Raw genomic sequence first — 114,448 nt, forward strand, 5'->3', positions numbered from 1 at the left:
CTCGCCGGCGTGCCCGAGGAAGATGCGGCTGCAGCCGTGTCGGCCCTCCGCGATGCGGGAGCCCAGGCAGAGACGAGAGAACAGCCGGAGCCGGATCTCCTGAAGCACTGAGCACGGCCCGATCAACCGGCTGACGGCCCAGAGACGGCCCAGCCCCACCAAAAAGCCCCCGCCCCGCGAGAAACTCGCAGGTCGGGGGCGTAACAGTGTCGCGTTACTTCTTCTTGCCCTGGTTCTTGACTGCCTCGATCGCCGCCGCGGCCGCGTCCGGGTCGAGGTAGGTGCCGCCGGGGGTGAGCGGCTTGAAGGCTGCGTCGAGTTCGTAGGCCAGGGGGATGCCCGTCGGGATGTTCAGGCCTGCGATGTCGGCGTCGGAGATGCCGTCGAGGTGCTTGACGAGGGCTCGGAGCGAGTTGCCGTGGGCGGCGACCAGGACCGTGCGGCCGGACAGGAGGTCCGGGACGATGCCGTCGTACCAGTACGGCAGCATGCGGACGACGACGTCCTTCAGGCACTCCGTGCGGGGGCGGAGCTCCGGCGGGATGGACGCGTAGCGCGGGTCGGCGGCCTGGGAGAACTCGGAGTCGTCCGACAGCGGCGGGGGCGGGGTGTCGTAGGAGCGGCGCCAGAGCATGAACTGCTCCTCGCCGAACTCCGCGAGGGTCTGCGCCTTGTCCTTGCCCTGGAGGGCGCCGTAGTGGCGTTCGTTCAGGCGCCAGGAGCGGTGGACCGGGATCCAGTGGCGGTCGGCGGACTCCAGGGCCAGCTGGGCCGTGCGGATCGCGCGCTTCTGGAGCGACGTGTGGACCACGTCGGGGAGGAGGTCGGCATCCTTCAGGAGTTCGCCACCGCGGACCGCCTCCTTCTCGCCCTTCTCGTTGAGGTTGACGTCCACCCAGCCGGTGAACAGGTTCTTCGCGTTCCACTCGCTCTCGCCGTGACGGAGGAGGATCAGCTTGTACGGTGCGTCGGCCATGCGTATGAGCGTAATCCACCGCTCCGATCCGTTGTGCGCCCGCTCGTACAGCGGACAAGCCGCCTGACGGTTGACGGGATCTGTTAATTGAGTGGCCTCCCGCGCTTCGCCTCTCGTAAGTTCTGAGTGCCGCCTGAGCCACTTACACGAGCCGCTTGCGCGAGCCGTTGCACGAGCCGCTTACTTCCCGGGGGATCCGCCATGTCCGTCGCCGTCATGAGACGTGCCGCCCGCGAGACCCTCTCGGGCCTGCCGCGCGAGTTCTGGTGGCTGTGGACCAGCACCCTCGTCAACCGGCTCGGGGCCTTCGTCGCCACCTTCATGGCGCTGTACCTGACACTCGACCGCGGGTACTCCGCCTCCTACGCCGGGCTCGTCGCCTCCCTGCTCGGGCTGGGCGGGGTCGTCTCGTCGCTCGGCGGCGGGGTCATGGCGGACCGGATCGGGCGGCGGCCCACCCTGCTCGTCGCGCAGACCTCGACGGCCGCCTCCGTGGCACTGCTCGGGTTCGTGGAACATCCCGTCGCCATCGCCGGTGTCGCCTTCCTGGTCGGCATGGCCTCCAACGCCTCCCGGCCGGCCGTGCAGGCGATGATGGCCGACATCGTGCGGCCCGAGGACCGGGTCCGCGCCTTCTCGCTCAACTACTGGGCCATCAACCTCGGGTTCGCCGTCTCCTCCATGGCCGCCGGGTTCATCGCCGAGGTCAGCTACCGCGCCGGGTTCCTGCTCGAGGCCGGGATGACCCTCGTCTGCGCGATCGTCGTGTTCCTCAAGCTGCCCGAGTCCCGGCCCGAGCGGGAGGAGAAGGCCGTACGGGAGGACAGCGTCGGGCTGGGGACCGTGCTGCGGGACGGGCGCTTCATGAGCGTCGTCGGGCTGTCCTTCCTCGTCGCGCTCGTCTTCCAGCAGGGGTCCGTGGGGCTGCCCGTGGCCATGGGCGCGGCCGGGTTCACGCCCGCCGACTACGGCATGGCGATCGCCGTCAACGGCGTGCTCATCGTCGCGTTGCAGATCCCCGTCACCCGGTTCATCGAGCACCGGGACCCGCGGCGGCTGCTGGTCGTCTCCTCGGTGCTCGCGGGGTACGGGTTCGGGCTCACCGCCTTCGCCGGCTCGGTCGGCGTCTTCACGCTCACCGTCTGCGTGTGGACCCTGGCGGAGATCGTCAACGCGCCGACCCAGACCGGGCTCGTCGTCCGCCTCTCCCCCACCCACGGGCGCGGGCGCTACCAGGGCATGTACACGCTCTCCTGGGCCGTGGCCTCCCTGGTCGCCCCGGTCATGTCCGGCTTCGTCATCGACCGGTTCGGGGCGGAGTGGCTGTGGGGGATGTGCGCGGTCGTGGGGACGGCGGCGGGCGTCGGCTACGCCGTGCTGATGCGAAGCCTTCCGGGAGAGGGCGAGGGCAAGGGCGAGGTCGAGGTGGCGAAGACCGCCCCCGGCGAGCAGGCCGGCGCTGCCGCCGAACCCGCGGCCAGCACCGTCTGAGCGGCGGGCGCGGGGGTCAGGCGCCAGGTGTCAGGGGTGCATCCGTGCGCCCTTCAGCACCTTGTCCACCGCGTTTTTCGGGCCGTGGACCGCCAGTCCCACGACATCCAGCCCGGCCGTCGGTACGGCACGCACCGCCGCGCGGTTGTCGCGGTCGTTGCCGGTGGCGAAGAGGTCGCTCGTGAACACCGCGCGCGGGAGGGACCGGGAGAGCACGCGCGCGTGAGCGGCGGTCAGCGTCTCCTTCGTGCCCTCGAAGACCAGCACCGGCTGGCGGAACATCGACAGATACGCCACGCCGTCCGCGTCCTCGTACGGCTCCCCGATCACCTCGGGGAGGGCCGTGCCCAGGCCGCTGACCAGGAACGCGGTGACGTTCAGGCGCTGCCAGGTCTCCAGGTCCTCACGCAGCAGGACGGCGATCTTCGTGTCGAAGCGAAGGGGGGCGGTGGGGGTGGTGGGTGAGATCGGTGCGGTGGACGCCGTGGGCGCTGCGGGTGCGGTGGGTGTCTCGTCGTTCATGGTTCGAGACTGCCGACCGGCCTACGACGCCGTCTTGTACGTTCTTTGCATGGCCCCGCAGCGGACAGCCGACGTCTCCGCCTGGCGCCCGGCCGTCCCGGGCGTGGTGGAGGTCTTCCATGCCCACTTCACCGAGTACGCGTACCCGATGCACGTCCACGAGGCGTGGACGCTGCTGATCGTCGACGACGGCGCCGTACGGTACGACCTCGACCGGCACGAGCACGGCACCCCGCACGACACCGTGTCCCTGCTGCCCCCGCACGTGCCGCACAACGGCTCACCGGCCACCTCGGGCGGCTTCCGCAAGCGGGTCCTGTACCTCGACGCCGAGGTGCTCGGCGAAGACCTCATCGGGGCCGCCGTCGACGCCCCCGACCTGCGCGATCCCGTGCTGCGGCGGCGGGTCGGGCAGCTGCACTCCGCGCTCGCCCGGCCCGGCGACGAGCTGGAGGCCGGCAGCCGGCTGACGCTGATCGGCGAGCGGTTGCGGACCCATCTGCGCGCGGGGCCGCGCACCGCCGCCGCGCGCCGCGACCCGGACCTCGCGCGCCGCCTGCGTGAGCTGCTCGACGAACGGGTCGTCCAGGGCCTGACGCTGGACGAGGCCGCCGGGCTCGTGTCGGCCCATCCGGCCCATCTGGTACGGGCGTTCAGCTCGGCGTACGGCATCGCGCCGCACCAGTACCTCACCGCCCGCCGGGTCGACCTGGCCCGCCGGCTCCTGCTCGACGGGCGGCCGCCGGGTGAGGTCGCGGCGACGTCCGGCTTCTACGACCAGGCTCATCTCACCCGGCATTTCCGGAAGCTGGTGGGGGTCACACCGGGGCGGTACGGAGATCGACGGAAGTCCTCCGTCCGCTGATGACCGGCGCATAGCGTCGCCTCCATGGACACCGACAAGACACCGCACTCTTCCGGCACACCCGGCACTCAGGAGTCCCCGGCGCTTTCCGCCCGGGGCGGCTTACACGCGAGACGGATAGCGGTCGCCGTCGCGGGGGCGGCGACCCTGGTGGCTCTGAGCGTCGGCATCGCCCTCGCGGCCGCCTCGGACGAGGATCCCGCCACTCCCGTACCGAGCGCGTCGTTCACCCGGCCGCCGGTCACCGGAGAACCCGCCGACACCGGGGGCGGCACGGGGGGCGACACAGGGGGTGGCACAGGGGGCGATGTCTCCGGCGGGACCAGCTCCGGAGGCGACGGCGGGACCAGCTCGGGAGGCGACGGCGGGACCGACCCCGACGCGACGGAGACACCGTCCACGCCCACCTCCTCGCCCACCGGGCCGGCCGACCTGGACGAGATCAACCGACGTCTGAACGAGCTCGACCGGAAGCTGGACCAGCTGCCCACCAAGCAGGAACTGGCCGACGCCCTGCGCGCCTTCGCCGACCAGCTCGACGCTCCGGCCACCCCGACCGCTCCCGCCCCGGACCCGGACGCCCCCTGATCGCTTCCTGACCTGACCGCTTCCGGGGTCGGTCGGCGTCAGTGGGCAGGAGTCGGCGAACCGGCGTCAGTCGGCCGGGCGTTGCGTCAGATGGGCGAACGCGTCCAGGTTGCGCGTCGGTTCGCCCCGGGAGACCCGCCACTCGTACTCCCGGCGGATGGCACTCGCGAAGCCCAGCTCCAGAAGGGTGTTGAAGGCACCGTCGGCGGCCTCCAGGACCTGGCCCATGAGGCGGTCGATCTCGTCGGCGGTGACCGAGGCGAGGGGGAGGCGGGCGGTGACGTAGACGTCGCCGAGCCGGTCGACGGCGTAACTCACGCCGTACAGCTTGAGGTTGCGTTCCAGGAGCCAGCGGTGGACGCCGGACTCGTTCTCGTCGGGATGACGGACGACGAAGGCGTTCAGGGAGAGGGAGTGGCGGCCGACGATGAGGGAGACGGTCGTCTTGAGTTTCCGGGTGCCGGGAAGCTGGACCACGTAGTTTCCGGGGGCCGGGCTCTCCCACTCCAGCTCCGCGTCCTTCAGGAAACCCTCGATGACCTGTGCGGCCGTCTTCTCCACGTCACCCATGCTCGGAGCGTACGCGACGGCGGTGCGACTGGGCCGCGGCCGCGTAGACGTCGGCGGTGGCGGCGGCCGCGGTGTCCCAGCCGAAGGACTGGGCGTGCGCCGTGGCGGCCGCGCCCATCCGGGCGGGGAGGTCGGGGCCGTCGGCGAAACGCGCGAGCACGCGCGCGTAGGCGGCCGGATCGTGGCCCTGCACCAGGAAGCCCGTCTCGCCGTCCCGCACGGCCACCGGGAGCCCGCCGACGGCGGCGGCGAGCACCGGGGTGCCGGCCGCCTGCGCCTCTATGGCGACGAGCCCGAAGGACTCGCTGTAGGAGGGCACGACCAGCAGTGACGCCGCCCGGAACCAGTCCGCGAGCTGGTCCTGGCCGACCGGCGGCCGGAACCGTACGACGTCCGCGATGCCGAGCCGCGCGGCCAGCTTCTGCAGTCCCTCCGGCTTGGCGAGGCCACTGCCGCTGGGGCCGCCGACGATCGGGACGACGATGCGGGAGCGCAGCTCGGGGCGCTCGTCGAGCAGGACGGCCACCGCGCGCAGGAGCACGTCCGGAGCCTTCAGGGGCTGGATGCGGCCCGCGAAGAGGGGGACCAGCGCGTCCTGGGGCAGGTCCAGACGCGCGCGGGCGGCGGCCCGGCCGTCCGCCGGGGTGAAGCGGTCGAGGTTGACGCCGGGGTGCACCACGGCGACCTTGTCGGGGCCGGCGTGGTAGTGCCGGACGAGTTCGTCGGCCTCCTCCGCCGTGTTGGCGATGAGGCGGTCGGCGGCGGCGACGATCTGGGTCTCGCCGATGACGCGGGCGGCGGGCTCGGGGGTGTCGCCGTCGGCCAGGTTGGCGTTCTTGACCTTGGCCATGGTGTGCATGGCGTGCACCAGGGGGGCGCCCCAGCGCTGCGCGGCCAGCCAGCCGACGTGCCCGGAGAGCCAGTAGTGCGAGTGCACGAGGTCGTAGTAGCCGGGACGGTGACCGGCCCAGGCCTGCATCACGCCGTGCGTGAAGGCGCACAGCTGTGCCGGGAGGTCCTCCTTGGCGAGGCCCTCGTAGGGGCCCGCGTCGACATGCCGGACGAGGACTCCGGGGGCCAGCTCGACGGTCGGCGGGAGGCCGCCGGTGGTCGCGCGCGTGAAGATCTCGACCTCGATGTTGATCGCGGCGAGGCGCTGCGCGAGCTCGACGATGTAGACGTTCATGCCGCCCGCGTCGCCGGTGCCGGGCTGGTGGAGCGGAGAGGTGTGCACGGAGAGCATCGCGACGCGGCGGGGGCGGCGGTGGAGCCTGAGCCGCGAGGGTGCCGCCGAAGACCGACGCCCGAGCCTGTTGGTGTACTGGCTCACGGGGCGTTCCTCCTTGCTGCGGGCATGCCGGAAAGAGGGTGTGGGGCCCTCCAAGGGGCTGCAACGCCGGAGGAAGGCGTTCCCATTCCGGGCCGGTTTCGGAAAGGGGTGGTTTTTGCTCAGCCATTACCACGTATCGCTCAACCGTTCGAGACCGGTGTGCGTCGCGGGGCGGCCCCAGCGGTTCTCGCCCCCGCCGCCCCTTCCCGTCCCGACCCCGGGGGCTGCCGCCCCCGGACCCCCGCTTCGGCCCCGAAAGGGCCTCGTCCTCGAACGCCGGACGGGCTGAGAAGCCGAAGGGACCGAGACTCCGGACGAGGTGAGATCTCGGGCAGGGCGAGATGCCGCGCAGGCTGGAGGTGGTGCCGCATTACCCTCGTAGGCATGACATCCCGCGCCCCCGCCCGCCCTGTGGGCACGGTCACGCGCGGGACGACGAATCCCAACCGGCTGCGCCGCATGGACCGCTGGATCGCCGCGACGCACGGCGCCGAGCTGCGCCGCGCCACCGAGCCGCTCGCCGTCGACCTCGGGTACGGGGCGGCGCCCTGGACGGCCGTCGAGTTGCTGCGGCGGCTGCGTTCCGTCGCCCCACGCGCGCGGGTCGTGGGCGTCGAGATCGAACCGGCCCGGGTGGCGGCCGCCGAACCGTACGAGCGCGAGGGGCTGGACTTCCGGCACGGCGGGTTCGAGATCCCGGTGCCCCGGCGTCCGCACCTCGTACGGGCCGCCAACGTGCTGCGGCAGTACGACGAGGGCGAGGTCGCCGCGGTCTGGCAGCGCCTGTGCGCGCGGCTCGCGCCGGCCGATCCGGTGACCGGGTCCCGCGGCGGTCTGCTCGTCGAGGGGACCTGCGACGAGATCGGGCGTCGGCACGTATGGGTCGCACTCGGACCGGAAGGGCCGCGCACGGTCACCTTCGCGACCCGGCTGGGCTCCCTGGAACGCCCCTCGGATCTGGCGGAACGGCTGCCCAAGGCGCTGATCCACCGCAATGTCCCGGGTGAGCCGGTGCACGCCTTCCTGCGCGACTTCGACCGCGCCTGGGCCGCCGCCGCGCCCTACGCGTCGTACGGCGCCCGCCAGCGGTGGATCCGCACGGTGCGGGACCTGACGGCCGACTGGCCGGTGACGGACGGGCCGGCGCGGTGGCGGCAGGGGGAAGTGACGGTGCGGTGGGAGGCGTTGGCGCCCCGGGGCCGAGCCGACGGCTGAACCACCCTTCCCTCCTTTCCTCCTGGCCATCGGGAACGATCTCCGTGAGTCGTTCGTCACACTGACGGGGAGATCGTCATGGCGGGGTGGCGAAGAGGGGAAGGACTGCTTCGGTCGCTGTGCCGCTCCGTCGTTCCGGCGTCACCTCTGTCGTTTTCAGCCGTGACGTGGCACGATCCCCCGGGCACCGTAAGTTACTGACGGTTAATCAGGGGTTGGGGGACGGGGTATGGGTACGGGGAAGCGCGGCCTGCTCGCGGCGGCAGTGACGGTGGTCTGCGCGGTCACCGTGCTGGGCGCACCCGGCACCGCGTTCGCCAGCCCGAGCCCCACGCCGTCGCCGTCGACGAGTTCCACGACCCCGCCGCTCCCCTCCACCGCGTCCAACAAGGACCTCGAGACCGTCCGCACCAAGCTCGAAGCGCTGTACCACGACGCCGCGGTCGCCACCGACGCCTACAACGCGGCCGAGGAAGCGGCGAAGAAGCAGTCGGCGGAGATCGTCGAGCTGGCCAAGAAGATCGTCGCGGGCCAGGAGAAGCTGGACGACCTCAAGGACCGCGCGGGCGCCGCGGCCCGCGCCCAGTACCGCACCGGCGGCCTGCCGGACGAGGCGCAGTTGATGCTGACCGACGACCCGTCGGAGTTCCTCGACGGCGCGGGCCGGGTGCTCCAGGGGCAGCGCGCGACCAAGGGCCTGATCGGCGAACTCAGCCGCACCCAGCAGGACTTGGAGCAGTACTCCAAGGACGCCTCCACCCAGTGGCAGAAGCTGGAGGCGGGCCGCAAGACGAAGGCCGCGGCCCAGAAGAAGATCGAGAAGCAGATCGCGGCGGCCGAGAAGCTCGAGTCCCAGCTCGAGAAGAAGGAGAAGGAGCGCCTCGAACAACTGGAGGCGCAGGTCGCGCTGGAGGCACAGACCGCCTGGCTGGACACCGGCGTCCTGGACGAGATCGACAGCGCGGCGTCCGTCCAGGGCAAGAAGGCCGTGCAGTTCGCCACCGCCCAGATCGGCAAGCCGTATGTGTGGGGCGCGGAGGGCCCGGACAGCTTCGACTGCTCCGGACTGACCTCCGAGGCCTGGAGGAGCGCCGGGCAGGTGATACCGCGCACCTCGCAGGAGCAGTGGAAGCAGTTGCCGCACATCGCCGTCGAGGACATGCGCCCCGGCGACCTGATCATCTACTTCGACGACGCCAGCCACGTCGCGTTGTACGTGGGCGACGGCGCGATCATCCACGCCCCGCGGCCGGGCCGCACGGTCACGCTCGCGGGGGCGGGCTCGATGCCGATACTCGGGGTGGTCCGGCCGGACGCGTGAGGCCCGGTGACCGGGCGGCCCTTCGGACGCCGCCCTCCACGTGACCCAGGCCACCTCGACCCCGCTGCCAAACTCCGCGCGGACGTGACGTTCGTCATCCCCGCACCACACCCGCCCTGTCCAAATGCGGGACAGAACGCGGCATATGACTGTGGCCAGAGATCAAGCGGCCTGTCTCACACCATTCCGTTGCGGCGCCTTCTGCCGCTATGGTCCCCGTCGGTGGGTCGAGGTCCCTCGTCCCCACCATGCCCTCGGGGGGAGGGAAGGAACTCAAGACGATGCCCGTACCCGTACCGCGGCAGAGAGCGATCCCGGCCGTGGAGAGTGGTCAGGCGCAGGCCGCGCCCATAGTCGGCGGCCCCTCCAAGGAAGAGACCGTTCGCAACGAGGCGACCACGGCCGAGAACCGGAACAACACCGCGCACGACCACAGCGCGCAGCACACCGCGCTCAACGCGACGCCCGCCGACGGCGTCCACCAAGGCGTGAGCACGACCAACGTCAGCGCCACCGGTGTGAGCGCAACCAGCGTGAGCACCACCGGCGTCAGTGCCACCGGCGTCAGTGCCACCGGTGCGGGCACCGCCCACACCACGCTCACCCTGCTGCTGATCGAGGACGACCCGACGGCCGCGCCGATCGTCCACGACCTGCTCGACGCGGACGGCAGGCCGATCCGCGTACGCACCGCCCGCAACCTCACCGAGGCCGAGCGGCTGCTGACCCATGACGTCCACTGCATCCTGCTGGACCTGGCGCTCCCGGCGCCCGGCAGGGCAAGCGGGTCCGACGACGAGCTCGCCGTCCTGCGGCACGTGCTCGAGCTCGCGCCCCGGCACGCCGTGCTCGCGCTCACCGCGTCCGGCGACGCCGAGCGCGGCGCCGAGGCGGTACGCGTGGGTGCGCAGGACTACCTCTACAAGGACGAGCTGGACGGCCGGCTGCTGAGCCGTGCGATCCGCTACGCCGTGGAGAGGAAACGTTCCGACACCGCCGAGCGACGGCTCGCCGAGGGCAAGCTGCGCGCCCAGGAGAACGCCCGCCTGGAGCGCGGCCTGCTGCCCACGCCCCTCCTGGAGGGCTCTCCGCTGCGCTTCGCCGCCCGCTACCGTCCCGGCCGCTCACGCGCGCTGCTCGGCGGCGACTTCTACGACACCGTCCGCACGCCCGACGGCACCGTGCACGCGATGATCGGCGACGTCTGCGGGCACGGCCCGGACGAGGCGGCGCTCGGCGTGGAGCTGCGCATCGCCTGGCGGGCGCTGACGCTGGCGGGCCTGTGCGGGGACGAGCTGCTGAACACGCTTCAGCAGGTGCTGGAGCACGAGCGCGACGACGACGAGATCTTCGCGACGCTCTGCACGGTGGACATCGCGCCCGACGGCCGCCGGGCGGGCCTGTGCCTGGCCGGCCACCCCGCACCGCTGATCGCCCGCCCGGACCGGCCCGCGCGGCTGCTGCCGTACGACAACAACGGCCCCGCCCTCGGCCTGCTGCCGGGCGCCCGCTGGCCGCGGATGCAGGTCGAGCTGGGCGCCGAGTGGAGCCTGATGCTGTACACCGACGGCCTCATCGAGGGACGGATCGGCGAGGGCCGGGAACGGCTGGGCCAGGACGGCATGGTGGAGATGATCCGCCGCCAGCTCTCCGAGGGGCTGAGCGGCGAGGCGCTGCTGCGGGCCGCGGTGAACGAGGTCCGCGAGCTCAACGGCGGCGAGCTGACGGACGACGTGGCACTGGTACTGCTGGACCGGGTCCCCGCACCGCTCCCCTAGCCCAAGGCGGGGCCGCCCGCTGCGGGAATCCCGCGGGGCGCAGAGCATGCGCGGTCGGAACAGTGCCCGCAGCGCCGGTGCCCGGAACCGGCCCGGGCGCAGACAGGCCGAGCCACAGGTCCGTGCCGCGTGCCGGGCAGCAGACAGGGCCGGCCCAGTGACCGCCCGGCCGGATGCCGGTCCCAGGGCGGAAGGACAGGGACGTGGCGCCCACAAGGACCGGCTGCCTGGCGGGAGGCGGGGCTCTGGTGCCCGGGGTGGGTTGTCCAGGGCTGGTCGGGAGCGGGGGCGAGCCGGACAGGACGACGCCCCGCCGCCCCCGGTGGGGGCTGCGGGGCGTGGAAGTTCTCGTGGGGTCAGCGGCCGCCGTTGTACGGGCCGTACGGGCCGTCGCTGCTGCTGCCGCCGCGCCTGCGGCCCCAGCCGCCGCCACCGCCGACCTGGCGGAGGGCGGGCCGTACGTCCACGAAGAAGACGATCGTGGCGACGAGGCCCGCGAGCTGGAGGAAGAGCATCGGCACCAGGAGGTTCACCGCCACCGTGACACCGAGGATGATCAGCCAGAAGCCCTTGTTCTGCTTGTCGGCGGCCCGGTAGGCGTCATCACGGAACAGAGCGGCCATCACCAGCGCCACCACGGCGAGGACCAGCATGGCGAGGTAGAGCAGCCACACCAGCCCGGCGAAGCCTTCGATCAGCACAACGTCCACCACCCGACTCGACGCGATTCGACTCGCTCGTCCTTACGCGGTCACCGTACCCGCAACCGCACTCCCGCTACCCGTACAACGGGCCGCGCACCACATGAGTGCCCGGCCCGTGACTGTATGTCCCTGTCCGCCGTGTCCGTCCCGGCCGTCGGTCTCACTTGGTCGGCGGCGTGGTCTTCTTCGCGACGGGCTTGCGGACCGGAGCCTTCTTCGCGGCGACGGGCTTCTTCGCCTCGGCGGTCTCGGACTGCGCCGCGGCCGCGGCGGGCTTCGGCTCGTCCTTGACCACGACCGGCTGGACCACGGGCGCGGGCTTGGGCTCCGACTTGGGCTCGACCGCGATGGCGAGCTCCTCGATCTCCTCGGCAGCCTCGCCGCGCCAGGTCTTCACGGCCTGCTCGCCGTGCTCGGCGACCTTCTCGTACGTCTCACGGGCCTTGACGGCGTACTCGGCGGCGACGCCGACCCCGCGCAGCGCGAAGTCCTGGGCGGACTCGCCGAACTTCTTCAGGTCGGCGTCGAGGGTGCTGCCGATCTTCTTGATGTCCCCGTCGAGGTTGCTGATGAAGTCGGTGACCTTGGCCTGGAGGGTCTCCTGCGCCTCCTTGGCCTTGGCGGTCGCCTCCTTCGCGCGGGCGCCGGCCTTCTCCTGCACGGCCTTGGGGTCGGTGTTGCGGACGGCCTCGAAACGGGCCGGGGCCTCGGTGCGCAGCTGCTCCACCAGACCCGGCACCTTCTTCGCCTGCTGGAGGGCCAGATCGGCGGTGCCCGCGGCGAAGTAGAACGGAGTCGGGTCGCTGAAGGTCTTGCGCAGGTCGTCGGTGATGGCCATGGTGAAGGTCCTCCCGGATTCACATACGTCGTTTTCGGCTGAGGGTCGTGCAGGTCCGCAGCGGGGCGGCCGGTCCCCTGGTCCGGTCAACTGGCCGTCTGCTGCGGGTCGGCGTCGCTCTCGTGGTTCCGTGGGCCGGCCGCACCGTCGCCGTCCGCGAATCCGTTCTCCTTGCGGAAGGACTCGTAGATCTGGAGCAACACCTGCTTCTGCTGCTCGGTCAGCGTGGGGTCGGCGAGGACGACCGCGCGGGTCGCACCGTCCCGGTACTCCTGCCCGTCCCGTTCCGCGTCGAGGATGCCGGCCCGCACGTACAGCGTCTCGGCGGAGATCCGCAGCGCCTTGGCGACCTGCTGGAGCACCTCCGCGCTCGGCTTGCGCAGCCCGCGCTCGATCTGGCTCAGGTACGGATTGGACACGCCGGCGGCTTCGGCGAGTTGCCGGAGCGACAGCTGCGCGTTGCGCCGCTGCTCGCGCAGGTACTCACCGAGATTGCCGACGTTGAGCGATGCCATGGCTCCACTGTGCACCAGCCGTGCTAACTATTGCAAGCACCTGCTTGCAATAGTGTGTCGCGCCACTCCGGACCGAGCGCCCCACCCTCCCCACCGTCCTCACACCTCCCACGGCAACTCCCGTTCGTGCACCACCTCCAGTCGCGAGACCGCGCGGGTGAGCACCACGTAGAGCCGGTTAAGGCCGCGTTGCTCCGACTGCGCGATGGCCGCCGGTTCGACGGCGACGACGTGGTCGTACTCGAGGCCCTTGACGAGGGTCGCCGCGACGACCGTCACCCGGGCGGCCGGATCGTCCGGGCCGGAGGTCGCGATGCCGGCCCCCGTCAGGGCCTCGCGGACCCCTTCTACTTGGGGGTCCGCGGCGATGACGCCGATCGAGCCCTCCCGGGGGAGCGCGTCGCGTACGGCGGCCACGACCGCGGAGCGCAGGTCGCCGTCGGCTCGCCGGACGCGCAGTTCGCCGTCCCGGCGCAGGGAGTCGGCGCGCGGCACGTCGGCGTCGAGGAGGTCGAGCAGGCGGCCCGCGAGGGTGAGGACGGCGGCCGGGACACGGAAGCCCGTGGTCAGCGGGACGATCGTCGCGTCCGGCTTGCCCAGGTGGGCCATCTGCGCCCGCCAGGAGTCCGCCGCCCAGGGGGTGGTGCCCTGCGCCAGGTCGCCGAGGACGGTGAGCGAGCCGAAGCGGACCCGGCGGGCGACCGCCCGGCACTCCATCGGGGAGAGGTCCTGGGCCTCGTCGACGACGACATGACCGTAGCCCTGGGGGTGGTCGAGGAGGCCGGCGATCTCGTCGAGGAGGACGAGGTCGGCGGGCGACCAGCGGGCCGACCTCGGCGAGCGGGGCGGCCGCGGCCAGTGCAGGGCCCGCTGCTCGCCGGGGTCCAGGAGACCGTCCGCGGCCCGCGCCAACTCCGCCTCGTCCGTGAGGAGTCGGGCCAGCACCTCCTCCGGGCGCAGCTTCGGCCACAGTGCCTCCACGCACGCGCTCACCGGCCGGGCCCGTTCGATGCGGCGCGTCCAGGAGGCCGGGCGCGGCCCGCTCCGGCGTTCCACCTGCTCCTGGATCCGGCGCACGATCCTGCTGCGCACCCGCTCGCGCCCGATCTCGTACGGCGGCTCCTCGGCGAGGACCCCGGCGACGATGTCCGTCAGCCGGTCGCCCGCGATCCGCCAGCGGTGGGAGTCGTCGGGGACGGAGAGGTCGTCGGCGCGGCCGGCCGTCACCCGTCCGTACACCGCCCGGCGCAGCACCTCGGCCATCCGGGCGTCGTGCTTGACGGCGGCGGTCCGGTCGGGGTCCGTACCGGTCGCCGGCCGGCGGGCGATCTCGTCGTGCAGGGTCGACTGCCGTACGCCGGTCTCGCCGAGGGACGGGAGCACCGCGGCGATGTAGGAGAGGAAGGTGCGGTTGGGGCCGAGGATCAGCAGTCCGCCGCGCTGGATGCGCCGCGGGTGGGTGTAGAGGAGGTAGGCGGCCCGGTGCAGGCCCACGGCGGTCTTGCCGGTGCCGGGAGCGCCCTGCACACACACGGACTCGGTGAGCTCCCCGCGGACGAGTTCGTCCTGCTCGGGCTGGATGGTCGCGGCGATGTCCCGCATCGGGCCGACGCGGGGCCGTTCGATCTCACGGGCGACGATCCCGCCCGTTCGCCCCGCCTCGCCCGGCCCACGACGTCCGGCCCGCTCCCCGCCGTCGACGTGCCCGCCCGCGTCGAGGCGCTCGTCCTCCAGGCCCGTGAGGTCGGCGGAGTCACCCCGGCTGCCGGGGGCCCAGCCGAACCGCCGCCGGACGGCCACGCCCTGGGGGTCGCGGGCGCTCGCCCGGTAGAAGGCGCGGGAGACGGGGGCGCGCCAGTCGACGACGAGGGGCGGAGCGGCCGGGTGCTCGCTGATGCGGAGCCGGCCGATGTGGTGGGCGAGACCCTCGTGCTCGCCGCCCGTGCCGTGCGCGAAGTCCAGCCGGCCGAAGAACAGGGGCCCTTCGGGCAGTTCGTGCAGCGCTTTGGCGTGGCTGCGCAGCCGGAACCCGAGGACCTCGGCGTCGGCGCCGGAGGCGGAGACGTCCTCTCCGGTGACGACGTGGAGGTCGGCGCCCTCGACCATCGCGGCGAGGGCGGCGCGGCAGCTGTCGTGGTGGGCGCGTTCGTGGTGCAACGCGGTGCCGAGATCCGGCGGGCTCTTCGGGTCGCCCTCAGGGACCGGCTCGGGTGTCGTCATACGGGAAGGGTAACGAATAATGTAACTGAGTCACATTTTTTACTCAGTATCAGCCAGTGGGCACCGGCCGGCCGAGCTGCGGCAGACCCGCCCCCAGCACCGCGAACGCCCGATCCACCGCCGCCTCCGCGTCACCCCGCACGTCCTCCACTCCCTCCCCCTCCGCGATCCGCCGCCAGTTCTCCTCGGCGAGGATCCGCCGGACGGCGACGATCTGTCCGGCGGCCAGCCGGGCGTCGAGGGCGTCGGGCAGCTCGTCCGCAAGGGCGTCGGCGAGGGCCGCCTCCGAGCGCTCCAGGTAGCCGTACAGGCGGGCGACCAGGGAGGGCGTGCCGTAGAGCATGGCGTGGAAGGCGCGCACGTTCGGGTGGTCGTTGAGGCCGGTGACAGGGTCGGCGGCGGCCAGCCCGGCGAGGAAGTGCCGGCGCAGGGCGGGCAGCGGTGCGACGCCCTCGGCCCGGGCCGCCGTGACCACCCGGGCCGCCTCCTGCTCGTGGTCCGCGATCCGGTGCAGGACCAGGTCCTCCTTGGCCGGGAAGTACCGGAAGAGGGTCGGCTTGGAGATCTCGGCCGCCGCGGCGATCTCGGCGACGGACACCGCGTCGAAGCCGCGCTCGACGAAGAGCCGGACGGCGATGTCCGACACGACCTGGTACATCCGCTGCCGCTTGCGCTCGCGCAGCCCGGTCTCGCTCATGGACCGAGCCTACGGGGCCGATCGACACCCGGCCCCGCTCGGCCTCGACCCCCCTTGACCTCAACCGGGGTTGAGGTCGAAGACTCCATGCACACGCATTCAACGGCACCGCGGTGGAGGTATGTCATGCGAGCAGCACAGGTGAAGGCGTTCGGCGGACCCGAGGTCCTGGCCACGGTGGAGCTGCCGGACCCGGTCCCGGGCCCCGGCGAGGTCCTGATCGAGGTCGCCCACGCCGACACGATCTTCGTGGAGACCCAGGTCCGCGCGGGCCGGTTCCGCGCCTACTTCCCCATCGAGCCGCCCTACGTCCCCGGTGGCGGCGTGGCCGGCACGGTCACCGCGGTCGGCGAGGGCGTGGACGCCGCGTGGGTGGGCCGCCGGGTGACCTCCTTCGTGACCGGCAGCTACGCCGAGCGCGTGACGGCCCCGGTCACCGCGCCGACCCCCGTCCCGGACGGCGTGGACCTGCGCACGGCCGCGGCACTCGTCCACGACGGGGTGACGGCCGCCGGTCTGCTGGAACACACCGCCGTGGGCCCCGGTGACCGCGTCCTGATCCTCGGCGCCTCGGGCGGCATGGGCACCCTGCTGATCCAGCTGGCCCGCGCCCGGGGCGCCCGGGTGGTGGCCGCGGCACGGGGAGCGCGGAAGTCGGCGCTGGTGCGGGAACTGGGGGCGGACGCGGTGGTGGACGTGTCGGAGCCGGACTGGGTGGAGCGGGCGCGGCAGGCTCTGGGGCGGCCGGGATCCACGCGTGCCGCCGAGGCGGGCACCGAAGCCGTTGCCGAAGCGGCCGCCGATGTCGTACTGGACGGTGTCGGCGGTGAACTCGGCCTCGCGGCCTTCCCGTTGACCGCCGACGGTGGGCGCTTCTCCGCACACGGAGCACCCTCGGGCGGCTTCGCGGCCGTAGACGCGACGGAGGCGGAACGGCGGGGCGTCACCCTTTTCGGGATCGGGGACGTGCAGTTCGGCGAGGCCGAGGTGCGCCGCCTGACCGCGCACGTCCTGGCGGAGGCGGCCGCAGGACGGCTGCGGCCGGTGATCGGGGCTCGGTTCCCGCTGACGGAGGCCGCCGCGGCGCACGCGGCGATCGAGGGGCGGGAACTGGTCGGGAAGGTGGTGCTCGACGTGTGAGGCCCGAAGGCGGTGAACCTGCGCCCGCGCAGGCGTCCGCGCCGGCGCACAGCCCGGGATCAGGACCTTCCGCGGGTCAGGACCTTCCGCGGGTCAGGACCTTCCGCGGGTCAGGGCCAGCTTGAGGTAGGGGTTGGCCGTTCGGGAGGCCGGAAGACCGAGGGAGGCAGTGGCCGCGGCCAGCGTCTCGGCGTAGGAGTCGACGGCCCTGCGGACATTGGGGGCGTCCAGGCCCGTCCTGGTCGCCAGCCGGTCGAGATCGACGTAGGCCGAGCGAATGATCTCGCTCCAGCGGTAGACCGGCCAGTCCACCCGCCAGTCCCTGCTGTACTCCGGAGGCATGTTCCGCTCCCAGCGACGGAACATGCGGTCCCTGATCTCCGGCCGGATCGGCGTCAGGTGCATGTGCCGGACCAGGTCGTACAGCGGATCGCCGACCAGGGCCATCTCCCAGTCGATGATGGTCAGGGCCCGGTGGTCGTTGCGGCGCACCAGGTTCCACGGGTTGAGGTCACCGTGCAGCAGGGCGGGCGCCCGGTGACTCAGCCGGTGTCGGGAGAGGATCTCGCGCAGCCGCCACTCGTCGGGCAGCCCGAGCGTGCGGGCCAGTTGCAGCGACTCCTTCGGCAGGTTCCGCACCAGACCGACCAGCTGCTCCTTCAGCCATTCGTAGAAGTCGACGTCCCCGGCCTGAGGATCGATCGCCCTGTGGTCCACCCGGGTCAGCTCGCACAACTGATCGACGAGCGCGTCGGCCTCGTGCGGGAGCAGACCGTTCACCGGGTGGCTCGGCGGCTGGTCGACCCGGGTGCCGACATAGGTGTGGATGCTGAAGGCGTCGTCCCGGTAACTCTCGCCGAGCGCCAGGACCTGCGGTGCCGCCACCCGGGCACGCGACTCCTGGATGGCGTTCAGGACGGCGTGCTCGCTCAGATAGCTCGGCTCCCGCCGCGAGACGTTGGCCAGTTTGCGACGCACGACCACGGGGTGGGGCATGTCCCGCACCCACACCACCGAGTTGAGATGAGCGGTTCCCTTGAACACCCGGTGCGCGGGGGCAGCGCCCTCCGCGAGCAGCGCTTCCCGCACGGCGGACGCCGGAAAACGGGGATTCTCCGACAGCCGCCGGTCCGGCCGCCACGCGGAGGCCTTCGCGATCCAGTGCCGGCCGCTGTCGCCCCGGTCGACCCGCGAGGCCAGCCACCTGACGAGAGCCCGCTCGATCTCGTCGTACGTCGGCACGTTCCCGAGCCGCAGGGGCTCCGCCGCCGCCTTCAGCGCCCGGTGCACCTCCACCGTCGCCTCGTCACACCCCTTCTGCGTGAAGGACTCCTGGAGCGACCTCGCCGCACGCATCACGTCCGGATAGACGGACTGCGCCCGCTCGAAGTCGACGTAGTGGGAAAGGTCCTTGTCCAGGCCCTTGATCGCGCTGGGCCGGAACTTTCGCATGGCCCGGGCCCACGCTTCGATCACCTCGCCCCACTGGTGGTCCGGGTACTGCATGCGCACCAGGTGGGTGGCGAGGTCGTGCAGCGGGTCGCCGAAGGTCGCCAGCTCCCAGTCCACGCAGACGAGCGGCGGGTCCCCGCCGTACGACACGATCAGGTTGTCCCGGTGCAGGTCCGCGTGGAGCAGGCTGTACGGCCTCCGGGTCATCGCGGGCACCCGCTCGGCCAGTCGGAGCAGAGCGTCGTCGGAGATTCCCAGCGCCTTGAACAGGCCGCCGAACTCACCCCAGTTGGGCTTGCGGATCTGTTCGTCGGCGCACAGGGTCAGGGTCTTCAGGAAGGCCTGGCTGTCGCTGTGGTTGGCGGGCCAGGAACCGGGCAGCGGCGGCAGTGCCTGCCGACGCACCTGGGTCATCTGGGCCAGCAACCCGGCCAGCGCCTTGATCAGCAGGTGGTCGACAGGTTTACCGTTTCCGCAGATGGTGGAGAGCGGTACGCCCTCCACGTGGCTGTGGATGGCGTAACCCGGCGTCTTGATCAGGCATTCGGGTGCGTGCGGCAGGGCGCCGCGAACGGCGTCGAGGATCGCCGCCTCCGGCCAGGTCCTGATCACCACGGGCAGCGCGTCCGAGCGCCTGATCCGCACGATCACCGAGGTCCCCGGGGGGCGGCCCACCAGGGGGGCGACATGCTCCGTCAACGGCAGCACATAGTTGCGATTGTGATGGCCGCTGGACTCCTGGGTCGCTTCGGCGGCCCTGACGAAGGCCCGCAGCGCACCGGGCACGTCCTCGGCTGCTCGTTCCCCGAGGTGACGAGGGGGAACAAGGTGGTCGACCACTGGCCGCTCCGGTACTCGCGCTGGGCAGGGTAGGGCAAACGGTAAACGCGCCGCACGACCGGAGTGATGATCAGCTGAGCCGATTGGTGGTTTTGCCACTCACTCACGTCAGGCGGTTCGAGACTGGCTTGTTCGCCGTCTCATACGTATGGACGAGAGCGATTGCTCGCGCGATTGAGGCATGCTAGCGCACCGGGACCCGGCTATTCGGCGAGAAAATTCCAGACGGAGTCGAACCACGACTGCCAGGTGTCCACGAAGACGGTGCCCGGGGAGTTCGGGTCCCCGTCCTTCACCTGATGGCTGAGGGTGGCACCGAGACCCAGCACGTCGAGAGCGGTGATCTCCTCGATCTCGTCGTTCGAGCCAACGTCGATCTGTCTTTGAATCACCTCATAGGGGCCGTGCAGCGCCTCGGCTCCGTTGAAGAGGTAGAGCTTGAGGGTGGGGGTCAGCGGGGCGTGCCGGATCTGGATGTCGACGGACGGCACGAGTTTCTCGGTCCGCAGGTCCCTGAGCACCCCGCGCAGTGACTCCGTGTGCCGGTTCGTGATGCCGTGCAGACGGTTGCGCAGCCGGTCGTCGTCCTTGTCGTCCTTGACCCTCGGATAGGGCAGGACCAGTTCCTCGGAGGGCAGGATCATCCGCAGGCCGATGTGCTGGGGGGCGATGGAGCGGCGGTGGATCCGCTCGGCCTGCAACCGGATGTGCGCGTCCAGCGACTCGGACGTCAACGTGTAGACGTCCAGGGTTACTTCCGGCTGCTCGAAGGCCTCGCTGAGCAGCGGCCCCAGGGTCGCTCCCTGGAGCTGCCGGGTGGCCTTGGGCGTGGAGGACTGTATCCGCTGCGTCTTGACGACCCGGGACCCGCTGCCCTGGCGGGACTCGATCCAGCCCTCGTGGGCCAGTTCCCTCATCACGCGGGAGACGGTGTCCCGGGAGACTCCGAACTCCTCGGCGAGGTCCCGCTGAGACGGCAGGAAGGAACGCAGCGGATAGGTCCCGTTCGCCATCCGGGCACGTAGATCGTCGGCGACCCGGTGGAACTCCCGGCCGCCGCTGTCCCCGCTCTGCTGCACGTCCACACAGCGACCGTACCGCTATCCAACCAATGGCAAACCAATCTCGGTCAAGTACCGGACACCGCAGGCCGATTAAGGATCAACCGGCCAGGGGAAATCCACTTCAAGTCAACCAGTCCAATTGGACTGGGATTTGAAAGCTTCACAGAGACTGGCAGGAAGGTGGAAGGTCGTGCTCCTGTTATCGGCACTCTGGGAACTCCTCGCGTTCTGCGCGGGGTTGACGGTGCAGGCCAAGCTGGGGGCGGTGGGCGTGATGCTGCTGTTCACCGTGGCCGTGGGTGTACGGGCCCGGCACGACGTGCTCGCCGTCGGGGCGGCCGTCATGCTCGTGCTGCTGCTGCTCAGAGCTGCCTGACCGCGTTCAGCAACAGCTCCAGCGAGTCGACCACCGTCGTGGCACCCGCTCCCCTGAGCAGCTTCTCCTTGTGCGCGTTGCGCGCGTAGCCGAGGAACGGCACGCCGGCCTCACGGGCGGCCAGGAAGTCGGAGGTGGTGTCGCCGATCATCAGGGCGGTTCCGGGCGACGATCCCATGGCACGCAGAGCGCGGTTCAGACAGTGCGGGTGGGGCTTGAGGTGGCGCAGTTCCTGGGTGCGGCCGTAGATGTGCGGCGCGAAGCAGGAGGTGAGCCCGCGGCTCGCCAGGTAAGTGGCCGCCACCCCAGGGGAGTTGTTGGTGGTGATGGCCAGCCGCAGCTTCAGTGCGACCAGGGTGCGGATCAGGGGGTCGGCCCACGCCGTGGGCATCGCCGTGGCCGTGGCCTTCAGTTCCTCCTGGGTGAGGCGTTCCTCCAGCTCCGTGACCAGGTCGCTGCCCGGGTGCCGGCGGTCCACCGCGCGCAGCACGACGTGCGGGTCCAGCGACTCCCGCTCGGACTCCGTCAGCAGGCCGTGCAAGCCCCGCGCTTCGAGCCACTCCACGAGACCGTCGGCCACTCCTTCCGCCGAGTGCCCGGCGAAGAGCCGGCAGATCGGACCGTCGAAGTCCCACAGGACGACCCTCGTACGGGTGATCAACTCCCGCAGATCCGCGTTCCCGTTCCCGGTGCCTGCTGCCACCTGCTCAGTCTGCGTCGTATCAGAGGTCACTAGAAGAGTGTCAGGTCCGTCGTGATGGTTTCCCAGAGGGCGTCGAACCACTTCTGGGATTCCTCCACGAACGCGGCGTCGCGCTGACCGGCGGCCTTCTCGAAGGAGAAGAGGAGGGACTCGGTGCCCCGCACGTCGTACATGTCGAGGGTTCCGCTGTCGGTGGTCTCCTCCGTGCGCGCGACCATGTAGTAGGCGATCAGCGCCTCCTGCCCGTTGAGGAGGTACAGCTTCACCGGCGGGGTGAACGGCAGCGCGCGGAAGGTGATGTTGACGTCCACGCCGTGCGAGCGCAGCGCGCGGAGGTTGTAACTCAGCACCTGGCCCTGCGCGTTGCGCATCGACAGCCAGCGCTGGTGGACCGGGTCCTCGTCGTCCCCGCGGTCCTCGACCGAGACCGGGAAGGCGAGGCTGATGTCCCGGGACGGCAGCAGGATGCGGACGTCGATCTTCTGGGGCCGGATGCTGCCGGCGTGGATCAGTCGCAGGGGCTCGCCCAGGGCCGGGATCAGGCTCTCGGCGGTGAGACAGGCCGCGTCGATCCGCACATGCGGGACTCCGAAGGCCGCGGTGAGCCGCGGGGCCAGGCCCACCATCGTGGGCTGCGGCTCTCCGCGGTCCGGCGCCGGCGGTTCCGCGATCCGCGGCGGACTGCCCTTGCTCACGTTGGTGAGCAGCCCGTCGTCCTGGAGCGCCCGCAGGGCCTGGCGGACGGTACCGCGCTCCACGCCGAACTCGTCGGCCAGTTCGGCCTGGGTGGGCAACCGGTCACCGGCCCTGAGATCCCCGACGCGGATGCGTTCGCGCAGGACATCGGCGATCTCACGCGGTGAGAGCCTGCTGCCGTTCACTGCCACGTTCTCCTGGGTCACGACCAAACGCTACAACTTAGATCCATCTGGCGGGAGTTGTTTGGAAGTTGTTTAACAGCTGCCACCAAGTGGGGACAACATAGTCATAGTTGGCAACCAACTTGAGTGAGTTGGCGGAAGGTTTGCCTCCCACTCCAGTCTCGGAAGGGGGGAACCACCATGCCCGTCCTCGTCCTCCTCAGCGCCGCCTTCGTCGTCGGTGTCGAGCAGACCATCCAGTGGAAGTACGGCACCGCCGGCGCCCTCGGCCTGCTCCTGCTCAGCGTCGGCATCAAGGCCAAGAGCCCGGTCATCAGCTCCGCCGGCGCCGTGATCCTCGCCCTCCTCGCCACCGGGCCCGCCGTCAGCTCGTGAGCACCAGCTCCGAGCTGATCGTCTCCCACAGTGCGTCGAACCACAGGTGGGACTGTTCCACGAACGTCGTGTCACGCGGTCCGGCGCCCTGCTCGAAGGCGAACAGCACCGACCGCGTGCCTTCGGCGTCGTACATCTCCAGGTGCTCGTGGTCGATCGTCTGCTCGCGCCGCTTGACCGTGTAGTAGGCGAACAGCGCCTCCGTCCCGTTGAGCAGATACAGCTTCACGGGCGGGGTGAAGGGCAGTGCGCGGAAGGTGACGTGCACGTCGATGCCGTGCGTGGAGCGCAGGGTGAGCAGGTTGTGCCGCAACACCTGGCCCTGGGCGTTGCGATGGGCCAGCCAGCGGCGCTGGAGCCGCCCGGTCTCCGTGATGTCCACCGGCGCCGGAAACGCGAGTTCGATGTTCCGGGACGGCAACAGGACACGGACGTCGATCTTGGCCGGTTTCAGTTGCCCCGCGTGGATCTGCCGCAGGGGTTCACCGATCGCGGCCGTCAGCGAGACCGCCGTCAGGCACAGGGCGTCGACCTCGACGTGGTCGGCGGCGAAGGCCTCGGTGATCCGCGGCGGAAGCGCCACCATCGAGGGCTGCGGCACCGCCGCGTGACCCGTCGGGAGGCCGGCGGCCCCCGGCCGCGCGGCGACCGTCGCCGGGCTTCCCTTGGAGACGTTGGTGAGGAGCTGTTCGGACTGGAGAATGCGCAGCGCCTGCCGTACGGCACCCCGCTCGACGCCGAACTCGTCCGCCAGCTTGGCCTGCGTCGGCATGCGCTGCCCCGGCCGCAGCACTCCGGTCCTGATCCGGGTGCGCAGCTCGTCGGCCACCTCGCGATGTGACCGTTGCGGCCGCACCGCCCCCCTCCGCCCATTGACGGAGGCATGTTCCGGCTCCACGTCCGCACACTACAACTTCCCGCCATCTTTGGGCAGTTCAAAGAGAGATGGTTATAGGACGCTTCCAAGCGGACATAGTTACAGTGAAGTTGGCAGCCAACTTCAACGACATGGTCAAACTTTCAGACGGTTGGCGGTCGGGCTCCCTTCCGGAGGGGAGCCGGGAGCCCGAGCAGTCGACACCGACGTACAGCCACAACTGAACATCGCCGGCACAGCCACAACTTCAGATCGATCGCACAGCCACAACTGAACAGCTACGGATACCCGCATTCAAGGAAACACACAGCACACAGCCGGACAGTCAGACAGCCGCACGACCACACAGACGCACAGCCACGCGGAAAGGAGTCGTCAGAACATGTCCGGGCACCAAGGCCGCCCGGACGTGCGCAGCAGGGCGTCGGCCCCTCGGGCGGCGCCCGCTCGTTCTTCCCGGAGCCGGCCCAGCGCCGCCAGCCGCCCCGCGGACTCGTCGCCCAGCCACAGCGTCGCCAACTCGGCCACGTCCAGGGTGAGGTCGGCGCTGCGGGTGGTCGGCGTACAGGAGGCACCGTCGGGGGTCGCGTCCAGCAGGAAGCGGCCTCCGGCCAGGCCCGACCGGTCGACGACCTCGAGGACCGACGCGCCCGACGCGTCGTACGTCCGCGCCTCCAGGGCCCGCACGACGTCCAGGATCCGCACCCACAGCCAGTCCGCCTGCGTGGTGATGCGCGCCGCGCGCGGGTCCGGCAGATGGAGCGGGAGCAGGTCGTCCGGTGAGCGCCAGCCCGTCTTCACCCGGGTGATCCAGTCGATGGAACAGACGTAGTGCCACAGGGCGCGCTCCGCGGCCGGGGTCACCGCGCTCAGCCAGTTCACCGTCGCCGTGTTCAGCGGCTGCTTGGCGTCGCTCCACTCCTCGTCCGCCCGGTAGGAGGCCATACCCTCCACCACACCGTCCGCCGAGCGGTAGACCACGAAGAACGGTTCGACCCACGCACTGCCGTACAGCCACAGCTTCCCGGTGCGCGCCGCCCACCAGTGCTCGTCCCGGTCGATCGCGCCCGGCTGGGCGCTCCGCAGCCGCTCGTGCAGCTCGGGACCGATCCGGCGGATCTCCTCGGCGTCGGCGAAGTCGATCCGGCCGCCGTCCTGCGGGCCCGACCAGTTCGGGTCGAGGCCGGCGCGCGGCACGTCGATCGACCACTCGGTCATGGTGGTCGCCGGACCGAAGCCGTACCGGCCGTAGATCCGGTACTCGGCGGCTATCAGGGTGGCCACGACGTCCCCGCGGTCCTTCGCCGCCGTCAGGTCGTCGGCCATCAGACGGGTGAGGATTCCGCGGCGGCGGTGCGTGGGCGCGACGGTGACGTTGGAGATGGCGTCGGCGGCGACGGGGGCGCCGCCGACCGCCGTGAGCTCCTGGTCGAACGAGCGGAACGTCGCCACGCACCGGCCCGCGTCGAAGGCGCCGGAGACACGGGAGTCCGCGAACGCGACACGACGGTCGGCGAGCATCTGGTCGGGGACGGTGGGCGGGCGCAGAAAGCCCGTGTTCACGGCACGGGTCCAGTCGGGAAGCTCCGCGTCGGTGACTGCGCGGACGTCGATCGGCTGCTGGATGGCTCGGCGGGTCATGGGATCACCGTAGGCAGGGGCGGGCGGGTGGTGCGAAGATTTTTCCCGCCGTCGCCGCCCCGGCCCAGCCCTCAGGCCCCAGTCCCCTGACCTCGGCCCCGGTGGGACCTCGTCGGAGTCACACCAGCAGGTCCTCCACCTGTGCCTCTCCCTCCCGGTAGCGCCTCGTGATCTCCGCGCCCGACTCGTCGGCCGTCCGCTGGAGGCCCTGGCGGCGGCTCGAGACCTGCTGCTCGTAGCGGACCAGGCAGCCCATCGCGTCGTGGAGCTCGGGATCGGTGCGCGCGTCGAGGTCGGAGAGTTCGACGTCGGCGAGCATGTCGGCCGCCAGCCGCCGGTACTCCTCGCTGTGCGGGGTGCCCAGGGTGACGTGGCGGGCCGAGGAGCGGTGCCGGGCCGGGGCGTCGGTGAGGATCTCCGACAGCCGCTCCACCACGGAGGCCGCACCCGACGGAGAGCGGCGGGCCAGCTCCGCGCGCAGGATGTCGATACGGCCCTGGAGCAGCCGTCGTACATAGCTGAGGTCGGCCTCGTCGCGCTGTGCGTCCCGGCGCAGGGTGCGCAGTTCGGGCAGGCTCAGCCGGGTCAGGTCGTGCTCGGGTCGTTCCGCGGGCAGCACGGGGCTGTCGCTGCGCTGTGTCGGCGGCCGATGTGTCGCAGGCCGCCCGGTACTCGGTGTGCTCATGTCCTTCTACCGTCCCCTCGACCGGCGTGTGGGAAGCATCGTGCCACCCCGATCGACCGCTGGGTTACCGAGTCCCCCCGAACGGCCCCAGATAGGGGCTTAAGGATCAAAAATGGGCCCCTCACGGGTCGGTGCGGGGAACCCGGCATCATGGTCCGCATGCGAGCGGTGGTGCAGAGGGTGGACGGCGCGAGCGTCGTCGTGGACGGCGAGACGGTCGGGGAGATCGACGGCGAGGGACTGTGCGTCCTGGTCGGGGTCACCCACGAGGACACGAAGGAGAAGGCGGCCCAGCTCGCCCGCAAACTCTGGTCGGTCCGCATGCTGCACGACGAGAGGTCGTGCAGCGACGTCGACGCCCCCCTGCTGGTCATCAGCCAGTTCACGCTGTACGGGGACGCGCGCAAGGGGCGCCGCCCCACCTGGAACGCGGCCGCCCCCGGCGAGGTCGCCGAGCCGCTCGTCGACGAGGTCGTCGCCCGGCTGCGGGAGCTCGGCGCGACGGTGGCGACGGGCCGGTTCGGCGCGCAGATGCGCGTGTCGCTGACGAACGACGGCCCGTTCACCGTGCTGATCGAGATCTGAGGTCCCCCAAGGGTTCCCCAAGGGGCCTCAGGGTCCCCAAGGGGCCTCAGGGGTCCTCGGAGTTCCCTAGGGTTCGACGACCGTTTCCTGAGCGGCCGCGGTCGTCCCGGCCAGCAGCGGCGCGTCCACCGGCACGTTCCGCTTCACCAGGGCCAGCGCCACCGGGCCGAGCTCGTGGTGGCGTACGGACGTGGTGATGAAGCCGATCTTGCGCCCGTCGGGGCCGTCGTCGGCGACGCGGAGGTCGGTGCCGGCGGCCGGCAGGTGGACCTCGCTGCCGTCGAGGTGCAGGAAGACCAGGCGGCGGGGCGGCTTGCCGAGGTTCTGCACCCGGGCCACCGTCTCCTGACCGCGGTAGCAGCCCTTCTGGAGGTGCACGGCGGTGCCGATCCAGCCGAGCTCGTGCGGGATGGTGCGGTGGTCGGTCTCGAAGCCGAGACGCGGGCGGTGGTGCTCGACGCGGAGGGCCTCGTGGGCGAGGATCCCGACCGGCGGACCCGCCTGCCCGGCGTACGCCTCCAGGTCGGCGCGGGGGAGGAAGAGATCGCGGCCGTACGCGGTCTCCCGGACGGCGACACCCGGCGGGACGGGGGCGATGGAACCCGCGGGGAGATGCACGACCGCGAGGTCGGCGGTGCGGTCGGCGACCTCGACCCGGTAGAAGAACTTCATCGACTCCAGGTACGCGATCAACGCCTCCTGGGTGCCGGGTTCGACGTGCATCCAGACCGTCAGGCCGTCGTCCACCAGATAGAGCGCGTGTTCGATGTGGCCGTTCGCGGAGAGGATCAGCGCTTCGGTGGCCTCGCCGACGCGCAGGTCGGTGAGGTGCTGGGTGAGGAGAAGGTGCAGCCAGCTCAGCCGGTCCTCGCCGGAGACGGTGACGACTCCGCGGTGCGAGAGATCGACGAAACCGGCGCCGTCGGCGAGGGCGCGCTGCTCGCGGAACAGATCGCCGTAGTGACCGGCGACGCCTTCGTCCACACCCTCGGCGGGGACGGCGCCGGGCAGGGACAGCAGAGGGCTCTTCATGGCCCCCAGCCTACGACTTGGTAATTGAACCCTTGAGCGTGCAGTCCTTGCAGCGCCCGAAGATCGCGAAGTGCTTCATGTCCGTGTCGAAGCCGAAGGTCTCGCGCAGCTTGTCCCGGAACTCCGCGGCCACCTGCACATCCGCCTCGATGACATTGCCGCAGTCCCGGCAGACGAGGTGGATGTGATGGTGCCGGTCCGCCAGGTGGTAGGTCGGCGCCCCGTGCCCCAGGTGCGCGTGGCTGACCAGCTCGAGCTCCTCCAGGAGCTCCAGGGTCCGGTACACGGTGGAAATGTTGACCCCCGACGCCGTCTTCCTCACTTCCACGAGGATGTCGTCGGGGGTCGCGTGCTCCAGGGTGTCCACGGCCTCGAGGACAAGCTGGCGCTGCGGCGTCAGCCGGTAACCGCGCTGCCGCAGGTCGCTCTTCCAGTCAGTGCTTTCAGTGCTCACCACACCGAAGAGTCTAGAACTACGTCAGCTACCCGGGGCCGGCGTCCCAGGTTTGCGGCTCAGGTCGTCGATGGGTTCGACGAAGCCCGGCCACTTCCAGTCCTCATACCGAAGGTGTGAAAACAGGGGCCGCTGACTTTGCCCCGCAGGCCCACAAGCACCAGCCGCGGGCGGCGATGTTGTGGGACGCGTTGAGGTCTGCATGCTCAACGAAGCCGCAAGACCTGCACTCGAAACCCGCGAGCCGCTTAGCCCGTCGCTTGGCGGACTTCGTCCTCTTCTGCTGAAGTCGGCAGCGCAGCTTTTGGTCGTGTTCGCGCTTACGGTTCAAACGCCGTCCGCTGTGTCGCCGTCCCGTAGATGTGGTGGCGATGTTCACGATCCCGAGATCCACCCCGACGAACCCGTCCGGCGTGCCGTTTTCCTCAACCTCAGGAAGTTCGCAGGTCGCGATCAGATACCAGTCGCCGTTCTGGCACAACAGATCCGACTCACCACGTCGGTATCGGGCCAGCAACTGCAGTGGTTCCGGGTGTCCCACAAAGGCGATCCTCTTCAACCGCCCACTGACGCTCCAGATCGACACGGTAGCGGCGCTCATCTGCCAGGACAGACAGCGATCATCAAAAGGCTGAGCTGCCCCCGCGCGGAACCGGATGGGGTTTGCGGTGGCCCTCGCGCACCGCTTCGAGCCCTGGCTGCCAGGATTTCCCGCACGCTCGTGTGTCTTCAGCGCGGCATACGCGTCGGCAACCTTGCGCAGGACGTGCAACGCTGGTTGTGCGGACAGCCCCCGCGCCCTGAGATCGACATACGCGAGAGCCTGAAGCTGCGCGCGGGACGTCCTCCCTTGTGTGAACGCGCGGGCCGACAGCCAGTTCGCCGCCTCGTTACAGGCTCGAAGAGTCGCCGCAAGTGCCGACGCCTGTTCGGGCGTCGGCAGGAGCTTGACCCTCACCACGGACTTCACGTTCCAGAACGTTAGGCGGCAACCTGTCACGCGTCCTGCCGAGCCATACCCTTCACTCGAACAGGTGACCAAGGGCAGGTATCACTTGAAGAAGGCGATCCCGTCGTCCGGCATGTCGTCGGGGAGGGCCTTCGCCCAGCGTTCGACGTCCTCCGGGGTGACGACCTTCTTGAGGTGTGCCGACATGTAGGGGCGCAGCTCGGTCTCGGGGGTCTGCTTCTCACCGACCCACATGAGGTCGCTCTTGACGTACCCGTACAGACGCTTGCCGCCTGTGTAGGGGCCGGAGGCGGCCGTGCGGGCCACCGCGTCGGTGACGAGGTCGATCTGCGGCTTCTTGTCGGCCAGCTCGCCGTACCAGATCTCGACGACACCGTCGTCGCGGACCATGGTCACCTCGACCTTGCGGTCGGCGTCGACGCGCCAGAAGCCGGACTCCGACTCCAGCGGCCGGACCTTGTTGCCCTCGCCGTCCAGGACCCAGGTGTGGGAGTGGTACTCCAGGAAGTCCCGGCCGTCGTGGCCGAAGGTGACCTCCTGTCCGAAGTTGCACTTCTCCGAGCCGGGGAAGTCATGCACGCCCGCGCCCGCCCAGCTGCCCAGCAGGAAAGCGAGGGGGACGAGGTCCTTGTGGAGGTCGGACGGAATCTCGATCATGAGTGACAGTTCCTGGACGTGGTCGGTCAGCGCTGGCCCTGGTACAGCTTCTTCACGGTCAGACCGGCGAAGGCGAGGGTGCCGACGCAGACCAGGACCAGCAGGGCTTCGAAGAAGATCTCCACGGGGTGCTCCTCGGATGAGCGTGCTTCGGGGTACGTACTACAGGGCCGGCCCCCAGCTTACGCGGCCGGGGACCGGCCCTCCGTGTGAGGTGCTCCCTCACGGGGGTCAGCCCAGCAGCTGGCTCTGCAGGGTGACGGTCTGCTGGAAGGGGACGGCCGCGGCAGTGCCCTTGCGGGACTGGAGGACCACGGCGACGACGTCACCCGCGCGGAGGTAGGCCTGCCGCAGCTGCTCCGCTCCGTACGGCTTCACCTCGTCGTAGGAGTACCGCATGACGCTCATGCTGTCGAAGTCGGCGGCGGTGGGGTACTCGTCGTCGAACTCCGCCTCGGCGGCGCCGCGCACGGCGTGCAGGGGAGCGCCGTAGGTGGTGAGCTCGCCGTAGATGTCGTCGGCGACCGTCCCCGTGTCGAACTGGAGCAGGTAGACGCGGGTGCCGGTGCCGTCCGGGGTGGTCCAGCCGCGGGCCGCGATGTGCCGCAGTCCGTGGTCCGTGAGCAGCTGGCCGACGTCGTCCCGGTCCTCCTTCGACTCGAACACGTTCAGGAAGTCCTTCGTCGGCAGCCAGCCGTCGGCGCCTCGCAGCGTCTTGTCGTCCGTCGCCCCCGCGGGCGCGGGCAGCAGCAGCGCGCGCAGGTCCGCGTAGTGGGCCTGCGCCCAGTTCTTGGTGTCGAACGGGCTGGGGCTGCCCGAGGGCAGCGGCGGCCTGGTGATCTCCGGGTACGCCCAGCGGCCGTCCGACTCGGTGGCGAGACCGGGTACGTCCGTGCGCTCCATGCCCGTGATCCCGTACGCCGTCGCGGCCCCGAGCGCGGCGAACACGGTGACGACGGCGGTCCAGCGCAGCACGGCCCGCAGGACTCGCCGGTCCTTCGGGGCGACGGGGCCGCCCTGCGGGGTGGCGGGTGTCTCCGCGGCCGGGAGCCCTTCCGCGGTGTCCGGCTCGGCGGCGATCCGCTCGGTGACCTGCGTCCCGACGGAGGGTTCGGCGGCCGTCTCGTCGGTCGGTGCGGCGGTGGCCGGCGTCTGCTGTTGCTCGGTCATACGGCCTGTCCCGGGTCGTCGATGCGGTCGAGTTGTGCGGTGAAGAACTTGGCGACGAACTTCGCGTCGAGCACACCGGGGGCGTTCGCGGTGACGCTGACCAGTACGTCTCCCACGTAGGCGGTGCAGAGCGCGAAGCCCAGCTCCTCGTCCTTGTCCTTGGGCGTCAGGAAGCACTGGGCGTCCTTGTGGCCCGCGATCTTCGGGCCCTTGCGGAAGACGTCCGTGGCGCCGAGGAAGCCGTTGACGGACGTCGCCGCCTCCCGCACGGCGGTGCGGTTCTCCATCCGTGACAGGTTGACGTCGAAGGTGATCGCGTCCGTGGTGTTGTAGTCCGACCGACCGACGACGTAGCTGCGCATCGCCACACCCTTGATGCGCTCCTTGTCGATCAGCTTCTCCAGCTGCCGGCGCGACTTGGTGGGCAGGTCCTTGATGGACTCCTTGCGCATGGCGGTGGCCTGCGCTCCGCTGAACTCGGCGTCCGCGCCGAACTCACCGAGGTCGGGGCCGCGCTCGAAGCCGTCGGTGCCGTAGGGCACGAGCAGGGCGCTCAGTCCCTTCCCCGCACCGTCCTGCTCGGTCTTCTCGTCGCCCTGGTCCGGTGGCGGGAACTTCCACGTCGGCCTGCCGGGGGCGCGGTCGGCGTCCTGGACGGTCACGACGGTGTAGCCGACACCGCCGACGAGCGCGCAGGCCAGCAGCGCGGATCCGGCCACGGTGGCGATACGGCCGGGGCGGAGGACCCTGCGCGCGGGCTTCACGGTGGTGACGGGCTCTGCGCCGCCGCCCTCGATGACCTCGGGGTTCTCGGGGTTCTCGGGGTTCTCGGGGTTCTCGGGGTTGGTCTCCGGGTTCTCGCTCACAGCTTTCCCACCTGCCGCTGGGCCAGGTCCATGATCTTCGCCTTGGAGATCGGCTTGGTGTCGTAGACCTGGATCTCCACGCAGATGTCACCGCGCCAGGCGTAGGCCTCGGCCGTGTACATGGGGAGGTAGCCCGCCTCCTCTTCGGGTGTGTCGTGCACGTACGCCGTCCCGTTGCCGTCCCCCGTGCCGGGGATGGGCCAACTGCGGGTGTCGTCCTCGTCCTCGGCCCAGTAGCCGCCGCTCTCCGCCCACTCGGACGCGGCGGCCTTGCTCTCCTGGTGGAACTGCACGAGTGCGATCTCGACGTTGTACGACTCGCCCACGCGCCACGAGACCATGGCCGCGCGGCGGAACTCGTCGTCGACGAGGTTGTTGAACGTGGCGCCCGGTTTCGTGTACTCCTGCGCGTACGTGGGCAGATCCGCCCAGCCGTCGCTGTCCACCGCGAAATCGGCGTCCTTGGCTCCCTTGGGACGGGTGATCAGCAGCTTGCGCAGATCGCCGTCCGTCTTGACCCGCCGGTCCTGCGCCGCCGACAGCGGCTCGACCTCGCCCTTGCCCTGCGCGAGCACGGGCTGCGAGAGCGGCGGCAGCGCGGTCGGCTCGCGGTCGGCCTGGACGAGGAAACCGGCGCAGGCGCCGGCGACGACACCGAGCACGGCGGCTCCGGCGATCATCAAGGTCGTACGGCCGCGGCGACGGCGCACGCGCTCCAGGGGCGGCTCGGCCGCAACGGATGCGGCTGCCTCCGCGTCTCGCTCGCCTGCGGCTCCGTCCGTCTCTGCCTCCGGCGCACCTTCTGCCGCTGCCTCGGCGTCGGCCTCTGCTGCCTGTACGCCTGCCCCTGCCCCTGCCTCTGCCTGAGCGTCTGCCTGTACGTCTGCCTCTGGCTGTGCCGCTGCCTGAGCGGCCCCGTCCGCCTCGACAGGACCGACCGCACCTACTACCTCTTCGGCCCTTTCTGGACCTTCCACAACATCCCCCTCAGAAGCGTGAAGCGCGTATTCCGTCTCGCGCTTCACAGGAGACCCATGGTCAACACAAGCAGTTGTAGTTGAGTTGATTACGATTCAGGCATGGCGAAGAAGCTCGTGATCAAGGTGACGGCGGGCGCGGACGCGCCCGAGCGGTGCTCCCAGGCGTTCACGGTCGCGGCCGTCGCCGTGGCCAGTGGGGTGGAGGTCTCGCTGTGGCTGACCGGGGAGTCCGCCTGGTTCGCGCTGCCGGGCCGGGCCGCCGAGTTCGAGCTGCCGCACGCGGCCCCGCTGCCCGGCCTGCTCGACGCGATCCTGGCCGGTGGCCGCCTCACCCTGTGCACCCAGTGCGCGGCCCGTCGGGACATCACGGAGAAGGACGTCATCGAGGGCGTACGGATCGCGGGAGCGCAGGTGTTCGTGCAGGAGGCGCTGACCGACGGCGTCCAGGCGCTCGTCTACTAGCAGAGGCCGCCTGACAGGTACCTACGGGCGGCGTTTCTTGCCGTCCAGCTCGTCCCACCACTCGTCGGACTTCGGGTCACCGGAGGGGTCGTCCCACCAGCGGTCCTCGGGACCGCGCCGGTTGGCGACCATCGCGGCGAGCGGCGGGATGAGCATGGCCACCACGCACATGCCCACGGCCACCGGGATCGACCAGAGGCGCACGACCGCCCACGCCAGGACGAAGAGACCGATGCAGGTCCCCATCATGGCGAAGTAGACGTGCCGTCGCCGTGCGTACATACCTCCAGCGTAGGTCCGCGCACGCCGAAGGGCCGCACCCGCGGTGTCCGACCCGGGTGCGGCCCTTCAGCGGTTCACGGTGTCGTTCAGACCGCGATCGCGACCTCCGCGAGGCCGCCCTGCTGGGCGACGACCGTGCGGTCGGCGGTGGCGCCGGGAACGAGGGCGCGAACGGTCCAGGTGCCCTCGGCCGCGTAGAAGCGGAACTGTCCGGTGGCGGAGGTCGGGACCTCCGCGGTGAACTCGCCGGTCGAGTCCAGCAGACGGACGTAGCCCGTCACCGGCTCGCCGTCCCGGGTCACCTGACCCTGGATCGTGGTCTCACCGGGCTTGATCGTCGAGGCGTCCGGGCCGCCGGCCTTCGCTCCACACATGTGCTTCTCCAGAGGTCGTTCAGGTCGGTCTTCGGATGGTTACTTGTTGGCGCCGAGCTCGATCGGGACGCCGACGAGGGAGCCGTACTCGGTCCAGGAGCCGTCGTAGTTCTTGACGTTCTCCACGCCCAGCAGCTCGTGCAGCACGAACCAGGTCAGGGCCGAGCGCTCGCCGATGCGGCAGTACGCGATGGTGTCCTTCGCCAGGTCGACCTGCTCGTCGGCGTAGAGCTCCTTGAGCTCGTCGTCCGACTTGAAGGTGCCGTCGTCGTTGGCGTTCTTCGACCACGGGATGTTGCGGGCGGACGGGACGTGGCCCGGGCGCTGCGACTGCTCCTGCGGCAGGTGCGCGGGAGCGAGCAGCTTGCCGCTGAACTCGTCGGGCGAGCGGACGTCGACCAGGTTCTGCGAGCCGATGGCCGCCACGACGTCGTCGCGGAAGGCGCGGATCGACTTGTTCTGCGGCTTGGCCTGGTAGGAGGTCTCGGGGCGCTCGGGCACCTCTTCGACCAGCTCGCGGGCGTCGAGCTCCCACTTCTTGCGGCCACCGTCGAGAAGCTTGACGTTGTCGTGGCCGTAGAGCTTGAAGTACCAGTAGGCGTAGGACGCGAACCAGTTGTTGTTGCCGCCGTAGAGGATCACCAGCGTGTCGTTGGCGATGCCCTTGGCCGACAGGAGCTTCTCGAAGCCCTCCTGGTCGACGAAGTCACGGCGGACCGGGTCCTGGAGGTCCTTGGTCCAGTCGATCCGGATGGCGTTCCGGATGTGGTTCTTCTCGTACGCGGACGTGTCCTCGTCGACCTCGACGATGGCGATGTCGGCGTTGTCGAGGTTGGCCTCGACCCAGTCGGCGTCGACCAGGACGTCACTGCGGCTCATGCTCGTTCTCCTCCGGGGCAGTTGCGGCGGGGGTGTGCAAGAAAGAGGGGTGCGCGGCCGGGTCTCGCCGGCGGCCGGCGCACGGATGCCCTCGAGTGAGGGCGCCGGGAGGCGCGGAAGGCCGGCGGCGCTTCCGCTCAGAAAGTGCGACAGAGCATGGCGGCGACGCGGCACAGGTCTACTGCCCGCCGCTTCGTGAGATCCGCCTGTCGCTGCATCATGTCGACGATCGTAGGGACGGACAGGTGGGCATGTCACCAGCATGCCGAATGGTGAGATGCGATCGTCCGGATAGTGGGACAGGAAAAGCGCCCGGGCCGTTGCAGCACGGCTTCCGGGCGCTTGTGTCCGTCGTCACCCCTACGGTACGGACGGCGGCGTCTCGCCTGTCGGACACTCGCCGTCCATCAGGGGTCGGTCCATGGTTCGTCGTCCATGGCTCGACGTCCATGGTCGGCCCATGGCCGGTCCGGGGGTCAGCCCTACCCGGCCAGCCTGACGTTCGAACCCTTCACCGAGATGTCCACACCGTTCGTCCCCGCCTGGACCTTGTCGAGCTGGATCCCGCCGGGCAGATCGTCGATCTTCTGCTGGAAGTCGGTGATCGAGCGCACCTCGCTCTCGGCGGCCTGGACCCCGCCGAAGCTGGGCAGCGAGTCGGCGTGCACGCGGACGGTGTCACCCTCGACGGTGACCGTGCTGAGGACGTACACGGGCTGCGGCAGCTTGGTGCCGAGCACGGTGGCCTCGACGGCGACCTTGATCTTGCCGTTGCCGCCGTCGGAGAGACCGACCACGTTGGCGGTGACGCCCTGCATCACCTGCGTCGGCTCGGACTTCGCGGTCTTCAGCAGCTCGGCGTAGGTGATGGACGCGGTGCCGGTGGCACTGGAGGCGGTGGCGGAGCTGTAGTCGCCGGAGAACTCGACACCCTTCATGTCCGCCTGGAGGTCGTCGATACGGATCGACTGACCGCTCTTGCCGGTCGCCGCCTCGTAGTCCTTCATGCCGACCTCGACGTCGTCCAGCGAGCCGCCGACGACCTGGGTGAGGAACGGGAAGCCCTTGATGGACACGTCCGGGGTGGTGGCGAGGCCCTCGTTGGCCTTCAGCTTGTCCGCCACCTCACCCTCCGCGAAGTTCACGGCGAGGCGGTCCGCGAGCACGAACAGGCCGCCCAGGACCACGACGACGACCAGCAGTATTCGAAGCGCACGCATGCGGTAGTTCCCCCACCCGGATGGCCTGAACGGTTCATTGACAACGGTTCAAGGTAACCCCGCGCGGAAGGGGCACCGGCGATTTGTCGATCACCTGTGACAGACCATCACCGCTCTTTACCCCTTACCCCTACGCCAGCGCCCGCCCGAGCACGTAGACCGCGGGCGCGGCGGCGGCCAGCGGCAGGGCCACGCCCGCCGTGAAGTGGACGAAGCGGGAGGGGTAGTCGTAGCTCGCGACCCGGTGGCCGATGAGCGCGCAGACCGCCGCGCCCGCGCCGAGCAGCGCACCCTTGGCGCCGAGGCCGGTCATCCCGCCGACCGCGATGCCCGCGCCCGCGGCGGCGAGCAGGGCCACCACGACGGAGGCCGGGGTGGGCAGCGGCAGCGCCCGGGCCAGCACGGCCACCGCCACCGCGGCCGTGCCGACAGTCACCGCGTCCGGCTCGGCGCCGAGGTGCCCGGTGGCCAGGACGGCCAGCGCGGAGGAGGCGACGGTCGCCATCAGCCCGTACATACGTTCGTCGGGGTCGGCGTGCGAGCGCAGCTGGAGCACCAGACAGAGCAGGACCCAGACGCCGAGGGTGCCGAAGATCGCGGCGGGCGCGTTCTCCCGGCCCGCCGCGAGGAGCGCCGCGTCCGACACCAGTGCGCCCAGGAAGGCGAGCGCGATGCCCTGGCGGGCGGGCCACATGCCGTTCAGCCGGAACCAGCCCGCCGCGGTGACGGCCTGGAGCGCGACGAGGGGGACGAGGAGGGCGTACGAGCCGATGGCCGCCGCACCGGAGAGGAGCAGACCGAGGACCGCGGTGAGCGCGGCGGGCTGCATCCCCGGCTCGATGATCGGCGAACGTCCCTCCAGGCGGGCCCGCTGGGCGTCGGTGACACGGGCGTTGCCGGCCAGGGTGGCGGGGCCGTAGGTCATGCCGGTGTCTCCGGTCGCGGGTTCCGGCACGGGGACGGAAGCAAGGGGGGCGGCGGGCGCCGAGGACGGGTGGGAGGCCTGCTGCGGTGCCGGGTCCTGCCAGCTTCCCGCCTGGGCGTGGTGCTGAGCCTGGGACTGGTTGTGCGGCTGTGCCTGGGGATGGTTGTGCGGCTGCACGTGGTTCTGCGGGTGCACGTGGTTCTCCGGCGGCAGGGGCGCGCCCGCCGCGGGGCCGCCGTACGCCGGGCCGTTGCCGTACGCGGAGGCGTCCCCGTAGCCGGGGGCGCCTCCGTACCCGGATGCCTCGTCGTACGCGGGAGTGTTGCCGTACGCGGGCTGCGGGCTGCCGTAGCTCGGCGCCTCGCCGGTCTGCGGGGGCAGATAGGCGGTCCGGGCCGGGTCGGCCGGGGTGACCGGCGCCTGGACGCTCGTCTCCCAGGTCTGGCCCTGCCACTGCTGCGTGTGCTGGAGGTGGGCCTGCGGGTCCTCGTACCCCTGCTGCTGCCCCGGCCAAGCCTGCTGCTGAGCGTGCCGGGGCTGATGAGCCTGCTGGGGCTGCTGGGCGTACGGGTCGTAACCCTCGTAGCCCTCGTACCCCTCATGGCCCTGCTGGTCGTACGGCTGGTCGGTCATCTCACCCTCCTGCGAACGGCGGGAGCACCTCGACCGTGCCGCCGTCGGCCAGCCGTACCGTCTCATGTTCGCGGGTGCCCACGGGGTCACCGTCGACGAGGAACGAGCATCGTTGCAGGACACGCACGAGTTCACCGGGGTGTCGCGCACGTGCGGCGTCGAGTGCCTCGGCGAGTGTGGCCGCGTCGTGCGGCTCCTCGGCGACCCCGGCCGCGGCCTTGGCGGCCGCCCAGTAGCGCACCGTGACCTTGGGCATCAGGTTCCTCAATCGATCGGCTGTGTACACGGTCAGGCTAGCCCGCCCGCGCTACCGCCCAGTCCCCGATACGGGCCAGCAGGCCGTCGTCGGCCGCGTGCTCGGCGTGGCCCATGCCGTGCTCCAACCAGAGTTCGCCGTGCCCGGCGGCCGCCTCGGCCAACATCCGGGGGTGGTCGAGGGGGAAGTAGCCGTCCTGGTCCCCGTGCACGATCAGCAAGGGCGTCGGCGCGATCTTCGGGACCGCCTCGACCGGGGACAGCGGGACGGGGTCCCACTCGCGGCGGTGGATACGGGTGCGGAAGCCGTAGCGGCCGACCAGGCGGCCCTCGGGGCGGGTGACCATCCAGTGCAGCCGGCGCATCGGGGCCGTGCCGCGGTAGTACCAGCGGGCGGGGGCGCTCACGGAGACGACGGCGTCCACCGTCCCCTCGTACAGCGCCGCGTGCCGCAGGACCACCGAGCCGCCCATCGAGAAGCCGACGGTCACCACGCGCGCGTGCCCGAGCGAGCGGGCCCACTCCACGACGGCGGCCAAATCGAGGACCTCGCGGTCGCCGACCGTCGAGTGTCCGCCCGAGCGGCCGTGGCCCCGGAAGGAGAAGGTGACGACGGCGCCGTGTTCGGCGAGGGCGGACGCCACGCGCCGCACGTGCGGGCGGTCCACGTCCCCGGTGAACCCGTGGGCGACGACGAACACCGGGTGACGGACGGATGGCGCGGAGGCGTCGTATACGGCCGCACCCGGTTCGTATACGGAATCGACGGAAATCCCGTCGGCGGTGGGCAGAAACGTCCGCAATGGTGCGTGCGTGCCCGTCTCGGAATACGGACGAACGGTGGAACGTGCCACATGACCTGCCGGACCGCTGCTCATGTGGGCTATTCTGCTGGACAGAGGACTCGGGCAGCGTAGCCCCCGGGTCCTTTTGTGCTTTCGGAAGCGTTGTATACGAAATGGGAACCGGGCGGGAAACGCCAGGTGACCGCGGGTGTACGGCCCCCCGGGATCGCAGAGCAGTGCCGCAAAAGCCGCAGTGCCGCAATGTCCTCGCAGGGACCGAGGAGGAACCAGACATATGAGTTCTCTGCTGCTCCTGACCAACGCTCTCCAGCCGTCGACGGAGGTGCTTCCGGCCCTCGGACTGCTGCTGCACAACGTGCGGGTGGCCCCGGCCGAAGGCCCCGCTCTCGTCGACACCCCCGGTGCCGACGTCATCCTGATCGACGGCCGCCGCGACCTGCCCCAGGTCCGCAGCCTCTGCCAGCTGCTGCGCTCCACCGGACCCGGCTGTCCGCTCATCCTGGTCGTGACCGAGGGCGGCCTCGCCGCCGTCACCGCCGACTGGGGCATCGACGACGTCCTGCTGGACACCGCCGGACCGGCCGAGGTCGAGGCCCGGCTGCGGCTGGCCATGGGCCGCCAGCAGATCGTCAACGACGACTCCCCGATGGAGATCCGCAACGGCGACCTGTCGGTCGACGAGGCGACCTACAGCGCGAAGCTGAAGGGGCGGGTCCTGGACCTGACCTTCAAGGAGTTCGAGCTCCTGAAGTACCTGGCCCAGCACCCGGGCCGGGTGTTCACCCGCGCACAGCTGCTCCAGGAGGTCTGGGGCTACGACTACTTCGGCGGCACCCGTACCGTCGACGTCCACGTACGACGCCTGCGCGCCAAGCTCGGCCCCGAGCACGAGTCGCTGATCGGAACCGTCCGGAACGTCGGTTATCGATTCGTTACCCCTGAGAAGGGGGAGCGCGCGAGTGACGAAGCCAAGGCCAAGACGGACCGGCCGGAGCAGTCAAAAGCGGACGATACGGACAACGTCGCCGCCCTGGACGCCGCGGAGGTCACGGCGGAGGCGTAGTACCCGCCGGTAAGCCCGGCACCCGCTCGGGAAGGGCGTCGCCCGCGCACAGGGAAGCTCCTGTACGCCCTGCCCAGAGCGGGTCCATCCGCGTAGACTCCGCGGGTGGCCAAGGTGACTCGGGATGACGTGGCGCGACTGGCGGGTACTTCGACCGCTGTCGTCAGCTATGTCATCAACAACGGACCCCGGCCGGTCGCACCGGCCACGCGCGAGCGTGTCCTCGCCGCCATCAAGGAGCTGGGGTACCGGCCCGACCGGGTCGCCCAGGCGATGGCGTCACGGCGCACCGACCTCATAGGCCTGATCATCCCGGACGCCCGTCAGCCCTTCTTCGGCGAGATGGCGCACGCGGTCGAGCAGGCCGCCTCCGAGCGCGGAAAGATGGTGCTGGTCGGCAACACCGACTACGTCGCCGAGCGCGAGGTCCACTATCTGCGGGCGTTCCTCGGGATGCGCGTCTCGGGCCTCATCCTCGTCAGCCACGCGCTGAACGACCTTGCGGCCGCGGAGATCGACGCCTGGGACGCCCGGGTGGTGCTGCTGCACGAACGCCCCGAGGCCATCGACGACGTCGCCGTCGTCACCGACGACCTGGGCGGCGCCCAGCTCGCCGTACGCCACCTCCTGGAGCACGGCTACGAGTACGTGGCCTGTGTCGGCGGCACCGCGGAGACCCCCTCCGTCGGCGACCCGGTCTCCGACCACGTCGAGGGCTGGCGGCGCGCGATGGACGAGGCCGGCGTCAGCACCGAGGGCCGACTCTTCGAGGCGCCGTACAACCGCTACGACGCCTACCGCGTCTCCCTGGAACTGCTGGCGGGCCCGGATCGGCCGCCGGCCGTGTTCTGCTCCACCGACGACCAGGCGATCGGCCTGCTGCGCGCGGCGCGCGAGCTGCGCATCGACGTGCCAGGCGAGCTGGCGGTCATCGGCTTCGACGACATCAAGGAAGCGGCCCTCGCCGACCCGCCCATGACAACGATCGCATCGGACCGCTCGGCGATGGCCCGGGCGGCGGTCGACCTCGTCCTGGACGACGGTCTGCGGGTCGCGGGCTCGCGGCGCGAGCGGTTGAAGGTGTTCCCGTCGCAGCTGGTGGTACGGCGGTCCTGCGGCTGCGAGTAGCCGTTCGCAGGCCTGAAGGATTCGTTCACGGGCCTGAACAGCCGTACACGGGCTTGCCCGAGCCGTGCATGAGACGCCTCTGAGAGACTCCGCCCTACTTCGGGATCGCTCTTTATATCGGGCATACGAGGTTCTGGCGGGCTTCTCAGGGAGCACTCAGGGAGCTCTCATGGTCGGGCGAGAAGCTTCGTTCCATGACCGAGAGCATCCGCCGCAGCGGCGAGTACGAGAACTTCGAGAACCCGTACCAGGCCCCGTACGAGGGCGCCCAGCAGCACGCCTCCGCCCCCCTGGGCTCCTCCCCGGTGAACCCGGAGTGGCCGCCCCCGCCGGCCTACGAGCCGGTCGCGCAGCCCGTGCAGCAGCAGTCGGTGCAGCAGCAGCCCGTGCAGCCGGTGCAGCAGTCCGCGCACCAGCCGCAGCCGACGGCCGTCGAGCCCACCGCGGTGTGGCAGACCCAGGCAGCGGCCGGTGGCGCCGACAACGGCGGCTACGGCGGCCACGGCGGCAACGGCGGCGGAACCGCTCTCCTCACCCCCGTGGCCTCCGAGCCGGCGCCCGACCGGAAGAAGCGCGCCCGCGGCCCGTTCGCGCTGCTCGCCGCCGTGGCGATCGTCGCGGCGGCCATAGGCGGCGGCACGGCCTACGGCATCCAGGAGCTGACCGGCAAGGACGAGGTGGTCTCCTCGTCCACCACCACCAGCGTGGTGCCCTCCAGCAAGACGGGTGACGTGGCCACCATCGCGGCGGCGGTCAGCCCGAGCGTCGTCGAGGTCAGCGCCACGCTCAGCAACGGGACGTCCACCGGCTCCGGTGTGATCATCACCAGCGGCGGCGAGATCGTCACCAACAACCACGTCATCTCCGGCGCCACCTCGATCAAGGTGTCGACGAGCGACGGGAAGTCGTACACCGCCAAGGTCGTCGGCACGGACAGCAAGAAGGACCTCGCGCTCATCAAGCTGGAGAACGCGTCCGGCCTGAAGGCGGCGACCCTCGGCAACTCCGACGGCGTCAAGGTCGGCGACACGGTCGTGGCGATCGGCTCCCCCGAGGGCCTGACCGGCACCGTCACCAGCGGCATCGTCTCCGCGCTGAGCAGGGACGTGACCGTCTCGACCGACGAGAGCCAGAGCGAGAGCCAGGGCGGCCAGGGCGGCGACGGCAACTGGCCCTTCCAGTTCGGCGGCCAGCAGTTCAACGGCGACACGGGGACGTCCACGACGACGTACAAGGCGCTCCAGACGGACGCCTCCCTGAACCCCGGCAACTCCGGCGGCGCGCTCATCGACGCCAGCGGCAACATCATCGGCATCAACTCCGCGATGTACTCCGCCGCGACGGACTCGTCCTCCTCCGCCGACGCCGGCAGCGTCGGCCTCGGCTTCGCCATCCCGATCAACACCGTCAAGGCCGACCTCGCCACACTGCGGGCCGGCGGCTCCGACAGCTGACAACCCACCACCGAGTCAGGGAGTACGTCATGATCAAGCAGGTTTCGCACACGGTGACCGGTTTCGGTGCGGCCGACCTCGGTCTGGCCCTCGACGTGGCGTACGAGCTGCACCCGCCGGTCGCGCCCACCCGCGCGCCGGAGGTGGCGGTCCCGCAGCTGATGGGTCTGCGCACCACCGCGGCCCGCCCGCACCAGCGCAAGGTGCCGCTGAACCGGCTCGCGGCCCTGCGCGGCTGATCCCACCGCAACCCGCTCTTCACGCGCACACCGGGAACCGTGCGAGGCTGAGGACACTCAGCACGTTCAGCAGGTCCGGCCTCCCGTCGTCCCACCGCACCCGAGGAAACCACGCCCATGAGCCCCGCCGAAGGCGACCGTGACACCCAGCGCATCCTGATCGTCGACGACGAGCCGGCGGTGCGTGAAGCACTCCAGCGCAGCCTCGCCTTCGAGGGCTACGACACGCAGGTCGCCGTGGACGGCGCGGACGCGCTGGAGAAGGCGACCGCCTATCAGCCCGACCTGGTGGTGCTGGACATCCAGATGCCGCGCATGGACGGCCTCACCGCCGCGCGCCGCATCCGCGGGGCCGGCGACACCACGCCCATCCTGATGCTCACGGCCCGTGACACGGTCGGCGACCGGGTCACGGGACTGGACGCCGGGGCGGACGACTACCTGGTCAAGCCCTTCGAACTGGACGAACTGTTCGCCCGCGTACGGGCCCTGCTGCGGCGCAGCTCCTACGCGGCGGCGGCCGGAGCGGGCACCGTGGAGGAGGACGAGGCTCTCACCTTCGCCGACCTGCGCATGGACCTCGCGACCCGCGAGGTCACCCGCGGCGGACGCCCGGTGGAACTGACCCGCACGGAGTTCACCCTCCTGGAGATGTTCATGGCCCACCCGCGCCAGGTCCTCACCCGTGAGCAGATCCTGAAGGCGGTCTGGGGCTTCGACTTCGAACCGTCGTCCAACTCGCTGGACGTGTACGTGATGTACCTGCGCCGCAAGACGGAAGCGGGTGGCGAGCCGCGCCTCGTGCACACCGTGCGGGGCGTCGGGTACGTGTTGCGACAGGGCGGGGCGGAGTGAACAAGGTCGTACGGCGGTTCCGCTCGCTGCCGATCCGGGCCCGGCTGTCGATGCTCGTCGCTGCCGCCGTGGCCTTCGCGGTGGCGGCGGTCTCGGTGACCTGCTGGTTCCTCGTGCAGGGGAAGTTGTACGACCAGGTCGACGAGGATCTGAAGCAGTCACGGATGAAGGGACCGGGGCAGTTCGTCCAGATGCAGAACGCGCTCGCCAACTGCACCCAGACTCCGCAGACGAGCAACAACCCGTTCCGGAACGACCTCTACACCCAGGTGGTCACGGCCGACGGAACCCCCTGCGTCATCGAGGACTCCGAAGGCTCGATCAAGGTCACCCAAGCCGACAAAGAAGTGATCAAGAACGCGAGCAGCGGCAAGTACCTCATCCGTAACGGCACCGACGGCAACGGCGATTCGGTACGCGTGATGACCACGCCGGCCTCCCTTGAGAACACCGCCACCGGGGAGCAGTCCTACGGAGCCGTCATGGTCGCCGTGCCCCTGAAGGGCACCGAGTCCACCCTCAACGACCTGGCCCTCATCCTCCTCCTCGTCTCCGGTATCGGAGTCGTCGGTGCCGGCGCCGCCGGCCTCGCGGTCGCCCGTGCGGGGCTGCGGCCGGTCGACAAGCTCACCGAGGCCGTCGAGCACGTGGCCCGGACGGAGGACCTGAGCATCCGGATCCCCGTCGAGGACGACAGCGACGACGAGGTCGCGCGCCTCTCCCGTTCCTTCAACTCGATGACCGCGTCCCTCGCCAACTCCCGTGAGCTCCAGCAGCAGCTGATCGCGGACGCCGGTCACGAGCTGCGCACCCCGCTCACCTCCCTGCGCACCAACATCGAGCTCCTCACCCGCAGCGAGGAGACGGGCCGTCCGATCCCCCCGGCGGACCGCAAGGCGCTCCTCGCCTCCGTGAAGGCGCAGATGACCGAGCTGGCGTCACTCATCGGCGACCTCCAGGAACTGTCCCGTTCCGAGGGCCAGCGCGGCGAACGCGTGCAGGTGGTCTCGCTGGAGGACGCGGTGGAGTCGGCGCTGCGCCGGGCCCGGCTGCGCGGCCCGGAGCTGACCATCACGGCCTCGCTGGAGCCCTGGTACACCCGGGCGGAGCCGGCCGCGCTGGAGCGGGCGGTGGTCAACATCCTGGACAACGCGGTGAAGTTCAGCCCCGAGGGCGGCACGATCGACGTCCGGCTGAGCCACGGGACGCTGACGGTCCGCGACCACGGCCCCGGTATCCCCACCGAGGAACTCCCGCACGTCTTCGACCGCTTCTGGCGCTCCCCCAGCGCGCGGGCCCTCCCGGGCTCGGGCCTCGGCCTCTCGATCGTCGCCCGCACCGTGGAACAGGCCGGCGGCCAGGTCGGGCTGGCCCGCGCGGACGGCGGCGGCACGGTGGCGACGGTCCGGCTGCCGGGGGCGCCGACGCCTCCGCCGGAGGATCCCGCCATTCCCTCGTAGAAGGCGGACGACACTCTCCTCACGCATTTCCGTGAGTTCGGCAACCTTTCCGATCCGGGCGGCGACCCAGGGGCGCATCAACTCCCCCCGCACGGAACGGATGGTCGTATGAGCGCGCACCGAAGCAGAGGCACCAGCAGGCCCCGTCACCGCAGGCGCAGCGCCGCGGTCGCGATCGGCGTACCCCTCGCCCTCACCGCCGCCGGCACCCTCGCCTACGGCACGGACCTCGGGCTCTTCGGCGCGGACGCGCAGGCGAGGGCATCGGCCGCGACCGCGGCCACGCCCGCCTGGGCGACCGCCACCGCCGACGGCTTCGCCTCCGTCAACGCCCTGGGGCAGAACGGCACGTACGGCGGCCGGGACGGCAAGACCGTCACCGTGAAGACCCTCGCCGACCTCGAGAAGTACGCGACCGCCGCCGAGCCGTACGTCATCGTCGTCGCCGCGACGATCACCATGGACCCGGTCGGGAAAGAGATCAAGGTCCGGTCGGACAAGACGATCGTGGGGTCCGGGACCGCCGGGCACATCGTCGGCGGCGGATTCTTCCTCGGCCAGGGCGTCCACAACGTGATCATCCGGAACCTGACGATCCGGGACGCCTACCAGGGCGTCTGGAACGACAAGGAGCACGACTACGACGGCATCCAGATGGACGGCGCGCACCACGTCTGGATCGACCACAACGACATCCGGCACATGGCCGACGGGCTCATCGACAGCCGCAAGGACACGACCTATCTGACGGTGTCCTGGAACAAGCTGAGCCAGGAGAACAAGGCGTTCGGCATCGGCTGGACCGACAACGTCACCGCCGACATCACGATCCACCACAACTGGATCCGCGAGACCGAGCAGCGCAACCCGTCCACGGACAACGTCGCCCACGCGCACCTGTACAACAACTTCCTGGAGGACGTGGCGGGGACGGACATCAAGTCCTCGTACGGCAACTACTCGCGCGGCGGGACGAACATGGTCCTGGAGAACTCCTACTTCCAGGGCCTGACCAACCCCGTCGTCCGGGACGCCGGCGCCACCCTCGTCCAGCGCGGCAACGTCTTCTCCGGCACGACCGGCAAGAACGAGAGCGGCGGCACGGGCGCGGCCTGGGACCCGAAGACGTACTACGCGTACACCCTCGACAAGGCGGCCGACGTACCGGCGCTGCTCAAGTCGGGCGCGGGCCCGCGCAGTTCGATCGGCGCCTCCGCGAGCACGACGACGGCCACCACGAAGGCGGCGGCCGCGACCACGCTCACCGTCGCCAAGGACGGCAGCGGGCAGTACACGACCGTGCAGGCCGCCGTGAACGCCGTGCCGGCGAACAACCCCGCGCGCGTCGTGATCGCCGTCAAGCCGGGCACGTACCGCGAGCTGGTCAAGGTCCCGTCCAACAAGCCGCACGTCACCATCCAGGGCACCGGCGGCAGCCGCAAGGACACCACGATCGTCTACGACAACGCGTCCGGTACGCCGAAGCCCGACGGTTCCGGCACGTACGGCACCGGCGGCAGCGCGACCGTCGCCGTCGACGCGGACGACTTCCAGGCCCGTAACCTGACCATCTCCAACGACTTCGACGAGGCCGCCCACCAGGACATCGCGAACCAGGCGGTAGCCCTGCGCACCTCCGCCGACAAGGTGTTCCTCGACAGCGTCATCGTCAGCGGCGACCAGGACACCCTGCTGGTGGACACCGCGGCCAAGGAGAAGCTGGGCCGCGTCTACATCACCAACTCCTACGTCATCGGCAACACCGACTTCATCTTCGGCCGGGCCACCGCGGTGATCGACAAGTCTGTCATCACCCTGAAGAAGCGCTGGAACGGCACCTCGGCCGGCTATGTCACGGCCCCCAGCACGGCCGCCGGCCGCAAGGGCATCCTGATCGCCAACTCCACGGTGAACGGTGACGTGTCCGACCGGAGCTTCTTCCTCGGCCGCAACTGGCACGCGGGCGGCGACGCGACCCTCGACCCGCAGACCACCGTCCGCAACACCTCCCTCAGCGCCGCGATCAAGACCACCCCCTGGTCCGACATGGGCGGCTTCTCCTGGAAGGACGACCGGTTCGCGGAGTACAAGAACACCGGCGCGGGCTCGGGCGCCGCGAGCTCCGACCGGCCCCTGCTGACCGACGCCCAGGCCGCCGCCCAGGAGGTCGCGGACTGGCTGGGCGACTGGACCCCCACGGCCTCCTGACATCCCTCTGCCAGCTCCGCCACAGCCCCTCGCTCCACCGTGAGGGAATGGTGATACGAACGGTGAAGGGGACGGCGGGGGCGGCAGCGGGCGGGGGAACGGCACGGCGAGCGGGTACGGCGGGGAGGATACTGCTGGCCGACGACGACGCGGACATCCGCGAGGGACTCGGCCGGCTGCTCCGCTTCGAGGGCTACGAGACCGTCCTCGCCGGGGACGGACGGCTCGCCCTCGATCTCGCGCTCGACCTGGTCGGAGCCCCCGGCAACGCCCCCGACCTGGTCCTGATGGACGTCACCATGCCCGGCCTGGACGGGCTGGCCGCGACCCGGCGGATCCGGGCCTCCGGCTCCACCGTCCCGATCCTGATGATCACCGGCCGGGACGCGGTGGGCGACCGTATCGTCGCCCTCGACAACGGAGCGGACGACTATCTGATGAAGCCGTTCGCCGCGGAGGAGCTGCTGGCCCGGGTGCGGGCCCTGCTGCGCCGGGGCACCCGACGGGCGTCCCCGTCCGCCGCGGTCGCCTCCGCCCGGCTGGCCTTCCACGACATCGTCATGGACCTGTCCTCCCACACGGTCACCCGCGCCGCCCGCCCGCTCGACCTCACCCCCACCGAGTACTCCCTCCTGGAGTACTTCCTCCGCCATCCGACGAAGGTCCTCAGCCGCGCCCGGATCCACAAGGACGTCTGGGGCTTCGACTTCGAACCGACGTCCAACACGCTCGACGTGTACGTCATGTACCTGCGGCGCAAGCTGGAGCAGTACGGCGAACCCCGGCTGATCCAGACGGCACGGGGGCTGGGGTACATGCTGCGGGTGGGGTGACGGCCTCGGCGACGCGGTGCTGCGGCGACACTGCGACGCGGTGTTGCCTGCGATGCGGTGCCGCGTCAGAGGCGCAGCACCAGCGTGTCGTCGGTGGGCCGCCTGCGTGCCGTGGTCTCCCGGGCCGGCTCCGACCACGGTTCGACCAGCCTGGTGTAGGCCGCGCAGCGGGTCATCAGCTCGTCGTGCGTTCCCGCGTCCAGCAGCCGCCCCTCGTCCACGACCAGGATGCGGTCGGCGTCGCGGGCGAGGCTCAGGTCGTGGGTGATCATGATCGTGGTGCGGCCCGACATGAGGCGCCGCAGGGGCTGGACGATCTGCCGGGCGGCCACCGAGTCGAGGCCGGCGGTGGGTTCGTCGAGGACGAGCACCGGGGCCGCGCGGAGCATCGCGCGGGCGATGGCGACGCGCTGGAGCTGGCCGCCGGAGAGGGCCGCGGTGCCCGGGGCGATATGGGTGTCGTAGCCGTCGGGAAGGGCGGCGATGAACTCGTGGGCGGCGGCCGACCTGGCCGCTTGCTCGATCTCCGGGCCCGTGGCGCCCGGGCGGCCGCACCCGATGTTCTCCCGGATCGTGCCGTTGAGGACGAGGGTCTGCTGGGGAAGCAGCGCAGTGTTCTCGCGGACGAACTCCAGCGGGACGTCCGTGAGCGGGACCCCGTCCAGGCGGACGACGCCCTCGTCTGGGTCGTAGAAGCGGGTGAGGAGTTTGGAGAGGGTGGACTTTCCGGCCCCGCTCGCGCCCGTGACCAGGACCAGTTCGCCGGGGCCCACGGTGAAGGTGACGTCCCGCAGTGACTCGCGGGCCGCGTCGGGGTAGCGGAACGAGACGCCGTGCAGGCTGACCCGGCCCCGGACCGGCCAGGCGGGGACGGGGACGTCCGGGTCCGTCACCGACGGCTGTGCGTCCAGGATTTCCGCGATGCGTTCCGCGCCCGCCGTGGCCGCGGTGACCGTCAGGCCGAGTTGGCCGAGGTTGCGGACCGGCGGGTAGAGGTAGCCGATGAACGCGGCGAAGGCGAGCAGGGCGCCGAGGGTCATCCGGCCGGCCGAGATCTCCCAGACGCCCAGGCCGATCACCGACAGGACGCAGAGGGTCTCGACCACCTCGACGAACTGCTCGTACATCTCGCTCAGCCGCGCTCCGCGCACGCTGGCCCGCATCCACGCGCGGGCCTCCTTGTCGAGGCGCCGCTCCTCGTCGCGGCGGCGGTTGTACGCCTGGGTCAGCACGATGTTGCCCAGCGACTCCTCCACCACCGAGGTGATCGCGCCGTCGGCGACGCGTTCGTCCTGTGAGGCCTGCTTGATCCGGCCGGAGAAGCGGCGGGCGGCGAGCAGGAAGAGCGGGGCCAGGACGAAGGTGGCGAGGGCCAGGTCCCAGCGGAGCCACAGGGCCGCCGCCGCGTAGAAAGCCGCGGAGAAGGCCGCGGAGATCGTGCCGACCACGCCCGACACGACCAGTTGCTCGATGGCCTCCACGTCTCCCGTCAGGCGTTCCACCAGGTCACCGCGGCGGTGCCGCTGGAAGAAGTGGGGCGGGAGGTCCTGGACGTGACCGAAGACGTTCGCGCGCAGCCGGAGGACGAACCGTTCCGCCGTCCAGGTCGCGAGCGAGTTGCCCAGGTAGCCGACGAGCGCGCCCACCGCGGCGACACCCAGCCAGGCTCCGGCCGGACCCCAGAAGGCGGAGAGCGAGCCGGCCTCGAGGGCGTTGTCGGTGAGTTCGGCGAACAGCAGGACGGAGGCCGTCTCGGCGAGCGCGGACACCACCACGCACCCCACGATCACCAGCATCCACCTGCGGTCACCGCGGGTCAGCGGCCAGAAGCGGCGGAAGGCCTCACGGGCTTCCCTCATGTCAGCAACTCCCTCGACTCCCTACGTGTACGAGAGGCACGGCCGAGGCGGGGTCACCGGCTCTCACCGGTGACCCCGCCTCGTGGCGTGCCGTCAGCCCTTGTGCGCGACCGGGCGGCGCTTCGGGGTGACCTTCTTCGCGGCCTTCTTCTTGGCCACGGGCTTCGGGGCCGGGGCGGCAGCGGTCTTGCGGGCCTTCTTGACGGGGGTGATCTTGTGGAAGCTCATGGGAATTACCTCTCCATTTATCAGGTGCCGAATATGCTGGTTTTACGCGTGGCTTATTTGTCGCGGATTTGCAACAGTGTCGACCGGGATGACTGCGACATCAGCCCTTATGGGAGACCGGGCGGCGCTTCGGAGCGACCTTCTTCGCGGCCTTCTTCCTGGCCACGGGCTTCGGGGCCGGGGCGGCAGCGGTCTTGCGGGCCTTCTTGACGGGGGTGATCTTGTGGAAGCTCATGGCGTTCTCCGTTCGCTCTGTTCGCTTACTTCGCTTTCGCGTCGTTCGCTTTCGACATGGAAAACACTACGGGACGACAGAAGAAGAAAAAGCCGATTCCGCTTAGACCTCGATGAATTGCGGCTGAGACTGGTTTTCAGGCGGCATCGGGAACCAACCGGGAACTCACACAGGTCTTAATACGAAGAGGCGGCCCCGTCGGTGACGGGGCCGCCTCGTGAACCGCTGTGGTCGCGGGTCGTTCGTGGGTTACTGCACGATCGCGATCCGGTTCGCCGTCGGCGGGGCGATCGGGCCCGTGGCCGACGAGTTGGCGAGCAGGTACTGCTCCAGGGCGGTCAGGTCGTCGGCGCCGACCAGGTCGCCGGTGCCCTGGCCCAGCGTGGTGAAGCCGTCGCCGCCGCCCGCGAGGAAGCTGTTCGTGGAGACGCGGTAGGTGGCGGCCGGGTCGATCGCCGCGCCGTTCAGCTTGATGGAGTCCGTGACGACACGGTCGGCGCCGCTCTTCGTCAGGTCCAGCGTGTACGTCAGGTTGGCGGACGGCTGAAGGATCTTCGGCGCGCTCGCGTTCGTCCCGCTCACCTGCTCCTTGAGGACCTGGATCAGCTGGGCGCCGGTGAAGTCCTGGAGGTTCACGGTGTTGGAGAACGGCTGGACGGTGAAGCCCTCGGCGTAGGTCACCACGCCGTCGCCCTCACTGCCCTTGGCCGCGTAGGTGAGGCCCGCCCGGACGCCGCCCGGGTTCATCAGCGCGAGGTCCGTCTCCGGGTCGAGCTGCTTGCCGTACCAGAGCTGGGCGTCCGCGATCAGGTCGCCCATCGGGGACTCGGTGCCCGTGCTGGGGACGTCCGCGGAGATGTAGCCGATCGCCCGGTTGCCGACGGGGGCCGCCAGGGTGTTCCACTTGGTGATCAGCTCGGTCATGTCGGGCGCCTTGGCGACGGTCCGGGTGACCACGTGGTTCGCCGACTTCACCGCCGTACGCGCGATGTCACCGGTGAAGCGGTCGTACGTCAGCGTGGTGTCCGTGTACAGCCGGCCGAAGGACGCGGCCGAGGTGACCGTGCGCGGCTTGCCCGACGGGTCCGGGATCGTGCACGCGTACGCGGCGTGCGTGTGGCCCGTCACCAGCGCGTCCACCGCCGGCGTGATGTTCTTCGCGATGTCGACGATCGGGCCGGAGATGCCGGCGCCCGCGCCCGGCGAGTCACAGTTGTAGTTGTAGGAGCCCGAGGCCGGCAGCCCGCCCTCGTGGATCAGCGCCACGATCGACTTCACGCCCTGCTTCTGCAGCACCTTGGCGTACTTGTTGATCGTCTCGACCTCGTCCTTGAACTTCAGGCCCTTGACGCCCTCGGCGGACACCACACCGGGGGTGTCCTCCAGCGTCACGCCGATGAAGCCGATCTTGACGTCCTTCTTCTTCCAGACGAAGTACGGCTCGAGGATCGGCTTGCCGCTCTTCTCGGACAGGACGTTGGCCGCCAGGTACGGGAAGTCGGCCCCCTTGAACCTCTTGTCCGTGTAGCAGCCGGCCGTCGGGTGACAGCCGCCGTTCTGGAGCCGGGCCAGCTCCTTGGCGCCCTCGTCGAACTCGTGGTTGCCGACCGACGTGACATCCAGGTCGAGCTTGTTCAGCGCCTCGATGGTGGGCTCGTCGTGGAACAGACCCGAGATCAGCGGGGAGGCGCCGACCATGTCGCCGCCGGCCGCGGTGACCGAGTACGTATTGCCCTTGCGGGCCTCGCGCAGGTGCGTGGCGAGGTACTCCACACCGCCCGCGTCGATCGTCTTCGTCGTGCCGTCCGCCTGGAGTTCCGTGACCCGGCCGGAGGAGCCGGACGGGGGCTCGAGGTTGCCGTGCAGGTCGTTGAAGGACAGCAGCTGCACGTCCTGGTAGCGGCTCGGCAGCGGCTTGGAGTGCTTGGTGTCATGGGCGTCCGCCGGGAGCGCGGCGGCCATGGCACCGGCGGTGGCGAGACCCGCGGCGGCCGCGAGAAGACGGTACGTACGACGTCTGCCGTTCGGATGCGGCTGGGAAGTGGCTGGCATGCGCCCCCCTGAGGTGTCTGCCTGTGGTGTCTGCGTCCCTTGGGCCCGACCGGCCCTGCGAGACGTATGAGGAAGTGGCCCCGTCCGGCGCAGCCTAGGGTCAACGCGCGTAGCGCGACAGGGGGTTCTTGGTTACATCCTGGTTTCCCTTTGTCCTGCGCTTACCCTCTGCTTTGCCTTTCCGGACCGCAGCCTTCCGGCTCTCCCCTTGCCGCCACTTTGTGCGTCCCGCCCCTTACCCTCGTACGCATGACCAGCGACGACATCGCACGGATCCCCGGCTCCCGATCCATCGAGACCCACTCCGAGCTCTCCCCCGAACAGACCGAGGCCGTCCTCGAACTGCTCGCGGAGGCCGCCCGGACGGACGGCCAGCAGGCGGTGTCCGAACAGGGCCGCCTCCAGCTGCGCGGAGGCACCCGCGAAGGTGTCTCCCACCTGGTCCTCACCCTCGGCGACGAACTCGTGGGCTACGCCCAGCTGGAGGACACCGATCCGGTCGAGGCACCCGCGGCCGAACTGGTCGTCCACCCCTCGCACCGCGGCCACGGACACGGCCGCGCACTCGGCTCCGCCCTGCTCGCCGCCTCCGGCAAGCGGCTTCGGGTGTGGGCCCACGGCGGTCACTCCGCGGCCCGGCACCTCGCCCAGGTCCTGGGCCTCTCCCTGTTCCGCGAACTGCGCCAGATGCGGCGGCCGTTGACCGACCTCGAGCTGCCCGATCCGGTGCTGCCCGAGGGCGTGACCGTCCGTGCCTTCGTCCCCGGGAAGGACGACTCCGCCTGGCTCGCCGTCAACGCCGCCTCCTTCGCCCACCATCCCGAGCAGGGCTCCCTCACCCAGCGCGACCTCGACGCCCGCAGGTCCGAACCCTGGTTCGACCCCGCCGGCTTCTTCCTCGCCTTCGACGGCGATCGGCTGGTCGGCTTCCACTGGACGAAGGTGCACGCCGAGGAGCAGCTCGGTGAGGTGTACGTCCTCGGGGTCGCCCCCGGCGCGCAGGGCGGCGGCCTCGGCAAGTCCCTCACCACGATCGGCCTGCGGCACCTCGCGGCGCAGGGCCTGCCGACGGCGATGCTGTACGTCGACGCCGACAACAAGGCCGCGGTGTCGGTGTACGAGCGGCTGGGGTTCATCACCCACGAGACGGACCTGATGTACCGGACGGAGACCTGAGCCGCCCGAGGAGAGCCTGGGCCTCAGCCGAGCGCCGGGACCTCAGCCGGAGAGACGGCCCCAGGACGGACCGAGCCGGCCTGACCCCTGTCTGCGGGGTCGTCCCCGCAGCGGCTCCGGCGTCCACAGCACGCTCAGCGTGACCGTCGCCCCCAGCACCAACGCCCATCTCACCTGCGTCGCCGCCCAGTAGGGGTCCTGGGACGTGCCCAGCAGGCCCCACCGGTTCGGGACCAGTACCGCCACCGCGGCCGCCGTCCCCAGCCAGACCGCCGTGCTCCTGCCCACTTCCGCCGTCTGTGTGAAGCGAACGGAGATCGTCGCGAGGGCGAGGGCTGCGCAGGCCGTTGCCGCGGCCTCGAGCGTGGCCGGGCCGAGCGCCGGGCGGGTCGGGGCAGGGGTCAGGAGCAGAACCGCCGCCCACCACAGGGCCGCCAGGGGGGCGACGACGGCCAGCCGCAGCACGGTGCGCCGCGGGCGGCCCACCGGTGTCGTCGCGGTGGTGTTGCGGGCCGGGTCGTCCAGCAGGAAGGCCAGGCCCAGTGCGCCGGTGAGGGCGGTGAGGCGCAGCACCAGCCGCCCCAGTTCGGCGTCCGGGGCGTGGTCCGGCAGCCGGGTGGTGCCGGCGAGCAGCAGGCCCAGCCCGCCGGCCGTGGTCAGCGCCCGCCGGGGAAGGCCGCGGCACACCGGCGGCACCAGGGACCGCAACAGGTCCGCCGGGAGCCCTCTCGTCGCTGTTCGTGCTACTCCCCGCACTGGTCCGCCTCCTTCGGCACCTCGACGCCCAGCAGCTTCGCGGCCTGGGCGGTCGTCGTCCGCGCGGACGTCAGTTCCGTCCAGTGGGCCTTGACCCGGGCCGTCGTCTCGGCACGCGGCCGGTCCAGCAGTTCCCGGATCACCGTCGTCTGCGGGCCCGACAGGCTCAGTCCGTTCGTCGGGGCCAGGACCACGCCCGAGCCGGTGGTGCTGTCGTCCAGCCGCACGTTCCGGAAGGTGGCCGTCGGGGTGGGGTCCTGGCCCAGGACCAGCCACATGATGGTCACCGCGCGGGCGTCGCACATCGGCTCGGTCGTCACGTCCTCCGAGCCCCCCACCAGGACCGTGGCGACAGCGACCGCGAACTCGGGGACGCGGTTGCCGCCCCAGCGCGTGCCGACCGTCACCTCGCCGGGAGTGGTGGAGGGGTCCAGGGCGCCGTCCGTCTCCACTCCGCCGTCCGTGTAGATGCGCTGGCGGACCGTCAGCCGGGCCTCCGCCGCCGTGCCGCCGGCCCCGGACCTGACCCGGTCTACGACCTCGGCCCAGTCGTCCCGCACGACGTTCCACTCGGGGAACGAGCAGTAGGTCGAGCCGTCGTGCGTCGTGCACGACTGGACCTTCTCCGGGGAGTCGGACGCCGTTTTGCGCGCCGCGTCCAGAGCCGACGTGTCACCCGGGAGCTGGCCGATCACACCGGCCGCGGTGGCCGCGAGGGCGAGCGCGGTCGCCGCCTTGACGGCCCGGGTGCGGCCGCCGGCGACCAGCAGGGCCACGCAGGCCAGCACGGCGCACAGGCCCGTCACATACAGGGCGTGCCAGCCGGCCGGACGGCCCAGCAGGTCGGAGGGGACCGGGTCGCCGCCGCTGGACGAGAAGAACTGGATCGGGTCGATCCACGCCACCCACTCCTGGCGGACGTCGATGAGTCCGGAGACCAGGATGCCGAGCACGTACACGGCGATGACGAACAGTATGGGCACGAAGGAGGAGGGCAGCAGGCGGGCCAGCAGCACGCCCGTGATGCCTGCCAGCAGGACGCTCAGGGGGCCGACGGCCAGCTCCCCGAAGGAGCCGTGGCCGATCGCGCCGGGCTTCAGCGCCTCCCGGGTGTACTCGGCAGCGACGGCGAGCGCGGTGAGCCCCGCGTAGGGGATCACGGAGAGCACATGGGCGAGGGTGCGCCGCCAGGGCTCCATGGTCAGAACCCCGAACTGCTGCACCGTGCCGTGCTTGCGCGAGCGCAGCGCGGCCGCGTTGACGCAGATGAACACGGCGAGGGCGAACAGCAGCGGCGTCGCCTGGGTGCGGCGGTCGACCGTGTTGAGGACGGGGAAGTCGTCCATGCCGTCCTTGCTCATCAGCCGCAGGGCGATGAGGACGACGTACAGGGCGAAGAAGAACAGCACCGGAATCTGCTGGAGCAGTTCGCGGGTCTCGAAGCGGGCGAGGGCGAGGACGGCCTTGGTGCGGTGGCCCTCGTGCGGCGGCTCGGTGGGCGTAGCGGCTGGTTCCGTGATCGTCGGGGTCGTGGTGCTCACGCCGTCACCTCCGCGCTCTCACCGTCGAGGGTGAGCAGGTAGCCGTCCTCCAGGGTGGGTTCGAGGAGTTCGGCGCCGGTCGGCGGATCGCCGATGTTGCGGAAGCTTCCGGTGCCGGTGCGCCAGCCCGCCAGGGCGTTCGGATCGCGTTCCGTGCTGCTCCAGACCCGGCCGGCCGCACGGGCGGTCAGGTCGGCCGGGGTGCCCTCGAAGTGGACGCGGCCCCGGGCCAGCACCACGACACGGTGGCAGAGCATCGCCACGTCCTCCGTCTGGTGGGTGGACAGCAGTACCGTGCGGCCCTCGCCGGCCTGGGCGATCAACTCCCGGAAGCGCATGCGCTGTTCGGGGTCGAGGCCGACCGTTGGCTCGTCCAGCACCAGGAAGCCGGGCTCGCCGACGAGCGCGGCGGCCAGGGCGACGCGCTGGCGCATGCCACCGGACAGCCGCTTGATGCGCGTGCCGCGCACCTCCGAGAGGTCGACTGCCTCCAGCACGCGCCGTACCTCGCGCAGCCGGGCGCCGCGGTCGGTCAGCTCCTTCAGGATGGCCACGTAGTCGACGAACTCGAAGGCCGTGAACTCCGGGTGGAAGCCGGGGGTCTGGGGCAGATAGCCGAGCGCGCGGCGCAGGGCGAGGCGGCCGGGCGCGGTGCCGGGGTCGTGCCCGAGGGCCGTGAACGCGCCCCCGTCGGGTGGCACGGCCGTGGCCAGCACCCGCAACAGGGTGGTCTTGCCGGCGCCGTTGGGGCCGAGCAGCCCGGTGACACCGCGGGTCAGCCGCAGCGAGACGCCGTCGAGGGCACGGGTACCGCCGAAGCGCAGGGAGAGGTCGGTGGCCGTCAGGGTGGCGGGGCCGGTGGAAGCGCTGGTCATGTGAAGCTCCTGGAAGTCCGGTGGGCGGGCGGGGCCGGGGCGGGGGCCGTGGAGGCGGATGGCCGCGTCACCCGGTGGCGCCGCCCGGGAAGGCCACCCAGCAGGCGGCGGCGCAACGCCGGGAGGCGGGCGGGCCTGGAGACCGGGGCGAGGGCCGCATGGGCGGCTGGCCGCGTCACCCGGTGCCGCCGTCCGGGAAGCCGCCCAGCGGGCGGGCGTCGAAGCGGTCACGGGCCTGGTAGAGCAGGAGAGCGGCGAGGGCCGCCACGGCCGCCGCGGCCGACTGGCCGGCCGCCGTGAACGGGGCGAGCGTGTCGTGGGCGTGCACCTGGCTCTTCGCCACCACCAGCAGCGACACCCACGCGCCGCCGACCAGGGCGGGCGCGACGACCGGGCCCAGCCGGGCGGTCAGCGCGAGTCCCGTCGCGGTGAGGGCGAGCGCGGGCAGCAGCCAGGCCAGGGCCAGCAGCCCGTACCCCGGCAGCGCCAGCGTCGCCAGGCCGTTGAACGCCAGGCCCGCGGTGAGCACCGCGACCGTGCGGATCATCAGCAGCCGGAAGCCGTGCAGCGGGGCGACGACGGCCATCTCGTACGTCGGGTCCAGGGACGGGCCGTACGAGAGGGCGACCCCGGCGAGCGGAAGCAGCGGGGCGAGCGCGAGGAACAGCGCGGGCTGGTCCGCCATTCGCACCGCCAGCACCGTCGCGACCATCAGGAACAGCACCGACAGGAGCCAGGAGCGGCGCAGCACCGGCGTCGCCGTCAGCAGCCGCGCGGTGTGGTCGGCCACGCCGAGCCGCACCAGCAGCCGCTCGAGCAGGCCCTGCCGCGGCGCGTCCAGCTCGGCGTCCAGCCGCTCCCAGCCGGCGTCCAGCGCGACGGGGTCGGTGGTCTCCGCGAGCCGGGCCCGGCACTGCGCGCACCCGGTGAGGTGGGTGTCGGCGGACCACAGCAGCGGCGGCGCCAACTCGCCGTGCGCGTACGCCCGCAGGTCTTCTTCAGCCACATGCCACGTCATGCCACGACCTCCCTCGACTGTCCGTCGCCCACGCGTCCGCGCAGGTCCGTTCCGCACATGTGCCGCCTCATGCCAGCGCCTCCCGCAGTTGCTTGCGGGCACGCTGGGCCCGCGTCTTGACGGTGCCGGGCGGGATGCCGAGCAGAACGGCCGCCTCCCGGGTGGTGAGCCCGTCGATGACGGTCGCCTGGAGGACGGCCCGCAGCTCCGGCGAGAGGCGGGTGAGGGCCCCGGCGAGGTCCCCGTGCTCCACCCCCGCGAGCACGCGTTCCTCCGCCGAGGCCTCGTCGCGGTGGCGCAGCCGGTACAGCGCCTGGCGCAGCCGGCCGCGCGCCCCGTCCCCGCGCACGGCGTCGACGAGCCGCCGCGAGCCGATGCGCCACAGCCAGCCGGCGGCGTCGTCGGAGTAGCCCTCCTGGCGGTGGCGGGCGGTGCCGCGCCACACCGCGAGGAAGGTCTCCTGCACGACGTCGTCGACTGTCCCGGCGTCCGCGCAGCGGCCGCGCAGGCGTGCGGTCAGCCAGGGCGCGTACCGCCGGTACAGCTCCTCGAAGGCGTGACGGTCCCGGTCTGCCGCGATGGCCCGCAGCAGCTCCCCGTCGCTTCTCGTTTCGCTCACATCCCCTCATCGGACGGGCCCCGCCCATCGGTTCACGGTTCGCCGCACGATTTTTTCTTGACTTCGAGCACCACCTTCTACCACCCTTTCACTACTCAATTAGTGAAAGGGTGGTTGTCCAGTGGTCGAATACCGCATCGACCGGCACAGCGGCGTGGCCACCTACGTCCAGATCGTCCAGCAGACGAAGCAGGCCCTGCGCCTGGGCGTGCTTCAGGCCGGCGACAAGCTGCCCACGGCCCGCGAGGTCGTCGAGGCGACAGCCATCAACCCGAACACCGTGCTGAAGGCGTACCGCGAGCTGGAGCGCGACGGGCTGGTGGAGGCCCGGCGCGGCGTCGGCACCTTCGTGCGGCGCGGGCTGAACACCACCCCGGCCGACTCGCCCCTGCGCGCGGAACTGGACGCCTGGGCCGTCCGGGCCCGGGAGGCCGCACTGGACCGCGACGACGTGGCCGCGCTCTTCACCGCCGTACTCGACGAGCACTTCGCCGTGCCGGACCCGAACAGCCGAACCGACCGGCACAGCCGCACCGACCGGCCCGACGGGCCCGACCGGCACAGCCGCACCGACACGCACGACCGGCACGACCTGAATCCTGGAGACCCTTCATGACCGACACCGCCATGGCGGCAACCGCGCTCGGCAAGCGCTTCGGCCGGCGCGGGGGCTGGGCGCTGCGCGACTGCACGTTCCGCCTCCCCGCCGGGCGCGTCTGTGCCGTCGTCGGCCCCAACGGCGCGGGCAAGTCCACGCTCCTCGCCCTCGCCGCGGGCCTGCTGGCCCCCACCGAGGGCAGGGTCACCGTCCTCGGCACGGACCCCGCGTCCGCACGCGCGCGTGTCGGTTACGTCGCCCAGGACAAGCCGCTGTACCCCCAGCTCACCGTCGCCGAGACGCTGCGCGTGGGCGCCGATCTCAACCCGGGGCGCTGGGACGCCGAGACCGCCGAGCGGATCGTCTCCGCGGGCGATCTCGAACCCAGGAAGAAGATCCGCTCCCTCTCCGGCGGCCAGCGCACCCGGGTCGCGCTCGCCCTGGCCCTCGGCAAGCGGCCCGAACTGCTCCTCCTCGACGAACCGATGGCCGACCTCGACCCGCTGGCCCGGCACGAGCTGATGGGCACCCTGATGGCACGGGCGGCGCAGTACGGCACGACGATCGTGATGTCGTCGCACGTCGTCGCCGAACTGGAGGACTCCTGCGACCACCTGCTGCTGGTCGGCGGCGGCCGGGTGCGCCTCGCCGGTGAGATCGACGACCTGCTCGCCGCCCACACGCGCGTGAGCACCGCCACGGGCTCCACCAGGCCCACCCCCGCGGACGGCTCCCCGGACAGCGCCCCGGACGCCCTGCCGGAACTGGCCCCGCACACGGTCGTCGAGTCCCGGGTCACCGGCCGTCAGCTCACCGCCCTGGTGCGCCCCGCGGGCCGGCTCCCCGACGACTGGCGCACCTCGACGCCCTCCCTGGAGGAGCTCGTGCTCGCCTATCTGCGCAACCCGCAGGCCGCCCCGCTCACCCCGGCCGAGCCCGAGGAGGCCGCCGTATGACCGCACTCGCCCCGCCGCCGGCCGCCTCGGAGACCAGGACCGCCCCCGGAGCGGGCTGGCTGCTCCGCCTGCACCGGCCCGCCCTGTACATCTGGATCGGCGTCGTCGCCGTCCTCGCCCTCGGCCTGGTGTGGCTGTGGGGTCCGCTGACCGACTCGTCGGTCGCGGCCTGGCGGCAGTACCGGGAAGCCTGCGACGACTTCCGCTCCGCCTGCCACTACGACCAGGACTCGATCGTCCGCTACAAGAGCGTGTACATGTACACGACCGGCGCGCTGACCGCGCTCCCCTTCGTCGTCGCCGCCTGGGCGGGCGCCGCCCTGTTCGGCCGCGAGCTGGAGCACGGCACCGCGCAGCTCGCCTGGACGCAGGGCCTGTCCCCGGTCCGCTGGCTGGCCACCAAGCTGATCGTGCCCACGGTCCTGGTCACGGCGGGCACCGGCCTGCTGGTCACGCTGCACCGCCTGATGTGGTCGGCGGGCGACGGCCGTATCGACACCGCGAAGAGCTGGTACGACAACCTCACCCTGCACACCAACGGCCCCACCACGGTCGCCTTCGCCCTGACCGGCCTGGCCGGCGGCGCCCTCGGGGGTGTGCTGCTGCGCCGTACGCTGCCCGCGCTGACGCTCGCCCTCACCTGCGTCGCCGCCACCCGGTTCCTGGCCGACCAGCTCATGCCGCACCTGTGGCCGGCCGTCACCCGCGTCACCAGCCTCGCCGACGGCTACCAGGGCTCGGGCCTCGGCGTCGACTCGGGCCTGGTCACCGCCACCGGCGCGCACATCGCCGACCCCGGCTGCGGGGCGACCTCCGTCTCCCCCGGCTGCGCGACGGTGTACGCCGATCTCGACGCCACCGGCTTCTACACGAGCTACCACCCCGAGTCCCACTACTGGCCGCTCCAGCTGACCACGACCGCCCTCGTGCTGGCCGTGGCCGCCGCCCTCGCCGTCGCCGCGTTCGTCCTGCTCAGGCGCTCGACCGCCACTCCGACGCGCGTCGGCACGAAGGCCGCCGTATGACCGCCGTCGCCCCCGAGGCGCCGGCGTCCCCCGGACCGGCCCGCCGCAGCGGCATGAACGGCCGTACCGCCTGGGGCACCCTCCGCACCGTGCTGCGCCTGCACCGCACCGCCCTCCTCGTCTGGGCGGCTGTCGTCCTGGCCCTTAGCGGCTGGCTGGTGTGGCTCAACGAGGTCGCCGTCAAGGACGAGCTCGCGGAGTGGGAGGCCTGCGAGCGGGCGAACCAGGACCTGTGCGACATGGCGATCGGCTGGGTCGGTTACAGCGAGTCGCTCGGCTGGGTCGGCCTGCTGATCTCCTACAGCTTCCTCGCCGTGGCCGCCTTCGCGGGCGGCGCGCTGATCGGCCGCGAGCTGGAGAACGGCACCGCGCGCCTCGCCTGGGCCCAGGGCATCACCCCAGCCCGCTGGCTCACCGCCAAGCTCGCCGTCCCCGCGCTCGCCCTGACCGCCGGCGCCACTGTGCTGGTCCTGGTGTACCGCTGGGCCTGGGGCGCCCACCGGAACCTGACGTACAACGGGTGGATGGGCGACGACGCGTACCTCTCACGCGGCCCGGCCGGCCTCGCGTACGCCCTGTGCGCGCTCGCCGTCGGCGTGCTCACCGCGCTCCTGCTGCGCCGCGCGCTGCCCGCACTGGCCGTCTCCGTCGCCGCGAACGGGCTGCTCGCCTTCGTCGTGGCGCAGTACCGCGGCTCCTTCTGGCCCGCCGTCACCCGCACCTCCGCGGCGGACGGGGTCGACCTCCCGGACAACGCCTGGGAGCTGGAGAGCGGAGCGCTGATCCACGGACGGCGTACCCCAGACGTCGACTACTGGGCCTGCGACGGCACGCCCGCCGAAGCACGGCGCTGCCTCGACGACCTGGGCGTCACCGGCTACTACACGACCTACCACCCCGAGTCGCACTACTGGCCGCTCCAACTCGTGGAGACCGGCGTCGTCCTGACCCTCGCCGCCCTCGCCACCGCCGCCGCGTTCCTCCTCCTGAGCCGCCGCACGGCCACCGCCGCCACGGCCTGATCCCGCCCCTGATCCCGGCGTGTGCGGGTCCCTCCACGGGGGGAGGGACCCACACACCCCGCAGCACGCGCCCGCACACCGCCGCTCCAGGACATCGACCCCCGCGAGCCGCCCCCCGATATCCCGCACGCCATGTCGCCGTAACCATCGGTTCAGACGACCTTGCGACGCTCGGCGAATGAAGCCCGCCGTGCCCGAGCCTTCGCCGCCTCCCGGGGGAAATCAGCCCCACGGAGGTCCCCACGCGATCCCGCCCGCACGTTCCGACGCGCCTGTCACGCTCCTGGCGCGGAAGAATGGGTCCATGAGCCAGTCAGACGCCCAGGCCGAGGTCCAGCACGCGCAGCCCTCCGTGGGCTCCATAGCCGCGCACCGCCCGCACACCGTCTCCGCCGTGGTCTCCGATCTCGAGCCCGACATCGACGCCGACCTCGACACGTACGAGGAGGCGCCGTACGACGGCCCACAGCTGCCCCAGGGCCGCTTCCTCGACCGGGAGCGCAGCTGGCTCGCGTTCAACGAACGCGTTCTGGAACTCGCCGAGGACCCGAACACGCCCCTCCTCGAGCGGGCCAACTTCCTCGCCATCTTCGCCAGCAACCTGGACGAGTTCTTCATGGTCCGGGTGGCCGGTCTGAAGCGCCGTATCGCCACCGGGGTCGCCACCCGTTCGGCCTCCGGTCTCCAGCCGCGCGAGGTGCTGGAGATGATCTGGGCCCGCTCGCGCGAGCTCATGGCCCGGCACGCCGCGACCTATCACGAGGACATCGCCCCCGCCCTCGCGGAGGAGGGCATCCACCTGGTCCGCTGGGGCGAGCTGACGGAGAAGGAGCAGGCGCGCCTGTTCACGCTCTTCCGGCACCAGATCTTCCCGGTGCTGACCCCGCTCGCCGTCGACCCCGCGCACCCCTTCCCGTACATCTCGGGTCTCTCGCTCAACCTCGCGGTCGTCGTACGCAACCCGGTCAGCGGCCACAAGCACTTCGCGCGCGTCAAGGTGCCGCCGCTGCTGTCCCGCTTCCTGGAGAGCTCCCCCGGCCGGTACGTCCCCATCGAGGACATCATCGGCGCCCACCTGGAGGAGCTCTTCCCGGGCATGGAGGTCCTGGAGCACCACGCCTTCCGGCTCACCCGCAACGAGGACCTCGAGGTCGAGGAGGACGACGCCGAGAACCTCCTCCAGGCCCTGGAGAAGGAGCTCATGCGGCGCCGCTTCGGGCCGCCGGTGCGCCTGGAGGTCGAGGAGTCCATCGACCGCGAGGTGCTCGACCTGCTGGTGCGCGAGCTGAAGATCAGCGAGGCCGAGGTCTACCCGCTGCCGGGCCCGCTCGACCTCACCGGCCTCTTCCGCATCAGCGGCCTCGACCGGCCCGAGCTGAAGTACAAGAAGTTCATCGCCGGCACCCACCGCGACCTCGCCGAGGTCGAGTCGGCGTCCCCGCCGGACATCTTCGCGGCCCTGCGCAGCCGGGACGTCCTGCTGCACCACCCGTACGACTCCTTCTCGACGTCCGTGCAGGCCTTCCTGGAGCAGGCGGCGCTGGACCCGGACGTCCTCGCCATCAAGCAGACCCTGTACCGGACCTCGGGCGACTCCCCGATAGTCGACGCGCTCATCGAGGCCGCCGAGTCCGGCAAGCAGGTCCTCGTCCTGGTCGAGATCAAGGCCCGCTTCGACGAGCACGCCAACATCAAGTGGGCGCGCAAGCTGGAGGAGGCCGGCTGCCACGTCGTCTACGGCCTCGTCGGCCTGAAGACGCACTGCAAGCTGTCGCTGGTGGTCCGTCAGGAAGGCGACACACTGCGGCGCTACTGCCACGTCGGCACCGGCAACTACCACCCGAAGACGGCCCGGCTCTACGAGGACCTCGGCCTGCTCACCGCCGACCCTCAGGTCGGCGCGGACCTCTCCGACCTCTTCAACCGGCTCTCCGGCTACTCCCGCCGCGAGACCTACCGCCGTCTCCTCGTCGCCCCCAAGTCCCTGCGGGACGGTCTGATCGCCCGCATCGACAAGGAGATCCAGCACCACCGCGCGGGACGGCCCGCGCACGTCCGCATCAAGGTCAACTCGATCGTCGACGAGGCCCTCATCGACTCCCTCTACCGCGCGTCCCAGGCGGGCGTGCAGGTCGACGTGTGGGTACGCGGCATCTGCGCGGTGCGCCCGGGCGTGCCGGGCCTGTCGGACAACATCCGGGTCCGCTCCATCCTCGGCCGGTTCCTGGAGCACTCGCGGGTCTTCGGGTTCGGCAACGGCGGGGAGCCCGAGGTGTGGATCGGCAGCGCCGACATGATGCACCGCAACCTCGACCGCCGTATCGAGGCCCTGGTCAGGGTGACCGACCCGGCCCACCGGGCGTCCCTGAACCGGTTCCTGGAAACGGGCATGTCCGACTCCACCGCCTCCTGGCACCTCGGCCCCGACGGCGAGTGGATCCGGCACTCGCACGACGCGGACGGCGCGCCCCTGCGCAACGTCCAGGAGATGCTCATAGACGCCCGGAGGCGCCGGCGTGGCACAGCGACACCATGACCTGACGGACCCCACGGCCGGGCCCGTGTCCACCGGGGACGCCCTCGCGGGCTATCTCCGGGGCCAGGCCACGGAGTTCCTCCGCGCGCTGCGCCTGCACCGGGAGACGGGCGGCGCCGTGTCGAACGGCTCGTCGGGCGCCTCGACGGGCGGTCCGGCGAGCGCGGAGGTGCGCGTCGACGCGGTGCGCGCCCTGCGCCGCTCGGCCCGTCGGATCAGCGGCAGCCTGCACACCTTCCGTCCGCTCCTCGAGCCCGAGTGGTCGGAGGGGATCCGCCCCGAACTGGCCTGGCTGTCCGGCACGTTGGCCCTGGAGCACGCGTACGGGGCCCGCCTGGAGCGGCTGCTGCTGGCGCTGAACCGGCTGTCGGGCGCGGCGCCGGTACCCAGCCAACTGGCCGGCGCGGCGGGCTCGGCGGGCCCGGACCCGGCCGACCGGGCCACCGCCCACCCGGCGACCCCGGACCGCGGCAACCTCACCGTGGGCGCGGCGAAGGCGGGCGCCCTCCTGGACCGCCAGCTCACCCTCGCCCGCACCCGGGCCCACTCCACCGCCCTCCAGGCCCTCGGCTCCTCCCGCTTCCACGCCGTCGCGGACAAGCTCGCCGTCCTCGCCAGCGAGGTCCCGCTCACCCCCACCGCCCCCGCCACCGACCTGCGCCCCCTGGCCGGCGCGGCCGAGGAGCGCCTCGCCGACGCGGTCACCGCGCTGCCGCTCGTCACCGCGGGCAGCCCCTACAACGCGGAGGCCCTGATCCACGGCCTCTCCCCGGACCCGGCTCCGCACCCGCAGGACGCGCCCTGGCACCAGGTCCGCCTGCTGCTGCGGCTGCACCGCTACGCCTGCGAGGTCGTGCACGGCCGGAGCACCCCGCTGGACGTCCGTCTGCTCGCGGCGGGCGAGGCGCTCGACCGGCACCGCGACGCCTCGGAGGCGTCCTCCGCCGCGGCCCAGGCGGCCCGCACCCCCCGGATCGCGCCGGCGACGGCGTACGCGCTCGGCGTGCTGCACGCGGACCAGCGGCATGAGGTGGAGGCCGCGCGGTACGCGTTCCAGCGGTCGTGGCAGAAGCAGACCATCGGCGCACCCTGACCGGACAGGTGGTGAGGACCAGGTGAGCACTGCGGACAACCCCGACGGCTTCCCCGTCCAGGCGGCGGGCTGCGTGCTGTGGCGCCGCTCACCGGCGGACGGCGGGCTGGAGCTCTGTCTCGTCCACCGCCCCAAGTACGACGACTGGTCGCACCCCAAGGGCAAGCTGAAACGTGACGAGGACCCGCTCGCGGCGGCCCTGCGGGAGGTCCACGAGGAGACGGGCTACCGGGCGGCGCCCGGGACCCGGCTGCCGACCGTGGACTACGAGGCGAACGGCCGCCCCAAGCAGGTCCGCTACTGGGCGGCCGAGGCCGTGTCGGGCACGTTCTCCCCGAACGACGAGGTGGACCGCCTCCTCTGGCTCCCTCCGCCGGCCGCCCGGGACCGGCTCACCCAGCCGAGGGACCGCACCCTCGTGGACGCCCTGCTGCACGTCCTGCACCTGGCATAACGGGTGGGCGGAACCGGCCGGCCGCCGGAATCGCCTCGTGTCCTCGACGTGAGCGTTCCGTGACCTAACCGCACCGTCCCCAGGGGTTCACCCCCCGTTCACTCGCGCCCGTAGGCGCCTTCACCTGTTCTGCCTAATTTCGGCCTTACGCGGTGCGGTGCGCGACCCCGGTGGTCGCGTCCGTACCGAGCAGACTTCTGCATACTCCGCACGCCGCCGGAATTCAGGACGGCGGCTCCTGGAAGGATCTTCCTCAAGTGAAGCTTCAGCGCATGAACCGGCGGGCTCTCTCCCTCGGTGCTCTCGCCGTCTCCGGCGCCCTGGCCCTCACGGCGTGCGGCTCCGACGACACCGGCTCCAGCAGCGGCAGCAGCTCCTCCGCCACGGCGGCCGCCGGTTCCATCAAGTGTGACGACGCCAAGGGCCAGCTGCTGGCCGACGGCTCCTCCGCGCAGAAGAACGCGATCGACGCGTGGGTCAAGAACTTCACCCAGGCCTGCTCGGGCGTCCAGGTGAACTACAAGGGCTCCGGCTCCGGCGCCGGTGTCACCGCGTTCACGCAGGGCCAGGTCGCCTTCGCCGGCTCGGACTCCGCGCTCAAGCCCGAGGACGTCACCGCGTCCAAGGCGGTCTGCTCCGGCGGCCAGGGCATCGACCTGCCGATGGTGGCCGGTCCGATCGCCGTCGCCTACAACGTCTCGGGCGTGGACAACCTCGTCCTCGACGCCGCGACGATCGCCAAGATCTTCGACGGCAAGATCACCAACTGGAACGACGCCGCGATCGCCAAGCTCAACCCCGACGCGCAGCTGCCCGACCTGAAGATCCAGCCGTACCACCGCTCGGACGAGTCCGGCACCACGGACAACTTCACCAAGTACCTGATCGCCGCCACCCCGGACAACTGGAAGTACGAGGGCGGCAAGGCCTGGCAGGCCAAGGGCGGCCAGGCCGCGGCCGGCTCCTCCGGTGTCGCCCAGGGCGTCAAGCAGACCAACGGCGCGATCGGCTACATGGAGCTGTCGTACGCCAAGGACGGTCTGGGCACCGTCGCCGTCGACACGGGCGCCTCGGCCCCGGTCAAGGCCTCCTCCGACGGCGCCACCAAGGCCGTCGCCGCCGCGCAGGTCGTCGGCACCGGCAGCGACCTGTCGCTGAAGCTGGACTACAACACCAAGGCCGAGGGCGCCTACCCGCTCACCCTGGTCACCTACGAGATCGCCTGCGACAAGGGCAACAAGGCCGCCACCCTGCCGGCCACCAAGGCGTTCCTGCGCTACATCGCCAGCGAGGACGGCCAGGGCATCCTCTCCGGCATCGACTACGCGCCGATCCCCGACGCCATCATCACCAAGGTCCGCACCACCATCGAGGGCCTGAGCTGATCCCAGCGGTGCGGTCCGGCACCCGGGGAAACCCGGTCCGGACCGCACCCGTCCGGTGCACCGCCGCCAGGGGCCGCCCGTAACCCGGCCCCACCCGAGCCGCCCCCACACCCGCAGGCGGCTCCGCAGACCGGAGACCTCCATGGACATATCGACACAGAACACAGACACGGACGACACCCCTCCCCCTACCGCCCCGCCGGCCGTGACCGCCGAGCAGAAGCGTGCGGCGCGCGGTGCCACCCGACCCGGTGACCGGATCTTCCTGGCCCTGTCCCGCGGATCGGGCATCTTCCTGTTGGTGATCATGGCCGCGATCGCGGTCTTCCTCACCTACCGGGCGTACCTCGCCATCAGCAAGGACGACGCCAACTTCCTGACCACCTTCGAGTGGAACACCAGCCTCCTCCCGCCGAAGTTCGGCATCGCGGTCCTGGCCTTCGGCACGGTGGTCTCGTCGATCATCGCGATGGTCATCGCGGTCCCGATCGCCGTCGCGATCGCCCTCTTCATCACGCACTACGCCCCGCGCCGCATGAGCGGCCCCGTCGCGTACGTGATCGACCTGCTCGCCGCCGTCCCGTCCATCGTGTACGGCCTCTGGGGCGCCCTGGTCCTCGTACCGCACATGGACGGCCTGTTCGGCTGGCTGAACGACTACCTGGGCTGGACCGGCGTCTTCTCCTGGGACGACGGCGCCCCGCGCTCGATGCTCACGGTGGGCATCCTGCTGGCCGTGATGATCCTCCCGGTCATCACCAACGTCAGCCGCGAGGTCTTCCGCCAGGTCCCGCAGATGCACGAGGAGGCGGCCCTGGCGCTGGGCGCCACCCGCTGGGAGGTCATCCGCATGTCGGTGATCCCCTTCGGCCGCTCCGGAGTCATCTCGGCCTCGATGCTCGGCCTCGGCCGCGCGCTGGGCGAGACGATGGCGGTGGCCACCGTCCTCTCCCCCGACTTCGACATCCACGCCAGCCTCCTCAACCCCGGCGGCGGCACCTTCGCCCAGAACATCGCCAGCAAGTTCAACGAGGCGACCGAGTTCGGCCGGGACGCGCTCATCGCCTCCGGTCTGGTCCTGTTCGTCATCACCCTGCTGGTCAACGGCGCGGCACGCATGATCATCGCCCGCCGCAGTGAGTACTCGGGGGCCAACGCATGAGCCACGCAGCAGCAGTAGCCGACAAGTCCCCGAGCACGCTCCAGGGCGCCAGCCTCCCGCGCTGGTCCCCCTGGGCCATCGCAGCCGGCTCGCTCGCCCTCGCGATCGTCATCGGCCTCGCCGGCAGCCTGGACAGCAAGGTCCAGTGGGGCCTGATCGCCGGCATCCTCTTCATCCTCGGCACCTTCGGCATCGCCGCGAAGGTGGAGGGCCGCCGCCAGGCGAAGGACCGGGTGGCGACGAGCCTGGTCTGGGTGGCGTTCCTCCTGGCCGTGGTCCCGCTGGTCTCCCTCCTGTGGACGACCATCCAGCGCGGCGTGAAGGTCCTGGACGTCTACTTCCTCACCCACTCGATGGGCGTGGTGGCGGACAGCGAGGCCGGCGGCGGTATCTACCACGCGATCCTCGGCAGCCTGGAGCAGGTGGGCCTGGCGACCGCGATCGGTGCCCCGATCGGCATCCTGACGGCGATCTACCTGGTGGAGTACGGCCGGGGCGGCCTGGCGAAGTCGGTCACGTTCTTCGTGGACGTCATGACCGGCATCCCGTCGATCGTCGCGGGCCTGTTCATCCTCAGCCTGATGCTGATGCTCGACATGCAGCCCTTCGGCTTCGCGGGCTCCCTCGCCCTGGCGATCCTGATGATGCCGGTCGTCGTACGCTCAACAGAGGAAATGCTGAAGCTGGTCCCGAACGAGCTGCGCGAGGCGTCCCTCGCCCTGGGCGTCCCGAAGTGGCGCACGATCCTGAAGGTGGTAGTCCCGACCTCGATCGGCGGCATCATCACGGGCGTGATGCTGGCGATCGCCCGTATCGCGGGCGAAACGGCGCCGGTACTCCTCCTCGTCTTCGGAAACCCGTTCATCAACGCCAACCCCTTCGAGGGTGCGCAGGCGTCGCTCCCGCTGTACATCTACCAGCAGTACTCACAGAGCGCGGGTTCGACAGCGGCCTACGACCGCGCCTGGGCGGCGTCGCTCACCCTGATCGCCTTCGTGATGATCCTCAACATGGTGGCCCGCGGCATCGCCCGCTGGAAGGCCCCGAAGACCGGTCGCTGAATCAGCGATCAGCGGCTACCGCCGCACGGGGCCCCCTCAGCGACTGACTGGAAGTGAAGTAGAAAAAATGGCGAAGCGAGTCGACGTAAGCGGTCTGACCGCCTACTACGGATCCCACAAGGCGATCGAGGACATCTCGATGACGGTCGAACCGCGCTCGGTGACGGCCTTCATCGGCCCCTCCGGCTGCGGCAAGTCGACGTTCCTGCGCACGCTGAACCGGATGCACGAGGTGACGTCGGGCGGCCGGGTCGAGGGCAAGGTGCTCCTGGACGACGAGGACCTGTACGCCTCGGGCGTGGACCCCGTCTCGGTCCGCCGCGAGGTCGGCATGGTCTTCCAGCGCCCGAACCCGTTCCCCACCATGTCGATCTTCGACAACGTGGCCGCGGGCCTGCGCCTGAACGGCAGCTACAAGAAGTCCGAACTGGCGGACGTCGTCGAGAAGTCCCTCAAGGGCGCCAACCTCTGGAACGAGGTCAAGGACCGTCTGAACAAGCCCGGCTCGGGCCTGTCCGGCGGCCAGCAGCAGCGGCTGTGCATCGCCCGCGCCATCGCCGTGGAACCGAAGGTCCTCCTGATGGACGAGCCCTGCTCGGCCCTGGACCCCATCTCCACCCTGGCGATCGAGGACCTGATCGGCGAACTCAAGGAACGCTTCACGATCGTCATCGTGACGCACAACATGCAGCAGGCGGCGCGCGTCTCGGACCGCACGGCCTTCTTCAACCTGTCCGCCGTCGGCCAGCCCGGCAAGCTGATCGAGATCGACGACACGGAGCGCATCTTCTCCAACCCGTCGGTCCAGGCAACAGAGGACTACATCTCGGGCCGCTTCGGCTGACCCGACCCTGCCTCCCCCGACCCCTCGCGGTGCTGCATGGCGGTGCCACCGCGAGGACGCAAAAGGGCCCGCCCTCCGATTCGGGGGGCGGGCCCACGCGTGTGCCTCCGGCGGCTGAGCCGGGGGGGTGGGGCGAAGCCCCGCCGGGGGGAACGGGAGCCCTCTCCCCACCGAGCCGGGCGGGCGGGCGAACACCCGGGGTACAGCCGGGCCGGGGCAGAGCCCCGCAGGGGTGCAGGGGACGCAGTCCCCGCAGGGGTGCAGGGGACGCAGTCCCCGCAGGGGTGCAGGGGCAGGGCCCCGTGACGGGAGCGCTCTCCCCACCGAGCCGGGCGGGCGGGCGAACACCCGGGCTTCAAGGGACCAGCCCCGCAGGGGTGCAGGGGACGCAGTCCCCGCAAGGGGTCCGGGGCAGGGCCCCGTGAGGGGGACCCTCTCCCCACCGAGCCGGGCGGGCGGGTGGGTGGGCAAGCCCCCTACAGGAACGCCACGTTCACAACCCAGAACGCGCAAGCAGCAACGAACCCCGCCGCCGGCATCGTGATGAACCACCCGAGAACAATGTTCTTGGCGACACCCCACCGCACGGCATTGATCCGCTTCGTCGCCCCGACACCCATGATCGCCGAAGTGATCACATGCGTGGTCGAGATCGGCGCCTTGAACAGAAACGCCGTCGTGAACATGATCGACGCCCCGGTCGTCTCCGCGGCGAACCCCTGCGGCGGATCAAGCTCGATGATCTTCCGCCCAAGAGTCCGCATGATGCGCCACCCACCCGCATACGTCCCCAGCGAAAGCATCACCGCACAAGCGATCTTCACCCACACCGGAATCGGATCGTCGGCCCCCTGCACATCGCCGATGACGAGCGCCATCACCACGATGCCCATCGTCTTCTGCGCGTCCTGGAGACCATGCCCCAGCGCCATACCCGCGGCAGAAACCGTCTGAGCGATCCGAAAGCCCCGCTTGGCCTTGTGCGGGTTGGACCGTCGAAACATCCACAGAATGGCCGTCATCACCAGATAACCGACGACAAGCCCCACCACCGGTGAGACGAACATCGGGATGACGACCTTGTCGAGGACGCCGGACCAGATGACATCCGTACCACCGGCGAGCGCCGCGCCCACCATGCCACCGAACAACGCGTGCGAGGACGACGAAGGCAGCCCGAAGTACCAGGTGACCAGGTTCCAGACGATCGCCCCGACCAGCGCGGCGAAGAGGATCCCCATCCCCTTGGACCCGTCGGGCGTCTCGATCAGCCCCTTGCTGACGGTGTGCGCGACACCACTCCCGAGGAACGCGCCGGCGAGGTTCATCACCGCCGCCATGGCCAGCGCCGCCCGAGGCGTCAGCGCCCGGGTCGAAACGGACGTGGCAATAGCGTTCGCGGAGTCGTGAAAACCGTTCGTGTAAGTGAATCCGAGCGCGACGCCGATGGTCACGATCAGAGCAAAGGTGTCCATTAAGGGCTCAGGACTCCTTGACCGCGATGGTCTCCACCGTGTTGGCCACGTGCTCGAAGGCGTCGGCGGCCTCCTCCAGCACATCCACGATCTGCTTCAGCTTGAGCACCTCGATGGCCTCGTACTTGCCGTTGAAGAGATGCGCGAGCAGCTTGCGGTGGATCTGGTCGGCCTGGTTCTCGAGCCGGTTGACCTCGATCCAGTACTCGGTCAGGTTCTCCATGGTCCGCAGGTTCGGCATGGCCTCGGCCGTCAGCTCGGCCGCCCGTGCCAGCACCTCGATCTGCTGCTCGACGCCCTTGGGCAGTTCCTCGACGTTGTAGAGGACGACCAGGTCGACGGCCTCCTCCATGAAGTCCATGATGTCGTCGAGGGAGGACGCGAGGTTGTAGATGTCCTCGCGGTCGAAGGGCGTGATGAACGAGGAGTTCAGCTGGTGGAAGATCGCATGGGTGGCGTCGTCACCTGCGTGTTCCGCGGCCCGCATACGCTCTGCGATCTCGGCCCGGCCGGCGGGGTCCGCCCCGAGCAGTTCCATCAGGAGTTTCGAGCCCGTGACGATGTTGTCCGCGGATGCGGCGAACATGTCGTAGAAGCTCGTCTCCCTGGGGGTCAGACGAAAGCGCACGTGGGGTCCTCAGGATGCATCGGTTTCGGTCAGGCTGATGCTAGGCGCATCATCCGGCCACGGCTAATGGGCCGTCCACCAGTGTCGCCCATCGGACAGAGCGACCGGGAGGGGGGCGACCGACCGGTGAGCGGCCGGCGAAGTCCCTGCTCGGGCCGTATACCCACGGAAGTTCGGTACGATATACCCAGTAGGGGTATATCTGCGGAGCGGGAGCGCTGGAGGACACGATGACGACCACCGAGGCCGGCGAGCCCACCGTGGAACCCGGCGTCGAAGCGGACCACGCTCCCGGGACGGTCCACGGCTACCACAAGCAGAAGGACGAGCACCTCAAACGCCTGCGTCGCATCGAGGGCCAGATCCGCGGTCTCCAGCGCATGGTCGACGAGGACACCTACTGCATCGACATACTCACCCAGGTGTCCGCCTCCACCAAGGCCCTGCAGGCGTTCGCGCTCCAGCTCCTGGAGGAACACCTGCGCCACTGCGTCGCCGACGCGGCGCTCCGGGGCGGCGACGAGATCGACGCGAAGGTGGAAGAGGCGACCAAGGCCATCGGCCGCCTGCTGCGCACCTGATCAGCGCCCCGCGCCAGGACCCGTCCCGGCCCCGGAAGCACGCCCGGTCGCGGAACCACGCCCGGTCCCGGAACCTCTCCCGAAGCCGGCACCGGCCGCCGCCCCGGGCTCACCCCCCGCCTGTTCCTCCCCCACCCGCAGCACCTGGTCGATGCTCTCGAGACTGAGCCGTTCCTCCCCGGCCGCCGAGGCGGCGATGATCAGCTCCCCGCACAGCTCGATCTCGGCGAGGGCCTCGTGGTCCTGAACTGCCGTACCGCCGCCCGGAGCCACGCGCATCACCTCGTCCCTGCCGTCACCGACTTCCTAGAGTAGGGAGCGCTATACACCGCGCGCATGGCACGGACGGGCTAGTCCTTGTGTCCACCCGGTGGCCGAAAATGCTCGCCCAGACCCGCCCGGCACGGGCTCATTCCGCACCGGCACAGGCTCATTCCTCCGCGATCCGCCCCGCGTAGATGTCGTCGTCGGCCGGCAGCCGCACCTCGACGGGCGCCCCGAAGTCGTACAACAGCGTCGTGGAGGCCACCGCGACGGCCTCCTTCTGCTGCCCGTTCACAAAGCTGAACCGGTGCCGGACCTTGCGGATGCGCCCCTCGTCGTCGAGGTAGACGTCGAACGGCACCCGCGCCGTGGCGAACCCCTTGGCCGCCGCGCGCAGCGCATCCCGACCGCCCGCCGAGGCGTCGTCGGCGGCCGCCGCCAGATCGGCGGTCCCGCGGTAGTGCCGCACCGCCGTCCCGGCCACCTCGGTCCTCCCCACGTACGTCGCCGTACGCGTCCCCCGCAGCACCTCGGCGGCGGCGAACGGATCGGTGGCCCCGCCGGTCACGAGGTTCCCGTCGGACAGGGTCGCCGTCTCCACCCGCACCCACTTGTCGTCCGGCACCCCGGCCCCCCGGTTCTTCATGAACAGGGCTCCGGGCGCGAGGAGTTCGGTGATCGGGCGGTGCTCACTGGTCCCGGCCGGATCCTGCGGCAGCATCACCTTCAGCTCACCGCGCTGCTTGCGGTAGTCGTACACACCCTGGCCCCGGATGGTCACCCGGGTCCCGCCGGTGGCCATCTCCATCGACGTACGGGCCTTCGAGGTGCCTGCCGCGACGAGGGTGTCGGCGGCCCGGTGCAAGGTCTCGACGGGGTCGGCCGCCCGGCCGTCCTCCGCGGCGGCCCCGCCTGCGGAACACCCGGCGGCGCCCGCACAGACCCCCGCCGCGAGCCCCGAAAGGACCATCGCACCCATCAGCCCGCGCCGACGCTCCGCCATGGCCTGTGCACCCCCAACCGGTACGTCCGTCACGGGCTTCCTGTCGTTCCGGTTAACGACGGGTAAGTGCCGCCGTCACGCCGGTCCGAAGGCCTGCGACCGCCATGCGGGTTTACCGCCGATCCTGGGTACCGTTGTCTTTGTGACGCAGCAGGACGGATCGACCCACCCCCGCACCGACGGGGAACACAGCACCACGACCGTCGAACAGGGCAGGTTCTGCCTCGCCCACTGCACCTGCGGCTGGCGCGGCCCGGCCCGCAGGGCGAGAAGCATGGCGAGAACGGACGGGGAGCTGCACACGGGCGGCTGACCGACCGCCACCTACCGGCCGACCGGCCGACACCGACCGGCCGACACCTACCGGCCGACCGGCTGACGTCACCGTTCCGTCACCGCCGGACCCCGCTGGAACCTGTGGTCTCATGACCCCGTCTCGCTCCGTGAAGGCGCATGCAGCCAACAGGCGGCCGAGGGAAGGCGCAAGAACATGGAACGGCGTACGTTCATCGCGGGCGGCACGGCCGCGGTCGCGGCGGCAGCGACCGCGTGCAAGGCGAACGGCGGCAGTGCGGACGGCTCCGCCCCGGCCACCGGGGGCAGCACCACGGCCCCCCTGACCACGACCAGCGTCGCCGCCCCCGCCAACTGGACCGCGCTCGCCCGCGACCTGGACGGCACCCTGGTCCGCCCCGGCGAGGCCTCCTGGGCCGCGGCCCGCCAGCTCTACAACACCCGCTTCGACGACCTCAAGCCGGCGGCGGTGGCGTACGTCGCCCACGCCGACGACATCCGCACGGTTCTGGCGTACGCCCGCGCCCACAGGATCAAGGCCGCGATCCGCAACGGCGGCCACTCCTACGGCGGCTGGTCCTCGGGCGACGGCCGGCTGATCGTCGACGTCTCCAAGCTGAACCGGGTCCGGGCGAGCGGCACTTCGGCCGTGGTCGGCGCGGGTTCGAAGCTGATCGACGTCTACCGGGCGCTCGCCGCGAAGGGGGTGACGATCCCGGCGGGCTCCTGTCCGACGGTCGGCGTCTCCGGCCTGGTACTGGGCGGCGGCCACGGCGTCGTCTCCCGTGCCTACGGCCTGACCTGCGACAGCCTCACCCGGGCCACGATCATCACCGCGGACGGCAAGCAGCTCACCGCCGACGCGACGACGAACAAGGACCTGTTCTGGGCCCTGCGCGGAGCCGGCAACGGCAACTTCGGCATCGTCACGGAGCTGGAGTTCAAGACCCACCCCGCACCTCAGGCGGTGACGGGCTACCTCACCTGGCCCTGGTCGAAGGCGGCCGCGGTGGTGAAGGCCTGGCAGGAGTGGGGCCCGTCCCAGCCGGACGAGATCTGGTCCTCCCTGCACCTGGCGAACGCGACCGGCGGCACCCCCACCATCTCCGTCGCCGCGTTCTGCATCGGCACGTACGGCCAGCTCCAGAACGCGGTGGACCGCCTCGCGGACCGGGTGGGCGCCCCCGCGACGAACGTCTCGCTCCGCCGTCGTACGTACGAGGCGGCGATGGAGATCTACGCCGGCTGCTCGTCGTTCTCCTCCGACGCCCAGTGCCATCTGCCGGGCTCGACGCCGGGCCGCTCCCCGCAGGGCGCGCTGGGCCGGGAGACGTACGCGGCCCGCTCCGACTTCTTCGACGTCTCGCTCTCGGCGGCGGGCATCCAGACCCTCCTGCAGCAGATGAAGTCCGTGCAGGGCGGCTCGGGCAGCATCGCCCTCACCGCGCTGGGCGGCGCGGTGAACCGGGTCTCGCCGACGGCCACGGCGTTCGTCCACCGCCGCTCGCGCATGCTGGCGCAGTACATCGGGGCGTGGCGGGCCGGCACGGCGGGGACGGCGGCCCAGTCCTGGCTGAACACGGCGCACAAGGCGATGGCCCCGTACGCCTCGGGCGCGGCCTACCAGAACTACGCGGACCCGACGCTCACGAACTGGCGCAAGGCGTACTACGGCGATGCGCTGCCGCGCCTGACCCAGCTGAAGAAGCAGTACGACCCGAACGGCTTCTTCAGCTACCCCCAGGCCCTCTGACGCGTCCTAGGCCGCGAGGTCCCGCTCCTCGGCGGCGACCTCGGGCCGCGCGCCGGGGATGAAGCCGTCCCGCTCTCCGACCCGGGCGGTCCGGCCACGCACGACCCATCCGACCCGGGGCGACCGGTCGACGGCCTTCAGCACCGGGGTGAGCAGCATGGAGGCGACGGGCGACAGCAACAGGGCCACCGCGGTCCCGAGCGCGAACCCGCCGACGACGTCCGTCGGATAGTGCACGCCCATGAAGATCCGGCAGAACCCTTCGAGCAGGGCGATCCCTATCCCGACGAGCCCGAACCGGCGGTGGGCGACGAACAGCCCGACGGCCATGGCCATCGTGAGGGTGGCGTGGTCGCTCACGAAGGAGTAGTCGGTCTTGCCGGAGACGAGCACCTCCAGCCCCTCGTGGTCGAGGAAGGGCCGGGGCCGTTCCACGAATCCCCGTATGGGGACGTTCACCAGTACGGCGATGCCGGCGGCGAGCGGCGCCCAGATCAGGGCGGCCACGGAGGACGCGGCCTCTTCGGCCCCGCCGGGCCTCCGCCGGACCCCCCACCAGCACCACACGATCAGCAGCACCATGGCGAGCAGCAGCCCGTACTCGCCCACGAACTCGACGGTCCGGTCGAGCCAGTGCGGAGCGTCCTTCGCGAGCCCGTTGATGTCATAGAGCAGGTCGACGTCGGGGTTCGACCCGGATTCGGCGAGTCCAGCCATGGTGCTGCGGCCCCTTCGTCGTGTTCTGCTCGGCACACCTCACATGCGCCCGTCCAACAGGAACGCACGGCCCCGGTTGATACGTTCCACTCTCCACTGAATGATCACTCAGACGTTATCGAAGAGAGATAGATCCCCGCAGCTCAGGGGCCGGGTGCGGGCATCCTTCAGACGGTCGTGGGGAGCGCTTTCGCGCCATCTTCGGTGACGCGGGTGGCCCCGAAGTACTCGGCCGTGTCGATGGGGTCGAACCGGATGACGGCCCCGGTGTACGGCGCGTTGATCATGTACCCGCCCCCCACGTAGATCCCCACGTGGTGGATGGCCCGCGAGTTGTTCGGGTCGGTGGAGAAGAACACCAGGTCCCCCGGCAGCAGCTCGCTCCGCTGCGGATGCGGCCCCGCGTTGTACTGGTCGTTGGCGACCCGCGGCAGCGTGATCCCGACGCTCTCGTAGGCGGCCTTGGACAGCCCGGAGCAGTCGAACCGTCCTCCCTGGTCAGCGGTACCGTTGCCACCCCAGAGATAGGGCGTGCCGAGCTTCTTCTGGGCGTAGTAGATGGCCCCCGCGGCCTGCTCGGACGGATCCACCCGACTGACCGGCGCGGCGAAGGACTCCGCCAGCGTCGTGATCGTCTTCACATAGTTCTGGGTCTCCTTGTACGGCGGCACGCCCCCGTACCTGATGACCGCGTAGGCACCCGCGTTGTACGAGGCGAGCATGTTGTGCGTGGCGTCCCCGGGGACGTCCTTCACGTACGAGGCGAGCTGGCAGTCGTAGGACGCGGCCGACGGAATCGCGTCATTCGGATCCCAGACGTCGCGGTCGCCGTCGCCGTCGCCGTCGATGCCGTGCGTGGCCCAGGTGCCCGGGATGAACTGCGCTATCCCCTGCGCGGCGGCGGCGCTCTGCGCCCTCGGGTTGAAGCCGCTCTCCTGGTAGAGCTGGGCGGCGAGCAGCGCGGGGCTGATGGCGGAGCACCGATTGCCCCACTTCTCCACGAGCGCCCGGTAGGCGGCGGGCACGGCGCCCTTGGCCAGTGCTCTGCCCGCACCGCCCACCCCGCTCGTGGCGCTCCCGCCGACGAGGTACACGCCGATGACGAGCGCCATCATGAAGGCGGCACCGGCACTGACGGCAGCGGTCGCCACGATCCATGCCTTACGCACCGTCAACCGCCCCTCGCCGCCCAGGAGTCCGCCCCCGACAGTGTAGAGGCGGCTCCCGTGTCGCGGGGTGATCACGAACAAGGAGAAACCGCACGTGGCGGCCCCGCGCCCCACGCGACACGTGCCCCACCCCCGACTCGCCTTTTGCGCAAGGGTGTTACGCGTCGAACGGGGCACCTCATCCGGTCAGGAGGGGGCGTCGGCCCGACTTCCCGCGAGTCACCGTCGGGGCACGTAGTGGCGTAGTCGCGTAAAGGGCGGCCATGGGACGGCTCAAGCGTCCACCATCGAACGGCCTCGGATTCCCCATCCATCGCCATGATCGGGCAACGCGGACACCGGACTTCGGGCTCGGACATACGTTCCACCCCGTGATCACCGAAGACACCTCCCCCACCACCGCCCGCCGCGCCCTGCTGCGCGGTGGCATGGCCGGGGCCGTGGCCCTGGGCGGCGCGGCCCTCGGCACCGTCCCCGCGTCCGCCGCCACGGCCACGCCCGGCACCGGTCCCCGCACCACACCGCGCCCCGGCACGGCCGAAGCGGCCCTGCGGGAACTGGTGGCCGGCAACCGCCGCTGGCGCACCTTCCGCGAGCGGCACCCGGACGAGACACCGGCCGTCCGGCGGAGCCTGACGGCTGGTCAGCAGCCCTTCGCCCTCGTCCTCGGCTGCATCGACTCCCGGGTGCCGCCCGAGCTGGTCTTCGACCAGGGGCTGGGCGATCTGATGACCGTCCGGAGCGCGGGCGAGGTCCTGGACGAGGCCGTGCTCGGCAGCGTCGCGTACGGCGTGCTCGAGCTGGACATACCCCTGGTCGTGGTCCTCGGCCACCAGTCGTGCGGCGCCGTGAAGGCGACCGTCCAGGCGGACCTCACCGGCACGGGTCTGCCCCGGCACATCCAGTACCTGGCCGACCAGATCACCCCGTACATCGACCGGACGAAGGAGGGCGACGCCCGCGTCGACTCGACCATCGACGCCAACATACGAGCCGTCCGCTCCCGCCTCGCCGCCGAACCCGATCTCGCGGCGAAGATCTCCGCCGGCGAGCTGGCCGTCGTCGGCGCGCGCTACGAGCTGACCACCCAGCTCGTCCACCGCATCGCGTGACGCCTCAGGGGTCGGAGGCCGCGTCCCGGTAGAGCTCCGCGGCCTCCGGCCCCAGGACCACGCTGTACGAGATGTCGGCCGTCGCCCCGCCCTGTTCGTGCCCGCCGAGGACGCCGACCACCTCCCCGTCGCCGTTCACCCAGGGGCTGCCGCTGGTTCCGCCGGTGAGGTCGGGGCAGTCGATGCGCTGCTGGGTGGAGTTGTGGGCGGTGGGCCGGTTCGTGCAGCGGACCGGCACCTCGAGCGAGTCGGGGTAGCCGGTGACGGTCACGGCGGTCGCCCCGGTGGTGGTTCGCGTCGCGAACCGGTTGCCGCCGACCACGTCCTCGACGTCCTCGCCGCCCCGCTCGTGGAGGACGGCGAAGGCCACATCGCTGTCCTCGTCCTGCCCCTGCGCCCACCCGTCGGGCAGGAAGACCCGCTCGACCCGCCAGATCCCGTAGGGGGCCCTGCCGTTGCGGTACCCGGGGGCGAAGGCCAGTTCGCCCGCCCCGCCGAGGCAGTGCGCGGCGGTGACGATGAGGTCGCGGTGCGCACTGTGCACCACGGAGGCGGTGCAGAAGTGCTCGCCGACGCGTCTGCCCGCGTCGGCGTCGGCGGCGGCGAACAGCGCGCCGACCCGCTCCGACTGCGCCGTGGCCGCCGCGACGGCCGTCACCCCCAGGGGTCCGGGTCCACCGTCGGCGGCCGCCTCGGAGGCGGAGGTGACGGCCAGCAGCACGACCGCACCGAGCAGGGCGTTTCGCTTCATCGGGTTCACTGTGTCCCACGAAGGTGAGAGAAACGTCAGACGCATGCTTCTCCTACGACGCTACCCGCACTCCACCCACGGCACCTTTCCACCGGGGCGGGGATACGGTGGGCGGGTGGCTGACATCCCCTCCGACCTCATCTGGACCCGCGCGGCCCCGCCGGACGCGACGGGACCCGGCCCCTGGATCGAGATCGCCTTCGGCGAGGGAGACGACGGCGAGGCTCCCGTCTACCTCCGCGAGACCAGTGACCCGGAGAACGTCGTCACGACGAACCGCAGAAAGTGGGACGCGTTCGTGCTGGGCGTTCAGGCAGGCGAATTCGACCACTTCGTCGAGGGCGTAATGGAAAACGATCGGACCGAATAGCGCGACGGTATACCGAAGGGCCCCGTGGGCAATGACCGACGGGGCCCTTCGTACCGGTGATCTGTCTACCAGCGGTACCAGCGGCCCTTCCGGCCACCGTGTCCGGCAGGGCGGACCACAAAGCCCACCAGCCAGACCGCCAGCACGATGACGGCGATCCACCAAAGGGCCTTGAGGGCGAAGCCGGCACCGAAAAGGATGAGCGCGAGAAGCAGAACAACAAGCAGGGGAACCATGATTATCAACCTCCGCTGATTCAAGTGCCCCACGAAATCCCCTTCACGCCCTCAAATCTTCGATGTATATGTGCGGGATTCCCGGGAATACGGTTCGCCCGCGCATACGGCCGGCCGACGTCACAGAAAACGGCGGATGGGCATGACGGCGAACTCTCGCGCCCGCTGGAGCGCGGAGCGCCGCTTCCAGCGGCCCTCCCGGATCAGCGCGGCGGACTTCAGGTCGTCGTCGAAGTGGCCATCGAGCGTGGCCGTGAACTCCTGGTCCAGCACGGCGAGCATGATCTCCTCGTCGTGGTCGAGGGACCGGCGGTTGAAGTTGGTCGAGCCCACCAGCGCGGCGACGCCGTCGACGGTGATGACCTTGGCGTGCATCATCGTCGGCTGGTACTGGTAGATCTTCACGCCACAGGCGGTGAGGTCCTCGTAGTAATGCTGGCCGGCCAGCTGGCAGACCCGCTTGTCGGTGTGCGGACCGGGCAGCAGGATCTCCACCTCCACGCCCCGCCGCGCGGTGGCGCACAGGAGTTCGATGAAGAAGACGTCCGGTGAGAAGTAGGCGGTGGCCAGCCGGAAGCGGTCCTCGGCGGACTCCAGCATCACCCGGATCAGGGTCTGCATGTCCTGCCAGCCGAAGCTGGCCGATCCGCGGACCACCTGCACCACCGCGTCGCCCTGCGGGCTGTGCGGGACGAACCGGTCGCGGTCGTCGAAGAGCTCGTCGTGGCATTCGGCCCAGTTCTGCGCGAAGGCGGCGGCGATGCCGTCCACGGCCGGCCCGCGGACCTCGACATGGGTGTCGCGCCATTCGCGCTCGTTGCCGGCGTTGCCGCACCACTCCTCGGCGATACCGACGCCGCCGGTGAACGCCGCCTGCTCGTCCACGACGAGGACCTTGCGGTGACAGCGGTGGTTCTGCTTGAGGGGCGACAGGGTCACGGGTCTGCGGAACCAGGCCACCTGCACCCCTGCCCGCTCCATCTCCTCCAGCAGCTCCTTCTCGATCAGCCGGCTGCCGAACCCGTCCAGCAGCAACCGCACCCGCACACCCGCCTCGGCCCGGTCGGCCAGCGCCCGCGCGAACTCGCGGGCGATGTCCCCCCGCCAGTACACGAACGTCATCATGTCCACGGTGTGCTCGGCGGACCGGATGGCCGTCAGCATCGCCGGAAAGATCTCGTCTCCGTTGCGCAGGGCGGTGAGCGCGTTGCCCTCGGTGGCCGCGATGCCGATGAGCCGCTCCAGGCGTCGGCGTATCCGCGCGACGCGCTCCTGCACCCGCTCCGGTGCCGACGCGTGGGCAGCACTGGTGGTCGGCTCCTGCGTACTGGTCATGACGTCACCTGCCGGCACTCTCCGAGGACAAGGGAGCCGCACTGCCCGGTCCGGCACGGGGCACGGCGAGCGGTCCGTACGCCCGCACCACGACCCGCCCGGTGGGAACGACTTCCGCCCGACCACCCCCTATACCCTCGGCGATGTTCCGTACGCCTGACGTGGGCACGGCGCGTCCGCCGATACCGACCGTGACGGAAACGCTCTGCGAGAATGTGTCGTATGACTGCGCGTCGTACGACCGTGCGGAGCGGAAACCGGCTGGTCACCCTGGACGCGACCGCCCACCGTCGCCAGGTCGCCGCACCGGAGGAAGCGGCTGCCGCGATCACCCACTGCGTCACAGCCGCACGATGATGGACAGGACCGGCAACGGCGCGAGCGGCGGACATCCGTCGCCCGAGGAGCAGCCCGGCGACGACCGGGCGGCGTTCTCCGCGCTGCTGGAGGACAGCGTCGAGGACCTGTACGAGCACGCGCCGTGCGGCTTCCTCTCCACACTGCCGGACGGCACGATCGCAAAGATCAACACGACCCTGCTGCACTGGCTCGGCTACGCCCGCGGCGACCTGGTGGGCCGCAGGACGTTCTCCGACCTGCTGACCGTGGGCGGCCGTATCTACCACGAGACCCACTTCGGCCCGCTGCTGCGCATGCAGGGCGAGATCAGCGGGATCGCCCTGGAACTCGAGGCCGCCGACGGCAGCCGTCTGCCCGTGCTGGTCACCTCCACGGTCAAGTCCGGCAGCGACGGACAGCCGATGATGATCCGCACCACCGCCTTCGACGCCCGCGACCGGCGCGCCTACGAGACCGAACTGCTGCGCGCCCGGCAGCAGGCGGAGGACGAACGCGAAGAGCTCATGCGCCTCAACGCCACCCTCCAGCAAACGCTGCTGCCTCCGGCGCTGGTGAGCGTGCCCGGACTGGACGTGGCCGCGCACTACCACATCGCCTCCCCCGACAAGGTCGGCGGCGACTTCTACGATCTCTTCCCGCTCGCCGCGGGGACGTGGGGGCTGTTCCTGGGCGACGTGTGCGGCAAGGGCGCCGCGGCCGCGGCCGTCACCTCCCTGGCCCGCTACACCCTGCGTGCCGCCGCGGTCTACGACCCTGACCCGGCCGCCGTCCTGACCAACCTCAACACCGTCCTCAACCACGAGTACAACGGTGACGACCCCCGCTTCTGCACCGTCATCTTCGGACTGCTCACCCCCGACACCGAGCACGGCGGCTTCCGCATCACCCTGGCCGGCGGTGGCCACCCCCCGGCTCTGCTCCTGCGGGCGGGCGGAAGCGTGGCCCACCTGGACACCCCCGGCGGACAGCTCATCGGCGTCCTGCCCGACGCCCACATCGCCACCACCACCGTCCACCTCGAGGCGGGCGACACCCTGCTGCTCCACACCGACGGCCTCACCGAGGCCCACACGGCCGCGAACAGCGACGACGACCGCTACGGGGACGAGGCGCTCCTCGACTTCGCCCGCACTCTCGCGCCCACCACCGCGACCGACGCCGTCGCCGCGATCCGTGAGCTGCTCGACACCTTCGGCACCGGCGTCGACGACGACACGGCCGTCCTCGCCATCAGCGTGCCCCGGCCCTGAGGCGACCGCGCCGGAATCCGCGCACGTCCCCACGGCCCGACTGCGACAGCGCATGCGCCGGCCCGCCCGAGGTCAAGCGCCGACCATCGCCGCACCATCCGCCCGCCATTGATCAGCAATCCCCGAACCCCCTTCAGTATTGCGGAAGTCAGGATTCCGCCACTCGTCTTGTTGTCGCGTACTCAACAAGGGAACAGTCGTCCGCGGGCCGCCGCCCGCCACCGGGGACCACGTACCGGTGGCACGCACCACCCCCCACCCGCACCGCCCCTGTCACCCCGTCTTCAGGAGCTGTCCGTTGCGTACGACGACTTCCCCCAACTCCTCCGCCATATCCGGTAGATGGCGCCGCATCGGCGCCTCGGCCCTCGGCACCGCCGCCCTCGTGCTCGCCGGATTCGGCACCGCGGCCCACGCGAGCGCGGCACCCACGACCCCCACCAGGGCCACGCCCGCCAAGGTCACTTGGGCGGCCACCCCCTGCGCCACCCCCAAACACAAGGGCGACCTGGCCTGCAACTCCTTCCGCGTGACCGGCGGCACCACCGCCTTCCAGAAGGAACGCGCAGCCGAGACCGGCAAGACCGCCGACGTCACCCCGAAGGCCGCCGCCGCGACCCCCACCGGCTACGGCCCGTCCGACCTGCAAGACGCCTACGGCCTGACCGACGCGGCCTCGGCCGACGGCTCCGGCGAGACCATCGCGATCGTCGACGCCTACGACGACCCCAACGCCGCCGCCGACCTCGCCAAGTACCGCACGTACTACGGCCTCCCCGCCTGCACGGTCGCCAACGGCTGCTTCAAGAAGGTGAGCCAGAGCGGCTCCACCACCTCCCTCCCCACCGCCGACAGCGGCTGGGCCGAGGAGGAGTCGCTCGACCTCGACATGGCCAGCGCCGTCTGCCCGAACTGCAACATCCTGCTCGTCGAGGCCACCTCCGCCTCCATGGCCAACCTCGGCAAGGCCGTGAACGAGGCCGTGACCCTGGGCGCCAAGTTCGTCTCCAACAGCTACGGCGGCTCGGAGTCCTCCTCGGACACGTCGTACGACACCTCGTACTTCAAGCACGCGGGCGTCGCCATCACCGTCAGCGCCGGTGACGAGGGCTACGGCGCCGAATACCCGGCCGCCTCCAAGTACGTGACGTCCGTGGGCGGCACCGCCCTGTCCACGTCCTCCACGACCCGCGGCTGGACCGAGAAGGTCTGGAACACCAGCGCCACCGAGGGCACCGGCTCCGGCTGCTCCGCCTACGACACCAAGCCGACCTGGCAGACCGACACCGGCTGCTCCAAGCGCACCGTCTCCGACGTCTCGGCCGTGGCCGACCCCGCGACCGGCGTCTCGGTCTACGACTCCTACGGCGTCACCGCCGGCTGGTACACCTTCGGCGGCACCAGCGCCTCCGCACCCATCATCGCCGCGGTCTACGCCCTCGCCGGCACCCCGGGCAGCAGCGACTACCCGGCCTCCTACCCCTACGCGGCCGCCGGCACCTCCGCCCTGAACGACGTCACCAGCGGCAGCAACGGCACCTGCTCCTCGAGCGCCGCCTACCTCTGCACCGCCAAGTCGGGCTACGACGGCCCCACCGGCCTCGGCACCCCGGAGGGCACGGACGCCTTCACCGGCTGACCCGCCGTCAGGCGAAAGCCACAACAGAACAGCCACCGTGGGCCGTGGGGGCCACACGTGGTGAAAGGACGAACGGGCCTCGGCATCCAGCCGTGGCCCGTTCGCCATGTCCGGTGTGCGCTACGTCATGAGAACATCGAAACGTACGCTCACCCGACCAGCCGTCAGAAACGGCGCAGGGCCGTGAAGTGGGCTAACGACGGAACCACACCACAGGTTCCGCTCCGGCCTCATTGCCCGGCGTGACCTGCCGTGATACACAGAGTGACCATACGAGCTATTCGTACGACTCCCGCCCGCCAATGACGCCAAGTCGACATACGACGGCGACTTTGTCGGCGAGAATGAGGCGTGACCTCTGCACACCCGCAGAGGAACTGCGGAACTACCCATCAGGGGCGGTGACTTACATGCTGTTTGCGGCCGACAAAGGCGACATCAACACCATCATCGGTGGGATCGCTCCGGACTGGGGGCCCTTCGGCAGCCTGGGCAACGAGGCCAAGGTGATGATCGAGGTCGTGATGGCGGTCGCCATCCTCCTCTGCCTCGGCATCGCGATCTGGGGCGCGGCCAAGCAGCGCATCGGCGCGACCGCCCTGCGGGACACCTTCAGTGCGGAACAGGGCAAGGGCCTCATCATCGCCGGGCTGACAGGGGTCTTCATCATCGGCTCCCTCGGGACGCTGTTCACCATCGTGTACGGCATGGCCGTGTAGCCGCGGCCTCGCACCACCCCCCGTACCGTCCGGGCACGCCCGGCCCGCCACCCCCACACACCTGTCGTGCCCACCGGCTGAGGTTGCGTTTCCCTGATGTCCCTGATGTCGAGTCACCACACCGCGCCCGCGCGGGAACCAGCACGGCTACCGTCGTACTTGTACGCGTCCCGGTACGGCAGCGAGGGGGCCTACGCGGCATGACTCCCGGCGACGAACACGACTACGGCGAATCCGCGCGCTCCGACGAGGAGCACGGGTACGGCAGGACCCGCCTCCGGCTGCCCGCGAACGACCCCTACGGCGGTGCCGGCAGGGGCGGCCGTTCGTCCTCACGGAGCCTGGTCACGGTGGTCGGCGTCGTCGTCCTCCTCATCGCGGCGATCGCCTTCGCGAACCGCGGAGGAGACGATTCCTCCTCCACCTCGGCCGGCGGCGCGACCGGCGACAAGCCGGACGCGACCAGCACGGCGGCCACCGGCACGAAGCCGGTGGACGCGAAGACGGGCGGGATCCCCTCGGGGTTCGCACACACCCAGCAGGGTGCCCAGTCGGCCGCCGCCAACTACGCGGTGGCGCTCGGCTCGACCGGGATGTTCCGGACGGACAGCCGTCACGACCTCGTCGACACCGTCTACACCACCGCCGCCGCGGCCAGGCTTCAGGGCGCCATGGACCAGGCGTACTCGACCGACTTCCTCGCCAAGATGGGCCTGGACGCCGACGGGAACGCCCCGCAGGGCGAGACCTTCGTCTCCCGGGTGGTACCCGTGGGCACCACGCCCCAGGCCTACTCGGCCACCACCGCCAAGGTCGCCGTCTGGTACCTGGGCCTCATCGGCATGTCCGGGACGAGTTCCACCGACCCCGTCACCTCGTCATGGAAGACCTGGACCTTCGACCTCCAGTGGACCGACGGTGACTGGAAGATCGTCAGCGACGAGCAGAAGGACGGTCCCGCCCCCGTCCCCGGCGACGACCAGGCCGCCACCTCCGACGAGATCAGCAAGGCCATCGAGGAGTACGGAGGGTTCACGTATGCCCGCTAACCCGCGCCGCCTGCTCACGCTCGCCGGAGCCGTGACGGCCGTCCAGACCTCGGCCGTCCTGCTGGCCACCCGCGCCTTCGCGGCCCCGACGCCCGACCCGACGCCCTCCTCCTCGCCCTCCCCGTCCGGCAGCCTGGACTGCAGGCTCATCTCCGGCGAGGCCAAGAAGTACTGCGAGAGGGGCAACGCGGACTCGGGCGCCACCACCAACCCCGGCGTCTCCGACACCCTCGACCCCCTCTCCTCCCTCGCCAAGGGCTGTGCCGACGCCGCGTCCTGGACCGTCGACAAGCTCAGCGAGGCCGTCAAGGACACCGCGAACGTCGACTTCACCAACGAGCGGTTCCTCAAGCAGTACGCCGTCGTCTTCGCCGCCTCGACCGTCCTGACCCTCCTGCTGTGGCTGCTGGCCGTCGCCAAGAGGGCGGTGCGCGGAGTACCCCTCACCACCGCCATCGGCGAAGCCGTCGGCTTCCTCTGGCTGACCGTCCTGGCCTCCGCCTTCACCCCCCTCATCCTCTACACGGTCGTATCCGCCACGGACGGCATCACCGACGTCCTCGCGAAGACCACCGGCAACCAGACCGACACGTTCTTCGGCACCTTCTCCGCAGCCCTCTCCAAGGGCGAGGACATCGGCGGCGGCCCGATCATGCTGATCGTGGTGTCCCTGGTGTCGATCCTCGCGGCCGGAGTGCTGTGGCTGGAGCTCGTCATCCGGGCCGCCCTGCTCTACGTGGGCGCCCTGCTCGGCACCGTCGTCTACGCGGGCCTGGTCGACAAGAACCTGTGGAGCCACGTCCGCCGCTGGGCCGGCATCATGATCGCCGTCATCCTGGTCAAACCGGTCATCGTGATCGTCCTCGGCCTCGCCGGGGCGCTGTCCACCGCCGACGGCCCGAACGCCTTCTCCGCCGTCGTCTCCGGCCTCTCCATCATCCTGCTCGCCATCTTCGCCAGCGCGATGATCTACCGCTTCGTCCCCGGCTTCGGCGACGAGATCGCGGGCTCCCGCAACAACCGCATCATGCAGGGCGCCGAGGGCAAGGCGGCGGCCGTCATCAGCTCCCCGGCGACCCTCGTCGCCCAGGGCATCAAGGCGCACAGCACCCGGGCGGACAACAACGGCGGCGGCCAGTCCGGGTCCTCCGGCGCCCGCCCCTCCAACCCCGCCTCCGGCGGAGTCGCCGCGCACAGCTCGCGCACCCCGAACGGGGGCGGCGGATCTGTCCCCTCTGCCGCACCCGCCCCCCGCGCGAGCAGCCCGGTCAACACCCCGCACGCCGGCAACACCCGCAACAGCAGCAACAACCGCACGGGAGGTGAAGGGCGTTGACGGCTGATTCCCACGTGTCCCACGCGATCACGCCCCGCCGTACATATCTGATCGGCCGCGCCCGGCCGAACGCGATCGTCGGCCGCAACCGCGAGACCGGCGAGATCGCGCTCATCGTCATCGGCGCGTTCCTCGGCATGATGTGCGGCCTCCTCGTCCCCGTCCTCGCCCTGCGGATCGTGCTGCTCAGCGGCTTCCCGATGATCGCGCTGGCCGCCGTCTACGTGCCGTACAAGCACCGCACGTTCTACAAGTGGTTCGAGATCAACCGCAGCTACAAGCGCACCCTGCGCCAGGGCACGACCTACCGCTCGACCGTCATGGAGGCGGGCACCCGGCTCGACGGCCAGGAGATCGAGATCGGCCCGCCCCCGGGCATCGGCCGCATCAGCTGGCTGGCCGCCCCCTTCGGCCCCGACGAGATCGCCGTACTCCTGCACGCCGACCGCCGTACGGTGACGGCCGCCATCGAGATCGAGGGCCCGGGCGTCGGCCTGCGCGACAGCGAGGACCAGGAGGCGCTGGTCGACCGCTTCGGCACCCTCCTCAAGCACGTGGCGAACGGCGACGGCTTCGTCACCCGCCTCCAGATGCTCGCCCGCACCCTCCCCGCCGACCCGGACGCCCACGCCAAGGACGTCGCCGTCCGCGGGGACGAGAAGTCCCCCGACTGGCTGGCCCGCTCCTACGACCAGCTCCAGTCCATGGTGTCCACGAGCAGCGAGCAGCACCGCGCCTACCTCGTCGCCTGTATGCACTACACCCGCGAACTGGCCGCCGAGGCCCACGCCATGGCCCGCGCCGCCCGCCCCCGGTCGGGCCGCAAACTGGACCGCGACGCGGGCCTGGCGGTCGTCATGGCCCGCGAGCTGACGGACATCTGCTCCCGCCTCCAGGAGGCGGACATCCGCGTCCGTCAGCCCCTGGGCCAGGGCCGGCTGTCCTCCCTCGTCCACTCCATGTACGACCCGGACCACCCCATCGACCACATCCAGGCGATGACCAAGCGCAACGCCTGGCCGGCCGAGCTGGACGCCATGGAGCCGACGTACCTCCAGGCCAAGACCCGCGAGTCGTCGACCCGTGCCCCGTGGTGCCATGCCACGGCCTGGGTGAAGGAGTGGCCGATGACCCCGGTGGGCGTCAACTTCCTGGCACCGCTCCTCGTCCACACCCCGGACGTCATCCGTACCGTCGCCGTGACCATGGACCTCGAACCCACCGAGGTCGCCATCGAACGCATGCTGACGGAGAAGACGAACGACGACGCCGAGGCGAGCCGGGCCGCCAAGATGAACCGCACCGTCGACCCACGCGACGTGGCCGCCCACTCCCGGCTGGACCAGCGCGGCGAGGACCTGGCGTCCGGCGCGGCCGGCGTGAACCTGGTCGGCTACATCACCGTCTCCTCCCGCAATCCCGAAGCCCTCGCCCGCGACAAACGGACGATAAGGGCGTCGGCCGGCAAGTCGTACCTGAAGCTGGAGTGGTGCGACCGAGAGCACCACCGGGCGTTCGTGAACACCCTCCCGTTCGCCACCGGAATCCGAAGGTAGGGGCTGATGAGCTGATGCGGGATCCGCTGTCCGTCCTCACGGACGCCTTCACCTCCTTCCTGTTCGGCAAGGTCGAGACGACCCGGCTGCCGGTGCGCACCTCCACGGGCCAGGCCCAGGCGGTGTACCTGCCGACGGCCGCCCCCGGCCTCGGCGACTCCGGCGTCATCATCGGCCGCGAGGTCTACTCCGGAAAGGGCTACATCTACGACCCCTTCCAGCTGTACGGCCAGCAGCTCCCCGCCCCGCACTGGCTCGTCCTCGGCGAGTCCGGAAACGGCAAGTCGGCGCTGGAGAAGACATACGTCATGCGCCAACTGCGCTTCCGCGACCGCCAGGTCGTCGTCCTGGACGCCCAGGGCGAGGACGGCGTCGGCGAATGGAACCTCATCGCGCAGGCGATGGGAATAACTCCTATCCGCCTGGACCCGGCCGCCGCCCTGGACCACGGGATCCGCCTCAACCCGCTGGACCCGTCGATCACCACGACCGGCCAGCTCGCGCTGCTGCGCACCATCATCGAGGTGGCGATGGGCCACGGCCTGGACGAGCGCTCGGGCTTCGCGCTCAAGGTCGCCCACGCCTACGTCAACGAGACGATCGTGGAGCGCCAGCCCGTCCTGACCGACATCGTCGAACAGCTGCGCCACCCCGAGCCGGAGTCGGCGGAGGCGATGAACGTCGCCATAGACGATGTACGGGCCTGGGGCCTGGACGTGGCACTGGTCCTGGACCGCCTGGTCGACGGCGACCTCAGGGGCATGTTCGACGGCCCCACGACGGTGGGCATCGACCTGGACGCTCCGCTGATCGTGTTCGATCTGTCCCACATCGACCGCAACTCGATCGCCATGCCGATCCTGATGGCGATCGTCGGGGTCTGGCTGGAACACACCTGGATCCGCCCCGACCGGAAGAAGCGCATCTTCCTGGTCGAGGAGGCCTGGCACATCATCAACAGCCCCTTCGTGGCCCAGCTGTTCCAGCGACTGCTGAAGTTCGGCCGTCGCCTCGGCCTGTCGTTCGTGGCGGTCGTCCACCACCTGTCCGACGTGGTGGACGGAGCGGCGGCGAAGGAGGCCGCGGCCATCCTGAAGATGGCGTCGACCCGGACCATCTACGCCCAGAAGGCGGACGAGGCGAGGGCGACGGGCCGGGTCATCGGCCTGCCCAGATGGGCGGTGGAGATCATCCCCACCCTCACCCCGGGCATCGCGGTCTGGGACGTCAACGGCAATGTGCAGGTGGTGAAACACCTGATCACCGAGACGGAACGGCCACTCGTCTTCACCGACCGGGCGATGACGGAGTCCTCCACCGACCGCACCATGTCCGACGACGACGCACTGCTCGCCGCCGAACTGGAACAGGAACGACGAGCGGCGGCCTTCATGGAACAGCACCTGGCCGACTTGGACGGCTCGTCCGAGTCGACGGTGGCGTAGCGCGGGAGAGGGGGTCGCCATGAGACCGGGAGACGAGCAGCGCCGCGACCCCGGCCACGGCCAGGGAGGCATCCCCGACGGCCTGCTGGTCGGGATACTCGCCTTCCTGCTCGGCATGACCCTGCTGGTCTGGACGGCGACCGGCCTGGCGGCCCTCTTCGCCCACGGCTCCTGGCCCGCGGGCGTCACCTTCACCCGCACCCCGCTGGCCATGCGGCACCTCATCGCCCGGCCCCACGACATCCCCGGCGCCTGGCCCGAAGCGGAGGCGGCCGACTTCTCGGGCTACGGGCTGTTCTGGGGCCTGTTCATCGGCCAGGTGATGATCCTGCTCGTCCTCACGGTGTTCGTGATGGGGACACTCGCCCGATGGCGGGCGGTACGGGCGAGGAAGCGCGCGGACCTGGCACCGGCTCCGACGGCCGTCCAGGAGACCGTGACGCCACCGACGCACCACGAGGTGCCGACCCCACGCGTCGAGACCGGCCCCAGGACGGACGCCGAGCCGCCGACGACACCGACACAGTCTCTTCAGCCGACGCCGGCCGCGCCACCCGCCTCGTTCTCACCGTCCCTGCAACCGCAGCAGCAACAGCCGCAGCAGCCCTCGCCATCCGCAGCCGCCGCTCTGTTCCCGGCTGTTGCAGGTGAACGGGCCGCCGGATGGGAAGCCAACCGCTTCGAGGGTGCGGCGCACTACGCCCCGCCGGAAATCCGCCACGCGACCGCGATCCAGGCCATCCGGGACGCCGAGGGCCCCGCCGTCATCCTCACCTCCAGCCCCACTCTCTGGCAGGAGACGAAGGACGCCCGAGCCAAACTGGGCCCGGTCCACCTCTACGACCCCGGCCACCTCTGCGACACCCCGGCCCGCCTCCACTGGTCCCCCACCACAGGCTGCGAGGACAAACAGACCGCGATCTCGCGCGCGACGGCACTCCTCGCTCCCGTGCGTCCCACCTCGCGGCTCGACCAGGCGGTCAGCGACACCGCCGAAACCCTTCTGCGCAGCTACCTGCACGCCGCGGCCATCGACGGCCGCACCGTCCGCCACGTCCACCGCTGGTCCCAGGGCACCGGCATCCAGGAAGCCGTCCGCACGCTCCGGACCAACCCCAAGGCCGCCCCGGGCGCGGCGGGCGAACTCGAAGCCGCCCTGACCGCCCACCCCGAACGCCGGGACATCGCCCAGGAACTGACATCCCGTGCCCTCTCCGCCCTGTCCACGGTGAACATCCGCGAGGCGTGCACTCCCAACCGAACTGACGCCCTCGCCTTGGATTCCTTCGTGGACGAAGGGGGAACTCTCTATGTGCTCGGTGAATCAATCGAGGACCCCAGGACCCGTCCCGGCGCGATGCCGCTCCTGACGGCCCTCGTCTCCAGCGTGGTCGAGCGCGGCCGGCGCATGGCCGAACGGTCATCCTCCGGTCGCCTCGACCCACCAATGTCCCTGGTGCTCGACGACGTGGCGGCCGTGGCCCCCATCCCCCAGCTCCCGGACCTGCTGGCCACCGGCACCGACCGCGGCCTGCCCACCCTGGCCCTGCTCCGCTCCCGCGAACAGGCCAAGGCCCGCTGGCCGCACCACGACCTACCGGTCTGACGCCTCGGGACGCTCGAGGACGAACTCGTACTCGGCCTCCCCGGCGCCCTGCCCCAACGGCACGGTCCGCCCACTCGGTATGAACCCCGCCTTGCGGTACGCCCCCTGCGCCCGCGCGTTCTTCTCGTGGACGATGAGCCGCACCCGCTCGACCCCCGACTTCCAGGACCACTCGACGGCGGCGTCGAGCAGCGCCCGCGTCATCCCGCCGCCACGCCACTCGTCCCGCACATAGACCCCGACGAGGTGCGCCTGCCGCCGCTCCACGGGGAAACCGGCCCAGTCGACGGTCCCCGCCTCCTCCACGAGTACGGTGACCGTCCCCGCCCACTGCCCGTCCTCCGCCTCGGCGACGAACTGCCGTACGCCGGCTGATCCCTCGGCCGCCCCTGCCGCCCGCTCCTGCCAGAAGGAGTCGGGCCGCGCCGCAGCAGCCTCATATGTCTCCAGAAAGGCGAGCGGTGCCACCGGATCCCTGAGCGCAAGCAACCGGAGGTCCTTCACCAGGGCCCACTCTTCAGCCCGTACGACCCGAACCACATACGTGTACATAGAAATCACCGTAACGCAGAAAACCCCCGCACCGTGAGGTGCGGGGGTTTCCCGTAATATTTGTTCGGCGGTGTCCTACTCTCCCACAGGGTCCCCCCTGCAGTACCATCGGCGCTGTAAGGCTTAGCTTCCGGGTTCGGAATGTAACCGGGCGTTTCCCTCACGCTATGACCACCGAAACACTATGAAACACATGCAGCCGCACCATGCCGTGACCATGACATGGGGCCGTTCGTGGTTTCAGAACCAACACAGTGGACGCGAGCAACTGAGGACAAGCCCTCGGCCTATTAGTACCAGTCAGCTTCACCCATTACTGGGCTTCCACATCCGGCCTATCAACCCAGTCGTCTACTGGGAGCCTTAACCCCTCAAGGGGGTGGGAATACTCATCTCGAAGCAGGCTTCCCGCTTAGATGCTTTCAGCGGTTATCCCTCCCGAACGTAGCCAACCAGCCATGCCCTTGGCAGAACAACTGGCACACCAGAGGTTCGTCCGTCCCGGTCCTCTCGTACTAGGGACAGCCCTTCTCAATATTCCTGCGCGCGCAGCGGATAGGGACCGAACTGTCTCACGACGTTCTAAACCCAGCTCGCGTACCGCTTTAATGGGCGAACAGCCCAACCCTTGGGACCGACTCCAGCCCCAGGATGCGACGAGCCGACATCGAGGTGCCAAACCATCCCGTCGATATGGACTCTTGGGGAAGATCAGCCTGTTATCCCCGGGGTACCTTTTATCCGTTGAGCGACGGCGCTTCCACAAGCCACCGCCGGATCACTAGTCCCGACTTTCGTCCCTGCTCGACCCGTCGGTCTCACAGTCAAGCTCCCTTGTGCACTTACACTCAACACCTGATTGCCAACCAGGCTGAGGGAACCTTTGGGCGCCTCCGTTACTCTTTAGGAGGCAACCGCCCCAGTTAAACTACCCATCAGACACTGTCCCTGATCCGGATCACGGACCCAGGTTAGACATCCAGCACGACCAGAGTGGTATTTCAACGGCGACTCCACAACCACTGGCGTGGCTGCTTCAAAGTCTCCCACCTATCCTACACAAGCCGAACCGAACACCAATATCAAACTGTAGTAAAGGTCCCGGGGTCTTTCCGTCCTGCTGCGCGAAACGAGCATCTTTACTCGTAGTGCAATTTCACCGGGCCTATGGTTGAGACAGTCGAGAAGTCGTTACGCCATTCGTGCAGGTCGGAACTTACCCGACAAGGAATTTCGCTACCTTAGGATGGTTATAGTTACCACCGCCGTTTACTGGCGCTTAAGTTCTCAGCTTCGCCAAGACGAATCTTGACTAACCGGTCCCCTTAACGTTCCAGCACCGGGCAGGCGTCAGTCCGTATACATCGCCTTACGGCTTCGCACGGACCTGTGTTTTTAGTAAACAGTCGCTTCTCGCTGGTCTCTGCGGCCACCCCCAGCTCGAGCAGCAAGTGCTCTCACCAGACGTGGCCCCCCTTCTCCCGAAGTTACGGGGGCATTTTGCCGAGTTCCTTAACCATAGTTCACCCGAACGCCTCGGTATTCTCTACCTGACCACCTGAGTCGGTTTAGGGTACGGGCCGCCATGAAACTCGCTAGAGGCTTTTCTCGACAGCATAGGATCATCCACTTCGCCACAATCGGCTCGGCATCAGGTCTCAGACTATGTGAACGGCGGATTTGCCTACCGTTCGTCCTACACCCTTACCCCGGGACAACCACCGCCCGGGATGGACTACCTTCCTGCGTCACCCCATCACTCACCTACTGCAAGTCTGGTTCGTCGGCTCCACCACTTTCCTTTCCCCGAAGGGTCCGGAACGGCTTCACGGACTTAGCATCGCCTGGTTCGATGTTTGACGCTTCACAGCGGGTACCGGAATATCAACCGGTTATCCATCGACTACGCCTGTCGGCCTCGCCTTAGGTCCCGACTTACCCTGGGCAGATCAGCTTGACCCAGGAACCCTTAGTCAATCGGCGCACACGTTTCTCACGTGTGTATCGCTACTCATGCCTGCATTCTCACTCGTGAACCGTCCACAACTACCTTCCGGTGCTGCTTCACCCGGCACACGACGCTCCCCTACCCATCCATACGGGCGTTGGCCCTGTTGTATGAATGACACGACTTCGGCGGTACGCTTGAGCCCCGCTACATTGTCGGCGCGGAATCACTAGACCAGTGAGCTATTACGCACTCTTTCAAGGGTGGCTGCTTCTAAGCCAACCTCCTGGTTGTCTGTGCGACTCCACATCCTTTCCCACTTAGCGTACGCTTAGGGGCCTTAGTCGATGCTCTGGGCTGTTTCCCTCTCGACCATGGAGCTTATCCCCCACAGTCTCACTGCCGCGCTCTCACTTACCGGCATTCGGAGTTTGGCTAAGGTCAGTAACCCGGTAGGGCCCATCGCCTATCCAGTGCTCTACCTCCGGCAAGAAACACACGACGCTGCACCTAAATGCATTTCGGGGAGAACCAGCTATCACGGAGTTTGATTGGCCTTTCACCCCTAACCACAGGTCATCCCCCAGGTTTTCAACCCTGGTGGGTTCGGTCCTCCACGAAGTCTTACCTCCGCTTCAACCTGCCCATGGCTAGATCACTCCGCTTCGGGTCTTGAGCGTGCTACTGAAACGCCCTATTCGGACTCGCTTTCGCTACGGCTTCCCCACTCGGGTTAACCTCGCAACACACCGCAAACTCGCAGGCTCATTCTTCAAAAGGCACGCAGTCACGACGCACCGAGTAAACTCGATGCGCGACGCTCCCACGGCTTGTAGGCACACGGTTTCAGGTACTATTTCACTCCGCTCCCGCGGTACTTTTCACCATTCCCTCACGGTACTATCCGCTATCGGTCACCAGGGAATATTTAGGCTTAGCGGGTGGTCCCGCCAGATTCACACGGGATTTCTCGGGCCCCGTGCTACTTGGGTGTCTCTCAAACGAGCCGTTGACGTTTCGACTACGGGGGTCTTACCCTCTACGCCGGACCTTTCGCATGTCCTTCGCCTACATCAACGGTTTCTGACTCGTCTCACAGCCGGCAGACTGTGAAAGAGAGATCCCACAACCCCGTACACGCAACCCCTGCCGGGTCTCACACGTATACGGTTTGGCCTCATCCGGTTTCGCTCGCCACTACTCCCGGAATCACGGTTGTTTTCTCTTCCTGCGGGTACTGAGATGTTTCACTTCCCCGCGTTCCCTCCACACTGCCTATGTGTTCAGCAGCGGGTGACAGCCCATGACGACTGCCGGGTTTCCCCATTCGGAAACCCCCGGATCAAAGCCTGGTTGACGACTCCCCGGGGACTATCGTGGCCTCCCACGTCCTTCATCGGTTCCTGGTGCCAAGGCATCCACCGTGCGCCCTTAAAAACTTGGCCACAGATGCTCGCGTCCACTGTGCAGTTCTCAAACAACGACCAGCCACCCATCACCCCGAACCCTTAACGGATCCGAGTGCACTGGGGCCGGCACTGAAGGCAGCCATACGGCCATACCCTCAGACACCCAACAGCGTGCCCGGCACCCTCGCCACTCATGATCAGCTTTCCACGCTCCGAAGAACAGTACTTGCAGCCCGAGATGACTGAGAATGCCGAATAATCAACGTTCCACCCATGAGCAACCAGCATCGGACGTACGCCGATGTACTGGCCTCTGACCGAGCAAGCCCGGTAAGAAGTGCTCCTTAGAAAGGAGGTGATCCAGCCGCACCTTCCGGTACGGCTACCTTGTTACGACTTCGTCCCAATCGCCAGTCCCACCTTCGACAGCTCCCTCCCACAAGGGGTTGGGCCACCGGCTTCGGGTGTTACCGACTTTCGTGACGTGACGGGCGGTGTGTACAAGGCCCGGGAACGTATTCACCGCAGCAATGCTGATCTGCGATTACTAGCAACTCCGACTTCATGGGGTCGAGTTGCAGACCCCAATCCGAACTGAGACCGGCTTTTTGAGATTCGCTCCACCTCACGGTTTCGCAGCTCTTTGTACCGGCCATTGTAGCACGTGTGCAGCCCAAGACATAAGGGGCATGATGACTTGACGTCGTCCCCACCTTCCTCCGAGTTGACCCCGGCAGTCTCCTGTGAGTCCCCATCACCCCGAAGGGCATGCTGGCAACACAGAACAAGGGTTGCGCTCGTTGCGGGACTTAACCCAACATCTCACGACACGAGCTGACGACAGCCATGCACCACCTGTACACCGACCACAAGGGGGCGCCTGTCTCCAGACGTTTCCGGTGTATGTCAAGCCTTGGTAAGGTTCTTCGCGTTGCGTCGAATTAAGCCACATGCTCCGCTGCTTGTGCGGGCCCCCGTCAATTCCTTTGAGTTTTAGCCTTGCGGCCGTACTCCCCAGGCGGGGAACTTAATGCGTTAGCTGCGGCACCGACGACGTGGAATGTCGCCAACACCTAGTTCCCACCGTTTACGGCGTGGACTACCAGGGTATCTAATCCTGTTCGCTCCCCACGCTTTCGCTCCTCAGCGTCAGTAATGGCCCAGAGATCCGCCTTCGCCACCGGTGTTCCTCCTGATATCTGCGCATTTCACCGCTACACCAGGAATTCCGATCTCCCCTACCACACTCTAGTCTGCCCGTATCGAATGCAGACCCGGGGTTAAGCCCCGGGCTTTCACATCCGACGCGACAGACCGCCTACGAGCTCTTTACGCCCAATAATTCCGGACAACGCTTGCGCCCTACGTATTACCGCGGCTGCTGGCACGTAGTTAGCCGGCGCTTCTTCTGCAGGTACCGTCACTTTCGCTTCTTCCCTGCTGAAAGAGGTTTACAACCCGAAGGCCGTCATCCCTCACGCGGCGTCGCTGCATCAGGCTTTCGCCCATTGTGCAATATTCCCCACTGCTGCCTCCCGTAGGAGTCTGGGCCGTGTCTCAGTCCCAGTGTGGCCGGTCGCCCTCTCAGGCCGGCTACCCGTCGTCGCCTTGGTGAGCCATTACCTCACCAACAAGCTGATAGGCCGCGGGCTCATCCTTCACCGCCGGAGCTTTTAACCCCCACCCATGCGAGTGGAAGTATTATCCGGTATTAGACCCCGTTTCCAGGGCTTGTCCCAGAGTGAAGGGCAGATTGCCCACGTGTTACTCACCCGTTCGCCACTAATCCCCACCGAAGTGGTTCATCGTTCGACTTGCATGTGTTAAGCACGCCGCCAGCGTTCGTCCTGAGCCAGGATCAAACTCTCCGTGAATGTTTACCGGTAATCCGGTCGACACCACGAGAGCGGAACAGCCAGGCGGAATAAGCCCGGCCGTTCACAGCGTCCTCGCTGTGTTTTGTTTCAAAGGAACCTCATCCTCGGCTATCACTGCCGGGGACGGGGTATCAACATATCTGGCGTTGATTTTTGGCACGCTGTTGAGTTCTCAAGGAACGGACGCTTCCTTTGTACTCACCCGAGAGACTCTCTCAGGCTTTCCTCCGGGCGCTTCCCTTCGGTCTTGCGTTTCCGACTCTATCAGATCTTTTCTCGACCCGATTTCCTCGGTGCTTTCCAGGTTCTCGCTTTCGCGCTTCCCTTTCCGGCGGTTCCGACTCTATCAGATCCTTTCGGGCCTGATTCCCAGTCAGAGGGGGCTTGTCTTCCCGGCTGTTGGGCCGTTCCGACGTCTCAAACCTTAGCGGATCCGCTCGGCAGTTCCTAATCGGGCTGCCGACCCCAAATCGAATTGAATTCGGGCACGCCGAATTCGACCCCGTGGGGAGATCGTGCTGATGGTTTGTAGTGCCGCTACTGCGGCGGAGGTGCTGTCGAAGAACCGTTACGGCTCCCCGGCAACCCGAAGAACTCTACGGATCCTGGATGGGGATGTCAACCACCCCTGTCAAGATCTTTTAGTCCGGCCGGGGTGGGCTGCTCAGTCGAGGTCGCTGAGTCGGCCGCCGGCGTCCGGCTGGGCGTGCTCCACCCGGCGCAGGAGCCTGGTCAGGACCTCACCCAGGGCCGTCCGCTCGTCCGCGGAGAGGTCCTGGAGGAGGTCCTCCTCGAAGACCGTCGCCATGCGCATCGCCTCCAGCCACTTCTCGCGACCCTCGGGCGTCAGCTCGACGATCACGCGCACACGGTTGGACTCGTCCCGCTCACGGGTCACCAGTCCTTCGGCGAGCATGCGGTCGATGCGGTGGGTCATCGCGGCCGGCGTCAGGCCGAGGCGCTTGGCCAGGTCGCTGGGTCCCAGGCGATAGGGGGCCCCTGAGAGGACCAGGGCCTTGAGGACCTCCCACTCGGCGTTGCTGATGCCGAGGTCCGCGGTCTGGCGCCCATAGGCGACGTTCATCCGGCGGTTCAGGCGGGAGAGCGCCGAGACGATCTTCTCGACCTGGGGGTCGAGGTCCTGGAATTCGCGCTGATAGGCCGCGATCTGCTCTTCGAGGGTCGGCTCGCCGCCGCTGCCGGTGCCGACCGTGCCGGGGGTGTCGCCCATGGGCGCAAGTATCGCACGGGGCTCGTTCGCGTTGAAGTTCTTCGCGGTGTACAGTTTAGCTTCTAACTTTAGCTTCGAAGTCTTCGGCACTAAGTACTGAGGCAGCGGAAGTACTGACGCTGCTCGGGTCCGGTACCGACGACGACCACCTGAGAGAGGTGAACGTGACCAGGGCGATGGGCGCAGCGATGCGCCGGATCCACGTGGGCAACGCACTCAGCGCGTTCGGGCTCGGCTTCACCGTCCCCTACCTGTACGTCTATGTGGCGCAGGTGCGGGGACTGGGTGCCATGACGGCGGGGCTCGTCCTCGCCGTCTTCGCCGTGGCCGCGCTGATCGTGCTGCCGTTCGCCGGCCGGGCGATCGTGCGGCGCGGTCCACTGCCGGTCCTGCTCGCCGCCCTGGTCACCGCCGCGCTGGGCGCGCTGAGCCTGGGGCTCGCCGGTAACGCCACGGCCGTACTGGCCGCCGCGGCCGCGCTCGGCGCCGGGCAGGCCGTGATGCAGCCGGCGCTGGCCACGATGATCGTGGACTGCTCGACCGCGGAGACCCGGTCGCGGGCGTTCGCGACGCAGTTCTTCCTTCAGAACCTCGGGCTCGGCGTGGGCGGTCTGATCGGCGGGCATCTCGTCGACACCACGCGCGTGTCGTCGTTCACGCTGTTGTTCGCCATCGAGGCTGCGATGTTCCTGCTGCTGGCCGTGGTGCTGTCGACCGTGCGGCTGCCGCACGCTCCGCGGGTCGGGGACGCCCCGCAGGGCGCCGGGGGCAGCTGGAAGCGGTTGCTCGGCAACCGGGCGATGGTGCAGCTGTGTGTGCTGGGCTTCGTGCTGTTCTTCGCCTGCTACGGACAGTTCGAGTCGGGGCTGAGCGCGTACGGGGTCGAGGCCGCCGGGATCTCGACGTCCGCGCTCGGGACCGCGCTCGCCGCCAACACCGCGATGATCGTCGTCGCGCAGTTCGCCGTGCTGAAGTTCGTCGAGCGGCAGAAGCGGTCCCGGGTGATCGCTGCCGTGGGGCTGATCTGGGCCGTCGCGTGGGTCGTGGCCGGGTACGCGGGACTCGGCCACGGCAGTCAGGAGATGGCGACGGCCGCGTTCGTGTCGACGTACGCGCTGTTCGGGCTGGGTGAGGCGATGTTGTCGCCGACGGTCGCGCCGCTGGTGGCCGATCTGGCGCCGGCCGGTCTGGCGGGACAGTACAACTCGGCGTTCGCCCTGGTGAAGCAGCTCGCGCTGGCCGTCGGGCCGGCGGTGGGCGGGCCGATGGGGGCCTCGCTGCACGCGCCGTACATCGTGACGTTCCTGCTGTTCTCGCTGGGGATCACCTGTCTGGCGCTGCGGCTGGGACGGCAGCTGACCGCCGTCCAGGATCAGCCGTGGCTGGCGCGGAAGCGGGTCGTCGCGCGCGGTGGCGCGGTGGCGGAGCCGGTGGCCGCCGAGGCGTGAGACGGGTGGGGGAGGCGGTCGTCGTCCGAGAGGGCGGCGGCCGCCTTTCGTGTCGGCGGGGGGCCGTGACCCGGGCGAGGTGTGCTGCCTGTCGCTCCGGTCGTCACGGCGTTCGTCACTCCGCAGGCTTCGGCAGGACGAACTCGCACCACACGGCTTTTCCGCCGCCCGGGGTGCGGCGGCTGCCCCAGTGGGACGCGATCGTGGCGACGATGGCGATGCCTCGGCCCGACTCGTCGCCCGGTTCGGCGCGGCGGCGGCGCGGAAGGTGGTCGTCGCCGTCGGTGACCTCGATGATCAGGCGGCGGTCCGTGCGGCGCAGGCGCAGCCGCATGGGCGGGGTGCCGTGCTGGAGGGAGTTGGCGACGAGTTCGCTGGCGGCGAGGACGCCGAGGTCGTGCAGGTCGGGCGGGAAGCGCCAGCTGGTCAGGACACCGGAGGCGAAGGCACGCGCGCGTGGGGCCGCTTCGACTCCGCCGAGAAGCTCCAGGGCCGCGTTGCGGAACAGCTCGCCGTCGGGGCCGGTGCGGGCCGGGTGCTGAAGGACCAGGACGGCGACGTCGTCGTCGTGGTCGGCGGTGACGCCGGCCGAGCGGACCAGGCGGTCGCAGACGACCTGGGGGGTTCCGGTCGCGCCGGACAGGGCGCGCTCCAGGGACGCGATGCCTTCGTCGAGGTCTTCGTCCCTGCGCTCGACCAGGCCGTCCGTGTAGAGGACGGCCGTCGAGCCGGGGCCGAGGGGGATCGAGCCGGAGGCGTGCATCCAGCCGCCGGTGCCCAGGGGCGGGCCGGTGGGTTCGTCGGCGCGCAGGACGGTGCCGTTGTCGTCGCGGACCAGGATGGGCAGGTGGCCCGCGGAGGCGTACACCAGTCGGCCCTCGTTGGGGTCGTGGATGGCGTACACGCAGGTGGCGATCTGGTTGGCGTCGATCTCCGCGGCGAGGCCGTCGAGGAGCTGGAGGATCTCGTGCGGGGGCAGGTCGAGGCGTGCGTACGCCCGGACCGCCGTGCGGAGCTGGCCCATGACGGCTGCCGCGCGGACGCCTCGGCCCATGACGTCGCCGATGACGAGGGCGGTGCGGCCGCCGCCGAGGGTGATGACGTCGTACCAGTCGCCGCCGACCGCGGCCTCGGTGCCGCCGGGCTGGTAGGTGGCGGCGATGCGCAGGTCGTCGGGTTCTTCCAGCTCCTGGGGGAGGAGGGAGCGCTGGAGGGTGACGGCGGTCTCGCGCTGGCGGCGTTCACTGGTTCTGAGTCGTTCGGCGGCTTCGGCGTGGTCGGTGACGTCGGTGGCGAAGATCAGGACGGTGCCCTTGCCGTTGTCCTCGGCGGCCGGGGTGCAGGTGAAGGTGTAGGAGCGGCCGTCGGGGGCCTTGCGGGACTTCAGGGTGCGGGGCTTGCCGCTGCGCAGGGCCTGGTCGAGGAGGGGCATGAGGCCCAGATCGCGGAGTTCGGGAAGTGCCTCGGAGGCCGGTTCGCCGCAGGGGCGTACGCCGAAGGCCGCCGTGTAGGCGTCGTTGACGTAGGCGAGGCGGTGGTCGGGGCCGTGGACGAGGGCGACGAGGGCCGGGACGCGGTCGAGGACCTCACGGACCGGGAGCTCGTCGACGGCGGGCACCGGGGGCGGCTCGTCGGTGAGTCGTTCGGCGCGGGCCGCGGGTACGGAGCCTTCGCTCCGCCGGTCCGTGGTGGTGACCGGGTGCTCGGCTCGCGCGGCGGCGCGGCGCTGCGTTCCGGGGAGCCGGGCGCTCCAGCGCGTGAAGTTCACGAATCCTTGCCTCGTGTAGTCGTCGGCGGCCCGGCTCCGGGCCCGGCCTGGGCTGCGGTGGCCGCGCGGCGGTGGCCGCACATTGTTGCAGCACCCGGGGTGTGGAGCACGTGGAACGGCCTCGTGGGTCGGGGGGCGGGTGGTGGCCCGCCGGGAAGGGCTCGGGAGGGACTGGAGCAGGGAGCAGTCTGGCAGTGTGGCCGCCGTCCGGGCCGACATTCGTCAGACGTGGGGGCGGTCGGTGGAGTTCCTGGATCCGGTCAGGACGACCCCTTCGGGTCGCCGGAAGACTCGTCAGAAGGCTTTCCACCGGCAGCGAGTTCGAACTCTGCGCGGGGATGTTCGAGGGATCCCAGGGAAACGATCTCCCGTTTGAAGAGCCCGGAGAGGGTCCATTCGGCGAGCACGCGCGCTTTGCGGTTGAAGGTGGGCACGCGGCTGAGGTGGTACGCGCGGTGCATGAACCAGGCCGGGTAGCCCTTGAGCTTGCGCCCGTAGACGAAGGCGACGCCCTTGTGGAGGCCGAGCGAGGCGACCGAGCCGACGTATTTGTGGGAGTACGTCTGAAGGGGTTCGCCGCGCAGGGAGCGCGCGATGTTGTCGGCGAGGACCTTGGCCTGGCGGACGGCGTGCTGGGCGTTGGGGGCGGTCTCCGTGCCGGGCGCGTCGGCCGTCACGTCGGGGACGGCGGCGGCGTCTCCGGCCGCCCACGCGTGCGTGACGCCGTCGACGGCCAGCTCGGGGGTGCATTTCAGCCGACCTCGTGCGTTCAGCGGCAGGTCGGTGGCCGCGAGGAGCGGGTGGGGTTTCACGCCGGCGGTCCACACGACCGTACGGGTCGGGAAGCGGGCGCCGTCGCTGAGGACGGCGACGCGGTCGGCGCAGGACTCCAGGCGGGTGTCCAGGCGTACGTCGATGTTGCGGCGGCGCAGTTCGCTGACCGTGTAGCGGCCCATGTCGGCGCCGACCTCCGGCAGGATCCGGTCGGAGGCCTCGACCAGGATCCACTTCAGGTCCTCGGGCTTGACGTTGTGGTAGTAGCGCGTGGTGTAGCGGGCCATGTCCTCCAGCTCGCCGAGCGCCTCCACGCCCGCGTAGCCGCCGCCGACGAAGACGAAGGTGAGGGCGGCGTCGCGGATCGCGGGGTCGCGCGTGGAGGAGGCGATGTCCATCTGTTCGATGACGTGGTTGCGCAGCCCGATGGCTTCCTCGACGGTCTTGAAGCCGATGGCGTGGTCGGCGAGGCCGGGGATGGGCAGCGTGCGGGAGACGGAACCGGGCGCGAGGACGAGTTCGTCGTACGTCAGCTGCTGGGGTCCGGTGCCCTCTTCGTCGGTGGCGAGGGTGGTGAGGGTGGCGCTGCGCTTGGCGTGGTCGACGGCGGTGACCTCGCCGACCACGACCCGGCAGTGCGGCAGGACGCGGCGCAGGGGCACGACGACGTGCCGGGGGGAGATGGAGCCCGCGGCCGCCTCGGGGAGGAAGGGCTGGTAGGTCATGTACGGGTCGGGTGTGACGACCGTGATCTCGGCCTCTCCCCGGCCGAGTTCCTGTTTCAGCTTCTGCTGGAGCCGCAGGGCCGTGTACATCCCGACGTAGCCGCCGCCGACAACGAGAATGCGCGCACGTTCCTTCACCATCCCATGACGCACCGGACGCCGGAGTTTGTCCACAGCCCCGACAATTTGTGTGACCGCGAGTCGGGCGTGCGCGGGGTTGGCCGAAACATCGGAGTGCGGGGCAGGATCGCAGGTCAGCGGCTGTGCGCCGGGGTGCGGGAAGGGGTGCAATCGGGACGTATACGGCCCGTACTCCGATCGGGGGGCGCTCCGTGCGGAACCTGCCCCTTCTGAATTGACTCCCTCTCAACTATGTTCGTGTGTCGACGGGGTGTCAGGGGGAAGTGCTCTGCGGGTCTGCGACGGGTGGGCCCGAGGAGGCCGTCCCCTGTGTTCCACGCCCCCGACTTTCGATGGCGGGGAGAGTCTCCGGGGGGAGACGTCATTACCGGGGGAACATTCATGCACACTCACAATTCGCATTGGTCGTCCACGTCGGCCCTTTCACCAGGCGGCGCGGTCGGTACGGCAGTGGGCAACGGACGTGGAGAAGGCGCACGGACGGCACCACTGCGGGTGGACGCACAGCGCAATCTGGAGCATGTACTGCGGGCGGCGCGCGAGGTGTTCGGCGAGCTGGGTTACGGCGCGCCGATGGAGGACGTGGCGCGGCGTGCGCGGGTCGGGGTCGGCACCGTGTACCGGCGCTTCCCGAGCAAGGACGTCCTGGTGCGGCGGATAGCCGAGGAGGAGACGTCCCGGCTGACCGATCAGGCACGGGCGGCGCTCGGCCAGGAGGACGAGCCGTGGTCGGCGCTGTCGCGCTTCCTGCGGACGTCCGTGGCGTCCGGCGCCGGGCGGCTGCTGCCGCCGCAGGTGCTGCGGGTCGGCGTCGCGGAGGACGAAGTCGAGGGTGTTCCTGCCGACGAGGCGCGGGTGCCTCAGCAGCGGACCCAGTCGGGCGGCGGTGAACTGCGGCTCGTCGCGGGCGACGGCACGACGGCCGCTGCCGACGACGCCGGAGCGGCGGCGCTCCTCGAGGTCGTGGGCCTGCTGGTGGAGCGGGCGCGGGAGGCGGGCGAACTGCGCACCGACGTGTCGGTGTCGGACGTCCTGCTGGTCATCGCGACAGCGGCACCCTCGCTGCCGGATCCGGCTCAGCAGGCGGCGGCCTCGGCGCGGCTGCTGGACATCCTGCTGGAGGGCCTGCGGTCGCGTCCCTCCTCGTGAGGGGCGGGGCCGGCGGGGCCGGCGGCTTCCGGGCCGGTGGCTCGAAAGGGTGACGGTGGGCGGGGGTGGCACGTGCCCCTCGCCCTCGTCCGCTGCGCCGGATATTCGCGACATTCCCGCCAGGGAGCTCAACTGCTGCCCGCTGCACGACAGTTGAACCTTCCCCGAACGGGTGAAACCTAGTACTGGATTGCGTCAGGTCCCCACGGACGAGTGGACGGCCCGTCCCACGGGGTCCTGAACAAAAGCCAATATGGCACTCTGACCCGGTGGTCAGGACTGGTTCGGCCGGCGGCGGGGGCTTTCCGCGATGAGTGTTGACGGTGGGGACGACTCGCTCGGTCCATCCGGTGACGGTGACACGGAGGCCGACGGCCTGACCTCACCGCAGGTGCCGAGCCAGGGGGGACGCGCGAGCGGGTACCCGGGCGGTCCCACAGGCGGTCGCCCGGCCGGTCCGGCGGCCCGTCCGCCGCTGCGTCCGCTCGACGACCCGTCCGAGGGCAGCGTTCCGGCCCAGCGCGAGCGGCGGGCCGAGGTCGTCCTGCCGCCGCCGCGGGACCTGCCGCCTGCCGACACCGACCTGCTCGACCGGATGCGCTCGGGCGACGACACGGCGTACGAGGAGCTGTACCGGCGGCACGCCGACGCCGTGCGCCGCTACGCCCGCACCTGCTGCCGGGACGCGCACACCGCCGACGACCTCACCGCCGAGGTCTTCGCCCGCATGCTCCAGGCGGTGCGCGGCGGCTCAGGACCCGAGTACGCCGTCCGTGCCTATCTCCTCACCTGCGTCCGGCGGGTGGCCGCCGGCTGGACGCAGTCGGCGAAGCGGGAGCAACTCATCGACGACTTCGCGGTGTTCGCCGCACAGGCCACCCGCGCCTCCGAAGCCGCCGACGACACGGTGTCCGTCGGCTCCTTCGGAGCGGGCCTGGAGCTGGGCGCCGACGTGCGCGCGATGCACGAGGCCGAGCAGTCCATGGCCATGCAGGCCTTCCGCTCGCTGCCCGAGCGCTGGCAGGCCGTGCTGTGGCACACCGAGGTGGAGGACGAGTCGCCGAGCGAGGTCGCCATGCTCTTCGGCCTCGACGCCAACGGCACGCGCGTGCTCGCCAGCCGCGCCCGTGAGGGCCTCAAGCAGGCCTACCTCCAGGCCCATGTCAGCGCCACCCTCACCAGCGACGAGGAGTGCGCCGGCTACGCCGACCAGCTCGGCACCTACGCCCGCCGCAGGCTGCGCACCCGGGCCGAACGGGGACTGCGCAAGCACCTGGAGGAGTGCGCCAAGTGCCGGCTGGCCTGCCTCCAGATCGAGGAGGTCGCCAGCAGCATCCCCGCCGTCGTGCCGGTCGCGGTCATCGGCTGGTTCGGCGCCGCCGGATACGCCAAGGCGGTGGCGCTCATCGCCGGCGGTGCGGGCGCGGCGGGCGCGGCCGCCGCGGCGAGCGGTTCCTCGACCGGAGCGGGCGCGGGTGGCGGAGCGATGGCCTCGGAGGGGCTGGGCGCCCCCGTGAAGGCCGGGATCGCGGCCGGTGTGGTCGCGGTGGCGGCCGCCGCGGTGGCCCTCGCGCTCGTCGGCCACGGCGGGCCCGCGGAGCAGCCGAAGGCCGGACCCCCGGCGTCCGCGCCGGCGCCGGTCGCGCAGCCCGAGGACCCGACACCCGCCCCGACGCCGACGCCGACGAAGGAGCCCGAGCCGGAGCCCCCGGCGATCGTCCCGGCGGCCGCCCCGACCCCGACCCGCGCCCTCGGGTCGACGCCCACGCCGGCGCCGACCCCCACGCCCAGCCCGACCCCCACCCCCGTCCCGACTCCGACACCCACCCCGACCCCCACGCCCACACCGACTCCGGCACCCACGCCGCCGCCCGCCCCGGCCGTCTATCCGCTGAGCGGGCTGTCCTTCGACGTCAGCGGTGACGGAAGCGGACCCGAGATCCGGCTCGGCGGCAGCAGCTGGGTGTGGCAGCGGTACGGGCTGTCCATCGCGGACCGGTGGTACGAGCGCGGGGTGACCGTGCACGGCGACTCCTCGGTCACCGTCGACCTCAACCGGGCGTGCACCTCCTACGACGCGCTCGTCGGCGTCGACGACCTGACGATGAAGCTCGGCAAGGTGTCCTTCGCCGTCTACGCCGACGGGCGCCGGGTCTGGACGTCCGGGGTGATCAAGGGCGGCGACCCGGCCGTGCCCGTCCATGTGAATCTCGTCGGCCGCACCACCGTGCGTCTGGTGGTCGAGCCGCACAGCGGCCTCGACTCGGTGGCGCTCGCGGACTGGGCGGACTCCGGGTTCACCTGCTCGTAGGCGCCTGCGCGGCCGCGGCCGACGGTCCGGCCGGGTGGTCGCGCACGCCGTCCGTGAGCTCGCGCAGGGCGTCGGTCACCGTCAGGGGCGTGCCCAGGGCGCGCTCGGCCGCGTAGCGCTCGGCGCCCAGGGTGTCGCGGGCGGCGGCGTCGGCCAGCTCGACCCGGACGTGCTGCGGGGCGGGACGCGGGTGGGGGCCGAGGAGGGCGTCGGCGACCGCCAGGAGACGGGTCGCGCGCGGGTGGTCCCCGAGCTGGGTCAGCAGGTGCGCCGCGCTGTCCAGGATCGACGACGTCACCGCCTCGGCGCACTGGTCGGCCACCGCCTGGCGCAGTGTGTCGGCGAGCATCGGCAAGCCGTGCTCCGGGCCGGACTCGGCGGCGGTGAGGTCGGCGTCGAGCATGTTCAGCGCCGCCACGAACTGGGGCGGAGGGGTGCCCGTCCCGGCCGCCACGCGGACCTCGTCGCAGAGCACGCGCGCGCGGGCCACTTCCCCCTCGTGCAGCGCGATGTGGGAGCGCAGCAGGAGGACGAACGCCCGGACGTCGGGCACGCCGTAGCGGTCGGCGGCGCTGTGGGCCTCGTCGAGCGCGGTCAGGGCGCCCTCGACGTCGCCCGAGCGGTAGGAGATCTCCGCAAGCCGGGCGATGAGGAACGGCGACTCGGCATACGCCCCGACCTCGTAGGCGAGCCGCAGCGCCTCGCGGTACTCCCGCTCGGCCTCCGCGAAACGGCCGCGCGCCATCTCCGCCTCGCCGGCCGCGCCGCACACCTGGGCACGCATCCAGCGGTCGCCGACGCGCAGGCTGAGCACGCGCAGCTCCGCCAGGTCGTCGTCCACGCCGTGCAGTCCGCCGGGTGAGTCGACGACCATGTGGGTGCGGAACATCAGGGCGCAGCCGAGCTCCCAGTCGCCGCCGTGGAGACGGCAGTTGGCGACGGCCCGGTCCAGGACCCCCCGGACGTCGACCATGTCCCGCATCTGGAAGGCCGTCAGCGGCCAGAGCAGGCCGGGCATCCGTGCCGCCTGGGGGCCGCCCGGCTCGTAGTCGGCGCGCAGGCGGACCAGGTACTCCTGGTAGCGCGGGTCCGCCACGAGGTCCTTCGGCTCGGACTCCGACAGCAGGAACAGGTTCAGCATCCGCAGGTTCATCCGCTGGGCGTGCCGGGGGTGGGTCTCCTCCGTGGCGGCGGGTGTTCCGAGCAGGGCGTCGACGGGGTCCAGGGCGGCCATGCGGGCGGTGAGGTCGGCGGGGACGGTGAACGGCACTTCGGGCCCGGTCTCCCCGAGGGTGTCCAGGACGGCGCCGAGGCGCAGGGCCCGGTCGCTCCACTCGGCGCCCTCGTGGCGGTAGTTGCGCAGCCACCAGAACCAGCCCGTGGCGAGACAGAGGGCGATGGCCTCCTCCTCGTCGCCCGAGGTGAGCGCGCGCCGGAGGGCCACGCGGATGTTGTCCAGTTCGGTCTCCAGGCGGGAGATCCAGAGGAGTTGCCCGGCGGAGCGCAGCAGCGGGTCGGCCAGCTCGACGAGCGCGCGCACCCACGCGAGGTGGCGCCTTCGGGCCGCCGCGCGGCACCGGGGGAGTTCGGCGGCGCGTTCGGTGGCGTACTCGTGGATCGTCTCCAGCATGCGGTAGCGCATGCCGCCTCCGTCGCCCCGCTCGCACGGCGCGGCGACGACCAGGGACTTGTCGACGAGCGCGCCGACGAGTTCCGCGACCGGGCCGGTGCACACGGCTTCCGCCGCCTCCAGGTCCCAGCCGCCCGCGAACACGGACAGCTCGCGCAGCAGTGTGCGCTCCGGCTCGTCGAGCAGGTCCCACGACCAGTCGACGACGGCACGCAGGGTCTGCTGGCGGGGCAGGACCGTACGGCTGCCCGAGGTGAGGAGGCGGAATCGGTCGTCGAGGCGGTCGGCGATCTGGCGCGGGGTGAGCAGCCGGAGCCGGGCGGCGGCCAGTTCGATGGCGAGCGGCAGTCCGTCCAGTCGTCGGCAGATCTCCGCGATCGCCTCCTCGTCCCGCAGGGCGGCCGCCGCGTCGGGGCGGACGGCGGTCGCGCGCTCGGTGAAGAGGCGGTGCGCCTGGTCGGGGAGGAGGGGCTCGACCGGGCGGACCGACTCGCCGGGGACGCCCAGGGGTTCACGGCTGGTGGCGAGGATCGTGAGACCGGGGCAGCGGGTGAGGAGGGTCTCGGCGAGGGCGGCGGCCGCGCCGATGACATGTTCGCAGTTGTCAAGGATCAGGAGTTGGCTGCGCGGGGCGCAGTACTCGACGAGCAGGGCGACCGGGTCGTCCTGCGGGGACGCCAGCTCGGTGGTCATCAGGACGGTCTCGCGCAGACCGAGGGCACTGACCACCGCGCCCGGCACCGCCTCCGGCCGGTCGAGCGGCGCCAGCTCGGCCAGCCACGCCTGTGGGAGCCCGGCGGCGGCTTCCTCGGCGAGGCGGGTCTTCCCGGAGCCGCCCGGTCCGGTGAGCGTGACGAGACGAGCCCTGTGCACTTCGGAACGGATGGCGTCGAGTTCGGGTTCCCGGCCCACGAAGGAGGTGAGTCGCGGACGGATGTTGCCGGTGCGCTCGGGGAGTCGGAGCGGGGTATGGGGTGGTGTCGGCGGTGCAACCGGTCCGGGGCCGTGGGCCGGTGGGGTGCCGTGGAGCGGTGGGGTGCCGTGGGCCGTCGTGGCGCCGTGGTCCGGTTCCGGGCGGTTGAGGAGTTCGGTGTGCAGGGCGCGCAGGTGCGGGCCCGGGTCGGTGCCGAGGCCGTCGGCGAGGGTGCGGCGGGCGGTCTCGTACGCGGCGAGGGCGTCGGCTTCGCGGCCGGTGTCGCGCAGGGCGCGGATGAGGAGGGCCTGCAGCGGCTCGTCGTACGGGTGCGCCGCGGCCAGTTCGGTCAGGCGCGGTACGGCTTCACGGGCGCGGCCGAGGAGGAGGTCCGCCTCGGCACGGGCGCGGGTGGCCTCCATCCGGAGCGCCTCGGGGCGGGTGGCCGCGGTGCGGTCGGGGAGGTCGGCGAGGGCGGGGCCGCGCCACAGGGCGAGGGCGTCGTCCAGGGTGCGGGCGGCCGTGGGGGCGTCACCTCGTCCCAGCGCTTCATCGCCCCGGCATACGAGTCGTTCGAAGACGAAGAGGTCGACGTCGTCCTCGGTCGCGGCGAGGCGGTACCCGCCGGGGGCGGAGGTGACGCTGTCCTTGCCGACGGCACGGCGGAGACGGCCGATCAGGGCCTGGAGGGCGGCCGGGGCGTCCTGGGGCGGGGTGTCGCCCCACACCTCGTCGATGAGGGTCTCCGGGGCGATGAGCCGGCCCGGGCGCAGGGCCAGGGCCGTGAGGAGGGCGCGGAGCCGGGCACCGGGAACGGGTACGGCGTCGCCCTGGTCGTCCGCTGTCTGGGTGACGCCCAGAATTCTGTACCGCACCCGTTCATTGTCACCGGGGGTGAGGCGCGGGGCACGGGGTTTGTGGGCGGTGGGTCTCACCCTCCGGAGGAGACCGCCCGTCGCTGGGGCGCGATGCCCGCCGGTACGGCACGCGCGCGTGCCGGTGTGCCCGTCCAGCAGGTGCCCCTGCGGGACAGCAGGCGGCGGAGCCAGAGTTCCAGGGAGACCAGGTCGGCCAGGCCGTCCAGGGGGAGGGGTTCGCCCGCCGCGGCGGCCCTGAGGGCCTTGCGGACCACTCTCGCCTCGATCAGGCCCGCCTCCGCGAGGAGCGGCGCCTCGAAGAGGGTGAGGAGGGGGTCGATGGCCATGCGCAGGCCCGCCCGGGCCGCCGCGGTGGCGGACGCCTGGGAGGGGGCGCCCCAGCCGGGCGGGAGGTCGGTGACGCCGGCGCCCTTCAGGACGGTGCGCAGGATCGCGGCACGCGCCCCCGGCTGCACGCGCAAGGTCTCGGGGAGCGCGCGGCACGCGCGGACGACCTGGTTGTCGAGGAACGGCGCGTGCAGTCGCTGGGAGCGGATCTCGGCGGCCTGTTCCAGGACGCGCAGGTCCATGGCGTGCCGGGCGAGGGCCGCACGGGCCCGGTAGTCGCCCGGACGCTGGCCGGGCCCCACGCCGGTGCGGTGCGCGGCCCCCTGGAGGCGAACCGATACTTCAGCCAGCGCCTCCCCCGTCAGCCAGCGCGCGGCAGGGCCCGCTCCGCCCCAGGTGAGGGCCGCCAGGGAGGCCCCTACGGCGCCCGAGGGGTCTTCGGAGCCGAAGCTGCGGTGCATGAGGCGTTCGGCCAGACCCTCGACGCCCGCGCGGTACGACGTACGGGCCAGTCGGCGGGCCGCCCCGTACACGCGCGCGGGGACGAGCACCGAGCCGTCGGCCTTCGTCAGCGCCGCCACCGGGCGCACCAGATGACGGCGTTTGCGGTCCATCAACAGGTCCGCGAGGCGGGCCGGGTGGGCGTCCAGCACCTGGCGGGCGCCGTAGCCCGTGAAGTGGTCCGCGCTGCCCGCCGCGAGACGCGCCCGGTGGCGGGCGGCCGTGACCAGGCTGGGGCCGGGTTCGTCGGTCAGCGGGCCGTCCAGGTCGGCGTACGGCAGGGCCTCCTCGCCGCCGGCCACCACGACGTGGTGCAGGCGCGGGTTGGCCGCGAGGGTGCCCGCCCGTTCCAGCTCGGCCTCGCGTCCGCCGACGGCCAGGTCGTTGAAGGTGACGGCCAGCAGCCGCTCCCCTGCGCCCGTGCCGTGCCCCAGAAGCGTGCCCGGCATGCCGGGCAGACCCGCCGCGAGGAGCGCCAGTGTGCCGGAGGCCGGACCGCCGGAGAGGTCGGCGCCGATGCCCGGAACGGGCATCCCGCGCGCGGCACGCCGTTCCGCGGGCCCCATGCCGGGCACGGGGCCGGGGTCGATGTCGGGGACGTGCCGGGGCGCGGCCAGACGCGCGCGTACCGCCTCGATGAGCGCGTCCCGTACGGCGCCGACCGCGCTCTCCGGGTCGGCGAGGGGCGCCGCCACGGCGAGCGAGGCGACCTGCTCGTACCCGGCGATCTCACGGGCCCCGGCGCGAAGGATCAGCGCGTGCCCCGGCGGAATGCGGTGCACGCCGTCGTACGGGGTGGAGTCGTGCAGGGCGGCCGGTACGTCGGGGGCGGCCAGGAGCGCCGCCAGGTGTCCGAAGTCGAGGTTGGCCTCGATGAGGTCGGCCAGCGGCAGCGCCGCCGTCGCGTACGCCGTGCCACCGGCCCAGGGAGTGTGGAACACCGGGCGCGCGCCCGCCAGATCGCCGCAGACGGTGATGCGCCGGCCGACCTGGACGATCGCCGTGTAGCTGCCCGGCCAGGCCGTCAGATGCCGAAGTGCCCCTCCGCGCGCGGCGAACAGTCCGACGCGCAGCTGTTCGTCGGTCGCGCCGCAGGTGCCGAGGACCGCGACCCGGGTCTGGGCGTCGGCCTTCACCACCCGCACCTCGTCGGGGCGCCAGTCGCCGACGGCCCACAGCGGATCCGGGTCGCCCCACAGGAGTTGGGAGCCGACCGGGTGCAGGGTCTCGCCGTCGTGGCCGACCCGCCCTCCGTACGCCGCGTCGTCGTCGTGACGGCCGTCGTGAGCAACGGATCCGCCCAGCGCGCCCGCGGCGGTGCTGCTCCATCCCACCAACCACCGCATGGACGCCTCCACAGGCTGTGGACAACCGAGTGCACCGTACGAACGGTTCACCATGCTGCCACGAAGAACGCGCTGCAGAAGGAGGCGGCGCCGCTCGCGATCCGGGGACTGCGCCCGCGTCAACTCGTCGGCGGCCCTGCGGGAGTCGCTGCGCACCCCGGCGTCTGCGACGTGAATGCGCCCCCGGTACGCTCCCCCAAGACGCCCTGCGCGCCCTCGATTTCCGTGGTGGGAGGCGTTGTACCCCGCAGAACAGAGGGTCGATTTTCGGCCAAATCCCCGTTGCGCGCCGCGCGTCGAGAACGTCCCGCGCAGGCTTCGCACACGCTCCGTACACACGCGCGTGCCCTGTAAGGCTCGCGCCGGTCCGGGAGACGGACGCCGCCTCCCGGACCGTTCCGCCGCCCGCGGGGATGAAGGCGGCGGTGTCCCCCAGCCCACTGGATCCAGTACAGCGGGCCGACCCACGCACGGCCCATGGAACCGCTCCCGTGGTGGCCGGAGAAGAGCGCACGGCCGGGCGCACGGCCACACAGCGGGAGCACGCCGCGACGGTCCGTACCGGCGCCCCGGCATTCGTACGGACCACAATCCCGCCAACCGGAAGAATGCCCCTTAACGCTTGGGATGCGGCGAACTACGCTGGGTTTACGAATGCCGCATGGTTATGCCAGCGCGGCAGCCGTCTGTGTCGAGGGGTGGCGCAATGTCCAGGGAGCAACGCGGGCCGAACGAAAAACTCGGCGCCGTTCTCGCCCTCGCGGGAATCAGCAACGCAGGACTCGCGCGACGCGTCAACGATCTTGGCGCTCAACGCGGGTTGACTCTTCGCTACGACAAGACGTCCGTGGCGCGCTGGGTGTCGAAGGGCATGGTGCCGCAGGGCGCCGCGCCCCACCTCATCGCGGCCGCCATCGGTCAGA

The 114,448-nt window shown here is 70.5% G+C and carries 105 protein-coding genes and 3 rRNA genes (2 of these 108 running past the window's edge); 50 read left to right on the forward strand and 58 right to left on the reverse strand.

Annotated features, from left to right (window positions below; all coding sequences use genetic code 11):
- A protein-coding gene (locus tag OG736_RS20650) for a ribosomal protein L7/L12 (protein ID WP_327183763.1) crosses the window boundary here: on the forward strand, positions 1-111 show its final stretch. Its footprint begins 165 nt before the window's first position; only the last 111 of its 276 coding nucleotides appear in the window; the start codon falls outside the window, past its left edge; the stop codon is at positions 109-111.
- 103 nt (positions 112-214) lie between these two features.
- Here the strand turns inward: OG736_RS20650 and OG736_RS20655 are convergent, their stop codons facing one another.
- Positions 215-976, reverse strand: coding sequence for a phosphoglyceromutase (locus OG736_RS20655; RefSeq protein ID WP_314223771.1), 762 nt, complete (start codon positions 974-976; stop codon positions 215-217).
- A gap of 201 nt (positions 977-1,177) precedes the next feature.
- On the opposite strand from OG736_RS20655, the gene OG736_RS20660 reads away from it, so the two are divergent.
- The gene (locus OG736_RS20660; protein ID WP_327183764.1) at positions 1,178-2,467 is read left to right on the forward strand and encodes an MDR family MFS transporter; all 1,290 of its coding nucleotides are present in this window, start codon (positions 1,178-1,180) and stop codon (positions 2,465-2,467) included.
- A gap of 30 nt (positions 2,468-2,497) precedes the next feature.
- Here the strand turns inward: OG736_RS20660 and OG736_RS20665 are convergent, their stop codons facing one another.
- Positions 2,498-2,989 (reverse strand): DUF2000 family protein, encoded by a 492-nt coding sequence (locus OG736_RS20665; RefSeq protein WP_327183765.1) that lies wholly within the window; start codon positions 2,987-2,989, stop codon positions 2,498-2,500.
- A gap of 49 nt (positions 2,990-3,038) precedes the next feature.
- Between OG736_RS20665 and OG736_RS20670 the strand changes: the two genes are divergently transcribed.
- Positions 3,039-3,854 carry a helix-turn-helix transcriptional regulator gene (locus OG736_RS20670; protein WP_327183766.1) on the forward strand — a complete coding sequence of 272 codons (816 nt, stop codon included), beginning with the start codon at positions 3,039-3,041 and terminating at the stop codon, positions 3,852-3,854.
- A 24-nt stretch (positions 3,855-3,878) separates the two neighbouring features.
- A complete protein-coding gene (locus tag OG736_RS20675) occupies positions 3,879-4,442 on the forward strand; it encodes a hypothetical protein (protein ID WP_327183767.1) in 564 nt (187 codons plus the stop codon).
- A gap of 66 nt (positions 4,443-4,508) precedes the next feature.
- Here OG736_RS20675 and OG736_RS20680 read toward each other — a convergent pair whose 3' ends face one another.
- Positions 4,509-5,012, reverse strand: coding sequence for a type III secretion system chaperone family protein (locus OG736_RS20680; RefSeq protein WP_054243861.1), 504 nt, complete (start codon positions 5,010-5,012; stop codon positions 4,509-4,511).
- Complete coding sequence (gene mshA / locus OG736_RS20685; protein ID WP_327183768.1) at positions 5,005-6,342, reverse strand: D-inositol-3-phosphate glycosyltransferase; 1,338 nt, start codon at positions 6,340-6,342, stop codon at positions 5,005-5,007. Before mshA ends, OG736_RS20680 begins: the two co-directional genes overlap by 8 nt.
- A 384-nt stretch (positions 6,343-6,726) precedes the next feature.
- Between mshA and OG736_RS20690 the strand changes: the two genes are divergently transcribed.
- The 3 genes from OG736_RS20690 (at position 6,727) to OG736_RS20700 (ending at position 10,656) form a co-directional block, all read left to right on the forward strand.
- Entirely contained in the window at positions 6,727-7,557 is an 831-nt protein-coding gene (locus OG736_RS20690) for a class I SAM-dependent methyltransferase (protein WP_327183769.1), read from the forward strand.
- Between the two features lie 229 nt (positions 7,558-7,786).
- Positions 7,787-8,878 carry a C40 family peptidase gene (locus OG736_RS20695; protein ID WP_327183770.1) on the forward strand — a complete coding sequence of 364 codons (1,092 nt, stop codon included), beginning with the start codon at positions 7,787-7,789 and terminating at the stop codon, positions 8,876-8,878.
- 281 nt (positions 8,879-9,159) lie between these two features.
- Positions 9,160-10,656, forward strand: a complete 1,497-nt coding sequence (locus OG736_RS20700) for a PP2C family protein-serine/threonine phosphatase (protein WP_327183771.1) — start codon at positions 9,160-9,162, stop codon at positions 10,654-10,656.
- A 356-nt stretch (positions 10,657-11,012) separates the two neighbouring features.
- Here the strand turns inward: OG736_RS20700 and OG736_RS20705 are convergent, their stop codons facing one another.
- The 5 genes from OG736_RS20705 to OG736_RS20725 form a co-directional block, all read right to left on the reverse strand.
- Positions 11,013-11,357, reverse strand: a complete 345-nt coding sequence (locus OG736_RS20705) for a DUF2516 family protein (protein WP_028806934.1) — start codon at positions 11,355-11,357, stop codon at positions 11,013-11,015.
- A gap of 163 nt (positions 11,358-11,520) precedes the next feature.
- A complete protein-coding gene (locus tag OG736_RS20710) occupies positions 11,521-12,198 on the reverse strand; it encodes a hypothetical protein (RefSeq protein WP_327183772.1) in 678 nt (225 codons plus the stop codon).
- An 86-nt stretch (positions 12,199-12,284) separates the two neighbouring features.
- Entirely contained in the window at positions 12,285-12,713 is a 429-nt protein-coding gene (locus OG736_RS20715; protein ID WP_314223782.1) for a helix-turn-helix domain-containing protein, read from the reverse strand.
- Between the two features lie 99 nt (positions 12,714-12,812).
- Positions 12,813-14,933 (reverse strand): HelD family protein, encoded by a 2,121-nt coding sequence (locus tag OG736_RS20720; RefSeq protein WP_327183773.1) that lies wholly within the window; start codon positions 14,931-14,933, stop codon positions 12,813-12,815.
- Positions 14,934-14,982: 49 nt separating this feature from the next.
- Positions 14,983-15,630 carry a TetR family transcriptional regulator gene (locus OG736_RS20725; protein WP_327183774.1) on the reverse strand — a complete coding sequence of 216 codons (648 nt, stop codon included), beginning with the start codon at positions 15,628-15,630 and terminating at the stop codon, positions 14,983-14,985.
- Positions 15,631-15,756: 126 nt separating this feature from the next.
- Here OG736_RS20725 and OG736_RS20730 point away from each other — a divergent pair, with 126 nt between their 5' ends.
- Positions 15,757-16,770: a zinc-binding dehydrogenase gene (locus OG736_RS20730; RefSeq protein WP_327183775.1), complete on the forward strand. Its 1,014-nt coding sequence runs from the start codon at positions 15,757-15,759 to the stop codon at positions 16,768-16,770.
- 93 nt (positions 16,771-16,863) lie between these two features.
- Here OG736_RS20730 and OG736_RS20735 read toward each other — a convergent pair whose 3' ends face one another.
- Both OG736_RS20735 and OG736_RS20740 read right to left on the reverse strand, forming a co-directional pair.
- Positions 16,864-19,008 carry a phosphotransferase family protein gene (locus OG736_RS20735; protein ID WP_327183776.1) on the reverse strand — a complete coding sequence of 715 codons (2,145 nt, stop codon included), beginning with the start codon at positions 19,006-19,008 and terminating at the stop codon, positions 16,864-16,866.
- Positions 19,009-19,265: 257 nt separating this feature from the next.
- Positions 19,266-20,147, reverse strand: coding sequence for a winged helix-turn-helix domain-containing protein (locus OG736_RS20740; RefSeq protein WP_327183777.1), 882 nt, complete (start codon positions 20,145-20,147; stop codon positions 19,266-19,268).
- 169 nt (positions 20,148-20,316) lie between these two features.
- On the opposite strand from OG736_RS20740, the gene OG736_RS20745 reads away from it, so the two are divergent.
- Positions 20,317-20,502 (forward strand): hypothetical protein, encoded by a 186-nt coding sequence (locus OG736_RS20745; RefSeq protein ID WP_327183778.1) that lies wholly within the window; start codon positions 20,317-20,319, stop codon positions 20,500-20,502.
- On the opposite strand, the gene OG736_RS20750 is transcribed toward OG736_RS20745, so the two are convergent.
- Both OG736_RS20750 and OG736_RS20755 read right to left on the reverse strand, forming a co-directional pair.
- Complete coding sequence (locus tag OG736_RS20750; protein WP_327183779.1) at positions 20,489-21,205, reverse strand: HAD family hydrolase; 717 nt, start codon at positions 21,203-21,205, stop codon at positions 20,489-20,491. The two genes, OG736_RS20745 and OG736_RS20750, sit on opposite strands and share 14 nt — an antisense overlap.
- A gap of 29 nt (positions 21,206-21,234) precedes the next feature.
- On the reverse strand, positions 21,235-22,113 hold the full coding sequence (locus tag OG736_RS20755; RefSeq protein WP_199875699.1) for a GntR family transcriptional regulator: 879 nt from the start codon (positions 22,111-22,113) through the stop codon (positions 21,235-21,237).
- Between the two features lie 153 nt (positions 22,114-22,266).
- On the opposite strand from OG736_RS20755, the gene OG736_RS20760 reads away from it, so the two are divergent.
- Positions 22,267-22,461 (forward strand): hypothetical protein, encoded by a 195-nt coding sequence (locus tag OG736_RS20760; protein ID WP_327183780.1) that lies wholly within the window; start codon positions 22,267-22,269, stop codon positions 22,459-22,461.
- Here the strand turns inward: OG736_RS20760 and OG736_RS20765 are convergent.
- From OG736_RS20765 to OG736_RS20775, 3 genes are all read right to left on the reverse strand, one after another.
- Positions 22,451-23,317 (reverse strand): FadR/GntR family transcriptional regulator, encoded by an 867-nt coding sequence (locus tag OG736_RS20765; RefSeq protein ID WP_327183781.1) that lies wholly within the window; start codon positions 23,315-23,317, stop codon positions 22,451-22,453. The genes OG736_RS20760 and OG736_RS20765 overlap by 11 nt on opposite strands.
- Before the next feature lie 396 nt (positions 23,318-23,713).
- Complete coding sequence (locus tag OG736_RS20770) at positions 23,714-24,979, reverse strand: GNAT family N-acetyltransferase (protein ID WP_327183782.1); 1,266 nt, start codon at positions 24,977-24,979, stop codon at positions 23,714-23,716.
- Between the two features lie 118 nt (positions 24,980-25,097).
- Positions 25,098-25,664 (reverse strand): RsiG family protein, encoded by a 567-nt coding sequence (locus OG736_RS20775; RefSeq protein WP_327183783.1) that lies wholly within the window; start codon positions 25,662-25,664, stop codon positions 25,098-25,100.
- A 159-nt stretch (positions 25,665-25,823) separates the two neighbouring features.
- On the opposite strand from OG736_RS20775, the gene dtd reads away from it, so the two are divergent.
- Positions 25,824-26,249 (forward strand): D-aminoacyl-tRNA deacylase, encoded by a 426-nt coding sequence (gene dtd, locus OG736_RS20780; RefSeq protein ID WP_327187666.1) that lies wholly within the window; start codon positions 25,824-25,826, stop codon positions 26,247-26,249.
- A gap of 66 nt (positions 26,250-26,315) precedes the next feature.
- On the opposite strand, the gene ygfZ is transcribed toward dtd, so the two are convergent.
- The 7 genes from ygfZ to OG736_RS20815 form a co-directional block, all read right to left on the reverse strand.
- Positions 26,316-27,281, reverse strand: a complete 966-nt coding sequence (gene ygfZ / locus OG736_RS20785) for a CAF17-like 4Fe-4S cluster assembly/insertion protein YgfZ (protein ID WP_327183784.1) — start codon at positions 27,279-27,281, stop codon at positions 26,316-26,318.
- Positions 27,282-27,291: 10 nt separating this feature from the next.
- Positions 27,292-27,738, reverse strand: coding sequence for a Fur family transcriptional regulator (locus OG736_RS20790; RefSeq protein WP_020130354.1), 447 nt, complete (start codon positions 27,736-27,738; stop codon positions 27,292-27,294).
- 100 nt (positions 27,739-27,838) lie between these two features.
- Positions 27,839-28,705: a hypothetical protein gene (locus OG736_RS20795; protein WP_327183785.1), complete on the reverse strand. Its 867-nt coding sequence runs from the start codon at positions 28,703-28,705 to the stop codon at positions 27,839-27,841.
- Positions 28,706-28,786: 81 nt separating this feature from the next.
- Positions 28,787-29,362: a heme-binding beta-barrel domain-containing protein gene (locus OG736_RS20800; RefSeq protein ID WP_020130355.1), complete on the reverse strand. Its 576-nt coding sequence runs from the start codon at positions 29,360-29,362 to the stop codon at positions 28,787-28,789.
- 231 nt (positions 29,363-29,593) lie between these two features.
- Entirely contained in the window at positions 29,594-30,532 is a 939-nt protein-coding gene (locus OG736_RS20805; RefSeq protein WP_327183786.1) for a hypothetical protein, read from the reverse strand.
- On the reverse strand, positions 30,529-31,398 hold the full coding sequence (locus OG736_RS20810) for a hypothetical protein (protein ID WP_327183787.1): 870 nt from the start codon (positions 31,396-31,398) through the stop codon (positions 30,529-30,531). Before OG736_RS20810 ends, OG736_RS20805 begins: the two co-directional genes overlap by 4 nt.
- Entirely contained in the window at positions 31,395-32,108 is a 714-nt protein-coding gene (locus OG736_RS20815; protein ID WP_327183788.1) for a hypothetical protein, read from the reverse strand. The genes OG736_RS20810 and OG736_RS20815 overlap by 4 nt, the downstream gene beginning before the upstream one ends.
- A 369-nt stretch (positions 32,109-32,477) precedes the next feature.
- Between OG736_RS20815 and OG736_RS20820 the strand changes: the two genes are divergently transcribed.
- Positions 32,478-32,840 (forward strand): DsrE family protein, encoded by a 363-nt coding sequence (locus tag OG736_RS20820; protein ID WP_327183789.1) that lies wholly within the window; start codon positions 32,478-32,480, stop codon positions 32,838-32,840.
- A 21-nt stretch (positions 32,841-32,861) separates the two neighbouring features.
- Here OG736_RS20820 and OG736_RS20825 read toward each other — a convergent pair whose 3' ends face one another.
- The 8 genes from OG736_RS20825 to OG736_RS20855 form a co-directional block, all read right to left on the reverse strand.
- Positions 32,862-33,122: a DUF3099 domain-containing protein gene (locus OG736_RS20825; RefSeq protein WP_054243839.1), complete on the reverse strand. Its 261-nt coding sequence runs from the start codon at positions 33,120-33,122 to the stop codon at positions 32,862-32,864.
- 86 nt (positions 33,123-33,208) lie between these two features.
- Positions 33,209-33,496: a DUF1416 domain-containing protein gene (locus OG736_RS20830; RefSeq protein WP_010351646.1), complete on the reverse strand. Its 288-nt coding sequence runs from the start codon at positions 33,494-33,496 to the stop codon at positions 33,209-33,211.
- Between the two features lie 39 nt (positions 33,497-33,535).
- The gene (locus OG736_RS20835) at positions 33,536-34,375 is read right to left on the reverse strand and encodes a sulfurtransferase (RefSeq protein WP_020130363.1); all 840 of its coding nucleotides are present in this window, start codon (positions 34,373-34,375) and stop codon (positions 33,536-33,538) included.
- A 137-nt stretch (positions 34,376-34,512) separates the two neighbouring features.
- On the reverse strand, positions 34,513-34,596 hold the full coding sequence (locus OG736_RS47295) for a putative leader peptide (protein ID WP_351766844.1): 84 nt from the start codon (positions 34,594-34,596) through the stop codon (positions 34,513-34,515).
- A gap of 261 nt (positions 34,597-34,857) precedes the next feature.
- Positions 34,858-35,595: an LmeA family phospholipid-binding protein gene (locus tag OG736_RS20840; protein WP_327183790.1), complete on the reverse strand. Its 738-nt coding sequence runs from the start codon at positions 35,593-35,595 to the stop codon at positions 34,858-34,860.
- A gap of 130 nt (positions 35,596-35,725) precedes the next feature.
- Positions 35,726-37,153: a hypothetical protein gene (locus OG736_RS20845; RefSeq protein WP_327183791.1), complete on the reverse strand. Its 1,428-nt coding sequence runs from the start codon at positions 37,151-37,153 to the stop codon at positions 35,726-35,728.
- Between the two features lies 1 nt (position 37,154).
- Complete coding sequence (locus OG736_RS20850; RefSeq protein WP_020130366.1) at positions 37,155-37,409, reverse strand: MoaD/ThiS family protein; 255 nt, start codon at positions 37,407-37,409, stop codon at positions 37,155-37,157.
- 37 nt (positions 37,410-37,446) lie between these two features.
- A complete protein-coding gene (locus OG736_RS20855; RefSeq protein WP_327183792.1) occupies positions 37,447-38,286 on the reverse strand; it encodes an alpha/beta hydrolase in 840 nt (279 codons plus the stop codon).
- Positions 38,287-38,488: 202 nt separating this feature from the next.
- Between OG736_RS20855 and OG736_RS20860 the strand changes: the two genes are divergently transcribed.
- The 8 genes from OG736_RS20860 (at position 38,489) to OG736_RS20895 (ending at position 47,454) form a co-directional block, all read left to right on the forward strand.
- Positions 38,489-39,277, forward strand: a complete 789-nt coding sequence (locus OG736_RS20860; protein WP_327183793.1) for a winged helix-turn-helix transcriptional regulator — start codon at positions 38,489-38,491, stop codon at positions 39,275-39,277.
- Positions 39,278-39,382: 105 nt separating this feature from the next.
- Positions 39,383-40,405, forward strand: coding sequence for a LacI family DNA-binding transcriptional regulator (locus OG736_RS20865; RefSeq protein WP_171398063.1), 1,023 nt, complete (start codon positions 39,383-39,385; stop codon positions 40,403-40,405).
- Between the two features lie 194 nt (positions 40,406-40,599).
- Complete coding sequence (locus tag OG736_RS20870) at positions 40,600-41,859, forward strand: S1C family serine protease (protein WP_327183794.1); 1,260 nt, start codon at positions 40,600-40,602, stop codon at positions 41,857-41,859.
- 29 nt (positions 41,860-41,888) lie between these two features.
- A complete protein-coding gene (locus OG736_RS20875) occupies positions 41,889-42,098 on the forward strand; it encodes a hypothetical protein (protein WP_327183795.1) in 210 nt (69 codons plus the stop codon).
- 117 nt (positions 42,099-42,215) lie between these two features.
- Positions 42,216-42,953 (forward strand): response regulator transcription factor, encoded by a 738-nt coding sequence (locus tag OG736_RS20880; protein WP_327183796.1) that lies wholly within the window; start codon positions 42,216-42,218, stop codon positions 42,951-42,953.
- Entirely contained in the window at positions 42,950-44,413 is a 1,464-nt protein-coding gene (locus OG736_RS20885) for a HAMP domain-containing sensor histidine kinase (RefSeq protein ID WP_327183797.1), read from the forward strand. The genes OG736_RS20880 and OG736_RS20885 overlap by 4 nt, the downstream gene beginning before the upstream one ends.
- Before the next feature lie 108 nt (positions 44,414-44,521).
- Complete coding sequence (locus OG736_RS20890) at positions 44,522-46,621, forward strand: pectinesterase family protein (RefSeq protein ID WP_327183798.1); 2,100 nt, start codon at positions 44,522-44,524, stop codon at positions 46,619-46,621.
- A gap of 47 nt (positions 46,622-46,668) precedes the next feature.
- On the forward strand, positions 46,669-47,454 hold the full coding sequence (locus OG736_RS20895; RefSeq protein WP_327183799.1) for a response regulator transcription factor: 786 nt from the start codon (positions 46,669-46,671) through the stop codon (positions 47,452-47,454).
- 65 nt (positions 47,455-47,519) lie between these two features.
- Here OG736_RS20895 and OG736_RS20900 read toward each other — a convergent pair whose 3' ends face one another.
- The 4 genes from OG736_RS20900 to OG736_RS20915 all read right to left on the reverse strand — a co-directional run bounded on the left by OG736_RS20900 (position 47,520) and on the right by OG736_RS20915 (position 51,828).
- Positions 47,520-49,313 carry an ABC transporter ATP-binding protein gene (locus OG736_RS20900; protein ID WP_327183800.1) on the reverse strand — a complete coding sequence of 598 codons (1,794 nt, stop codon included), beginning with the start codon at positions 49,311-49,313 and terminating at the stop codon, positions 47,520-47,522.
- 93 nt (positions 49,314-49,406) lie between these two features.
- The gene (locus tag OG736_RS20905) at positions 49,407-49,541 is read right to left on the reverse strand and encodes a hypothetical protein (protein ID WP_199920330.1); all 135 of its coding nucleotides are present in this window, start codon (positions 49,539-49,541) and stop codon (positions 49,407-49,409) included.
- A gap of 100 nt (positions 49,542-49,641) precedes the next feature.
- The gene (locus OG736_RS20910) at positions 49,642-49,776 is read right to left on the reverse strand and encodes a hypothetical protein (RefSeq protein WP_327183801.1); all 135 of its coding nucleotides are present in this window, start codon (positions 49,774-49,776) and stop codon (positions 49,642-49,644) included.
- Between the two features lie 249 nt (positions 49,777-50,025).
- Positions 50,026-51,828 (reverse strand): bifunctional metallophosphatase/5'-nucleotidase, encoded by a 1,803-nt coding sequence (locus OG736_RS20915; RefSeq protein ID WP_327183802.1) that lies wholly within the window; start codon positions 51,826-51,828, stop codon positions 50,026-50,028.
- A 249-nt stretch (positions 51,829-52,077) separates the two neighbouring features.
- Between OG736_RS20915 and mshD the strand changes: the two genes are divergently transcribed.
- Positions 52,078-53,004: a mycothiol synthase gene (gene mshD, locus OG736_RS20920; RefSeq protein WP_327183803.1), complete on the forward strand. Its 927-nt coding sequence runs from the start codon at positions 52,078-52,080 to the stop codon at positions 53,002-53,004.
- 42 nt (positions 53,005-53,046) lie between these two features.
- Here the strand turns inward: mshD and OG736_RS20925 are convergent, their stop codons facing one another.
- The 5 genes from OG736_RS20925 to OG736_RS20945 form a co-directional block, all read right to left on the reverse strand.
- Positions 53,047-53,691, reverse strand: a complete 645-nt coding sequence (locus OG736_RS20925; protein WP_327183804.1) for an ABC transporter — start codon at positions 53,689-53,691, stop codon at positions 53,047-53,049.
- A gap of 56 nt (positions 53,692-53,747) precedes the next feature.
- The gene (locus OG736_RS20930; RefSeq protein WP_327183805.1) at positions 53,748-55,301 is read right to left on the reverse strand and encodes an ABC transporter permease; all 1,554 of its coding nucleotides are present in this window, start codon (positions 55,299-55,301) and stop codon (positions 53,748-53,750) included.
- Entirely contained in the window at positions 55,298-56,176 is an 879-nt protein-coding gene (locus tag OG736_RS20935; RefSeq protein WP_327183806.1) for an ABC transporter ATP-binding protein, read from the reverse strand. Before OG736_RS20935 ends, OG736_RS20930 begins: the two co-directional genes overlap by 4 nt.
- A 175-nt stretch (positions 56,177-56,351) precedes the next feature.
- Positions 56,352-57,194, reverse strand: coding sequence for an anti-sigma factor family protein (locus OG736_RS20940; RefSeq protein ID WP_327183807.1), 843 nt, complete (start codon positions 57,192-57,194; stop codon positions 56,352-56,354).
- A gap of 67 nt (positions 57,195-57,261) precedes the next feature.
- On the reverse strand, positions 57,262-57,813 hold the full coding sequence (locus OG736_RS20945) for an RNA polymerase sigma factor (RefSeq protein WP_142264985.1): 552 nt from the start codon (positions 57,811-57,813) through the stop codon (positions 57,262-57,264).
- A gap of 121 nt (positions 57,814-57,934) precedes the next feature.
- Between OG736_RS20945 and OG736_RS20950 the strand changes: the two genes are divergently transcribed.
- From OG736_RS20950 to pstB, 11 genes are all read left to right on the forward strand, one after another.
- A complete protein-coding gene (locus OG736_RS20950; protein WP_327183808.1) occupies positions 57,935-58,429 on the forward strand; it encodes a GntR family transcriptional regulator in 495 nt (164 codons plus the stop codon).
- On the forward strand, positions 58,426-59,367 hold the full coding sequence (locus OG736_RS20955) for an ABC transporter ATP-binding protein (protein WP_327183809.1): 942 nt from the start codon (positions 58,426-58,428) through the stop codon (positions 59,365-59,367). Before OG736_RS20950 ends, OG736_RS20955 begins: the two co-directional genes overlap by 4 nt.
- The gene (locus OG736_RS20960; protein WP_327183810.1) at positions 59,364-60,392 is read left to right on the forward strand and encodes an ABC-2 membrane transporter-related protein; all 1,029 of its coding nucleotides are present in this window, start codon (positions 59,364-59,366) and stop codon (positions 60,390-60,392) included. Before OG736_RS20955 ends, OG736_RS20960 begins: the two co-directional genes overlap by 4 nt.
- Positions 60,389-61,414, forward strand: coding sequence for an ABC-2 membrane transporter-related protein (locus OG736_RS20965; protein ID WP_327183811.1), 1,026 nt, complete (start codon positions 60,389-60,391; stop codon positions 61,412-61,414). The genes OG736_RS20960 and OG736_RS20965 overlap by 4 nt, the downstream gene beginning before the upstream one ends.
- Positions 61,415-61,592: 178 nt before the next feature.
- Complete coding sequence (locus tag OG736_RS20970) at positions 61,593-63,950, forward strand: RNA degradosome polyphosphate kinase (RefSeq protein ID WP_327183812.1); 2,358 nt, start codon at positions 61,593-61,595, stop codon at positions 63,948-63,950.
- Positions 63,931-65,043, forward strand: coding sequence for a CHAD domain-containing protein (locus tag OG736_RS20975; RefSeq protein ID WP_327183813.1), 1,113 nt, complete (start codon positions 63,931-63,933; stop codon positions 65,041-65,043). Before OG736_RS20970 ends, OG736_RS20975 begins: the two co-directional genes overlap by 20 nt.
- A 22-nt stretch (positions 65,044-65,065) precedes the next feature.
- Positions 65,066-65,497, forward strand: a complete 432-nt coding sequence (locus OG736_RS20980; RefSeq protein WP_327183814.1) for an NUDIX hydrolase — start codon at positions 65,066-65,068, stop codon at positions 65,495-65,497.
- 257 nt (positions 65,498-65,754) lie between these two features.
- Positions 65,755-66,882, forward strand: coding sequence for a phosphate ABC transporter substrate-binding protein PstS (gene pstS / locus OG736_RS20985; RefSeq protein WP_327183815.1), 1,128 nt, complete (start codon positions 65,755-65,757; stop codon positions 66,880-66,882).
- Between the two features lie 142 nt (positions 66,883-67,024).
- Positions 67,025-68,044: a phosphate ABC transporter permease subunit PstC gene (gene pstC, locus OG736_RS20990; RefSeq protein WP_327183816.1), complete on the forward strand. Its 1,020-nt coding sequence runs from the start codon at positions 67,025-67,027 to the stop codon at positions 68,042-68,044.
- Positions 68,041-69,105, forward strand: coding sequence for a phosphate ABC transporter permease PstA (gene pstA, locus OG736_RS20995; RefSeq protein ID WP_327183817.1), 1,065 nt, complete (start codon positions 68,041-68,043; stop codon positions 69,103-69,105). The genes pstC and pstA overlap by 4 nt, the downstream gene beginning before the upstream one ends.
- A gap of 67 nt (positions 69,106-69,172) precedes the next feature.
- Positions 69,173-69,949: a phosphate ABC transporter ATP-binding protein PstB gene (gene pstB / locus OG736_RS21000; protein ID WP_327183818.1), complete on the forward strand. Its 777-nt coding sequence runs from the start codon at positions 69,173-69,175 to the stop codon at positions 69,947-69,949.
- Positions 69,950-70,425: 476 nt separating this feature from the next.
- On the opposite strand, the gene OG736_RS21005 is transcribed toward pstB, so the two are convergent.
- Entirely contained in the window at positions 70,426-71,424 is a 999-nt protein-coding gene (locus OG736_RS21005; RefSeq protein WP_327183819.1) for an inorganic phosphate transporter, read from the reverse strand.
- Between the two features lie 7 nt (positions 71,425-71,431).
- Complete coding sequence (locus OG736_RS21010; RefSeq protein ID WP_057579445.1) at positions 71,432-72,052, reverse strand: DUF47 domain-containing protein; 621 nt, start codon at positions 72,050-72,052, stop codon at positions 71,432-71,434.
- A gap of 230 nt (positions 72,053-72,282) precedes the next feature.
- On the opposite strand from OG736_RS21010, the gene OG736_RS21015 reads away from it, so the two are divergent.
- Complete coding sequence (locus OG736_RS21015; RefSeq protein WP_327183820.1) at positions 72,283-72,633, forward strand: metal-sensitive transcriptional regulator; 351 nt, start codon at positions 72,283-72,285, stop codon at positions 72,631-72,633.
- Here OG736_RS21015 and OG736_RS21020 read toward each other — a convergent pair whose 3' ends face one another.
- Together OG736_RS21020 and OG736_RS21025 are read right to left on the reverse strand one after the other, a co-directional pair.
- On the reverse strand, positions 72,634-72,912 hold the full coding sequence (locus OG736_RS21020) for a hypothetical protein (protein ID WP_327187886.1): 279 nt from the start codon (positions 72,910-72,912) through the stop codon (positions 72,634-72,636).
- A gap of 151 nt (positions 72,913-73,063) precedes the next feature.
- Positions 73,064-73,900: an SCO4651 family lipoprotein gene (locus tag OG736_RS21025; RefSeq protein ID WP_327183821.1), complete on the reverse strand. Its 837-nt coding sequence runs from the start codon at positions 73,898-73,900 to the stop codon at positions 73,064-73,066.
- Positions 73,901-74,042: 142 nt separating this feature from the next.
- Between OG736_RS21025 and OG736_RS21030 the strand changes: the two genes are divergently transcribed.
- The gene (locus tag OG736_RS21030; protein WP_327183822.1) at positions 74,043-74,213 is read left to right on the forward strand and encodes a hypothetical protein; all 171 of its coding nucleotides are present in this window, start codon (positions 74,043-74,045) and stop codon (positions 74,211-74,213) included.
- Between the two features lie 177 nt (positions 74,214-74,390).
- Positions 74,391-75,947 (forward strand): FAD-binding oxidoreductase, encoded by a 1,557-nt coding sequence (locus OG736_RS21035; RefSeq protein WP_327183823.1) that lies wholly within the window; start codon positions 74,391-74,393, stop codon positions 75,945-75,947.
- Positions 75,948-75,953: 6 nt separating this feature from the next.
- On the opposite strand, the gene OG736_RS21040 is transcribed toward OG736_RS21035, so the two are convergent.
- Positions 75,954-76,664, reverse strand: coding sequence for a phosphatase PAP2 family protein (locus tag OG736_RS21040; RefSeq protein ID WP_327183824.1), 711 nt, complete (start codon positions 76,662-76,664; stop codon positions 75,954-75,956).
- Between the two features lie 167 nt (positions 76,665-76,831).
- Complete coding sequence (locus tag OG736_RS21045) at positions 76,832-77,839, reverse strand: C40 family peptidase (RefSeq protein ID WP_327183825.1); 1,008 nt, start codon at positions 77,837-77,839, stop codon at positions 76,832-76,834.
- 365 nt (positions 77,840-78,204) lie between these two features.
- Between OG736_RS21045 and OG736_RS21050 the strand changes: the two genes are divergently transcribed.
- Positions 78,205-78,945, forward strand: a complete 741-nt coding sequence (locus tag OG736_RS21050; RefSeq protein WP_442817057.1) for a carbonic anhydrase — start codon at positions 78,205-78,207, stop codon at positions 78,943-78,945.
- 4 nt (positions 78,946-78,949) lie between these two features.
- Here the strand turns inward: OG736_RS21050 and OG736_RS21055 are convergent, their stop codons facing one another.
- A complete protein-coding gene (locus tag OG736_RS21055; protein WP_327183826.1) occupies positions 78,950-79,696 on the reverse strand; it encodes a trypsin-like serine peptidase in 747 nt (248 codons plus the stop codon).
- 115 nt (positions 79,697-79,811) lie between these two features.
- Here OG736_RS21055 and OG736_RS21060 point away from each other — a divergent pair, with 115 nt between their 5' ends.
- A complete protein-coding gene (locus OG736_RS21060) occupies positions 79,812-80,066 on the forward strand; it encodes a DUF397 domain-containing protein (RefSeq protein ID WP_327183827.1) in 255 nt (84 codons plus the stop codon).
- Between the two features lie 65 nt (positions 80,067-80,131).
- Here OG736_RS21060 and OG736_RS21065 read toward each other — a convergent pair whose 3' ends face one another.
- Complete coding sequence (locus tag OG736_RS21065) at positions 80,132-80,302, reverse strand: hypothetical protein (protein ID WP_028807375.1); 171 nt, start codon at positions 80,300-80,302, stop codon at positions 80,132-80,134.
- A 120-nt stretch (positions 80,303-80,422) separates the two neighbouring features.
- Complete coding sequence (locus OG736_RS21070; RefSeq protein ID WP_327183828.1) at positions 80,423-81,637, reverse strand: phospholipase D-like domain-containing protein; 1,215 nt, start codon at positions 81,635-81,637, stop codon at positions 80,423-80,425.
- A 222-nt stretch (positions 81,638-81,859) separates the two neighbouring features.
- On the opposite strand from OG736_RS21070, the gene OG736_RS21075 reads away from it, so the two are divergent.
- The 9 genes from OG736_RS21075 to OG736_RS21115 all read left to right on the forward strand — a co-directional run bounded on the left by OG736_RS21075 (position 81,860) and on the right by OG736_RS21115 (position 92,597).
- Entirely contained in the window at positions 81,860-81,994 is a 135-nt protein-coding gene (locus OG736_RS21075) for a hypothetical protein (protein WP_327183829.1), read from the forward strand.
- Positions 81,994-83,247, forward strand: a complete 1,254-nt coding sequence (locus tag OG736_RS21080) for a PP2C family protein-serine/threonine phosphatase (RefSeq protein WP_327187668.1) — start codon at positions 81,994-81,996, stop codon at positions 83,245-83,247. The genes OG736_RS21075 and OG736_RS21080 overlap by 1 nt, the downstream gene beginning before the upstream one ends.
- Before the next feature lie 298 nt (positions 83,248-83,545).
- The gene (locus OG736_RS21085) at positions 83,546-84,886 is read left to right on the forward strand and encodes a S53 family peptidase (RefSeq protein ID WP_327183830.1); all 1,341 of its coding nucleotides are present in this window, start codon (positions 83,546-83,548) and stop codon (positions 84,884-84,886) included.
- A gap of 410 nt (positions 84,887-85,296) precedes the next feature.
- Complete coding sequence (locus OG736_RS21090) at positions 85,297-85,605, forward strand: DUF8827 family protein (protein WP_003991275.1); 309 nt, start codon at positions 85,297-85,299, stop codon at positions 85,603-85,605.
- A gap of 200 nt (positions 85,606-85,805) precedes the next feature.
- Entirely contained in the window at positions 85,806-86,654 is an 849-nt protein-coding gene (locus OG736_RS21095; RefSeq protein ID WP_327183831.1) for a DUF8175 domain-containg protein, read from the forward strand.
- Positions 86,644-87,990: a hypothetical protein gene (locus OG736_RS21100; protein ID WP_327183832.1), complete on the forward strand. Its 1,347-nt coding sequence runs from the start codon at positions 86,644-86,646 to the stop codon at positions 87,988-87,990. The genes OG736_RS21095 and OG736_RS21100 overlap by 11 nt, the downstream gene beginning before the upstream one ends.
- A complete protein-coding gene (locus tag OG736_RS21105) occupies positions 87,987-89,546 on the forward strand; it encodes an SCO6880 family protein (RefSeq protein WP_327183833.1) in 1,560 nt (519 codons plus the stop codon). Before OG736_RS21100 ends, OG736_RS21105 begins: the two co-directional genes overlap by 4 nt.
- A 14-nt stretch (positions 89,547-89,560) precedes the next feature.
- The gene (locus tag OG736_RS21110) at positions 89,561-90,991 is read left to right on the forward strand and encodes an ATP-binding protein (RefSeq protein ID WP_020133082.1); all 1,431 of its coding nucleotides are present in this window, start codon (positions 89,561-89,563) and stop codon (positions 90,989-90,991) included.
- A gap of 19 nt (positions 90,992-91,010) precedes the next feature.
- Positions 91,011-92,597 (forward strand): type IV secretory system conjugative DNA transfer family protein, encoded by a 1,587-nt coding sequence (locus OG736_RS21115; RefSeq protein ID WP_327183834.1) that lies wholly within the window; start codon positions 91,011-91,013, stop codon positions 92,595-92,597.
- On the opposite strand, the gene OG736_RS21120 is transcribed toward OG736_RS21115, so the two are convergent.
- From OG736_RS21120 to OG736_RS21140, 5 genes are all read right to left on the reverse strand, one after another.
- Positions 92,586-93,149, reverse strand: a complete 564-nt coding sequence (locus OG736_RS21120) for a GNAT family N-acetyltransferase (protein ID WP_327183835.1) — start codon at positions 93,147-93,149, stop codon at positions 92,586-92,588. The two genes, OG736_RS21115 and OG736_RS21120, sit on opposite strands and share 12 nt — an antisense overlap.
- A 62-nt stretch (positions 93,150-93,211) precedes the next feature.
- Positions 93,212-93,328, reverse strand: a 5S ribosomal RNA gene (rrf, locus tag OG736_RS21125).
- 91 nt (positions 93,329-93,419) lie between these two features.
- A 23S ribosomal RNA gene (locus OG736_RS21130) occupies positions 93,420-96,542 on the reverse strand.
- 312 nt (positions 96,543-96,854) lie between these two features.
- Positions 96,855-98,380, reverse strand: a 16S ribosomal RNA gene (locus OG736_RS21135).
- Together the 16S, 23S and 5S rRNA genes form the textbook arrangement of a ribosomal RNA operon.
- A gap of 667 nt (positions 98,381-99,047) precedes the next feature.
- Positions 99,048-99,614 carry a MarR family winged helix-turn-helix transcriptional regulator gene (locus OG736_RS21140; protein WP_327183836.1) on the reverse strand — a complete coding sequence of 189 codons (567 nt, stop codon included), beginning with the start codon at positions 99,612-99,614 and terminating at the stop codon, positions 99,048-99,050.
- Positions 99,615-99,790: 176 nt separating this feature from the next.
- Between OG736_RS21140 and OG736_RS21145 the strand changes: the two genes are divergently transcribed.
- Complete coding sequence (locus OG736_RS21145) at positions 99,791-101,062, forward strand: MFS transporter (RefSeq protein WP_327187669.1); 1,272 nt, start codon at positions 99,791-99,793, stop codon at positions 101,060-101,062.
- Positions 101,063-101,177: 115 nt separating this feature from the next.
- On the opposite strand, the gene OG736_RS21150 is transcribed toward OG736_RS21145, so the two are convergent.
- Complete coding sequence (locus OG736_RS21150; RefSeq protein WP_327183837.1) at positions 101,178-102,830, reverse strand: ATP-binding SpoIIE family protein phosphatase; 1,653 nt, start codon at positions 102,828-102,830, stop codon at positions 101,178-101,180.
- Positions 102,831-103,090: 260 nt separating this feature from the next.
- Positions 103,091-104,470 (reverse strand): NAD(P)/FAD-dependent oxidoreductase, encoded by a 1,380-nt coding sequence (locus tag OG736_RS21155; protein WP_327183838.1) that lies wholly within the window; start codon positions 104,468-104,470, stop codon positions 103,091-103,093.
- Positions 104,471-104,851: 381 nt separating this feature from the next.
- Between OG736_RS21155 and OG736_RS21160 the strand changes: the two genes are divergently transcribed.
- Positions 104,852-105,619, forward strand: a complete 768-nt coding sequence (locus tag OG736_RS21160; RefSeq protein WP_327183839.1) for a TetR/AcrR family transcriptional regulator — start codon at positions 104,852-104,854, stop codon at positions 105,617-105,619.
- A 310-nt stretch (positions 105,620-105,929) separates the two neighbouring features.
- Positions 105,930-107,930 carry a sigma-70 family RNA polymerase sigma factor gene (locus tag OG736_RS21165; protein WP_327183840.1) on the forward strand — a complete coding sequence of 667 codons (2,001 nt, stop codon included), beginning with the start codon at positions 105,930-105,932 and terminating at the stop codon, positions 107,928-107,930.
- Here OG736_RS21165 and OG736_RS21170 read toward each other — a convergent pair.
- Both OG736_RS21170 and OG736_RS21175 read right to left on the reverse strand, forming a co-directional pair.
- Positions 107,917-111,348, reverse strand: coding sequence for an AfsR/SARP family transcriptional regulator (locus tag OG736_RS21170; RefSeq protein ID WP_327183841.1), 3,432 nt, complete (start codon positions 111,346-111,348; stop codon positions 107,917-107,919). The two genes, OG736_RS21165 and OG736_RS21170, sit on opposite strands and share 14 nt — an antisense overlap.
- Before the next feature lie 56 nt (positions 111,349-111,404).
- A complete protein-coding gene (locus tag OG736_RS21175; protein WP_327183842.1) occupies positions 111,405-113,525 on the reverse strand; it encodes an asparagine synthase-related protein in 2,121 nt (706 codons plus the stop codon).
- 706 nt (positions 113,526-114,231) lie between these two features.
- Here OG736_RS21175 and OG736_RS21180 point away from each other — a divergent pair.
- Positions 114,232-114,448 carry the 5' portion of an NsdA family TPR-like regulatory protein gene (locus OG736_RS21180; protein ID WP_028807071.1) on the forward strand. 1,208 nt of this gene lie beyond the right edge of the window, so 217 of the gene's 1,425 nt are visible here — the first part of the coding sequence; its start codon is at positions 114,232-114,234; the stop codon falls past the right edge of the window.

The organism is Streptomyces sp. NBC_01334, from assembly GCF_035983595.1.
Classification (GTDB): Bacteria; Actinomycetota; Actinomycetes; order Streptomycetales; family Streptomycetaceae; genus Streptomyces; species Streptomyces coriariae.

Excerpts from the sequence above, each read along its gene's own strand:
- OG736_RS20970 (WP_327183812.1), top strand. The coding sequence starts at position 61,593 with ATGAAGCCCGCCGTGCCCGAGCCTTCGCCGCCTCCCGGGGGAAATCAG.
- pstB (WP_327183818.1), top strand. The coding sequence starts at position 69,173 with ATGGCGAAGCGAGTCGACGTAAGCGGTCTGACCGCCTACTACGGATCC.
- OG736_RS20770 (WP_327183782.1), bottom strand. The coding sequence starts at position 24,979 with ATGACCCGCCGAGCCATCCAGCAGCCGATCGACGTCCGCGCAGTCACC.
- OG736_RS20700 (WP_327183771.1), top strand. The coding sequence starts at position 9,160 with ATGCCCGTACCCGTACCGCGGCAGAGAGCGATCCCGGCCGTGGAGAGT.
- OG736_RS20840 (WP_327183790.1), bottom strand. The coding sequence starts at position 35,595 with ATGCGTGCGCTTCGAATACTGCTGGTCGTCGTCGTGGTCCTGGGCGGC.
- OG736_RS21040 (WP_327183824.1), bottom strand. The coding sequence starts at position 76,664 with ATGGCTGGACTCGCCGAATCCGGGTCGAACCCCGACGTCGACCTGCTC.
- OG736_RS20665 (WP_327183765.1), bottom strand. The coding sequence starts at position 2,989 with ATGAACGACGAGACACCCACCGCACCCGCAGCGCCCACGGCGTCCACC.
- OG736_RS20935 (WP_327183806.1), bottom strand. The coding sequence starts at position 56,176 with ATGACCAGCGCTTCCACCGGCCCCGCCACCCTGACGGCCACCGACCTC.
- OG736_RS20695 (WP_327183770.1), top strand. The coding sequence starts at position 7,787 with ATGGGTACGGGGAAGCGCGGCCTGCTCGCGGCGGCAGTGACGGTGGTC.
- pstA (WP_327183817.1), top strand. The coding sequence starts at position 68,041 with ATGAGCCACGCAGCAGCAGTAGCCGACAAGTCCCCGAGCACGCTCCAG.
- OG736_RS20690 (WP_327183769.1), top strand. The coding sequence starts at position 6,727 with ATGACATCCCGCGCCCCCGCCCGCCCTGTGGGCACGGTCACGCGCGGG.
- OG736_RS20940 (WP_327183807.1), bottom strand. The coding sequence starts at position 57,194 with ATGACGTGGCATGTGGCTGAAGAAGACCTGCGGGCGTACGCGCACGGC.
- OG736_RS20660 (WP_327183764.1), top strand. The coding sequence starts at position 1,178 with ATGTCCGTCGCCGTCATGAGACGTGCCGCCCGCGAGACCCTCTCGGGC.
- OG736_RS20870 (WP_327183794.1), top strand. The coding sequence starts at position 40,600 with ATGACCGAGAGCATCCGCCGCAGCGGCGAGTACGAGAACTTCGAGAAC.
- OG736_RS21110 (WP_020133082.1), top strand. The coding sequence starts at position 89,561 with ATGCGGGATCCGCTGTCCGTCCTCACGGACGCCTTCACCTCCTTCCTG.
- OG736_RS20725 (WP_327183774.1), bottom strand. The coding sequence starts at position 15,630 with ATGAGCGAGACCGGGCTGCGCGAGCGCAAGCGGCAGCGGATGTACCAG.
- OG736_RS20900 (WP_327183800.1), bottom strand. The coding sequence starts at position 49,313 with ATGAGGGAAGCCCGTGAGGCCTTCCGCCGCTTCTGGCCGCTGACCCGC.
- OG736_RS20890 (WP_327183798.1), top strand. The coding sequence starts at position 44,522 with ATGAGCGCGCACCGAAGCAGAGGCACCAGCAGGCCCCGTCACCGCAGG.
- OG736_RS20960 (WP_327183810.1), top strand. The coding sequence starts at position 59,364 with ATGACCGCACTCGCCCCGCCGCCGGCCGCCTCGGAGACCAGGACCGCC.
- OG736_RS20860 (WP_327183793.1), top strand. The coding sequence starts at position 38,489 with ATGAGTTCTCTGCTGCTCCTGACCAACGCTCTCCAGCCGTCGACGGAG.
- OG736_RS21095 (WP_327183831.1), top strand. The coding sequence starts at position 85,806 with ATGACTCCCGGCGACGAACACGACTACGGCGAATCCGCGCGCTCCGAC.
- OG736_RS20850 (WP_020130366.1), bottom strand. The coding sequence starts at position 37,409 with ATGCCCAAGGTCACGGTGCGCTACTGGGCGGCCGCCAAGGCCGCGGCC.
- OG736_RS20805 (WP_327183786.1), bottom strand. The coding sequence starts at position 30,532 with ATGACCGAGCAACAGCAGACGCCGGCCACCGCCGCACCGACCGACGAG.
- OG736_RS21075 (WP_327183829.1), top strand. The coding sequence starts at position 81,860 with ATGACTGCGCGTCGTACGACCGTGCGGAGCGGAAACCGGCTGGTCACC.
- OG736_RS20715 (WP_314223782.1), bottom strand. The coding sequence starts at position 12,713 with ATGGCATCGCTCAACGTCGGCAATCTCGGTGAGTACCTGCGCGAGCAG.
- OG736_RS21065 (WP_028807375.1), bottom strand. The coding sequence starts at position 80,302 with ATGGTTCCCCTGCTTGTTGTTCTGCTTCTCGCGCTCATCCTTTTCGGT.
- OG736_RS21155 (WP_327183838.1), bottom strand. The coding sequence starts at position 104,470 with ATGGTGAAGGAACGTGCGCGCATTCTCGTTGTCGGCGGCGGCTACGTC.
- OG736_RS21090 (WP_003991275.1), top strand. The coding sequence starts at position 85,297 with ATGCTGTTTGCGGCCGACAAAGGCGACATCAACACCATCATCGGTGGG.
- OG736_RS20775 (WP_327183783.1), bottom strand. The coding sequence starts at position 25,664 with ATGAGCACACCGAGTACCGGGCGGCCTGCGACACATCGGCCGCCGACA.
- OG736_RS20895 (WP_327183799.1), top strand. The coding sequence starts at position 46,669 with ATGGTGATACGAACGGTGAAGGGGACGGCGGGGGCGGCAGCGGGCGGG.
- OG736_RS20680 (WP_054243861.1), bottom strand. The coding sequence starts at position 5,012 with ATGGGTGACGTGGAGAAGACGGCCGCACAGGTCATCGAGGGTTTCCTG.
- OG736_RS21145 (WP_327187669.1), top strand. The coding sequence starts at position 99,791 with ATGGGCGCAGCGATGCGCCGGATCCACGTGGGCAACGCACTCAGCGCG.
- OG736_RS20730 (WP_327183775.1), top strand. The coding sequence starts at position 15,757 with ATGCGAGCAGCACAGGTGAAGGCGTTCGGCGGACCCGAGGTCCTGGCC.
- OG736_RS20880 (WP_327183796.1), top strand. The coding sequence starts at position 42,216 with ATGAGCCCCGCCGAAGGCGACCGTGACACCCAGCGCATCCTGATCGTC.
- OG736_RS21025 (WP_327183821.1), bottom strand. The coding sequence starts at position 73,900 with ATGGCGGAGCGTCGGCGCGGGCTGATGGGTGCGATGGTCCTTTCGGGG.
- OG736_RS20720 (WP_327183773.1), bottom strand. The coding sequence starts at position 14,933 with ATGACGACACCCGAGCCGGTCCCTGAGGGCGACCCGAAGAGCCCGCCG.
- OG736_RS20835 (WP_020130363.1), bottom strand. The coding sequence starts at position 34,375 with ATGAGCCGCAGTGACGTCCTGGTCGACGCCGACTGGGTCGAGGCCAAC.
- OG736_RS21020 (WP_327187886.1), bottom strand. The coding sequence starts at position 72,912 with ATGCGCGTGGCTCCGGGCGGCGGTACGGCAGTTCAGGACCACGAGGCC.
- OG736_RS20800 (WP_020130355.1), bottom strand. The coding sequence starts at position 29,362 with ATGATCGAGATTCCGTCCGACCTCCACAAGGACCTCGTCCCCCTCGCT.
- OG736_RS20760 (WP_327183780.1), top strand. The coding sequence starts at position 22,267 with ATGCCCGTCCTCGTCCTCCTCAGCGCCGCCTTCGTCGTCGGTGTCGAG.
- pstC (WP_327183816.1), top strand. The coding sequence starts at position 67,025 with ATGGACATATCGACACAGAACACAGACACGGACGACACCCCTCCCCCT.
- OG736_RS20825 (WP_054243839.1), bottom strand. The coding sequence starts at position 33,122 with ATGTACGCACGGCGACGGCACGTCTACTTCGCCATGATGGGGACCTGC.
- OG736_RS20905 (WP_199920330.1), bottom strand. The coding sequence starts at position 49,541 with ATGAGCTTCCACAAGATCACCCCCGTCAAGAAGGCCCGCAAGACCGCT.
- OG736_RS47295 (WP_351766844.1), bottom strand. The coding sequence starts at position 34,596 with ATGATGCAGCGACAGGCGGATCTCACGAAGCGGCGGGCAGTAGACCTG.
- OG736_RS21120 (WP_327183835.1), bottom strand. The coding sequence starts at position 93,149 with ATGTACACGTATGTGGTTCGGGTCGTACGGGCTGAAGAGTGGGCCCTG.
- OG736_RS21175 (WP_327183842.1), bottom strand. The coding sequence starts at position 113,525 with ATGCGGTGGTTGGTGGGATGGAGCAGCACCGCCGCGGGCGCGCTGGGC.
- OG736_RS20670 (WP_327183766.1), top strand. The coding sequence starts at position 3,039 with ATGGCCCCGCAGCGGACAGCCGACGTCTCCGCCTGGCGCCCGGCCGTC.
- mshD (WP_327183803.1), top strand. The coding sequence starts at position 52,078 with ATGACCAGCGACGACATCGCACGGATCCCCGGCTCCCGATCCATCGAG.
- OG736_RS20855 (WP_327183792.1), bottom strand. The coding sequence starts at position 38,286 with ATGAGCAGCGGTCCGGCAGGTCATGTGGCACGTTCCACCGTTCGTCCG.
- OG736_RS21070 (WP_327183828.1), bottom strand. The coding sequence starts at position 81,637 with ATGACCAGTACGCAGGAGCCGACCACCAGTGCTGCCCACGCGTCGGCA.
- OG736_RS21015 (WP_327183820.1), top strand. The coding sequence starts at position 72,283 with ATGACGACCACCGAGGCCGGCGAGCCCACCGTGGAACCCGGCGTCGAA.
- OG736_RS21115 (WP_327183834.1), top strand. The coding sequence starts at position 91,011 with ATGAGACCGGGAGACGAGCAGCGCCGCGACCCCGGCCACGGCCAGGGA.
- dtd (WP_327187666.1), top strand. The coding sequence starts at position 25,824 with ATGCGAGCGGTGGTGCAGAGGGTGGACGGCGCGAGCGTCGTCGTGGAC.
- OG736_RS21035 (WP_327183823.1), top strand. The coding sequence starts at position 74,391 with ATGGAACGGCGTACGTTCATCGCGGGCGGCACGGCCGCGGTCGCGGCG.
- OG736_RS20875 (WP_327183795.1), top strand. The coding sequence starts at position 41,889 with ATGATCAAGCAGGTTTCGCACACGGTGACCGGTTTCGGTGCGGCCGAC.
- OG736_RS20675 (WP_327183767.1), top strand. The coding sequence starts at position 3,879 with ATGGACACCGACAAGACACCGCACTCTTCCGGCACACCCGGCACTCAG.
- OG736_RS20820 (WP_327183789.1), top strand. The coding sequence starts at position 32,478 with ATGGCGAAGAAGCTCGTGATCAAGGTGACGGCGGGCGCGGACGCGCCC.
- OG736_RS21140 (WP_327183836.1), bottom strand. The coding sequence starts at position 99,614 with ATGGGCGACACCCCCGGCACGGTCGGCACCGGCAGCGGCGGCGAGCCG.
- OG736_RS21100 (WP_327183832.1), top strand. The coding sequence starts at position 86,644 with ATGCCCGCTAACCCGCGCCGCCTGCTCACGCTCGCCGGAGCCGTGACG.
- OG736_RS20710 (WP_327183772.1), bottom strand. The coding sequence starts at position 12,198 with ATGGCCATCACCGACGACCTGCGCAAGACCTTCAGCGACCCGACTCCG.
- OG736_RS21160 (WP_327183839.1), top strand. The coding sequence starts at position 104,852 with ATGCACACTCACAATTCGCATTGGTCGTCCACGTCGGCCCTTTCACCA.
- OG736_RS20830 (WP_010351646.1), bottom strand. The coding sequence starts at position 33,496 with ATGTGTGGAGCGAAGGCCGGCGGCCCGGACGCCTCGACGATCAAGCCC.
- OG736_RS21055 (WP_327183826.1), bottom strand. The coding sequence starts at position 79,696 with ATGAAGCGAAACGCCCTGCTCGGTGCGGTCGTGCTGCTGGCCGTCACC.
- OG736_RS21080 (WP_327187668.1), top strand. The coding sequence starts at position 81,994 with ATGGACAGGACCGGCAACGGCGCGAGCGGCGGACATCCGTCGCCCGAG.
- OG736_RS20915 (WP_327183802.1), bottom strand. The coding sequence starts at position 51,828 with ATGCCAGCCACTTCCCAGCCGCATCCGAACGGCAGACGTCGTACGTAC.
- OG736_RS20965 (WP_327183811.1), top strand. The coding sequence starts at position 60,389 with ATGACCGCCGTCGCCCCCGAGGCGCCGGCGTCCCCCGGACCGGCCCGC.
- OG736_RS21005 (WP_327183819.1), bottom strand. The coding sequence starts at position 71,424 with ATGGACACCTTTGCTCTGATCGTGACCATCGGCGTCGCGCTCGGATTC.
- OG736_RS20910 (WP_327183801.1), bottom strand. The coding sequence starts at position 49,776 with ATGAGCTTCCACAAGATCACCCCCGTCAAGAAGGCCCGCAAGACCGCT.
- OG736_RS20655 (WP_314223771.1), bottom strand. The coding sequence starts at position 976 with ATGGCCGACGCACCGTACAAGCTGATCCTCCTCCGTCACGGCGAGAGC.
- OG736_RS21165 (WP_327183840.1), top strand. The coding sequence starts at position 105,930 with ATGAGTGTTGACGGTGGGGACGACTCGCTCGGTCCATCCGGTGACGGT.
- OG736_RS20845 (WP_327183791.1), bottom strand. The coding sequence starts at position 37,153 with ATGACCGACCAGCCGTACGACCAGCAGGGCCATGAGGGGTACGAGGGC.
- ygfZ (WP_327183784.1), bottom strand. The coding sequence starts at position 27,281 with ATGAAGAGCCCTCTGCTGTCCCTGCCCGGCGCCGTCCCCGCCGAGGGT.
- OG736_RS20955 (WP_327183809.1), top strand. The coding sequence starts at position 58,426 with ATGACCGACACCGCCATGGCGGCAACCGCGCTCGGCAAGCGCTTCGGC.